The organism is Micromonospora sp. WMMD558, assembly GCF_049315255.1.
Classification (GTDB): domain Bacteria; phylum Actinomycetota; class Actinomycetes; order Mycobacteriales; family Micromonosporaceae; genus Micromonospora.
This window is the reverse complement of record NZ_CP186061.1, coordinates 5,220,219-5,335,561: the sequence shown is the minus strand read 5'-3', so window position 1 is coordinate 5,335,561 and position 115,343 is coordinate 5,220,219. Positions and strand designations below refer to the sequence as shown.

At 71.0% G+C, this 115,343-nt stretch carries 97 protein-coding genes, 1 tRNA gene, 3 rRNA genes and 3 pseudogenes (1 of these 104 only partly in view); 63 read left to right on the top strand and 41 right to left on the bottom strand.

The genetic code is table 11. The annotated features are described in order from the left end of the window. The first annotated feature begins 60 nt into the window (after window positions 1-60). Together ACN26Y_RS25400 and ACN26Y_RS25395 are read left to right on the top strand one after the other, a co-directional pair. The gene (locus tag ACN26Y_RS25400; protein ID WP_422733643.1) at window positions 61-1,200 is read left to right on the top strand and encodes an LLM class flavin-dependent oxidoreductase; all 1,140 of its coding nucleotides are present in this window, start codon (window positions 61-63) and stop codon (window positions 1,198-1,200) included. Then, window positions 1,197-1,826, top strand: coding sequence for an FMN reductase (locus ACN26Y_RS25395; protein WP_422733642.1), 630 nt, complete (start codon window positions 1,197-1,199; stop codon window positions 1,824-1,826). Before ACN26Y_RS25400 ends, ACN26Y_RS25395 begins: the two co-directional genes overlap by 4 nt. 40 nt (window positions 1,827-1,866) lie before the next feature. Here ACN26Y_RS25395 and ACN26Y_RS25390 read toward each other — a convergent pair whose 3' ends face one another. From ACN26Y_RS25390 to ACN26Y_RS25380, 3 genes are all read right to left on the bottom strand, one after another. Continuing rightward, complete coding sequence (locus ACN26Y_RS25390; protein ID WP_422733641.1) at window positions 1,867-2,709, bottom strand: universal stress protein; 843 nt, start codon at window positions 2,707-2,709, stop codon at window positions 1,867-1,869. Between the two features lie 204 nt (window positions 2,710-2,913). Then, window positions 2,914-3,801 (bottom strand): universal stress protein, encoded by an 888-nt coding sequence (locus tag ACN26Y_RS25385; RefSeq protein ID WP_155332674.1) that lies wholly within the window; start codon window positions 3,799-3,801, stop codon window positions 2,914-2,916. Window positions 3,802-3,823: 22 nt separating this feature from the next. Beyond that, window positions 3,824-6,421, bottom strand: a complete 2,598-nt coding sequence (locus tag ACN26Y_RS25380) for a cation-translocating P-type ATPase (RefSeq protein ID WP_155332673.1) — start codon at window positions 6,419-6,421, stop codon at window positions 3,824-3,826. 211 nt (window positions 6,422-6,632) lie between these two features. Between ACN26Y_RS25380 and ACN26Y_RS25375 the strand changes: the two genes are divergently transcribed. After that, window positions 6,633-7,109: a Crp/Fnr family transcriptional regulator gene (locus tag ACN26Y_RS25375; protein WP_155332672.1), complete on the top strand. Its 477-nt coding sequence runs from the start codon at window positions 6,633-6,635 to the stop codon at window positions 7,107-7,109. A gap of 41 nt (window positions 7,110-7,150) precedes the next feature. Here the strand turns inward: ACN26Y_RS25375 and ACN26Y_RS25370 are convergent, their stop codons facing one another. The 4 genes from ACN26Y_RS25370 to ppdK all read right to left on the bottom strand — a co-directional run bounded on the left by ACN26Y_RS25370 (window position 7,151) and on the right by ppdK (window position 11,866). Continuing rightward, window positions 7,151-7,381 (bottom strand): hypothetical protein, encoded by a 231-nt coding sequence (locus ACN26Y_RS25370; RefSeq protein ID WP_155332671.1) that lies wholly within the window; start codon window positions 7,379-7,381, stop codon window positions 7,151-7,153. A gap of 106 nt (window positions 7,382-7,487) precedes the next feature. Beyond that, window positions 7,488-8,498, bottom strand: coding sequence for an alcohol dehydrogenase AdhP (gene adhP / locus ACN26Y_RS25365; protein WP_155332670.1), 1,011 nt, complete (start codon window positions 8,496-8,498; stop codon window positions 7,488-7,490). Between the two features lie 246 nt (window positions 8,499-8,744). Then, complete coding sequence (locus ACN26Y_RS25360; RefSeq protein WP_155332669.1) at window positions 8,745-9,191, bottom strand: hypothetical protein; 447 nt, start codon at window positions 9,189-9,191, stop codon at window positions 8,745-8,747. 14 nt (window positions 9,192-9,205) lie between these two features. Next, the gene (gene ppdK / locus ACN26Y_RS25355) at window positions 9,206-11,866 is read right to left on the bottom strand and encodes a pyruvate, phosphate dikinase (RefSeq protein WP_155332668.1); all 2,661 of its coding nucleotides are present in this window, start codon (window positions 11,864-11,866) and stop codon (window positions 9,206-9,208) included. A gap of 179 nt (window positions 11,867-12,045) precedes the next feature. On the opposite strand from ppdK, the gene ACN26Y_RS25350 reads away from it, so the two are divergent. The 3 genes from ACN26Y_RS25350 (at window position 12,046) to ACN26Y_RS25340 (ending at window position 14,633) form a co-directional block, all read left to right on the top strand. Further along, window positions 12,046-12,543, top strand: coding sequence for a GNAT family N-acetyltransferase (locus ACN26Y_RS25350; RefSeq protein WP_155332667.1), 498 nt, complete (start codon window positions 12,046-12,048; stop codon window positions 12,541-12,543). A 25-nt stretch (window positions 12,544-12,568) separates the two neighbouring features. Then, window positions 12,569-13,192, top strand: coding sequence for a hypothetical protein (locus tag ACN26Y_RS25345; RefSeq protein WP_155332666.1), 624 nt, complete (start codon window positions 12,569-12,571; stop codon window positions 13,190-13,192). Between the two features lie 121 nt (window positions 13,193-13,313). Next, a complete protein-coding gene (locus ACN26Y_RS25340) occupies window positions 13,314-14,633 on the top strand; it encodes a hemolysin family protein (protein WP_155332665.1) in 1,320 nt (439 codons plus the stop codon). A 122-nt stretch (window positions 14,634-14,755) separates the two neighbouring features. On the opposite strand, the gene ACN26Y_RS25335 is transcribed toward ACN26Y_RS25340, so the two are convergent. Further along, window positions 14,756-15,145: a PaaI family thioesterase gene (locus ACN26Y_RS25335; RefSeq protein ID WP_155332664.1), complete on the bottom strand. Its 390-nt coding sequence runs from the start codon at window positions 15,143-15,145 to the stop codon at window positions 14,756-14,758. A 98-nt stretch (window positions 15,146-15,243) separates the two neighbouring features. Between ACN26Y_RS25335 and tyrS the strand changes: the two genes are divergently transcribed. The 4 genes from tyrS to rrf all read left to right on the top strand — a co-directional run bounded on the left by tyrS (window position 15,244) and on the right by rrf (window position 22,380). Further along, complete coding sequence (tyrS, locus tag ACN26Y_RS25330) at window positions 15,244-16,530, top strand: tyrosine--tRNA ligase (RefSeq protein WP_155334287.1); 1,287 nt, start codon at window positions 15,244-15,246, stop codon at window positions 16,528-16,530. 631 nt (window positions 16,531-17,161) lie between these two features. Next, window positions 17,162-18,677: ribosomal RNA gene (locus ACN26Y_RS25325) — 16S ribosomal RNA — on the top strand. 387 nt (window positions 18,678-19,064) lie between these two features. After that, window positions 19,065-22,180: ribosomal RNA gene (locus ACN26Y_RS25320) — 23S ribosomal RNA — on the top strand. Between the two features lie 83 nt (window positions 22,181-22,263). Then, window positions 22,264-22,380: ribosomal RNA gene (gene rrf, locus ACN26Y_RS25315) — 5S ribosomal RNA — on the top strand. Together the 16S, 23S and 5S rRNA genes form the textbook arrangement of a ribosomal RNA operon. A gap of 90 nt (window positions 22,381-22,470) precedes the next feature. On the opposite strand, the gene ACN26Y_RS25310 is transcribed toward rrf, so the two are convergent. Then, window positions 22,471-23,877, bottom strand: a complete 1,407-nt coding sequence (locus tag ACN26Y_RS25310) for a hypothetical protein (RefSeq protein WP_422734968.1) — start codon at window positions 23,875-23,877, stop codon at window positions 22,471-22,473. Here ACN26Y_RS25310 and ACN26Y_RS25305 point away from each other — a divergent pair. Both ACN26Y_RS25305 and ACN26Y_RS25300 read left to right on the top strand, forming a co-directional pair. Continuing rightward, window positions 23,833-24,822, top strand: a complete 990-nt coding sequence (locus tag ACN26Y_RS25305; RefSeq protein ID WP_196255943.1) for a Replicase polyprotein 1ab — start codon at window positions 23,833-23,835, stop codon at window positions 24,820-24,822. The genes ACN26Y_RS25310 and ACN26Y_RS25305 overlap by 45 nt on opposite strands. Continuing rightward, on the top strand, window positions 24,819-25,832 hold the full coding sequence (locus tag ACN26Y_RS25300) for an HAD-IIA family hydrolase (RefSeq protein ID WP_155332663.1): 1,014 nt from the start codon (window positions 24,819-24,821) through the stop codon (window positions 25,830-25,832). Before ACN26Y_RS25305 ends, ACN26Y_RS25300 begins: the two co-directional genes overlap by 4 nt. Window positions 25,833-25,850: 18 nt before the next feature. On the opposite strand, the gene ACN26Y_RS25295 is transcribed toward ACN26Y_RS25300, so the two are convergent. Continuing rightward, window positions 25,851-26,189 carry an SCP2 sterol-binding domain-containing protein gene (locus tag ACN26Y_RS25295; protein ID WP_155332662.1) on the bottom strand — a complete coding sequence of 113 codons (339 nt, stop codon included), beginning with the start codon at window positions 26,187-26,189 and terminating at the stop codon, window positions 25,851-25,853. Between the two features lie 114 nt (window positions 26,190-26,303). Here ACN26Y_RS25295 and ACN26Y_RS25290 point away from each other — a divergent pair, with 114 nt between their 5' ends. The 5 genes from ACN26Y_RS25290 to ACN26Y_RS25270 all read left to right on the top strand — a co-directional run bounded on the left by ACN26Y_RS25290 (window position 26,304) and on the right by ACN26Y_RS25270 (window position 33,189). Next, the gene (locus ACN26Y_RS25290; RefSeq protein WP_155332661.1) at window positions 26,304-27,002 is read left to right on the top strand and encodes a phasin family protein; all 699 of its coding nucleotides are present in this window, start codon (window positions 26,304-26,306) and stop codon (window positions 27,000-27,002) included. 190 nt (window positions 27,003-27,192) lie between these two features. Then, entirely contained in the window at window positions 27,193-27,354 is a 162-nt protein-coding gene (locus ACN26Y_RS25285) for a hypothetical protein (protein ID WP_155332660.1), read from the top strand. A gap of 18 nt (window positions 27,355-27,372) precedes the next feature. After that, the gene (locus ACN26Y_RS25280) at window positions 27,373-28,230 is read left to right on the top strand and encodes a TlyA family RNA methyltransferase (protein ID WP_155332659.1); all 858 of its coding nucleotides are present in this window, start codon (window positions 27,373-27,375) and stop codon (window positions 28,228-28,230) included. Window positions 28,231-28,297: 67 nt separating this feature from the next. After that, window positions 28,298-29,182: an NAD kinase gene (locus ACN26Y_RS25275; RefSeq protein WP_155332658.1), complete on the top strand. Its 885-nt coding sequence runs from the start codon at window positions 28,298-28,300 to the stop codon at window positions 29,180-29,182. A gap of 269 nt (window positions 29,183-29,451) precedes the next feature. Then, complete coding sequence (locus tag ACN26Y_RS25270; RefSeq protein WP_422733640.1) at window positions 29,452-33,189, top strand: S8 family serine peptidase; 3,738 nt, start codon at window positions 29,452-29,454, stop codon at window positions 33,187-33,189. A gap of 174 nt (window positions 33,190-33,363) precedes the next feature. Here the strand turns inward: ACN26Y_RS25270 and ACN26Y_RS25265 are convergent, their stop codons facing one another. Then, window positions 33,364-34,347 (bottom strand): helix-turn-helix domain-containing protein, encoded by a 984-nt coding sequence (locus ACN26Y_RS25265; RefSeq protein ID WP_155332656.1) that lies wholly within the window; start codon window positions 34,345-34,347, stop codon window positions 33,364-33,366. 90 nt (window positions 34,348-34,437) lie between these two features. Between ACN26Y_RS25265 and recN the strand changes: the two genes are divergently transcribed. The 21 genes from recN (at window position 34,438) to ACN26Y_RS25160 (ending at window position 59,953) form a co-directional block, all read left to right on the top strand. Then, window positions 34,438-36,195 carry a DNA repair protein RecN gene (gene recN, locus ACN26Y_RS25260; protein WP_155332655.1) on the top strand — a complete coding sequence of 586 codons (1,758 nt, stop codon included), beginning with the start codon at window positions 34,438-34,440 and terminating at the stop codon, window positions 36,193-36,195. A 121-nt stretch (window positions 36,196-36,316) separates the two neighbouring features. Next, window positions 36,317-37,495 carry a putative cytokinetic ring protein SteA gene (gene steA / locus ACN26Y_RS25255; RefSeq protein ID WP_155332654.1) on the top strand — a complete coding sequence of 393 codons (1,179 nt, stop codon included), beginning with the start codon at window positions 36,317-36,319 and terminating at the stop codon, window positions 37,493-37,495. Window positions 37,496-37,524: 29 nt separating this feature from the next. After that, on the top strand, window positions 37,525-38,466 hold the full coding sequence (locus tag ACN26Y_RS25250) for a copper transporter (protein WP_155332653.1): 942 nt from the start codon (window positions 37,525-37,527) through the stop codon (window positions 38,464-38,466). Between the two features lie 136 nt (window positions 38,467-38,602). After that, window positions 38,603-39,469 carry a hypothetical protein gene (locus ACN26Y_RS25245; RefSeq protein WP_422733639.1) on the top strand — a complete coding sequence of 289 codons (867 nt, stop codon included), beginning with the start codon at window positions 38,603-38,605 and terminating at the stop codon, window positions 39,467-39,469. Between the two features lies 1 nt (window position 39,470). Further along, complete coding sequence (murJ, locus tag ACN26Y_RS25240; protein ID WP_422733638.1) at window positions 39,471-41,168, top strand: murein biosynthesis integral membrane protein MurJ; 1,698 nt, start codon at window positions 39,471-39,473, stop codon at window positions 41,166-41,168. Beyond that, window positions 41,165-42,331 (top strand): glycosyltransferase family 4 protein, encoded by a 1,167-nt coding sequence (locus ACN26Y_RS25235; RefSeq protein WP_155332650.1) that lies wholly within the window; start codon window positions 41,165-41,167, stop codon window positions 42,329-42,331. The genes murJ and ACN26Y_RS25235 overlap by 4 nt, the downstream gene beginning before the upstream one ends. After that, window positions 42,331-44,706 (top strand): hypothetical protein, encoded by a 2,376-nt coding sequence (locus ACN26Y_RS25230; RefSeq protein WP_422733637.1) that lies wholly within the window; start codon window positions 42,331-42,333, stop codon window positions 44,704-44,706. Before ACN26Y_RS25235 ends, ACN26Y_RS25230 begins: the two co-directional genes overlap by 1 nt. 148 nt (window positions 44,707-44,854) lie before the next feature. After that, entirely contained in the window at window positions 44,855-46,600 is a 1,746-nt protein-coding gene (locus ACN26Y_RS25225; RefSeq protein ID WP_155332648.1) for a CTP synthase, read from the top strand. An 88-nt stretch (window positions 46,601-46,688) separates the two neighbouring features. Continuing rightward, the gene (locus tag ACN26Y_RS25220; protein WP_155332647.1) at window positions 46,689-47,294 is read left to right on the top strand and encodes an NUDIX domain-containing protein; all 606 of its coding nucleotides are present in this window, start codon (window positions 46,689-46,691) and stop codon (window positions 47,292-47,294) included. 390 nt (window positions 47,295-47,684) lie between these two features. Then, window positions 47,685-48,800 (top strand): alanine dehydrogenase, encoded by a 1,116-nt coding sequence (gene ald / locus ACN26Y_RS25215; RefSeq protein ID WP_155332646.1) that lies wholly within the window; start codon window positions 47,685-47,687, stop codon window positions 48,798-48,800. A gap of 11 nt (window positions 48,801-48,811) precedes the next feature. Continuing rightward, entirely contained in the window at window positions 48,812-49,801 is a 990-nt protein-coding gene (locus ACN26Y_RS25210; RefSeq protein ID WP_196255942.1) for a site-specific tyrosine recombinase XerD, read from the top strand. Window positions 49,802-49,977: 176 nt separating this feature from the next. After that, a complete protein-coding gene (locus ACN26Y_RS25205; RefSeq protein WP_155332644.1) occupies window positions 49,978-50,901 on the top strand; it encodes a ParA family protein in 924 nt (307 codons plus the stop codon). A gap of 95 nt (window positions 50,902-50,996) precedes the next feature. Further along, window positions 50,997-52,037, top strand: a complete 1,041-nt coding sequence (locus tag ACN26Y_RS25200; RefSeq protein ID WP_422733636.1) for a segregation and condensation protein A — start codon at window positions 50,997-50,999, stop codon at window positions 52,035-52,037. Then, entirely contained in the window at window positions 52,030-53,001 is a 972-nt protein-coding gene (gene scpB / locus ACN26Y_RS25195; RefSeq protein WP_422733635.1) for an SMC-Scp complex subunit ScpB, read from the top strand. Before ACN26Y_RS25200 ends, scpB begins: the two co-directional genes overlap by 8 nt. After that, window positions 52,988-53,758, top strand: coding sequence for a pseudouridine synthase (locus ACN26Y_RS25190; RefSeq protein WP_155332641.1), 771 nt, complete (start codon window positions 52,988-52,990; stop codon window positions 53,756-53,758). Before scpB ends, ACN26Y_RS25190 begins: the two co-directional genes overlap by 14 nt. A 178-nt stretch (window positions 53,759-53,936) precedes the next feature. Next, on the top strand, window positions 53,937-54,617 hold the full coding sequence (gene cmk / locus ACN26Y_RS25185; protein ID WP_155332640.1) for a (d)CMP kinase: 681 nt from the start codon (window positions 53,937-53,939) through the stop codon (window positions 54,615-54,617). After that, window positions 54,614-56,017, top strand: coding sequence for a ribosome biogenesis GTPase Der (der, locus tag ACN26Y_RS25180; RefSeq protein ID WP_422733634.1), 1,404 nt, complete (start codon window positions 54,614-54,616; stop codon window positions 56,015-56,017). Before cmk ends, der begins: the two co-directional genes overlap by 4 nt. Before the next feature lie 160 nt (window positions 56,018-56,177). Continuing rightward, window positions 56,178-56,251, top strand: a tRNA-Pro gene (locus tag ACN26Y_RS25175). A 345-nt stretch (window positions 56,252-56,596) separates the two neighbouring features. Then, on the top strand, window positions 56,597-57,742 hold the full coding sequence (locus ACN26Y_RS25170) for a hypothetical protein (protein WP_155332630.1): 1,146 nt from the start codon (window positions 56,597-56,599) through the stop codon (window positions 57,740-57,742). Window positions 57,743-58,100: 358 nt separating this feature from the next. Next, complete coding sequence (locus ACN26Y_RS25165; protein ID WP_422733633.1) at window positions 58,101-59,330, top strand: hypothetical protein; 1,230 nt, start codon at window positions 58,101-58,103, stop codon at window positions 59,328-59,330. Window positions 59,331-59,482: 152 nt separating this feature from the next. Next, a complete protein-coding gene (locus ACN26Y_RS25160; RefSeq protein ID WP_155334285.1) occupies window positions 59,483-59,953 on the top strand; it encodes a UPF0158 family protein in 471 nt (156 codons plus the stop codon). Window positions 59,954-59,993: 40 nt separating this feature from the next. Here the strand turns inward: ACN26Y_RS25160 and ACN26Y_RS25155 are convergent. The 4 genes and pseudogenes from ACN26Y_RS25155 to ACN26Y_RS25140 form a co-directional block, all read right to left on the bottom strand. After that, window positions 59,994-60,658 (bottom strand): annotated as a pseudogene (locus tag ACN26Y_RS25155) (nucleotidyl transferase AbiEii/AbiGii toxin family protein). Further along, window positions 60,658-60,828: a hypothetical protein gene (locus ACN26Y_RS25150; protein WP_230688768.1), complete on the bottom strand. Its 171-nt coding sequence runs from the start codon at window positions 60,826-60,828 to the stop codon at window positions 60,658-60,660. The pseudogene ACN26Y_RS25155 and the gene ACN26Y_RS25150 overlap by 1 nt, the downstream one beginning before the upstream one ends. 235 nt (window positions 60,829-61,063) lie before the next feature. Continuing rightward, the gene (locus ACN26Y_RS25145; RefSeq protein WP_422733632.1) at window positions 61,064-62,131 is read right to left on the bottom strand and encodes a hypothetical protein; all 1,068 of its coding nucleotides are present in this window, start codon (window positions 62,129-62,131) and stop codon (window positions 61,064-61,066) included. 205 nt (window positions 62,132-62,336) lie between these two features. After that, window positions 62,337-62,894, bottom strand: a complete 558-nt coding sequence (locus tag ACN26Y_RS25140; RefSeq protein WP_155332627.1) for a helix-turn-helix domain-containing protein — start codon at window positions 62,892-62,894, stop codon at window positions 62,337-62,339. A 76-nt stretch (window positions 62,895-62,970) separates the two neighbouring features. Here ACN26Y_RS25140 and ACN26Y_RS25135 point away from each other — a divergent pair, with 76 nt between their 5' ends. After that, window positions 62,971-64,590, top strand: coding sequence for a bifunctional NAD(P)/FAD-dependent oxidoreductase/class I SAM-dependent methyltransferase (locus ACN26Y_RS25135; protein WP_155332626.1), 1,620 nt, complete (start codon window positions 62,971-62,973; stop codon window positions 64,588-64,590). A gap of 338 nt (window positions 64,591-64,928) precedes the next feature. On the opposite strand, the gene ACN26Y_RS25130 is transcribed toward ACN26Y_RS25135, so the two are convergent. The 5 genes and pseudogenes from ACN26Y_RS25130 to ACN26Y_RS25110 form a co-directional block, all read right to left on the bottom strand. Next, window positions 64,929-65,738, bottom strand: coding sequence for an ATP-binding cassette domain-containing protein (locus ACN26Y_RS25130; RefSeq protein WP_155332625.1), 810 nt, complete (start codon window positions 65,736-65,738; stop codon window positions 64,929-64,931). A gap of 204 nt (window positions 65,739-65,942) precedes the next feature. Continuing rightward, a pseudogene (locus ACN26Y_RS25125) lies at window positions 65,943-66,017 on the bottom strand (hypothetical protein); the annotation flags it as partial. Between the two features lie 303 nt (window positions 66,018-66,320). Next, a complete protein-coding gene (locus ACN26Y_RS25120) occupies window positions 66,321-68,621 on the bottom strand; it encodes a TOTE conflict system archaeo-eukaryotic primase domain-containing protein (RefSeq protein ID WP_422733631.1) in 2,301 nt (766 codons plus the stop codon). Window positions 68,622-68,833: 212 nt separating this feature from the next. Then, entirely contained in the window at window positions 68,834-69,487 is a 654-nt protein-coding gene (locus ACN26Y_RS25115; protein ID WP_155332623.1) for a nucleotidyl transferase AbiEii/AbiGii toxin family protein, read from the bottom strand. A gap of 2 nt (window positions 69,488-69,489) precedes the next feature. Further along, window positions 69,490-69,843: a hypothetical protein gene (locus ACN26Y_RS25110; RefSeq protein ID WP_155332622.1), complete on the bottom strand. Its 354-nt coding sequence runs from the start codon at window positions 69,841-69,843 to the stop codon at window positions 69,490-69,492. A gap of 626 nt (window positions 69,844-70,469) precedes the next feature. Here ACN26Y_RS25110 and ACN26Y_RS25105 point away from each other — a divergent pair. Both ACN26Y_RS25105 and ACN26Y_RS25100 read left to right on the top strand, forming a co-directional pair. Continuing rightward, on the top strand, window positions 70,470-71,657 hold the full coding sequence (locus tag ACN26Y_RS25105; protein WP_422733630.1) for a TerB family tellurite resistance protein: 1,188 nt from the start codon (window positions 70,470-70,472) through the stop codon (window positions 71,655-71,657). Beyond that, on the top strand, window positions 71,647-73,050 hold the full coding sequence (locus ACN26Y_RS25100) for a hypothetical protein (protein ID WP_422733629.1): 1,404 nt from the start codon (window positions 71,647-71,649) through the stop codon (window positions 73,048-73,050). Before ACN26Y_RS25105 ends, ACN26Y_RS25100 begins: the two co-directional genes overlap by 11 nt. Window positions 73,051-73,164: 114 nt before the next feature. On the opposite strand, the gene ACN26Y_RS25095 is transcribed toward ACN26Y_RS25100, so the two are convergent. From ACN26Y_RS25095 to ACN26Y_RS25060, 8 genes and pseudogenes are all read right to left on the bottom strand, one after another. Continuing rightward, window positions 73,165-73,605: a hypothetical protein gene (locus ACN26Y_RS25095; protein WP_155332619.1), complete on the bottom strand. Its 441-nt coding sequence runs from the start codon at window positions 73,603-73,605 to the stop codon at window positions 73,165-73,167. Beyond that, window positions 73,596-75,365, bottom strand: a complete 1,770-nt coding sequence (locus ACN26Y_RS25090) for a hypothetical protein (protein WP_422733628.1) — start codon at window positions 75,363-75,365, stop codon at window positions 73,596-73,598. The genes ACN26Y_RS25095 and ACN26Y_RS25090 overlap by 10 nt, the downstream gene beginning before the upstream one ends. A gap of 1,033 nt (window positions 75,366-76,398) precedes the next feature. Beyond that, a complete protein-coding gene (locus tag ACN26Y_RS25085; RefSeq protein WP_155332616.1) occupies window positions 76,399-76,851 on the bottom strand; it encodes a GntR family transcriptional regulator in 453 nt (150 codons plus the stop codon). Next, the gene (locus tag ACN26Y_RS25080) at window positions 76,848-77,096 is read right to left on the bottom strand and encodes a hypothetical protein (protein WP_155332615.1); all 249 of its coding nucleotides are present in this window, start codon (window positions 77,094-77,096) and stop codon (window positions 76,848-76,850) included. The genes ACN26Y_RS25085 and ACN26Y_RS25080 overlap by 4 nt, the downstream gene beginning before the upstream one ends. Before the next feature lie 83 nt (window positions 77,097-77,179). Continuing rightward, window positions 77,180-77,887 carry a 3-oxoacid CoA-transferase subunit B gene (locus ACN26Y_RS25075; protein WP_155332614.1) on the bottom strand — a complete coding sequence of 236 codons (708 nt, stop codon included), beginning with the start codon at window positions 77,885-77,887 and terminating at the stop codon, window positions 77,180-77,182. After that, window positions 77,884-78,570 (bottom strand): 3-oxoacid CoA-transferase subunit A, encoded by a 687-nt coding sequence (locus ACN26Y_RS25070; protein ID WP_155332613.1) that lies wholly within the window; start codon window positions 78,568-78,570, stop codon window positions 77,884-77,886. The genes ACN26Y_RS25075 and ACN26Y_RS25070 overlap by 4 nt, the downstream gene beginning before the upstream one ends. Continuing rightward, window positions 78,563-79,354 (bottom strand): 3-oxoadipate enol-lactonase, encoded by a 792-nt coding sequence (gene pcaD, locus ACN26Y_RS25065; RefSeq protein WP_155332612.1) that lies wholly within the window; start codon window positions 79,352-79,354, stop codon window positions 78,563-78,565. The genes ACN26Y_RS25070 and pcaD overlap by 8 nt, the downstream gene beginning before the upstream one ends. Before the next feature lie 22 nt (window positions 79,355-79,376). After that, window positions 79,377-79,772: pseudogene (locus ACN26Y_RS25060) on the bottom strand (acetyl-CoA C-acyltransferase); the annotation flags it as partial. Window positions 79,773-80,083: 311 nt separating this feature from the next. Between ACN26Y_RS25060 and ACN26Y_RS25055 the strand changes: the two are divergent. From ACN26Y_RS25055 to catC, 10 genes are all read left to right on the top strand, one after another. Then, complete coding sequence (locus ACN26Y_RS25055) at window positions 80,084-80,983, top strand: LysR family transcriptional regulator (RefSeq protein WP_155332610.1); 900 nt, start codon at window positions 80,084-80,086, stop codon at window positions 80,981-80,983. Between the two features lie 355 nt (window positions 80,984-81,338). Beyond that, window positions 81,339-81,740 (top strand): hypothetical protein, encoded by a 402-nt coding sequence (locus tag ACN26Y_RS25050; RefSeq protein WP_230688766.1) that lies wholly within the window; start codon window positions 81,339-81,341, stop codon window positions 81,738-81,740. 26 nt (window positions 81,741-81,766) lie between these two features. Beyond that, window positions 81,767-82,747 carry a phenol 2-monooxygenase gene (locus tag ACN26Y_RS25045; RefSeq protein WP_155332608.1) on the top strand — a complete coding sequence of 327 codons (981 nt, stop codon included), beginning with the start codon at window positions 81,767-81,769 and terminating at the stop codon, window positions 82,745-82,747. Then, window positions 82,744-83,028: an MmoB/DmpM family protein gene (locus tag ACN26Y_RS25040; RefSeq protein WP_155332607.1), complete on the top strand. Its 285-nt coding sequence runs from the start codon at window positions 82,744-82,746 to the stop codon at window positions 83,026-83,028. The genes ACN26Y_RS25045 and ACN26Y_RS25040 overlap by 4 nt, the downstream gene beginning before the upstream one ends. A 7-nt stretch (window positions 83,029-83,035) precedes the next feature. Next, on the top strand, window positions 83,036-84,607 hold the full coding sequence (locus tag ACN26Y_RS25035; protein WP_155332606.1) for a YHS domain-containing protein: 1,572 nt from the start codon (window positions 83,036-83,038) through the stop codon (window positions 84,605-84,607). A gap of 2 nt (window positions 84,608-84,609) precedes the next feature. Continuing rightward, on the top strand, window positions 84,610-84,942 hold the full coding sequence (locus ACN26Y_RS25030; RefSeq protein ID WP_155332605.1) for a phenol hydroxylase subunit P4: 333 nt from the start codon (window positions 84,610-84,612) through the stop codon (window positions 84,940-84,942). Window positions 84,943-84,955: 13 nt separating this feature from the next. Then, window positions 84,956-86,023 (top strand): NADH:ubiquinone reductase (Na(+)-transporting) subunit F, encoded by a 1,068-nt coding sequence (locus tag ACN26Y_RS25025; RefSeq protein WP_422733627.1) that lies wholly within the window; start codon window positions 84,956-84,958, stop codon window positions 86,021-86,023. 30 nt (window positions 86,024-86,053) lie between these two features. After that, window positions 86,054-87,157 (top strand): mandelate racemase/muconate lactonizing enzyme family protein, encoded by a 1,104-nt coding sequence (locus tag ACN26Y_RS25020; RefSeq protein ID WP_155332603.1) that lies wholly within the window; start codon window positions 86,054-86,056, stop codon window positions 87,155-87,157. 82 nt (window positions 87,158-87,239) lie between these two features. Then, window positions 87,240-88,094, top strand: coding sequence for a catechol 1,2-dioxygenase (gene catA, locus ACN26Y_RS25015; protein ID WP_422733626.1), 855 nt, complete (start codon window positions 87,240-87,242; stop codon window positions 88,092-88,094). A gap of 66 nt (window positions 88,095-88,160) precedes the next feature. Then, complete coding sequence (catC, locus tag ACN26Y_RS25010) at window positions 88,161-88,466, top strand: muconolactone Delta-isomerase (protein ID WP_370463273.1); 306 nt, start codon at window positions 88,161-88,163, stop codon at window positions 88,464-88,466. 470 nt (window positions 88,467-88,936) lie between these two features. Here the strand turns inward: catC and ACN26Y_RS25005 are convergent, their stop codons facing one another. From ACN26Y_RS25005 to ACN26Y_RS24945, 13 genes are all read right to left on the bottom strand, one after another. After that, a complete protein-coding gene (locus ACN26Y_RS25005) occupies window positions 88,937-89,626 on the bottom strand; it encodes an integrase core domain-containing protein (RefSeq protein WP_422733625.1) in 690 nt (229 codons plus the stop codon). Continuing rightward, on the bottom strand, window positions 89,544-89,720 hold the full coding sequence (locus ACN26Y_RS25000; protein ID WP_230689156.1) for a hypothetical protein: 177 nt from the start codon (window positions 89,718-89,720) through the stop codon (window positions 89,544-89,546). The genes ACN26Y_RS25005 and ACN26Y_RS25000 overlap by 83 nt, the downstream gene beginning before the upstream one ends. Window positions 89,721-90,311: 591 nt before the next feature. Continuing rightward, window positions 90,312-91,805: a CoA-acylating methylmalonate-semialdehyde dehydrogenase gene (locus ACN26Y_RS24995; protein ID WP_155332600.1), complete on the bottom strand. Its 1,494-nt coding sequence runs from the start codon at window positions 91,803-91,805 to the stop codon at window positions 90,312-90,314. Window positions 91,806-92,027: 222 nt separating this feature from the next. After that, window positions 92,028-92,489 carry a MaoC family dehydratase gene (locus ACN26Y_RS24990; RefSeq protein ID WP_422733624.1) on the bottom strand — a complete coding sequence of 154 codons (462 nt, stop codon included), beginning with the start codon at window positions 92,487-92,489 and terminating at the stop codon, window positions 92,028-92,030. 44 nt (window positions 92,490-92,533) lie between these two features. Next, window positions 92,534-93,292, bottom strand: a complete 759-nt coding sequence (gene fabG / locus ACN26Y_RS24985) for a 3-oxoacyl-ACP reductase FabG (protein WP_155334284.1) — start codon at window positions 93,290-93,292, stop codon at window positions 92,534-92,536. A 23-nt stretch (window positions 93,293-93,315) separates the two neighbouring features. After that, on the bottom strand, window positions 93,316-94,224 hold the full coding sequence (locus tag ACN26Y_RS24980; protein ID WP_230688763.1) for a 2-hydroxy-3-oxopropionate reductase: 909 nt from the start codon (window positions 94,222-94,224) through the stop codon (window positions 93,316-93,318). Continuing rightward, window positions 94,217-94,975 (bottom strand): SDR family oxidoreductase, encoded by a 759-nt coding sequence (locus ACN26Y_RS24975; protein WP_155332598.1) that lies wholly within the window; start codon window positions 94,973-94,975, stop codon window positions 94,217-94,219. Before ACN26Y_RS24975 ends, ACN26Y_RS24980 begins: the two co-directional genes overlap by 8 nt. Next, entirely contained in the window at window positions 94,972-95,778 is an 807-nt protein-coding gene (locus tag ACN26Y_RS24970) for a hypothetical protein (protein ID WP_230688762.1), read from the bottom strand. Before ACN26Y_RS24970 ends, ACN26Y_RS24975 begins: the two co-directional genes overlap by 4 nt. Beyond that, window positions 95,769-97,037, bottom strand: coding sequence for a CaiB/BaiF CoA transferase family protein (locus tag ACN26Y_RS24965; protein ID WP_422733623.1), 1,269 nt, complete (start codon window positions 97,035-97,037; stop codon window positions 95,769-95,771). Before ACN26Y_RS24965 ends, ACN26Y_RS24970 begins: the two co-directional genes overlap by 10 nt. After that, complete coding sequence (locus ACN26Y_RS24960) at window positions 97,037-98,149, bottom strand: acyl-CoA dehydrogenase family protein (protein WP_155332596.1); 1,113 nt, start codon at window positions 98,147-98,149, stop codon at window positions 97,037-97,039. The genes ACN26Y_RS24965 and ACN26Y_RS24960 overlap by 1 nt, the downstream gene beginning before the upstream one ends. 311 nt (window positions 98,150-98,460) lie before the next feature. Then, a complete protein-coding gene (locus ACN26Y_RS24955) occupies window positions 98,461-100,854 on the bottom strand; it encodes a transketolase-like TK C-terminal-containing protein (protein WP_422733621.1) in 2,394 nt (797 codons plus the stop codon). Between the two features lie 43 nt (window positions 100,855-100,897). After that, window positions 100,898-101,968: an aminotransferase class V-fold PLP-dependent enzyme gene (locus ACN26Y_RS24950; protein WP_230688761.1), complete on the bottom strand. Its 1,071-nt coding sequence runs from the start codon at window positions 101,966-101,968 to the stop codon at window positions 100,898-100,900. A 101-nt stretch (window positions 101,969-102,069) separates the two neighbouring features. Continuing rightward, on the bottom strand, window positions 102,070-102,861 hold the full coding sequence (locus tag ACN26Y_RS24945; protein ID WP_422733620.1) for an IclR family transcriptional regulator: 792 nt from the start codon (window positions 102,859-102,861) through the stop codon (window positions 102,070-102,072). A gap of 163 nt (window positions 102,862-103,024) precedes the next feature. Between ACN26Y_RS24945 and ACN26Y_RS24940 the strand changes: the two genes are divergently transcribed. From ACN26Y_RS24940 to ACN26Y_RS24885, 12 genes are all read left to right on the top strand, one after another. Further along, window positions 103,025-105,058 carry a CocE/NonD family hydrolase gene (locus ACN26Y_RS24940; RefSeq protein WP_422733619.1) on the top strand — a complete coding sequence of 678 codons (2,034 nt, stop codon included), beginning with the start codon at window positions 103,025-103,027 and terminating at the stop codon, window positions 105,056-105,058. A 188-nt stretch (window positions 105,059-105,246) separates the two neighbouring features. After that, window positions 105,247-106,866: an ABC transporter substrate-binding protein gene (locus ACN26Y_RS24935; protein ID WP_155332592.1), complete on the top strand. Its 1,620-nt coding sequence runs from the start codon at window positions 105,247-105,249 to the stop codon at window positions 106,864-106,866. Between the two features lie 30 nt (window positions 106,867-106,896). Beyond that, the gene (locus tag ACN26Y_RS24930; RefSeq protein WP_155332591.1) at window positions 106,897-107,856 is read left to right on the top strand and encodes an ABC transporter permease; all 960 of its coding nucleotides are present in this window, start codon (window positions 106,897-106,899) and stop codon (window positions 107,854-107,856) included. A 1-nt stretch (window position 107,857) separates the two neighbouring features. After that, the gene (locus ACN26Y_RS24925) at window positions 107,858-108,760 is read left to right on the top strand and encodes an ABC transporter permease (protein WP_230688760.1); all 903 of its coding nucleotides are present in this window, start codon (window positions 107,858-107,860) and stop codon (window positions 108,758-108,760) included. Continuing rightward, the gene (locus ACN26Y_RS24920) at window positions 108,750-109,805 is read left to right on the top strand and encodes an ABC transporter ATP-binding protein (protein WP_155332590.1); all 1,056 of its coding nucleotides are present in this window, start codon (window positions 108,750-108,752) and stop codon (window positions 109,803-109,805) included. Before ACN26Y_RS24925 ends, ACN26Y_RS24920 begins: the two co-directional genes overlap by 11 nt. 110 nt (window positions 109,806-109,915) lie before the next feature. Further along, window positions 109,916-110,824: an oligopeptide/dipeptide ABC transporter ATP-binding protein gene (locus tag ACN26Y_RS24915; RefSeq protein WP_230688759.1), complete on the top strand. Its 909-nt coding sequence runs from the start codon at window positions 109,916-109,918 to the stop codon at window positions 110,822-110,824. 68 nt (window positions 110,825-110,892) lie between these two features. Then, window positions 110,893-111,990: a mandelate racemase/muconate lactonizing enzyme family protein gene (locus ACN26Y_RS24910; protein ID WP_155332588.1), complete on the top strand. Its 1,098-nt coding sequence runs from the start codon at window positions 110,893-110,895 to the stop codon at window positions 111,988-111,990. Between the two features lie 73 nt (window positions 111,991-112,063). After that, entirely contained in the window at window positions 112,064-112,687 is a 624-nt protein-coding gene (locus ACN26Y_RS24905; protein WP_155332587.1) for a thiamine pyrophosphate-binding protein, read from the top strand. Window positions 112,688-112,708: 21 nt separating this feature from the next. Continuing rightward, window positions 112,709-113,329, top strand: a complete 621-nt coding sequence (locus ACN26Y_RS24900) for a thiamine pyrophosphate-dependent enzyme (RefSeq protein ID WP_230688758.1) — start codon at window positions 112,709-112,711, stop codon at window positions 113,327-113,329. Continuing rightward, window positions 113,326-114,255, top strand: coding sequence for a dihydrodipicolinate synthase family protein (locus ACN26Y_RS24895; RefSeq protein WP_422733618.1), 930 nt, complete (start codon window positions 113,326-113,328; stop codon window positions 114,253-114,255). Before ACN26Y_RS24900 ends, ACN26Y_RS24895 begins: the two co-directional genes overlap by 4 nt. A gap of 79 nt (window positions 114,256-114,334) precedes the next feature. Beyond that, window positions 114,335-115,171 (top strand): NAD-dependent epimerase/dehydratase family protein, encoded by an 837-nt coding sequence (locus ACN26Y_RS24890; RefSeq protein WP_422733617.1) that lies wholly within the window; start codon window positions 114,335-114,337, stop codon window positions 115,169-115,171. Beyond that, window positions 115,168-115,343: the 5' portion of a methylmalonyl-CoA mutase family protein gene (locus ACN26Y_RS24885; RefSeq protein WP_155332583.1), read on the top strand. The gene runs 265 nt beyond the window's last position; the window shows 176 of its 441 coding nt (coding positions 1-176); it begins with the start codon at window positions 115,168-115,170; its stop codon lies off the right edge, out of view. Before ACN26Y_RS24890 ends, ACN26Y_RS24885 begins: the two co-directional genes overlap by 4 nt.

The following is a 115,343-nucleotide window of genomic DNA, read 5'->3' as shown; positions in this document are numbered from 1 at the left end:
ATATGTTGTGGGGGTCGTCCGGGGCCACCGCGGTCCCGGCGGTCACTCAGGGAGCGGGTCATGCACTTCGGAGTCTTCACGGTCGGTGACGTCACGGTCGATCCGACCACCGGTCGGGAGCCGACGGAGCGCGAGCGGATCAAGGCCATGGTCACGATCGCGCTGAAGGCCGAGGAGGTGGGCCTGGACGTCTTCGCCACCGGCGAGCACCACAACCCGCCGTTCGTGCCGTCGTCGCCGACCACCATGCTGGGCTTCATCGCCGCCCGGACGTCTCGGCTGCTGCTGTCCACCGCCACCACGCTGATCACCACCAACGACCCGGTGAAGATCGCCGAGGACTACGCGATGCTCCAGCACCTGGCCGACGGCCGGGTGGACCTGATGCTCGGGCGCGGCAACACCGGCCCGGTGTACCCGTGGTTCGGGCAGGACATCCGCAACGGCATCCCGCTGACCATCGAGAACTACGACCTGCTGCGCCGGCTGTGGCGCGAGGACGTGGTCGACTGGTCCGGGAAGTTCCGCACGCCGCTGCAGTCGTTCACCTCGACACCCCGGCCGCTGGACGGCGTACCGCCGTTCGTCTGGCACGGCTCGATCCGCAGCCCGCAGATCGCCGAGCAGGCCGCGTACTACGGTGACGGCTTCTTCGCCAACCACGTCTTCTGGCCGAAGGAGCACACGCAGCGGATGGTCGGCCTGTACCGGCAGCGCTTCGAGCACTACGGTCACGGCTCCGCCGACCAGGCCATCGTCGGGCTGGGCGGGCAGGTGTTCATGCGGCGCAACTCGCAGGACGCGGTCCGTGAGTTCCGTCCGTACTTCGACAACGCGCCGGTCTACGGGCACGGGCCGTCCCTGGAGGAGTTCACCGAGCAGACCCCGTTGACCGTCGGCAGCCCTCAGCAGGTCATCGACCGGACGCTGACCTTCCGGGAGTACGTCGGTGACTACCAGCGGCAACTGTTCCTCATCGACCACGCCGGGCTGCCGCTGAAGACTGTCCTGGAGCAGCTCGACATCCTCGGCGAGGAGGTCGTCCCGGTGCTCCGCAAGGAGTTCGAGTCGCTGCGGCCGGCGCACGTGCCCGAGGCGCCCGTCCACGCCGCGCTCGTGGCCGCCGCCGGCGGCGGCGCCGACAGCACCGTCCACGCCGTCGACGACGTGACGGGGCGTGCCCCCGAGGGGACGCGATGACACAGCGCACCCTCGCCGTCGTCTCGGCCGGCCTTCGCCAGCCGTCGTCGACCCGGCTGCTCGCCGACCAGCTCGCCGCCGCCACCCGCGACGAGCTGGTCCGGCGGGGCGACACCGTCGACGTACGCCCCGTCGAGCTGCGCGAGCACGCCCACGACATCGTCAACCACCTGCTCACCGGCTTCCCGTCGCCGGCGCTGCGGGAGGTGCTGGACACGGTGGCCGGCGCCGATGGGCTGATCACCGTGACGCCCATCTTCAACGCGTCGTACAACGGGCTGTTCAAGTCGTTCTTCGACCTGGTCGACTCCGACGCCCTCGCCGACCGGCCGGTCCTGGCCGGCGCCACCGGCGGCACGGCGCGGCACTCGCTCGCCCTGGAGCACGCGCTGCGACCGATGTTCGCGTACCTGCACGCGGTCGTCGTGCCCACGGCCGTCTTCGCGGCTCCCGAGGACTGGTCCGGTGGGACCGCCGACGGCGCCCTGCGGCGCCGCATCGAGCGGGCCGCCGCCGAACTGGCCGACCAGATGCACCGGCGGGTGCCGTCCACCGGCCCCGCCGACCCGTTCGCGCTCACCGGGGACTTCGAGGACCTCCTCGGCGGCCTGCGGCGCGGCGCCTGAGCCCCGTCCCGGCCCGGCTGTCCCGTCGGGCCGGGACGGCTCAGCGGGCCTGGCCGTAGGGGTGCGCCACCAGCACCGGGCAGTGTGCGTGCTGCACCAGGGACTGGCTGACCGAACCGAGCAGCATCCCGGCGAAGCCACCCCGTCCGCGGGTCCCCACGACCACCAGCGCGGCGCCGCTGCTCGCCTCGATCAGCGCCGGTTCGGGCTTGTCGGCCAGCAGCAGCCGAACGGCGACGGTCAGGCCCGGGTGGCTGCCACGAGCGGCCGCCGCCGCCGTCTCGACCAGGTCCCCGGTCTGCGCCGGGCCCTCCTCGTCGGGGCGGTCCACGTGCGCGACCACCAGCTCGGCCCCCCGCCGGGCGGCCTCCTCGGCCGCGTACCCGACGGCCAGTTCGGCTGCCTCCGACCCGTCCACGCCGACCAGCACCGGACCGTCGACCGTGATCGGCTCCTCGGCGGGACGGACCACCAGCACCGGGCAGTGGGCGTGGGCGGCGACCTGCGTACCGACCGAGCCGAGCAGCAGTCCGGCGAAACCGCCGTGGCCCCGGCTGCCCACCACGACCAGCTCCGCCCGGCGCGACTCCTCCACTAGCGTCGCGCCCGGCCCACCCGCGACCTGGCGGACCGCCACCTCCAGGCCCGGCCACCGGCCCGCGAGGTCGGCCGCCGTCTGCTCCAGCATCTTCCCGGCCTCCTCGTTGGGAGCGGGAACGCCCAGCTCGTATGGGTTGAGCGGGATGCCGTAGCCGAGCGGATGCAGGTAGCCGTGCACCAGGTGCAGCGGACACGACCGCAGCAGGGCGGCGCGGGCGGCGTGCTCCGCCGCCACGAGGCTCGACGGCGATCCGTCCACTCCCACCACGACGGGTCGGTTCATTGCGGCCCTCCCGGACTCGATCAGGTCATTGTCGGCGCGCGGCCCCCGACCGGTAGGTGTTTCCCGGCGGGTCCTCGTCCCTTTCCCGGCAGGTGATCGTCCCGAACCCGGTCCCGGAACGACCGCCGCGCCGGAACGACCGCCGCGCCGGAACGACCGCCGCGCCGGCCGCGAGGCGGCCGGCGCGGCGGCACCGAGCGGTCGTCAGGAGCTGCGGGGGTGCCGCACGACGACCAGCGGGCAGTGCGCGTGGTGCAGCACGGCGTGGCTGACCGAGCCGAGCAGCAGGCCGCCGAGGGCGCCGTGCCCGTGCGCGCCGACCACCACCAACTGGGCCCCCTTCGACTCGTCCACGAGGACCCGGCCGGGAGAGCCGCGCACCAGGCGGTGCCGCACCGGAACCTGCGGGTACCGCTCGGCGAACCCGGCGAGCGACTCGGCGAGGAGCCGCTCCTCCTCCGCGCCGAACGCGTCGAGGTCGTAGACGAGGGGCAGGATGTCACCGGGGCCGACCGGGGTCGGGTAGAGCCAGGCGTGCACCGCGACCAGCGGGGCGTCCCGGCGGGCCGCCTCCTCGAACGCGAAGCCGATCGCCTCGGTGGACAGCTCGGAGCCGTCGACGCCCACCACGACCGGGCCGTCGGCGCGCGGCTCACCGCGTACCACCAGCACCGGGCACTGGGCGCGGGCGGACACCTGCACGGTGACCGATCCGAGCAGCAGGCCGGCGAAGCCGCCGAGGCCCCGGTGGCCGAGCACCACCAGTGCGGCCTCCCGCGCCTCGTCCAGCAGCACCGGAGTCGGCGCGCCGTCGACGACCACGCCCGCGACGCGCAGCTCCGGGAAGACCTTGCGGGCCTCGTCGACGGCCTCGGCGACGTACCGCTCCGCCTGGTTACGCAGTCCGGCGGTGACCGGAGCGCCGGGAACCGGGGTCAGCGGGGCGCCGGTCAGCGGCCAGATGAAGGCGTGCACGACCCGCAGCGGACGCTGCCGGTACTCCGCCTCCCGGGCCGCGACGCGGACCGCGTCCAGCGCGGCGGCGGAGCCGTCCACACCCACCACGACGGGGGCACCGGTGTTGATCGTCATGACGTTCTCCTTCCCTTCACCCTCAGCCTGCCGCGCCCACGGCGCGGCCGTCAGAGGCGGTCGTCCCGAGGCCCGGGTCCTTGGTCCCGTCCCGGCGGGTCAGGCGTAGGACCAGCCCGGGCAGGACGCTCACGGCGGCGCAGGCCAGCAGCTCCACGGCGTCCAGCGGTGCGGTCCCGAGCAGCTCCCGCAGCGGCGGCAGCAGCACCCCGGCGACCTGGAGCGACGCCGAGACCGCCACGGCGAGCGGCAGCGCCCGGTTGCCGCGCCTCGCACCGGCCGGGCGGGGTGCGCGGACCGCGAGCGCCACACCGAGCTGTGCCAGGCCGAGGACCACGAACACCACCGACTGCCACGGCCGCTCGGCCCACGCGGCGGCCACCCCGGCGCCGAGCACGACGGTCCCGATCAGCGCGCCGGTGAGCAGCACGTCGCGCCCGAGGCCGGCGCCGAGCACCGACTCCGAGGGTGAGCGGGGCGCCCGCCGCAACGTGCCCGGCTCGGCCGGCTCCGCGCCCAGCGCCACCCCGGGTACGCCGTGGGTGAGCAGGTTGACCCAGAGGATCTGCGCCGGCAGCAGCGGTACGGCCAGCCCGAACAGCGGCCCGAGCAGCATCACCGCGATCTCGGCGACGCCGCCGGAGAGGGCGTACCGCAGGAACCGGCGGATGTTGTCGTAGATCCGGCGGCCCTCGCCGATGGCGGCGGCCACCGTGGACAGGTCGTCGTCGACGAGCACCAGATCGGCGGCCTGCCGGGCCACTTCGGTGCCGCCGCCCATCGCCACGCCGATGTCGGCGCGGCGCAGCGCCGGGGCGTCGTTCACGCCGTCCCCGGTCATCGCCACCACGTGCCCGCGGGCCTGCAGCCCGGCGATGATGTCCAGCTTCTGGTCGGGCTGTGTCCGCGCGTACACCCGGGTGTCGGGGTGCGCGTCGGCCAGGCCGCCGTCGTCGCCGCGGGCGAGCGGGTCGCCGTCCCGCCAGAGCCCGAGCTGGCCGCCGATCGCGGCGGCGGTGGCCGGGTGGTCGCCGGTGACGAGGAGGAGGCGCACCCCGGCGGCGCCGAAGTCGCCGGCGATGTCGGCGGCCCCGGCGCGCAGCGGGTCGCCGACCGCGACCAGCCCGGCCGGGAGCAGCCCGGTCGGTCGGGCCGGGTCGGCCGGCGGCGCGTCGACGATGGCGGAGGCGACCGCGAGCACCCGCAGCCCCTCGGCGGCGAGCCGGTGTGCGGCGGCGGTCAGGTCGGCGATGTCCGCGTCGGTGGCGTCGACGAGCGGCCGGGCGAGCACGTTCTCCGGCGCGCCCTTGCAGACCACCAGGTGCCGGCCGTCGCACGAGCGGTGCACCGTGGTCATCCGCCGCAGATCCTGGTCGAACGGAGCCTCGGCGACCCGTGGCCAGGCGGCCCTGGTGCGCTCCGGGTCGAGGCCGCAGCGGGCGGCGAACGCCACCAGCGCGGCTTCGAGCGGGTCACCGACCGCCGCCCACTCCGGCCGCTCGTCGGTGGGCGGGGCCAGGGTGGCGTCGTTGCACAGCAGTCCCGCCCGCGCCAGCCGGCGCAGCTCGTCCGGCACCGGCACCGGCTCGCCCCGGCGGTGCACGGCACCGTGCGGCGCGTACCCCGTCCCGGTGATCCCGTAGCCGGCGCCGTCGGCGGTGACGGCGTGCTGCACGGCCATCCGTCCCTCGGTGAGGGTGCCGGTCTTGTCGGACGCGATGACGGTGACCGAGCCGAGCGTCTCCACCGCGTGCAGCCGGCGGGGGATCGCCCGGGCGCCGGCCATCCGGCGGGCGCCGAGCGCGAGAGCGAGCGTCACCACGGCGGGCAACGACTCCGGCACCGCCGCCACCACCAGGCTCACCGCGGTGACCGCCATGTCGACCACGGGCCGGCCGCCCAGGACGCCGACGATGAAGACCAGCCCGGACAGGACCACGGCGGCCAGGCCCAGGACCCGGCCGAGGGCGGCCAGCCGCCGCTGTAGCGGGGTGGCGGCCGGCCGGGTCGCGGTGACCAGGGCGGTGATCCGGCCCAGGGCGCTGGCGGCGCCGGTGCGCACCACCGTCCCGGTGGCGCGGCCGGTGGTGACCACCGTTCCCGCGCTCGCCTCCGCACCCGTCACCCGGCTGACCGGCACCGACTCGCCGGTGAGCGCCGACTCGTCCACGCCGAGCCGGGCGGCGTCGGTGAGCAGCAGGTCGGCGGGGACCACGTCCCCGGCCTCGACCCGGACCAGGTCGCCGACGACCACCTCGGCGGCGGGCAGGACCAGGTCCCGGCCGTCCCGGACCACCCGGGCGGTCGGCGCCGCGAGCTGGTCCAGGGCGGCGATGGCGCGGTCGGCGCGGACCTCCTGGATCACGCCGATCGCGGTGTTGACCAGCACGACCAGCAGGATCACGGCGGTGTCCGGGTAGTCGCGCAGCACCGTCGTGACCACGGCGGCCGCCAGCAGCAGCGCGACGAGAGGGTCGGTGAGCTGGCGCAGCACCCGGGTGGCGAGGTGCCGGCGGTGCGGCGCGGCCGCCGCGTTCGGGCCGTCCGCCCGCAGCCGCGCGGCGGCCTCCGCCGAGGTCAGGCCGCCCGTCGACGGCGGCGCCGTGGCGAGTTCCGTCATCGTGCGTACGCCCCCGGCCACCGCGGCCCTCCGAGTCTTGCCGTGGCGCGCCCCGCCGGCGCACCGTCCCACGTCCAGCGTGGGACGCGTCCGGACGGCCGGGCAGGGGCGATCTCCCGCACGATCCGGGACCAACGGCCCTGCCGCGCCGGTTCCCGACGGGGTGACATGGACGTGGCGGATCCGTACCCGGGTCGGGAGGGCGGCGACCATGACCACACTCGACGTGCTCCGCGCACACCCGTTCGTCGCCGAGCTGCCCGAGGCGTCGCTGTCGCGGCTCGCCGCGTACGCGCGCCCGGTGGTGTGGCACCCCGGCCAGCGGCTGTTCCAGCCGGGACGTCCGGCGGAGCGTTTCTGGCTGGTACGGGGCGGTGAGGTGGTGCTGGACGTCACGGTGCCCGGCCGCGGTGCCGTCGTGATCGAGTCGATCGGTCCGGGCGGCGTGCTGGGCTGGTCCTGGCTCTTCCCGCCGTACCGCTGGCAGTTCGGCGCGGTGGCCGTCCAGCGCAGTACGGCGGTGGAGTTCACCGCCGCGGCCGTCCGCCGGCTCATCGAGACCGACGACGCCCTGGGCAAGGAGCTGACCACGCGCTTCATGGCCATCGTGGTGGACCGCCTCCAGGCGGCCCGGGGGCGGCTGCTCGACGTGTACGGCTACCCGACCGCGCTCCCGCCGACGGGCTGACCGGCGCGGCGGCGGCGCCCCCAACGGTCTCCGTCGGCCCGCTACCCGTCGCGCGAGCGCACCACCACCTCGTCGACCTCCAGCCGGCCGATGCGCAGCTCCCGGATCACCGCCCGCCGGATCGCGAGCCGCCCGACCGCCAGCGCGCCCACCGCGACCGCGCCCACGGCCAGGGCACCCACCGCGAGGGCCCCGAGAGACGCCGCCCCGGCCGCGCCGGCGCCGCCGGCAGCCGCCCCGAGCGCACGCGTGGGTCGTACGTTCATCGCCATGCCGCCATTGTCGCGGCGCCGCGGCCCGCGGGTGCCGCAACCGCCCGGTGGGCAGCCCGCGGCCCGGCCGCCGGTGTGCAGGGGCGGCCGGGCCGGACAGCGGGGTTCAGGGCTGGATCACCAGGCGGGCGGCGACCCGGCCGGCGAGCACGTCCTCGATCGCCTCGTTGATCTCGTCGAGCTTGCGGGTCTCCAGGACGACCCGGGTACGGCCGGCGGCGTGCAGCCGGAACACCTCGGCGAGGTCGGCGCGGGTGCCGACGATCGAGCCGAGCACCCGGATGCCCTTCAGGACGGTCTCGAACACCGGCAGGGTGATCGAGTTGTCCTTCGGCAGCGACACCAGCACGAGCCGGCCGCCTCGGCGCAGGCAGCGGTGTGCCTGCTCGATCACGGTCGGGCTGGCGGCCAGCACGACGGCCACATCCACGCCGCCGAGGGCGGTGATCGCCTCGACCGGGTCGACCGCGGCCGCGTTCACCGTGTGCGTCGCGCCGAGGTCGGTGGCCAGGGCCAGCTTCTCGGCGGTCACGTCCACGGCGACCGTCTCGCCGCCGTGCAGCTGCGCGTACTGCTGCGCGAGGTGTCCGAGCCCGCCGATGCCGAAGATCGCCACCCGGTCGCCGGGTCGCACGTCGGCGACCTTCACCGCCTTGTACGTGGTGACCCCGGCGCAGGTCAGCGGCGCGGCCTCGACCGGGTTCACGCCGTCGGGCACGCGCACCGCGTACCGGGCGGACGCGACGGCGTACTCGGCGTGCGCGCCGTCGACGGAGTAGCCGGTGTTGCGCTGGGACTCGCACAGCGTCTCCCAGCCGCTGACGCAGTAGTCGCAGGTGCCGCAGGCCCAGCCGAGCCAGGGCAGGGCGACCCGGTCGCCCACGGCGTGTTCGGTGACGCCGGGGCCGACCCGCTCGACGATGCCGACGCCCTCGTGCCCCGGAACGAACGGCGGGTTCGGCTTGACCGGCCAGTCACCCCGGGCGGCGTGGATGTCGGTGTGGCAGAGCCCGCTCGCCTCGATCCGGACCAGCACCTGGCCGGGGCCGGGTTCCGGGACCGGCACGTCGAGGATCTCCAGTGGACGGTCGAACGCGGTGACGACGGTGGCACGCATCGGGACCTCCCTTCATCGCTTCCTCTCGGTTCCTGTCACCAGCCTCGTCCTCCCGGCCCGAACCGGGGAGAGGCGCAGGACCGGCCGGACCGGGACCTCCGGCCCCCGTCGACGAGACGGGGCCGCCCCGGCGGGGCGCGGACGGCAGGGGGACGACGTCCGCGCCCCGACCGGGGACGGCGGGCCGCGCGGGACACGCGGCCGTGGCGGGCGCCGGGCCGGGGGACGGCGGCGCCCGCGGGTCGGTCAGCGCTGGACGACCAGGCGGCGGGCCCGCAGCAGGCGTGCCCACCAGGGACGCGGCGTCCGTGCCGGCGGCAGCGGCAGACCCTTGAGGCTGACCCAGCCGCCCGGTCCCATGGTCACCGTGCCGATCGCCGGCGGCCGGCGCCGGGCGGCCACCGCCGCACCGGCCGCGAGCAGGCCGAGCGCGACGACACCGGCCGTCGCGGCGAGCAGCCGGTCCGGGTCGAGCACCGGCCGGTAGCGCACCCGGCCGTCGGAGAGGACGAACGCCCCGACCGGCCGGCCGTCGCGGTTGACCGGCACCAGCGCCGCCGCCGGCTCGCCCGGCAGGTCCAGCACCGGACCGACGGGTACGCCGGCCGCCGGGCGCTCCGCCGCAGCGGCTGCCGGCCGGGGGACCGGCGGGGTGGACGGCGCGGGTCCGGTGGGGTTGAGGATCGCGGTCATGGCAGCCACCCCTCTCAACGGGAGTCGGACGCGCCGCCGGCCGGGTCGACGGCGGCCCGGCCGGCGGCCAGCCGGGCGATCGGCACCCGGTACGGCGAGCACGAGACGTAGTCCAGGCCGGCGTCGGCGAAGAAGGCGATCGACGCCGGGTCGCCGCCGTGCTCCCCGCACAGCCCGACGGTGAGGTCCGGGCGGGCCGCCCGACCCTCGGCCACGGCCAGCCGGACCAGCCGGCCCACTCCGGCCGCGTCGACCGTCTCGAACGGGGAGACGCCGAGGATGCCGCGCTCCAGGTACGTGCCGACGAACGTGGCCTCCACGTCGTCGCGGGAGAACGCCCAGGTCGTCTGGGTCAGGTCGTTGGTGCCGAAGGAGAAGAAGTGCGCCTCGTGGGCGAGGTCCCCGGCGGTCAGCGCGGCGCGGGGCGTCTCGACCATCGTGCCGACCGGGATCGGTGGGACGCCCGGTACGCCGGCGAGGACCTCCTCGATCTCGGCGCGGACGGCGGTCAGCTCCCGCACGTCGGTGACGAGCGGGACCATGATCTCCGGCCGGGGGTCCCCGCCGGCGCTGACCCGCTGCGCCGCCGCCTCGGCGAGGGCCCGGACCTGCACGGCGAACAGGCCGGGAACGGCCAGGCCGAGCCGAACCCCGCGCAGCCCCAGCATGGGGTTCGCCTCGTGCATCCGCCGGACGGCCGCCAGCAGGACGCCGTCCCGTCCCGGGTCCTCGCCCAGCGCCTCGGCGCGGGCCACCCGGGCGGTCAGCTCGTGCAGGGGTGGCAGGAACTCGTGCAGCGGCGGGTCGAGCAGCCGGACCGTCACCGGAAGCCCGTCCATCGCGGCCAGGATCTCGACGAAGTCCGCCCGCTGCACGGGCAGCAGCGCGGCCAGGGCGGTGGCCCGGGTCGCCGGGTCGTCGGCGAGGATCACGCGCTCCACCAACTCCCGGCGCTCGCCGAGGAACATGTGCTCGGTCCGGCACAGCCCGATCCCGGCCGCCCCGTACGCGCGGGCCCGCCGGGCGTCGACGGCCGTGTCGGCGTTGGCGCGCACCCCCAGCCGGCGGACCGCGTCGGCGTGCCGGAGCAGCCGGTCCACGGCGGCGACCAGGCGGTCGGACTCCGGGACCAGCTCACCGGCGAGGTAGCGGGCGACAGGGGACGGCGCGACCGGCACCTCGCCGGGGTACACCGCGCCGGTGCTGCCGTCGACGGAGACCACGTCACCGGCCCGGAGCACCCGGTCGCCGACCACGACCTCGCCGCGCTCCGCGTCGATCCGCAGCTCCTCGGCGCCGCAGACGCAGGTCCGTCCCATGCCGCGGGCCACCACGGCGGCGTGCGACGTCTTGCCACCGCGCGCGGTGAGCACACCCGAGGCGGCGATCATGCCGGGCAGGTCGTCCGGGTTGGTCTCCTGCCGGACCAGGATCACCGGTCCGGTCGCCGCGACGGCAGCCGCCGAGTCGAAGACGATCGCGCCGACCGCCGCGCCGGGCGACGCGCCGACCCCGGTGGTGAGCGGCGGCGGCGCCACCGCGAGGTCGAACGCCGGGAACATCAGCTGGGCCAGCTGGCCGCCGTCGACCCGGTGCAGCGCCTCGTCGGCAGTGATCAGGCCCTCGTCGACGAGCTGCGCGGCGATCGTGAACGCCGCGCCGGGCGTGCGCTTGCCGACCCGGGTCTGCAACATCCACAACCGGCCGCGCTCGATGGTGAACTCCACGTCGCACAGGTCCCGGTAGTGCCGTTCCAGGACACCCATGATCCGCATCAGCTCGCCGAAGCTCGCCGGGTCGGTCCGTTCCAGCTCGGCCAGCGGCACCGTGTTCCGGACGCCGGCCACCACGTCCTCGCCCTGCGCGTCGGGCAGGTAGTCGCCGTACACGCCCGGCTCCCCGGTGGCCGGGTCGCGGGTGAACGCCACCCCGGTGCCGGAGTCCGCGCCCAGGTTGCCGAAGACCATCGCCATCACGGTGACCGCGGTGCCGAGGTCGTCCGGGATGTGCTCGCGTCGGCGGTAGAGCACCGCGCGCTCGGCGTTCCACGACTCGAAGACCGCGCGGACGGCCAGGTAGAGCTGCTCGTGCGGGGCCTGGGGGAAGTCGTGCCCGACCTGCCCGGCGTACACCTTCTTGTACGTGTCGACCAGCGCGCGCAGCGTCGCCGCGTCCGGCCCGGCCGGCCCGGCGGCGGCGCGGACCGCGGCCAGCTCCCGTTCGAACTCCTCGGCCGGTACGCCGTGCACGGTCCGCCCGAACATCTGGATCAAGCGGCGGTAGGAGTCCCATGCGAAGCGCTCGTCACCGGTCCGCGCGGCCAGGCCGGCCACCGTGGCGTCGTTGAGGCCGATGTCGAGGATCGTCTCCATCATCCCCGGCATCGAGTACCGCCCACCGGAGCGGACCGCGAGCAGCAACGGGTCGTGCGGGTCGCCGAGCCGCCGGTCCAGCCGGGCCTCGATCTCCCGCAGGTGCGCGTTGACCTCGTCGAACAGGCCGACCGGCGGCCGGCCCTCGGCCAGGTACGCCCGGCACGCCTCCGTGGTCACGGTGAAGCCGGGCGGCACCGGCAGCCCGAGCCGCGTCATCTCGGCCAGGTTCGCGCCCTTGCCGCCGAGCAGGTCCGCCCTGCTCCGGTCGCCCTCGATGAAGTCGTAGACGTATCTCGTCATCGCTGCCGGCCTCCTCCGTCGCCCGCGGGACGTCGTCCCCCTTCGTTGGTAGCCCCGAGCGCCGTGGCCCCGGCAGGGCCGGACGGGACCCCGTGCGGGCCAGAGGTCCCGATCCGCGGCGGGCCCGGCCCGCCGCCGCTCGTCCGTAATGTCGGCCCCACGCCCTATCCTCGGCGTCTGTGACCGCCCAACTGCGACTGCGCCCGGTGCTCGACGACGATCTGCCGCTCTTCTTCACCCACCAGTTGGACGCCGAGGCCAACTGGATGGCGGCGTTCGGCCCGGCGGACCCGGCAGACCGCGCCGCGTTCGACGCCCACTGGCGCCGGGTCCGCGCGGACCCGGCCGTGATGTCGCGCACGGTGGTCGTCGACGGCGAGGTGGTCGGCCACGTGAACGTTTTCCCGGCCGACGGGCGCACCGAGGTCAGCTACTGGATCGACCCCCGCCGGTGGGGCCGGGGGTACGCCACCGGGGCGCTCGCCGCCCTGTTGGGTGAGGTGTCCCGCCGGCCGGTGCACGCCCGCGCCGCCAAGGACAACCGGGCGTCGCTCGCGGTGCTCCGCAAGTGCGGGTTCGTCGTCACCGGCGAGGACCGCGGCTACGCCCACGGACGCGGCGCCGAGGTCGAGGAGTGGATCCTGGAGCTGTCGGGCCAGGCCCCCGACCCGGCCTGACCAGGGCAGGCACTACCCTCGCGGGGTGAACTGGCTGGAACTGATCGGCTGGACCGGCTCCGCGGTGCTGGTCTGGTCGCTGCTGCAGACGCGCATCCTCCGGCTGCGCGCCCTGAACCTGATCGGCTGCCTCATCCTCATCGGCTACAACGCCGCGGTGCAGGTGTGGCCGATGGTCGGGTTGAACGTGGTGCTGGCGGCGATCAACGTCTGGTACCTGCGCACCATGCTCGCCACCCGGCACGACGAGGCGACCTACGAGGTGGTCGAGGTGGGCGTCGACGACCAGTTCCTGGCCCACACCCTCCGCGTGCACGCGGCCGACATCGCCCGGTTCAACCCCGGCTTCACCTGGCCGCCGGAGGGGGAGCGGTCGGCGTTCGTGGTGATGAAGGCCGACGAGGTCGTCGGGGTGGTGCTGTCGCACGCCGAGCCCGGCGGGGTGGCGCAGATCGACCTCGACTACGTCACCCGCCGGTTCCGCGACTTCACCCCGGGCGAGTTCGTGTACCGGCGCAGCCGGCTGTTCACCGACCGCGGGTTCCGCCGGGTGGTCAGCCCGCCCGGCATGGTCGCGCCCTATTACCACCGGCTCGGGTTCCGCCCCCAGGGCGACGCGTACGTGCTGGATCTGCCCGCCTCGGCGTGACACCTCCCCGCCGAGGGTTCGGTGGCCCCTCCGCGGGGCACAGATGCGCGTACGCCGGCGCCGCCCCGCCCGGCGGTGCCGGCGACGGACGCCGGCGCGGTCCGCAGGAGGAGTACCCGGCGTGCAGAGCTACGGGAGCCAACTGGCCCTGGTGGGTGTCCTGGTCGTCCTGAACGCGCTCTTCGCGGGCAGCGAGATGGCGCTGGTGTCGCTGCGGGACAGCCAGATCCAGCGCCTCGAACGCACCAGCCGGGCCGGGCGTACGCTGGCCCGCCTCGCCCGCGACCCGAACCGTTTCCTCGCCACCATCCAGATCGGCATCACCCTGGCCGGGTTCCTGGCCTCGGCGGCCGCCGCGGTGTCCCTGGCCCGGCCCCTGGTGCCGCTGCTGGCGCCGCTGGGCGGCGCCGCCGAGACGGTCGCGATCGTGCTGGTCACCCTGGCGCTGACGTTCGTCACGCTGGTCTTCGGCGAGTTGGCGCCGAAGCGGATCGCCATGCAGGCCGCCGAGCGGTGGGCGCTGCTGGTGGCCCGCCCGCTGGACGTGCTCGCCGGTCTCACCCGGCCGGCGGTCTGGGCGCTCGGCGCGACCAGCGACCTGGTGGTCCGCCTGGTGGGGCTCGACCCGAAGCACGAGCCGGACGAGATCGGCCCGGACGAGCTACGTGACATCGTCGCCAGCAACCACGGCTTCACCAAGGAACAGCGCATGATCATCGCCGGGGCGGTGGAGATCGCCGACCGGCAGCTCAAGGCGGTGCTCGTACCCCGGTTGCAGGTCTTCACGCTCGACAGCGGCACCACCGCGGAGGCCGCCCGGCTGGTGCTCGCCGCCACCGGCCACTCCCGGGCGCCGGTGGTCCGGCACGGCGGGCTCGACGACGCGGTCGGCGTGATCCACCTGCGTGACCTGGTCGGCATGCCGGACGCCCGGCCGGTCGACGAGATCGCCCGCCCGCCGATGCTGCTGCCCGACTCGCTGCCGGTGGTCGAGGCGCTGCGCCAGTTCAAGGCGGAGCGGCAGCACATCGCCCTGGTGGTGGACGAGCGCGGCGCGGTCGACGGGATCGTCACCCTCGAGGACATCCTCGAGGAGATCGTCGGCGAGATCTACGACGAGACCGACCGGGACGTCCGCTCGGTACGCACCGACCCGGACGGGTCGATGCTGCTGCCCGGCACGTTCCCCGTGCACGACCTACCCGATGTCGGCGTCGACCTGCCCGGCCGGCCCAGCGGCGACTACACCACGGTCGCCGGGCTGGTCCTCGCCGGCCTCGGCCACATCCCGACCGTGGCCGGGGAGAGCGTCACGGTCGACGGGTGGGAGCTGGAGGTGACCCGCGTCGACCACCGCGCCATCGACCAGGTGCGGGTACGCCGGGCCGCGCCCGCCCGCGACGACGAGGCCACCCCGGCCCTCGACCCGTCCCGCTCCTGACCGGTCACCGCCCGACCTCCACCGTCCCGGCGGTCGCGTGGCCTCCGGCGGGCGGGCTGTGCGCGTACCGGGTCGGGCCGGCGCGGTGCGGGGCGGCCGGGACGGGCCGGCGGTGGCGGCGGTCAGGCGGGCGTGAGGTTCTGGAGGCGGACCTGGCCGCGCGCGATCAGCCGGTCGTCGCCGTCGGTGACCTCCACCTGCCACAGCTGCTGGCTGCGACCCCGGTGCACGGGCGTCCCGACGGCGGTCAGCTCCCCGTCGCGGACCGCGCGGAGGAAGTCGGTCTGGTTCGACACGCCGACCACCTGGCCCCGGTCACCCAGCCACAGCGCGCCGCCGACGCTGGCCGCGGTCTCCACGACCGAGCAGTACACGCCGCCGTGCTGGATGCCGAACGGCTGGTGCAGCTCGGGGCGGACCTGCCACCGGATGACCACCCGGTCGGCACTCGCCTCATCGAACTTCAGACCGAGCAGCGCCACGAAACCACCCGTCAGGTCCGGCTCGTCCACGAAGACCCCTCCTCAATGAGCAGGCGGCCAGCGTAGCGGGCACCGGACCGGCAAACCCGGTACGGGCGGAGGCCGGTCATGGGGGAGAATCGGTGACCGTGACCGACACCAGCCTCCCGCCGTCCGGGCGGGACTCTCTCTTCGACGACCTGCGGTGGCGCGGCCTGATCCAGGACTCCACCGGCCTGGACGAGCTGCGCGCGCTGCTCGACGGCCCGGGAGCGGCCTTCTATGTGGGCTTCGACCCCACCGCGCCGAGCCTGCACGTCGGCCACCTCATGCAGGTCACCACCGCCCGGCGGCTCCAGCTCGCCGGCCACCGGCCGCTGCTGCTGGTGGGCGGTGCGACCGGCCAGATCGGCGACCCGAAGGAGAGCGCGGAGCGCACGCTCAACCCGCCGGAGGTCGTGGCCGGCTGGGTCGCCCGGATCCGCGAGCAGCTCGCGCCGTTCGTGTCGTACCAGGGCGCCAACGCGGCGCAGCTGGTCAACAACCTGGACTGGACCGCCGAGATGTCGGTGGTCGAGTTCCTGCGCGACGTCGGCAAGCACTTCCCGGTCAACAAGATGCTGGCCCGCGAGGTGGTCAGGGCCCGGCTGGAGAGCGGGATCAGCTTCACCGAGTTCAGCTACCAGCTGCTGCAGGCCAACGACTTCTTCGAGCTGCACCGCCGGCACGGCTGCCAGCTCCAGTACGGCGGCTCCGACCAGTGGGGCAACATCACCGCCGGCGTCGACTACATCCGCCGCCGGGGTGCCGGCCCGGTCGAGGCCTTCACCACGCCTCTGGTGACCAGGTCGGACGGGACGAAGTTCGGCAAGACCGAGGGTGGCGCCATCTGGCTGGACCCGGAGATGACCAGCCCGTATGCCTTCTACCAGTTCTGGGTCAACGTCGACGACCGGGACGTGAGCCGGTACCTGCGATTCTTCAGCTTCCGTCCACGGGCGGACCTGGAGGCGCTGGAGAAGGAGACGGCGGAACGGCCGGCGGCCCGGGCCGCCCAGCGGGCCCTGGCCGAGGAGCTCACCACCCTCGTGCACGGCGAGCGGGAGATGGCCCAGGTCGTCGCGGCCAGCCAGGCTCTCTTCGGGCGGGGCTCGTTGGAGGAGCTGTCCCCGGTCACCCTGCGGGCGGCGCTCACCGAGGCCGGGCTGGTCCACCTCGACGAGCTGCCCGATGTGGCCAGCCTGCTCAGGGAGTCGGGCCTGGTGCCGAGCAACAAGGAGGCGCGGCGGGTCATCGCCGAGGGGGGCGCCTACATCAACAACAACCGGGTGACGTCGGCCGACGCGGTGGTCACCCCGGAGGACCTGTTGCACGGCCGGTACCTGGTGCTGCGCCGCGGCAAGCGCTCGTTCGCGGGCGTCGAGCTGCGGAAATAGGCGTACGTCGAGAGTGTGACCGGGGACGCGTCCGGCGGATTTGACGATCACTCCGCCGGACGCGTACCTTTCTCTCTGCCAGCGCGGAACGGGCGAAAAAGGGCGAAAGTCCTGAACGGCCGGAGCGCGGGAATGACCTCAGGGGCGTGCGGTTGCTATCCGTGCGAACCTGGACCGGGCGGTGCCCCGGATCTGCCGGGAGGCGGATTTGGTGAGGCGGAACCGACCGGGTAAGGTTAACGGCCGGCAGGGAGCCGGGCGCGCTCGCGGGAAACCGCAGCGGCCGGTCTGCTGGAACCATGAAGCGAACGACGAGAGTCGGTCGCGATGTGGTGCCCCGGAAATGGTGTGAAGCACGACAAAGCGCCACAGAGCGGTTTGACACGGCGGAAACCACCGGGTAACGTAGTAAAAGTGCCCGGCGCGAGAGCGGTGGGTGGGAGTGAAGCCCCGGATGGGGCCCACGGTGTGGGTTTCTGATGGTGTGTGGTTGTTCTTTGAGAACTCAACAGGGTGCTTGATAAGCCAGTGCCAAATTGTTTTATACCCCGGACTGGTCGAGGCTGTGGTTTCGGCTGGTTGGGATTCCTTTGGCAACACTTTGTTGTCGGGACAGTTTTTCAACAGGTTTTTGTTGGAGAGTTTGATCCTGGCTCAGGACGAACGCTGGCGGCGTGCTTAACACATGCAAGTCGAGCGGAAAGGCCCTTCGGGGTACTCGAGCGGCGAACGGGTGAGTAACACGTGAGCAACCTGCCCTAGGCTTTGGGATAACCCCGGGAAACCGGGGCTAATACCGGATAGGACTTCCTGCCGCATGGTGGGGGGTGGAAAGTTTTTCGGCCTGGGATGGGCTCGCGGCCTATCAGCTTGTTGGTGGGGTGATGGCCTACCAAGGCGACGACGGGTAGCCGGCCTGAGAGGGCGACCGGCCACACTGGGACTGAGACACGGCCCAGACTCCTACGGGAGGCAGCAGTGGGGAATATTGCACAATGGGCGGAAGCCTGATGCAGCGACGCCGCGTGAGGGATGACGGCCTTCGGGTTGTAAACCTCTTTCAGCAGGGACGAAGCGGAAGTGACGGTACCTGCAGAAGAAGCGCCGGCCAACTACGTGCCAGCAGCCGCGGTAAGACGTAGGGCGCGAGCGTTGTCCGGATTTATTGGGCGTAAAGAGCTCGTAGGCGGCTTGTCGCGTCGACTGTGAAAACCCGCGGCTCAACTGCGGGCCTGCAGTCGATACGGGCAGGCTAGAGTTCGGTAGGGGAGACTGGAATTCCTGGTGTAGCGGTGAAATGCGCAGATATCAGGAGGAACACCGGTGGCGAAGGCGGGTCTCTGGGCCGATACTGACGCTGAGGAGCGAAAGCGTGGGGAGCGAACAGGATTAGATACCCTGGTAGTCCACGCTGTAAACGTTGGGCGCTAGGTGTGGGGGGCCTCTCCGGTTCCCTGTGCCGCAGCTAACGCATTAAGCGCCCCGCCTGGGGAGTACGGCCGCAAGGCTAAAACTCAAAGGAATTGACGGGGGCCCGCACAAGCGGCGGAGCATGCGGATTAATTCGATGCAACGCGAAGAACCTTACCTGGGTTTGACATGGCCGCAAAACCGGCAGAGATGTCGGGTCCTTCGGGGGCGGTCACAGGTGGTGCATGGCTGTCGTCAGCTCGTGTCGTGAGATGTTGGGTTAAGTCCCGCAACGAGCGCAACCCTCGTTCGATGTTGCCAGCGCGTTATGGCGGGGACTCATCGAAGACTGCCGGGGTCAACTCGGAGGAAGGTGGGGATGACGTCAAGTCATCATGCCCCTTATGTCCAGGGCTTCACGCATGCTACAATGGCCGGTACAATGGGCTGCGATACCGTGAGGTGGAGCGAATCCCAAAAAGCCGGTCTCAGTTCGGATCGGGGTCTGCAACTCGACCCCGTGAAGTCGGAGTCGCTAGTAATCGCAGATCAGCAACGCTGCGGTGAATACGTTCCCGGGCCTTGTACACACCGCCCGTCACGTCACGAAAGTCGGCAACACCCGAAGCCGGTGGCCCAACCCGTCAGGGAGGGAGCCGTCGAAGGTGGGGCTGGCGATTGGGACGAAGTCGTAACAAGGTAGCCGTACCGGAAGGTGCGGCTGGATCACCTCCTTTCTAAGGAGCACCATCCACCGAAGGGTGGTATGGAGCCCGCGGCCCGCGGATGTCGGGTCGGGGTGCTCGATTGGCGGAGACACTGGCGAGTTTTTCCCTGGCAACGGCCGGGTTCTTCCTAGTACGGCCACTTCGGTGGTGTGGAACGGGGTCCTGGTGCGGCTGGGGGAGGATGATGGGCACCCTGTTGGGTCCTGAAGGAACAACCGGTGGTTGTCCTTTCGGAAACCATGACCTGGAGTTGAGTTCCAGGGTTGGTTGCCAGGCACGGCCTGGCCTCGCATACCGGATGCTGCCCCCGTGGGGGTGGGGTTGCTGGTGTGGGGTGTTTCGGGTTGTGGGTTGGTCGTTTGTTGAGAATTGCACAGTGGACGCGAGCATCTTTGTGGTCAAGTTGTCAAGGGCGAACGGTGGATGCCTTGGCACCAGGAGCCGATGAAGGACGTGGGAGGCCGCGATAGGCCTGGGGGAGCTGTCAACCGAGCTGTGATCCCAGGGTGTCCGAATGGGGGAACCCGGCATCAGTCATGTGGTGTCACCCGCACCTGAACTCATAGGGTGTGTGGAGGGAACGCGGGGAAGTGAAACATCTCAGTACCCGTAGGAAGAGAAAACAACAGTGATTCCGTGAGTAGTGGCGAGCGAAAGCGGATTGAGGCTAAACCGGCTGCGTGTGATACCTGTCAGGGGTTGCGTGGTCGGGGTTGTGGGACCCTGCTACACGAGCTGACACTCGTGTGAGGAGTTACAAAGCCAGTTGTTAGTCGAATGGTCTGGAAAGGCCGACCGTAGACGGTGATAGTCCGGTAGGTGAAAGCAGCTGGTCTTCTGTGGGTGTTCCCGAGTAGCGGCGGACTCCTGAAATCTGCCGTGAATCTGCCAGGACCACCTGGTAAGCCTAAATACTTCCTGGTGACCGATAGCGGACGAGTACCGTGAGGGAATGGTGAAAAGTACCCCGGGAGGGGAGTGAAATAGTACCTGAAACCGTTCGCCTACAATCCGTCGGAGCCTTGCGGGGTGACGGCGTGCCTTTTGAAGAATGAGCCTGCGAGTTAGTGGCATGTGGCGAGGTTAACCCGTGTGGGGGAGCCGTAGCGAAAGCGAGTCTGAATAGGGCGATTCAGTCGCGTGTCCTAGACCCGAAGCGGAGTGATCTAGCCATGGGCAGGCTGAAGCGCGGGTAAGACCGCGTGGAGGGCCGAACCCACCAACGTTGAAAAGTTGGGGGATGACCTGTGGTTAGGGGTGAAAGGCCAATCAAACTCCGTGATAGCTGGTTCTCCCCGAAATGCATTTAGGTGCAGCGTCGCGTGTTTCTTGCCGGAGGTAGAGCACTGGATGGTCTAGGGGGCCCACAAGCTTACCGAAATCAGCCAAACTCCGAATGCCGGTAAGTGAGAGCGCGGCAGTGAGACTGCGGGGGATAAGCTTCGTAGTCGAGAGGGAAACAGCCCAGATCACCAGCTAAGGCCCCTAAGCGTGTGCTAAGTGGAAAAGGATGTGGGGTCGCATAGACAACCAGGAGGTTGGCTTAGAAGCAGCCACCCTTTAAAGAGTGCGTAATAGCTCACTGGTCAAGTGGTTCCGCGCCGACAATGTAGCGGGGCTCAAGCACACCGCCGAAGCTGTGGCACTCACACAAGTACTTCGCCGGCGCTCTTCGGGGTGTTGGTGCAGGTGTGTGGGTGGGTAGGGGAGCGTCGTGCCGGGGGTGAAGCAGCGGGGTGACCCAGTTGTGGACGCGGCACGAGTGAGAATGCAGGCATGAGTAGCGAAAGAAGGGTGAGAAACCCTTCCGCCGGATGACCAAGGGTTCCAGGGCCAGGCTAATCCGCCCTGGGTGAGTCGGGACCTAAGGCGAGGCCGAGAGGCGTAGTCGATGGACAACGGGTTGATATTCCCGTACCCGCGAAGGAGCGACCCTGACGAACCTCGTTGTGCTAACCACCCGATCTGTGGGCGGTCTTCGGACCAAACACGGGGAGCGTGGGAACCTGGCGGGTAGTAGTCAAGCGATGGGGTGACGCAGGAAGGTAGCTGAGCCCGGCCGGTGGTTGTGCCGGGGTAAGCGTGTAGGCCGTGCTGTAGGCAAATCCGCAGCACACATAGGCTGAGACGTGATGCCGAGCCGATTCAGGTGAAGTCAGTGATCCTATGCTGCCGAGAAAAGCCTCTAGCGAGTTCCGAGCGGCCCGTACCCCAAACCGACACAGGTGGTCAGGTAGAGAATACCGAGGCGATCGGGCGAACTGTGGTTAAGGAACTCGGCAAATTGCCCCCGTAACTTAGGGAGAAGGGGGGCCGGAGACGTGAAGCCCCGCGCGGGTGGAGCGTTGTATGGCCGCAGAGAGCAGGGGGAAGCGACTGTTTACTAAAAACACAGGTCCATGCGAAGAAGTAATTCGATGTATATGGACTGACGCCTGCCCGGTGCTGGAACGTTAAGGGGACCTGTTAGCTCTTTCGGGGGCGAAGCGGAGAACTTAAGCGCCAGTAAACGGCGGTGGTAACTATAACCATCCTAAGGTAGCGAAATTCCTTGTCGGGTAAGTTCCGACCTGCACGAATGGCGTAACGACTTCCCCACTGTCTCAACCACAGGCCCGGCGAAATTGCACTACGAGTAAAGATGCTCGTTACGCGCGGCAGGACGGAAAGACCCCGGGACCTTTACTATAGCTTGACATTGGTATCTGAATTAGCTTGTGTAGGATAGGTGGGAGCCGGTGAAGCTCGCACGCCAGTGCGGGTGGAGGCAATCTTGAAATACCACTCTGGTTGGTTTGGGTATCTAACTTCGGACCGTTATCCGGTTCAGGGACAGTGTCTGGTGGGTAGTTTAACTGGGGCGGTTGCCTCCTAAAGGGTAACGGAGGCGCCCAAAGGTTCCCTCAGCCTGGTTGGCAATCAGGTGTTGAGTGCAAGTGCACAAGGGAGCTTGACTGTGAGACTGACAGGTCGAGCAGGGACGAAAGTCGGGACTAGTGATCCGGCACTGGCATGTGGAAGCGGTGTCGCTCAACGGATAAAAGGTACCCCGGGGATAACAGGCTGATCTTCCCCAAGAGTCCATATCGACGGGATGGTTTGGCACCTCGATGTCGGCTCGTCGCATCCTGGGGCTGTAGCAGGTCCCAAGGGTTGGGCTGTTCGCCCATTAAAGCGGTACGCGAGCTGGGTTTAGAACGTCGTGAGACAGTTCGGTCCCTATCCGCCGTGCGCGTAGGATACTTGAGAAGGGCTGTCCCTAGTACGAGAGGACCGGGACGGACGAACCTCTGGTGTGCCAGTTGTCCCGCCAGGGGCACGGCTGGTTAGCTACGTTCGGAAGGGATAACCGCTGAAAGCATCTAAGCGGGAAGCTCGCTTCAAGATGAGGTATCCCACCACCTTTCGGGGTGGGTAAGGCCCCCAGCTAGACGACTGGGTTGATAGGCCGGAAATGTAAGCCCGGTAACGGGTTCAGTTGACCGGTACTAATAGGCCGAGGACTTGACCAACAAAGCTGCTACGCGTCCACTGTGCAACTCCCGACAAACGAACAACAAACCCGTGTGGGTGTTGTTTGACATGTCGATAGAGTTACGGCGGTCATGGCGGAGGGGAAACGCCCGGTAACATTCCGAACCCGGAAGCTAAGCCCTCCAGCGCCGATGGTACTGCACTCGGGAGGGTGTGGGAGAGTAGGACACCGCCGGACAATCTTCCAGTCGAGGGCCGCCCCATCCGGGTCGGCCCTCGACTGCGTGGCGCCCCAGGTGGCGCAATCAGGAAGGATGAACCTGTGAGCTCAGGACCGCACGGCGGCGATCGCCCGCGTCGATACGAAGACCGTCCGGCCGGCCGCGACGGCACCCCGCGCCGGGGCGACCGCCCGTCGTACCGCGACGACCGCGCCGGCGAGCGCGGCGGCGACCGCCGGGGCGAGTTCCGGTCCCGCGACGACGAGCGGCAGGGCGGCTTCCGGGACCGCGAGGGCTTCCGCGGCGACCGCCGCGAGGGCGGCGCCCGTGGTGGCGACCGCCAGGGATTCCGCGGCCCCGACCAGGGCTTCCGCCGCGAGGAGGGCTACCGGTCCGGCTCCCGTGAGGGTGGCTTCCGCAGTGACCGTGAGGGCGCTCGGGGCGGTGAGCGCCGTGAAGGTGGCTTCCGTGGCGGTGAGCGCCGCGAGGGCGGCTTCCGCGGTGGCGAGCGCCGTGAGGGTGGCTTCCGGGGCGGTGACCGTGAGGGTGGCTTCCGGGGCGGTGACCGTGAGGGTGGCTTCCGCGGTGGCGAGCGCCGTGAAGGTGGCTTCCGTGGCGGTGAGCGCCGTGAGGGTGGCTTCCGCGGTGGTGAGCGCCGTGAGGGTGGCTTCCGCGGTGACCGTGAGGGCGCTCGGGGCGGCGAGCGCCGTGAGGGTGGCTTCCGCGGTGACCGTGAGGGCGCTCGGGGCGGCGAGCGCCGTGAGGGTGGCTTCCGCGGTGACCGTGAGGGCGCTCGGGGCGGCGAGCGCCGTGAGGGTGGCTTCCGCGGTGACCGTGAGGGCGCTCGGGGCGGCGAGCGCCGTGAAGGTGGCTTCCGTGGCGGTGAGCGTCGCGAGGGTGGCTTCCGGGGCGACCGTGAGGGTGGCTTCCGCGGTGGTGAGCGTCGTGAGGGTGGCTACCGGGGCGGTGAGCGCCGTGAGGGTGGCTTCCGTGGCGGTGACCGTGAGGGTGGCTTCCGGGGCGGTGAGCGCCGTGAGGGTGGCTTCCGGGGCGGTGACCGTGAGGGTGGCTACCGGGGCGGTGAGCGCCGCGAGGGTGGCTACCGGGGTGGTGAGCGCCGTGAGGGTGGCTTCCGGGGCGACCGTGAGGGTGGCTTCCGCGGCGGTGAGCGTCGTGAAGGTGGCTTCCGGGGCGGTGAGCGCCGTGAGGGTGGCTTCCGGGGCGACCGTGAGGGTGGCTTCCGCGGTGGCGAGCGTCGTGAAGGTGGCTTCCGGGGCGGTGAGCGCCGTGAGGGTGGCTTCCGGGGCGACCGTGAGGGTGGCTTCCGCGGTGGCGAGCGCCGTGAGGGTGGCTTCCGGGGTGACCGCCGGGAGCGGCCCGAGGCCGAGACCGGGCCCGAGGCGCCGGCCGCGCCGATACTGTCCGACGAGATCGTCGCGACCGACCTGGACAAGGACGTCCGGGCGGAACTGCTCTCCCTGGCCAAGGGCGTGGCGGAGAAGGTCGCCCGGCACCTGGTCGCCACCGGTCAGCTGATCGACGAGGACCCGGCCGAGGCGCTGGCGCACGCCCTGGCGGCCCGCCGGCTCGCTTCGCGTATCGCCGCTGTCCGTGAGGCGGTCGGGCTGGCCGCGTACCACGCGGGGGAGTGGCAGACGGCGGTGGCCGAGCTGCGGACGTACCACCGGATGACCGGCCTCCAGAGCCACCTCGCCGTCCTCGCGGACTGCGAGCGGGCCCTGGGCCGCCCGGAGCGGGCCGTCGACCTGTTCCGGGGCGCGGACCGGACCAAGCTGGACCAGGCCGTGGCGATCGAGTTGCTGATCGTGGCCGCCGGAGCTCGCGGTGACCTGGGCCAGAAGGACGCGGCGGTGGCGATGCTCCAGGTTCCGGAGCTGACGAGTGACGCGGCCGAGCCGTGGACGTCCCGGCTGCGGTACGCGTACGCCGACGCGTTGCTCGCGGTGGGCCGCCGCGAGGAGGCCCGCGAGTGGTTCTCCCGCGCGGCGGAGGTCGACACCGACGGCGAGACCGACGCGGCCGAGCGCCTGCTGGAACTCGACGGTGTGGTGATCGAGGGCGACGACGAGGACGAGGTCGACGACTTCGCCGCCGGGCCCGGCGCGCCGGGGGCGGTTCCGGCGGAGCCGGACGCCGACCTCACCGGTGGAGGCGACGTCGAGCCGGCGACCGGCGCCGACGCCGCCGCAGGCGACCGTCGGGCCGCCGACGCCGAGGACCACACCGCCGACGACGCCGGCCGCGACACCGACGCCGACGTCGAGGTGGCGGCGGCCGGCGCGGGGACGGCGGTGCCGGACGCAGGTGCGGTCGCTGACGACCTGGCCGAGGACGAGCTCACCGACACCGAGGCGCGCCGCCTCGGGGGTGCGTCGTACCTCGGCGCGGCCGACGTCGACGAGGCCCGGCGCGACGAGCCGGGCGCCGACCGGCGATGACCGACGGGCGGCTGGTCGACGGGTACAGCCTGGTCGTCTTCGACCTGGACGGTGTGATCTACCTGATCGACCAGCCGATCCCCGGCGCGGTCGAGGCGGTCGGCCGGCTGCACGCCGAGGGGCGGGCGGTCGCGTACGCGACGAACAACGCCTCCCGCCGGTCGAGCGAGGTCGCCGACCTGCTCACCGGCATGGGCGTCGCCGCCCGGGCGGAGGAGGTCCTGACGTCCGCGGCCGCCGCCGCGGAGCTGCTCCGCGACCGGTACCCGGCGGCGGCGCCGGTCCTGGTGGTCGGCGCCGAGGCGCTGCGCGCCGAGGTCCGCGCCGCCGGGCTCACCCCGGTCAGCCGGGTCGAGGAGTCGCCGGTCGCGGTCGTCCAGGGGTACGGGCCGCAGGTCGGTTGGAGCGACCTCGCTGAAGCCGCGGTCGCGATCCGGGGCGGCGCGACCTGGATCGCCACCAACACCGACCGGACCCTGCCCAGCGGCCGTGGCCCGCTGCCCGGCAACGGCGCCCTGGTGGCCGCGCTGCGCACGGCGCTCAACCGCGACCCGGACGTGGTCGTGGGCAAGCCGGAGCCGCAACTGTTCGCCACCGCCGCCCGCCGCGCCCGCACCGGCCGGACGCTGGTCGTGGGCGACCGGCTGGACACCGACATCGAGGGCGCCGTCCGGGCCGGCCTGGACAGTCTGCTCGTACTCACCGGTGTCAGCGGCGTGGCCGAGCTGCTGGCCGCCGTTCCCGAGCGGCGGCCGACGTACGTGTCGGAGGACCTGGCGGGGCTCTTCGACCCGGCGGCCGCGGTGCGGGTGCCCGGCCCGGCGGAGGCCGCGGGCTGGTCGGCGACGGTGCGCGACGGGCGGGTGGAGCTCTCCGGTGCGGGACGCCCGCTGGACGCGCTGCCGGCGCTGTGCGCGGCGGCGTGGTCGGCGGCGGAACCGGTGTCGGTGCGGGCCACGTCGCCCGAGGCCGACCTGGCGCTCGCGGCGCTGGGTCTGCTCGCCGACTGACCCGGCGACCGCCCGCGGTCAGAGCAGCTTACGCAGCTTCATCAGGTCGAACGGGTTCGCTTTGATCGAGACCCGGCGGGACGCCACCGCGCGGGTCACGTCCAGCTCGCCGCGGACGAGGGCGAGCAGGTCGTCGCTGGTGGTGCTCATCGCGATCTTGGCCTTCGGGTCGTCGCCGTCGGCGAGGTCCACCAGGCGGCCGCCGGTGATCCGGCCGTGGAACGCGGTGTCCAGGTCGGTGATCCGGCAGGCGAGCGAGCGGTCCAGGTCGACCCGTTCCCGCACCGCCTCGGCGTTGCGGTCGAGCCGGGCGGCGAGATCCTGCAACGCCTGCCGGCACTCGTCCACGCTGGCCACCATCGCCCCCTCACGCCTGCGCCACGCACTCCCCGGCACCGTACCGCACGGCGGGTTCGGCCGGGCCCGGTAGCGTGAGGACCGCACACCCCCGCCCCGCGGAAGGACTCAGGCATGCAGGACGCGTGGCGCGCCTACCTCGAGCTGGCCATGGGCCTGACGGAGGCGCCCCGGAAGAAGGCACAGGAGGCGGTCCGCCGGCTCGTCGGCACGGGCGGCGCGACGGCCACCCAGCTGCAGGCGCTCGCCGAGGAGCTGATGTCGACCAGCGCGGCCAACCGGGAGGCGTTGACCAAGCTGGTCCGGTTCGAGGTGGACCGGGCGCTCGGGGCCGTCGGGCTCGCCACCGCCGACGAGGTGGCCGAGCTGACCCGCCGCGTGCACGAGCTGGAACGGCAGCTCCGCGAGGCCCGTACCGGCCCGGTCGCCACGGCCGCCGGCACGGGCGCCGCCGTCGGCGGTCCAGGCCCGGTCGCGCCGGCCGCCGGTGGACCGGCCGAGGGGGCGGCACCCGGTGCCGCCGAGCCCGCCACGCCGCCCTCGGCCGCCGCGCCCACCACGACGCCCGCCACCCCCGGCAGGGACGCGGCGCACGGGCCGGCCCCGGCGAGGGAGATCATGGCCAAGAAGGCTGTCGCGAAGAAGGCCGTGGCCAAGAAGGCGGTGGCGAAGAAGGCGGTGGCGAAGAAGGCGGTGGCGAAGAAGGCGGTGGCCACCCGGCCGTCCGCCGACCTGACGCCCACCGGCGAGCCGCCCGCCCCGCAACCGGCGAAGAAGGCACCGCGCAGGCAGCAGCCGGGCGGTGCGGCATGAACGGCGCCCCCGTCACCCGCCGCCCCGGGAGCCGGTCGTGACCGGCCCGGCCCGCCCCGGCCCGCCGCCCGGTGCGTCGGCGTCCGGCGTACCCCTGGGGGGTCGACCGGGCGGCGGCGGACCGCAGCCGGGCCCGCGGCCCGGACCGCCCGCCGGCCACCGGCCCGGGCCCCGTCCCGGGCCGCCCGCCGTGCCCGTCGGGGACGACGAGGAGGTACGGCACCCGGCCGTCGACGCCGCCGTGCAGGCGATGGTCAACGCCGCCGGGCTTCCGCCGGCCGACCAGATCGCGCAGTACGAGGCGGCCTACGAGACGCTGCGGGAGACCCTCGCCAGCATCGACCAGTCCTGAGGAGCCGGAGAACCACCGATGGCACGTCGTACACGGCTGGACGCCGAACTCGTCCGCCGCGGCCTGGCCCGCTCGCGCGAGCAGGCCGCCGCGCTGGTGGAGGCCGGCCGGGTCCAGCTGCGCGGGGTGCCGGCCCGCAAGCCCGCCGCGATGGTCGACCCCGCCGACCCGCTGCTGGTCACCGGTGCGGATCCGGGCTCGGAGTACGTCTCCCGCGGCGGGCACAAGCTCGCCGGCGCCCTGACGGCCTTCGGTACCGGCGGGCTGACCGTGGCCGGCCGGCGCTGCCTCGACGCGGGCGCCTCCACGGGCGGCTTCACCGACGTGCTGCTGCGCGCCCGGGCGGCCGAGGTGGCGGCCGTCGACGTCGGGTACGGGCAGCTCGCCTGGTCGCTCCGTACCGACCAACGGGTTCACGTGTTCGAGCGCACCAACGTCCGTACGCTCACCCCGGAGGCGATCGGCGGGCCGGTCGACCTGACCGTCGCCGACCTGTCCTTCATCTCCCTGCGGCTGGTGCTGCCGGCGCTCGCCGCCTGCACCCGGCCCGACGGCGACCTCGCGCTCATGGTCAAGCCGCAGTTCGAGGTCGGCAAGGATCGGGTCGGCGCCGGTGGCGTCGTCCGCGAGCCGGAACTGCGGGTCGAGGCGGTGCTGGACGTGGCCGCCGCGGCGGCGGGCCTCGGTCTCGGCCTCGCCGACGTGTGCGCCAGTCCACTGCCGGGGCCGAGCGGCAACGTCGAGTTCTTCGTATGGTTACGCCGGGGCGCGCCCACCGCCGATCCGGAGCGGGTGCGTGCCGTGGTGACGGCCGGGCCGGGGGGCCCGGCGTCCGGCGACCTGCCGGACACGGCGACGGAGGAGGTGGCCGGGTGAGCGAGCAGGCGAGCCCCGTGGCGCGCGGAAACGCCGACCGCGTGGTGCCGACGGGACGGCCGGCGCGGTGAGCCGGACCGCACTGCTGGTGACGCACACCGGGCGCCGGCGCAGCACCGAGCACGCCCGGGCGGTCGCCGCCGACCTCATCGCGGCCGGCTTCGTCGTCCGGGTGGTCGCCGAGGAGGCCGACGACTTGGACCTGCCCGGCGTCGTGCCGGTGACCGGCCCGGAGGCCGCCGAGGGCGCCGAGATCGTCTTCGCGCTCGGCGGGGACGGCACCTTCCTGCGGGCGGCCGAACTGGCCCGGCCGGCGAAGGTTCCGCTGCTCGGCATCAACCTGGGCAAGGTCGGTTTCCTCGCCGAGGCCGAGATCGACGACCTCGACTCCGCGGTCCGCGACGTCGTCGGCCGCAACTACACGGTGGACGAACGGCTGACGCTGGACGTGACCGCCGAGTTCGACGGCGGCCCGACGATCGAGTCCTGGGCGCTCAACGAGATCAGCGTCGAGAAGGGGGAGCGGGCCCAGATGCTCGAACTCCTCGTCGACGTCGACGGGCGGCCGCTGTCCCGGTACGGCTGCGACGGCGTCGTCTGCGCCACGCCCACCGGCTCGACGGCGTACGCGTTCTCCGGCGGCGGCCCGGTGGTCTGGCCGGAGGTCGAGGCCCTGCTGCTGGTGCCGATCAGCGCGCACGCGCTGTTCAGCCGGCCGCTGGTGACCGCGCCCACCTCCACGTTCGTCATCACCGTCGACCCGTTCACCACCCTGGCCGTGCTGTGCTGCGACGGGCGGCGGGTCTACGACCTGCCGCCGGGCGCGCGGGTGACGGTGCGCCGGGGCGGCCTGCCGGTGCGGATCGTGCGGCTGAAGGCCCGGCCGTTCACCGACCGGCTGGTGGCCAAGTTCGACCTGCCGGTGCACGGCTGGCGGGGCAACCGCCGCTGACGCTTCCTGCCGGCACTCCGGCCCGCCGCTGACGCGTCCTCCCGGGGCTTCGCCCGGCCGCCGTCGGTGTTCGCGCCCGGTAGCGGGCGCGGCGCAACCGGTGGTAACCCGCCGGACACCTGTGGTCCGGTGGGCAGCCGCGGGATGTCCACCTGGCGACATGTCGCCGGTGCGGCGTGCCGCACCTAGTGACCACCCCACGCGCTCCGTCGCAGACTCCGAGCGGTCGATCTCCCGGAGACCGGCCCTGGAGTAGAGGAGCGCATCGCATGCACTGGCCCCCACGCTGGCTCACCGCCGGCGCGGCCGGGGCGCTGGTGGTCGGCCTCGCCGCACCGGCGTCCGCCGACCCGCCCGCCCGGCCCACCGGCCCGAGCCCGGGCACGACCACCCCGGGCACCACCCCCGCCCGGATCACCCTTATCACCGGCGACCAGGTGGACCTCGTCCCGGCCGCACCCGGCCGGGTCGCCGCGACCGTCCGCCCCGGCCCCGGCCGGGAGCGGATCACCTTCCACACGATCGAGGCCGACGGTGGGCTGCGGGTGCTGCCGAGCGACGTCGTGCCGTACGTCTCCGCCGGCACCCTCGATCCCGATCTGTTCGACGTGCAGGAACTGCTCGCCGACGGGTACGGCGACGCGGCGCAGGGCGCCCTGCCGTTGATCGTGCGCTACCAGGAGAACGCCGCCGGCCGGGTTCGGCCGCTCACGGGTGCCACCGACGCCCGGCCGCTGGAGAGCATCAACGGCGCCGCGCTGCGCGTCGGCAAGGGCGACCTCGGCGGCCTGTGGACCACCCTGCGCGGCACGCCGGAGGCTCGGACCGCTGCCGGCACGCCCCGGCTCGGCGGCGGGATCGCCCGCGTCTGGCTGGACGAGCGGGTCCGCCCGGCGCTGGAGCACAGCGTGGCGCAGATCGGCACCCCGGCGGCCTGGGCGGCCGGTCGGGACGGCAGCGGCGTCACGGTGGCGGTGCTCGACACCGGCGTCGACGCTGCCCACCCCGATCTGGCCGGCCGGATCGCCGACGCGCAGGACTTCTCCGGCAGCGGCAGCCCTCGGGACGGGCACGGCCACGGCACCCACGTCGCCGCCACCATCGCCGGCAGCGGCGCCGCCTCGGAGGGACTGCGCAAGGGCGTCGCCCCCGGTGCCCGCCTGCTGGTCGGCAAGGTGCTCGACGACGGGGGCAGCGGCTACGCCTCGGGGATCATCGCGGGCATGGAGTGGGCCGCCCGCTCCGGCGCGAAGGTCGTCAACATGAGCCTCGGTGGCTCCGCGACCGACGGCACCGACCCGATGAGCCAGGCGCTCAACGATCTGACCGCCGAGACCGGCGCGCTGTTCGTGGTGGCCGCCGGCAACGAGGGCGCGCCGCGCAGCGTCGGCGCGCCGGGCGCGGCCGCCGCCGCGCTGACCGTCGGTGCGGTTGACCGCGACGACAACCTGGCGGACTTCTCCAGCCGTGGGCCGCGGCTCGGCGACAACGGCCTGAAGCCGGAGATCACCGCGCCGGGCGTCGGCATCGTTGCCGCCCGGGCCACTGGTACCGCCATGGGGACGCCGGTGGACGACGCCTACACCCGGGCGTCCGGTACCTCGATGGCGACCCCGCACATCGCCGGCGCGGCCGCGATCCTCGCCCAGGAGCACCCCGACTGGACAGCCGGCAAGCTCAAGGACGCGCTGGTCAGCACGACGAAGGCGAACCCGGAGCTGACCGTCTTCGAGCAGGGCGGCGGCCGGGTCGACGTGGCCCGGGCGCTCGGCCAGCGGGTGTACGGCTCGGCCACCGCCGACTTCGCCCGGGTGGTCTCCGGAGGCGCGGCGGTGGAGCGGACGGTGACCTACACCAACGGCACCACGGCACCGCAGACCCTGCGGCTGGCCCTCGACCTGCGCAACCAGGACAGCGGCGCGGCCGAGCCGGACGGGGTCACCGTCGGTTCGGCCGAGGTGACCGTGCCGGCCGGCGGCAGCGTGGCCGTGCCGCTACGCGCCGACCCGGCGAAGCTGGACCGCGGCCCGCACGGCGGCTGGCTGGTGGCCACCGGCGCGGACGGCGTCACGGTGCGTACCGCCGTCGGGCTCACCCTCAGCGGCCCGCAGCACGTCGTCACCGTGAAGGCGCTGGACATGCAGGGGCAGCCCGGCGCGGCACCCGTGGTGACCCTGTTCGGCGAGCACCCCGAGTCCGACCGGCTCTTCTTCCTCTTCCCCGGGATGGAGTGGCAGGTGCAGATCGAGGAGGGCCCGTACCTGCTCGAGGGGCTGATCGAGCACGGCGCTCCACTGGACGAGCAGGTCACGTTGGTCACCGACCCGGAGCTGATGGTCGACCGGGACATGACCGTGGTGCTCGACCCGCGCAAGGGCACCCCGGTGCGGATCGAGACGCCGAAGCCGACCGAGCAGCGGGCGGTGATCAGCTTCTACGAGCACCGGGTCTTCGGCAACGGCCGGCAGGTCGACCACGGCGTGATGACGTTCAGCACGGTACAGCAGGTGAACGTCACGCCGACCCGGGCGGTGCGGCAGGGCCAGTTCGAGTTCTCCTCGCGGTGGCAGTTGGTCGCCCCCCTGGTGGACGCCGAGGTCAGCAACGTCTCCGGTCCGCTGGACATCAACCTGCTGCACCAGTCGCCGGCTCCGGACGGCCGGCGGAAGCTGCCGCTGGTGTGGGCGGGCGACGGCAGCGCCGCCGAGCTGTCCCGAGCCGGGGTCCGAGGTGCGGCCGCGCTGGTCGCCGGTGACCCCGCACACGTTGCGGAGGATCAGCTGGTCGCCGATGCCGCCGCGGCGGGCGCCGCGATGGTGCTCATCGTCCGCCCGGCGGATTGGAGCGCGTGGACGGTCTGGGCTCCCGACGGGGACCGCCTTCCGATTCCGTCGATGGTGGTCGCCTACGACGACGGGCAGCGGATGATCGCGGCGGCGAAGGCCGGACGCGTGACGCTGGACCTGACGCTGACCCCGAACAGCCCCTACCTGTACGACGTGTGGCAGGTGTCGAAGGGGCGGGTCCCGGATCGCGTCGTGCACCGGGTGACCGCGGACAACACCGCCGAGGTGACCGCCCGCTACGCCGACACCGGCGGGTTCGACTGGGCCGGCGAGCAGCGGTTCGGCTGGCGGCCCTGGCAGCAGTACTCCTGGATGGACGAAAAGCGGCTGGTGCGTACCGGCACCACGCGGCAGGAGTTCGTCAGCGCCGGGGACAACTGGTGGCAGCAGCGGGTGCTGCACCGGCTCCCCTGGTCCTGGGGCCGGCTGACCGGGGGCGCCAGCCAGCAGCCCCGGCGGTACGCCGCCGATGACCGGATCACCGAGACCTGGCACGCTCCGGTGGTGCGCCCGGCGGTGCCGGCCGGCGGCGGGTTGCCGGTGCCGGCGCGTACCGGAGACACGCTGGACCTGCGGGTGGCCGAGTTCGTCGACGCCGACGGCCACTACAGCCCGGCCGGGTTCGGCGAGGAGCAGGACACCGTCGAGCGCCGGCTCAGCCGGGACGGGCGGCCGATCGCCGACCTCTCCGGCGGCTGGACGCCGGTGGCGACCACCGCGGGACCGGCTCGCTACCGGCTCGACCTGACCACGCGGCGCTCCTCGGAGGAGTGGCGCTGGGCCACCCGGACCGAGACGGCCTGGGAGTTCACCTCGGCCCGCCCTACCGGTGACGCCGCGCGGCCGCTGCCGCTGCTCCAGGTCGACTACCAGGTCCCGGCCGATCTGCGTGGCGAGGTGTCCGGCCGGCACGGGCACAAGCTCGGCGTGACGCTGCGCCAGCCGGCCGGCGTACCCGCCCCGAAGGGCACCAGCCTGCGGGTGGAGGTGTCGTTCGACTCCGGCGCGACGTGGCGGTCGGTGCCGGTGCGCGGGTCCGGCACCCGGTACACCGCGCAGCTGCCCGCCGGCAAGGGAGCGGTGTCGCTGCGGGTGCACGCCGCCGACCGCGCCGGCAACGTCGTCGACCAGACCGTGATCGACGCGTACGGGCTGCGCTGAGCCGGCGTCCGCGCGGGTCGATCCCCCCTGACCGCGCGGACGTCCCCGGCGGCCCGCCCGGCTGCCCGCCAGCAGTGGTGGGCGACCGGGCCGGGCCGCGGCCGGGGCCGCCGTCGGCACGCCTTCGGGTGGCGGGCCGGCGGCGGCGCGGCCGGTGACGGGATGCCGGAAGGATCAGATCCAGCCCAGCCGGGCGGCCTGGAAGGCCAGTCCGGGACGGGTGTCCACCCCGGCGACCGCCATCAGGTCGGCGAGCCGCCGCTGCACGGTACGGCGGCTCACGCCGAGCTGGGACGCGATGGACTTGTCGGGCACGCCGGCCACGAAGAGCGACAGCAGCCGTGCCTCGTCGGCCCCCGGCCGGTAGCCGTCCGCTCCGGACGGCGGCGCCGGGGTGGACGAGTTGAGTGGCGTCGCCATGAGCCAGTGGCTCTCGAAGAGGGCGAGCAGGGCGTCGAGGAGTTGACTGCGGCCGATGACCGCGGCGGTCGGCTCGCCGTCGCCGCGCTCCGGCACCAGGGGACAGATCGCCGTCCGTCCGTCCACGATGGCCAGCCGGACCGGGAGCCGGTCGAGGACGCGGGCGTGCTCGCCGGCGCGTACGCCCCGCTCGATGTCCTCCAGCCCGCCCGGTTCGAGGAGCATCGCCCGTTCGTAGATGGCCCGGTAGCGGACGCCGCGGGCCAGGGCGTCGAACTCCTCGGTGTTCTCCTGGCCCGGCATCGCGATGGGGTTCGCCCGGCAGAACCAGAGCACCTCGACCCGGGCGTTGTTCTGCAGGTCGCGCAGCCGCTCGCGAAGCACCCGGGCGCCGGTGACCACCTCCACCAGGTGGTCGGCGTCGTGCCGCCGCATCCCGGCCCGGTACTCCTCGGTCAGTTGGGTGACCGCGGCGCGGGCCGACTCCAGGGCCTCCTGCCGGCGCAGCAGCGCCTCGCCGAGCGGTACGTCCGGCGCCAGCGGCCGCAGCGGCGCGTCCGGCTGCGGCCCGGTCGGCAGCACCAGGCCCTTGTCGCGCAGCGCGTCGAGCTGCGCGAGGACCTCGGCGCGTGGCCGGCGCAGCCGTTCGACCAGCTCGCCCACCCGGGCGGTGGTGAGCTGGACGAGACAGCGGTAGAGCTGCTCCTCGTCCGGGGTCAGACCGATCACGTCCAGCACGGGGCAGAACTGTACGACCCCGCCCGCCGGGCTCTCACCCGGTGTCGCCGGCTGGTCAACTGTCGGGGCCCGCGTCTACTGTCGGGTGCTGTGCTGGAAGAGCTGCGCATCACCGGGCTGGGCGTCATCGAGGACACGACGCTGCCGCTGACCGGCGGCATGAACGTCATCACCGGCGAGACCGGCGCGGGCAAGACGATGGTGGTGACCGGTCTCGGTCTGCTCTTCGGCGGGCGGGCCGACGCCGGCCGGGTCCGGGCCGACCCCGGCCGCGCGGCGGTCGAGGGCCGGCTGCGGCTGGCCGGCAAGGTCGCCGACACCGTGCACGCCCGGATCACCGACGCCGGCGGCGAGCCGGACGAGGACGGCTCGGTGCTGCTCAGCCGCACGGTGACGGTGGAGGGGCGCTCCCGCGCCCATCTGGGTGGCCGCAGCATGCCGGTGTCGATGCTCGCCGAGGTGGGCGAGCAGGTGCTCGCCGTGCACGGCCAGTCCGACCAGCTGAGGCTGCTGCGCCCGGGCGAGCAGCGCGCCGCGCTGGACCGGTTCGCCGGCGCCGAGCACGAGAAGCTGCTCGACGCGTTGCGTGAGGCGTACACCCGGTGGCGGTCGGTGGTCGACGACCTGGCCGACCGGCGGCGCAACGCGCGTGAGCGCAACCAGGAGGCCGACCTGCTGCGCCTCGGCCTGGACGAGATCACCCGGGTCGACCCGCAGCCGGGGGAGGACGACGAGCTGAAGGCGGAGGCGCAGCGCCTGGAGCACGCCGAGGGCCTGCGTACGGCGGCGCAGCTCGCCCAGCACTGCGTGGCCGGCGGCGTGGAGGCCGCCGACGACACCCCGGATGCGACCACCCTGCTCGGCACCGCCCGCCGCACCCTGGAGGCGCAGGCCGGAACCGACCCCGCGCTCGGGGAGTTGGCGACGCGGCTGGAGGAGGCGGCGACCCTGGTCGCGGACGTCTCCGCCGAGCTGTCGGCGTACCTGGCGGGGCTGGACGCCGACCCGGCGCGGTTGCAGGTGGTCTACGAGCGGCGGGCGGCGCTGCGCGCGCTCACCCGCAAGTACGCCGACGACGTCGACGGGGTGATCGCCTGGGCGGAGCGGGCCCGGACGCGGCTGTCCGACCTGGACACCTCCGACGACCTGCTCGACGAGCTGGACCGGGAGGCGTCCCGGCTGGCCGGTGAGGTCGCCGACCTGGCGGGCCGGGTGTCGGCGTCCCGACAGGAGGCGGCGGGGCGGTTCGCCGCGCAGGTCACCGAGGAGCTGGCCGGCCTGGCCATGCCGCATGCGCGCGTCGAGGTGGTCGTGCTGCCCCGCCCGGCTGGGCGGTCCGAGCCGAGCCTGCCGGTCAACGGCGTCGAGGTCGGCGTCGGGCCGGACGGCGGCGACGAGGTGGAGTTGCGGCTGCTCGCCCACCCGGGCGCGCCGTCGCTGCCGTTGCAGCGGGGCGCCTCCGGCGGCGAGCTGTCCCGGGTGATGCTCGCCATCGAGGTGGTCTTCGCCGGCTCGGGCGGGCCGCCCACGCTGGTCTTCGACGAGGTGGACGCCGGGGTCGGCGGCCGGGCGGCGGTCGAGATCGGCCGGCGGCTGGCCCGGCTGGCCCGCAGTCACCAGGTGCTGGTGGTCACCCACCTGCCGCAGGTCGCCGCGTTCGCCGACCGGCACCTGGTGGTGGCGAAGGACACCGGCGGCGCGGTCACCACGAGCGGGGTCCGCGTCGTGGAGGACACGGAGCGTGCCCGCGAGCTGGCCCGGATGCTCGCGGGTTTGCCCGATTCCGATCTGGGTATCGCGCACGCGGAGGAGCTGCTGGCCGTGGCGGCGCGGGAGCGGCGGGGGTAGCGCCGGGCGGATTGTGACCACAGGCACACCGACCTGCGCCGTAGTGTGCTTCCCTGGACAGGCGGCCCTGCTCAGGCATGTCGCGCCGGAGATGCCTGCCTCACATGCCAGGATGGTCACGATGCGTCTACCCACGTTGCGCCGGACGCGGCCCGCGGAGCCGGGCCGGATCGTCGGCACCGCGCGCCTCGACCGCCGGACCAAACGCCTGGTCGGGCGGCTCCGCCCCGGTGACATCGCGGTCATCGACCACGTCGACCTGGACCGGGTCGCCGCCGACTCACTCGTCGCGGTCGGTGTCGCCGCCGTGCTCAACGCCAAGCCGTCGGTGTCCGGTCGCTACCCCAACCTGGGGCCGGAGGTGCTGATCAGCGCCGGCATCCCGCTCCTGGACGACCTGGGGGAGGGCGTCTTCGAGCAGATCCGCGAGGGCGACACCGTCCGGATCGAGGGCAACACCGTCTACGTCGGCGAGGAGCCGGTGGCGCACGGCGCCCTCCAGGACGCGGAGTCCGTGGCGAAGGCCATGGCCGACGCCCGGGAGGGGCTCTCGGTCCAGTTGGAGGCGTTCGCCGCCAACACCATGGACTACCTGAAGCAGGAGCGGGACCTGCTCCTCGACGGCGTCGGCGTGCCGGACATCCGCACCGAGATCCAGGGGCGGCACTGCCTCATCGTGGTCCGTGGCTACGACTACAAGGCCGACCTGGACGTGCTGCGCCCGTACATCCGGGAGTTCAAGCCGGTGCTCATCGGCGTGGACGGCGGGGCGGACGCGCTGGTCGAGGCCGGCTACACGCCGGACATGATCATCGGCGACATGGACTCGGTCACCGACGACGTGCTGCGCTGCGGCGCCGAGGTGATCGTGCACGCGTACCCGGACGGGCGGGCGCCGGGGCTGGCCCGGGTCAACGGCCTCGGTGTGCCGGCGGTCACCTTTCCCGCCGCCGCCACCAGCGAGGATCTGGCGATGCTGCTCGCCGACGAGAAGGGCGCCTCGCTGCTGGTGGCCGTCGGCACGCACGCCACGCTCGTCGAGTTCCTCGACAAGGGCCGGGGCGGCATGGCGTCGACGTTCCTCACCCGTCTGAAGGTCGGCGGCAAGCTGGTCGACGCCAAGGGCGTGAGCCGGCTCTACCGGCAGAGCATCTCCGGGTCCTCCCTGCTGCTGCTGGTGCTCTCCGCGATCGCCGCGATGGCCTCGGCCGTGGCGGTCTCCACCGTCGGCAAGGCGTACCTGGGCGTGGTCTCCGAGTGGTGGAACAATTTTGTGTTCCAGCTGGAACGGCTCTTCTGACGCCGCTCCACCGACAAGAGGCTGCAGGTGTGATCAACTTCCGGTACCACGTGGTGTCCCTGACCGCGGTCTTCCTGGCGCTCGCGATCGGCCTGGTGGTCGGCACCGCCGCGCTGAACGGCCCGGTGGCCGACTCCCTGAAGGAGACCGTCAACGGGCTGCGCAAGGACAACCAGCTCATGCGCCAGGCGGTCAACAACATGGAGGAGGAGCTGGCCCGGGAGGAGGACTTCGCGGCCGAGATCGCCGGGGTGGTCCTGCCGGGCAAGCTCAGCGGCAAGCGGGTGCTGGTGCTCAGCCTGCCCACCGGGCGCGACCACACCGAGGGTGTGATCAAGATGCTCCAGCTCGGCGGGGCCGACGTGACCGGCCGCATCGACCTGCAGGACAAGTTCATCAACCCGGACAACAACAACGACCTGCTGGAGCTGGCCGTCACCGCCGCCCGGCCCACCAGCGCCCCCACCGCCAACCTGCCCGGCAACGGGCACGGCGTGGAGACCTCCAGCGCCCTGCTGGCCACCGTGCTGCTCGACCGGGCGCCCGGCGCGACACCGGTCAGCGAGGCCGACCGGCGGGCGGTGCTGGCCGCGTACACGAACGCGAACTACCTCACCACCTCCGAGCGGGTCACCGCCTCCGCCGAGGCGGTCGTCGTGGTCAGCGGCCAGCCGTACGTCGACAAGGACTCGGCGAAGAAGGACGAGTCGGTGGTCAAGGTCGCCGAGCAGTTCGACCGGACCGGCGCGATCGTCGTGGCCGGCAACGGCTCGGCCGGGGGAAACCTGGTGGCGTTCGTCCGGGGTGACGCCGTGCTGGCCGAGTCGATCTCCTCGGTCGACAACGCGAACACCGTCCAGGGCCAACTGGTCACCGCGCTCGCGCTGGTGCAGCAGCTCACCGAGAAGAAGGCCGGGCAGTACGGCGTCGGCGACAACGCCACCTCCCTGCTGCCTAGACTGCCCCAGTGAGCGACGCATCCACCCCGGTGTCCGGTCCGTCCACCCCCGTCCGAGAGGGGGGCGGCGTGAGCGAGCGTGCCGAGCGAACCGTCAGGCACGGCAGGCGGGCGTCCCGCGCGATCGCCGAGCGGAGCGAGGTGACGGCGTGAGGCTGCTCGGTCGGATCCTCGTCGCCGGCGCCGGCGCGGCAGTCGCCCGGTACGCGCTGCGCGAGGTGCGTACCTCCCCGGCCGGCCCGGCGCTGGAGCGGACGAACTTCCGCGGCCGCACGGTCACCCTGGCCGCCGGCCCGGCGCTCGCCGCCGGCGCCGCGGCGGCCGGCGCGTTCGGCGCCGCCGGCGGCGCGGCGGGCGGGGCGGCCCTGGTCGCCGGGCTGGGCGCCGGGGCGGTGGGCCTCTACGACGACGTGGTCGGGGCCCGGCCCGAGCAGAAGGCCGCCAAGGGCTTCGCCGGGCACCTCGCCGCGCTGCGCGAGGGGCGGGTCACCGCCGGCCTGGTCAAGATCGTCGGCGTGGGGGCGGCCGGGCTCGGCGCCGCCGCGCTGCTCGCCGCCGACCCGACGGTCGCCCGGCACCGGCGCCGCCAGCGGCAGGGCGCGGTGGGGCGCGGCGTCGACGTGCTGCTCGGCGCGGGCGTCATCGCCGGCACCGCCAACCTGCTCAACCTGCTCGACCTGCGGCCGGGCCGGGCACTGAAGTCGGGGCTGCTGGTCGGCGCCCCGCTGCTGCCGGGGCCGCAGGGCGGAATCGCCGCCGGCGCGGTCGGCGCCGCCGCCGGCCTGCTCCCCGCCGACCTGGGCGAGGACGTGATGCTCGGCGACAGCGGCGCCAACGCGCTGGGTGCCCTGCTCGGCGTCACGCTCGCCGCCCGCACCGGGCCGGTCGGCCGGGCCGGGTTGCTCGCCGTCCTCGCCGGGCTCACCGCCGCCAGCGAGAAGGTCAGCTTCACCCAGGTCATCCAGCGGACCCCCGGGCTGCGCGAGCTGGACGCGCTGGGCCGTCGCGCCGACTGACGTGACGACTCCGGCACCCCTCGCCGGCGCCGGCCGCGTCGCCGGAGCGGCCGCGCTGATCGCCGCCCTCACGGTGGTGAGCCGGCTCGCCGGCTTCGGCCGCACCGCGGTCTTCACCTGGGTCGTGCAGGAGAGCGACCTGGGCGGCATGTACGTGATCGCCAACACCGTCCCGAACATCGTCTTCGAGATCGTGGCCGGTGGCGCCCTCGCCAGCCTGGTGGTGCCCCTGCTCGCCGGAGCGGTCGCCGCCGGCGACCGGCGGGCCGTGACCGCCACGACCGGTGCCCTGCTCACCTGGACCGTCACCCTCCTCGTGCCGCTGGCGGTGGTGGTGGCGCTCCTCGCCGACCCGATCGTCGCGCTCATCAGCGAGGGGCGGTCCGACGCGGAACTGGCGGCCGGCGCGCGGATGCTGCGGGTCTTCGCGCCGCAGTTGCCGCTCTACGGCATCGGCATCGTGCTGACCGGGGTGCTCCAGGCGCACCGCCGGTTCGCCTGGCCGGTCATCGCGCCGCTGCTGTCCAGCGTCACCGTGATCGGCGTCTACCTGACGTTCGGTGCCGCCGAGGGGCGCGCCGTGAGCGTGGCGCGGGTCAGCCCGGGCGGTGAGCTGATCCTGTCCGCCGGGACCACGCTCGGTGTGGTGGCGCTGTCGCTCTCCCTGCTCATCCCCCTGCGCCGCCTACGGCTGCGCCTGCGCCCCGGCTTCGCGTTTCCCGCCGACGCCCGGGCCCGCATCGGCGGGTTGGCCGTGGCCGGTGCCGTGACCGTCACGGCCCAGCAGGTCGCCCTGGTCGTGATGCTCAACCGGGTCTCCGGCGGCCCGACCGGCTCGCCGCAGGTGTTCAACCTGGCCCAGACCATGTACCTGCTGCCGTGGGCCGTCCTCGCGGTGCCGCTGGCCACCGCCGCGTACCCGGCCCTCGCGGCGGCCGCGGCTGGCGGCGAGGAACGGCGGTACCGGCGCACGGTCGCGGACACCACCCGGGGTGTCCTGCTGCTCAGCTGCCTCGGGGCGGCGACCCTGGTCGGCACCGCGGTGCCGGTCGGCCACTTCTTCCCGCTCGACCCGGAGGTCACCGCGGCGGCCATCGTCGGCTTCGCCCCCGGGCTCGTGGGTTACGGCCTCTTCGCGGTGCTCTCCCGCGCGCTCTACGCCCACGGCGCCACCCGACCGGCCACCGCCGCCATCAGCGTCGGCTGGCTCGTGGTGCCGCCGGCGGCCGTGCTGCTCGCCGCGGTGTTCCCGGTCGCCGACCGGGTGCCGGCGGTCACTCTCGCCAACTCTGCGGGCATGCTGGTGCTGGGTGCCCTCCTGGTCGTCGCGGTCCGGCGGACGGCCGGCGCCGCGGCGCTCGCCGGCTTCGCCCGGGCGGCGGTGGCCGGGTCGGCCGGCGCGGTGCTGGCCGCCCTCGCGGGATGGGCGGTGTCCCGGTGGCTCGCCGCCGTCGGGGACGGCACCCCGGGCGCACCGGCGGCACTCGTACAGGGCATGCTGTCCGGTGTCCTGGTCGGCGCCGTGTTCCTCGCGGTGGCCTGGACGCTGGACCGGCCGGACGTACGACCGCTGCTCGCCGGGGTGCTGCGGCGCCTCGGGCGGGCCCGCCGGGGGGCGAACGAGGCCCCGGACGGCGGGACGCAGCAGGACGGGGTCCCCCCGGAGCGGGGCGACGGGAAGGAGACGGTGTCCCGGTGACGGAACCGACCTCACGCGCCGGCTGGCGCGGCACGGTCGCCCTGCTGCTCGCCTCCAGCACCGGTGGTGTCGGGCAGCACGTCCGTTCGCTGGCCGCCGGCCTCACCGCGACGGGCACCTCGGTGCTCGTCTGCGGCCCCGCGGCGACCGAGGAACAGTTCGGCTTCACCGGCGTCGGCGCCCGCTTCCAGGCGGTGGAGATCTCGGCCAGCCCCACGCCCGCCGACGCGCGCGCGGTGGCGGCGCTGCGCCGGGCCCTCGCCACCGACCCGGTCGACGTGCTGCACGCCCACGGGCTGCGCGCCGGGCTGGTGGCCGTCCTCGCCCGGCCCGCGGTTCCGCTGGTGGTCACCTGGCACAACGCCGTGCTCGTCGGCGGGCTGCGGGGGAGCGTGTCGCGGCTGGCCGAGCGGGTCGTCGCCCGGGGAGCCCGGGTCAGCCTCGGCGCCTCCGCCGACCTGGTCGAGCGCGCCACCGGGCTGGGCGCGCCGGACGCCCGGCTCGCGCAGGTGGCCGCGCCGACGCTGCCCGCGCCGCGACGCCGCCGCGAGGCGGTCCGCGCCGAGTTCGGCGTCGGCCGTGACCAGCCGCTGATCCTCTCGGTCGGTCGACTGCACCCGCAGAAGCGGTACGACGTGCTGGTGGACGCCGCCGCGCGGTGGCGTACGCGGACGCCGGCGCCGGCGGTGGTGATCGCCGGCAGCGGCCCCGCCTACCTGCAACTGGCCGCCCGGATCTCCGCCGCCCGGGCACCGGTCACCCTGCTCGGGCACCGCACCGACGTGGCCGACCTGCTCGCCGGGGCCGACCTCGCCCTGGTGACCAGCGACTGGGAGGCCCGGCAGCTGTTCGCGCAGGAGGCGATGCGGGCCGGCGTACCACTGGTGGCCACGGCGGTCGGCGGCCTGCCGGAGCTGGTCGGCGACGCCGCCGTGCTGGTGCCGCCGGGCGACGTCGACGCGATCGACGACGCCGTGCGCGGCCTGCTGGACGACGCCCCGCGCCGGGCCGAGCTGGGCCGGCTCGGTGCCGCCCGCGCGGCGACCTGGCCCACCGAGACGGAGACCCTCGGCCAGCTCACCGCGCTCTACGCCGAGCTGACCTCGGACGCGGCCGGCCCGACGGCCCCCGACGCCGACGCCCCGTCGACGGGACGCCGGTGATGCTGCGCCGACTCGCCCCGGTCCTGCTGACCCTCCTCGTCGTGGCGCTCGGTGTCGCCGCCCTGGCCGCCCGCCCGGCCAACCGCACACCGGAGCGCACCGCCGACTACGTGGTCCTGGTCGGGGTGGCCGGGCTGCGCTGGGACGACGTCGACCCGGAGACCACGCCGACCCTGTGGCGGATGGCCCGCGACGGCTCGATCGGCTCGCTGTCGGCGCGTTCGGCGCACCGGCCGACCTGCCCGGTGGACGGCTGGCTGACCCTCGGGGCGGGCAGCTTCGCGGCGTGGCCCGGCAACCGGCCCGCCGGCGCCTGCCCCGCCACGGACGTCGTCGTGGAGCGGCCGGACGGCATCGGCGCGAACCTGCCCGACCAGGAGAGCGTGGTCCTGCACAACCAGGAGCGGCTGCCGTGGGGGGCGGTCCCCGGCTCCCTGTCCGAGTCCGTGCGCTGCTCGGTGGCGGTCGGTCCGGGCGCGGCGGTGGCCGCGGCGCGGCCGTTCGGGCGGGTGGACCGGTACGCGCCGGAGCTGCCGGCCGACCCGTCCGGCCTGCTGCGCTCGTGCGTGCTCAGCATCGTCGACGCCGGCACGGTCGCCGGCGACGACCCGGCGACCCGGGCCGCGGCGGCCCGCGCCGCCGACACGCGGCTCGCCCGGGTGCTGGCGGCCCGCCCACCCCGCTCCCTGGTGATCGTCGCCGGGGTGTCGGACACCGAGGCGCCGTCCCGGCTGCACGTCGCCGTCGCGCACGGCCCGGGCTGGGAACGGGGCTGGCTGACCTCCCCGACCACTGCCCGGGAGGGGTACCTGCAACTGGTCGACCTCGCCCCGACCGCGCTGACCGCGCTGGGCCGGCCGCTGCCCGAGCGGCCGTTCCTCGGCCGGCCCGCCGAGCCGCTGGGCGGCCGGCCCGCCGACCTCGCCGCCGCGATCGCCGGTCCGGCCGACGCCGACCGGGAGGCCGCCGCCCAGCGTGAGGTGGCCGGCTGGTTCTTCGGCCTCCTCGCCGCCGCCCAGGTGGCGCTCGGGGTGGCGGTGCTGCCGCTGCTGCGCCGGGCCCGCCGGCACGCCGGCCCGTACGGCCCGGAGCCGGTGTCCCGGCGGGTCGTGGCGGCGGTGGAACTGCTGCTCGTCGGCGCCGCTCTCGCCGTACCCGCGGCGCTGCTGGCCGACCTGGTTCCCTGGTGGCGTGGCGACCACGCCGGGGTGTGGTTCGCCGCCGCCACCGTCTCGCTGGTGGTCGCGGCGACGGTGCTGGTGCGGTCGCTGCCCGGGTACGCGAGCACTCTCGGCCCGCTGGGCGCGGTCGCCGGTCTCGCCACCCTCACCGTCGGCGCGGACGTGCTGACCGGTGCCCGCCTCCAACTCAACGCGGTGGTGGGCTACTCGGCCCTCGAGGGCGGCCGGTACGCGGGCCTGGGCACGGTGGGGCTCGGCGTGCTGCTGGCCGGCGCGCTGCTCACCGGCGGCTGCCTCGCCCAGCGGGTCCGCCGGTCCTGGCGGCCGATGGTGGTGGTGGCGGTCGGCGCTCCCGCCGTGGTGCTGGTCGGCAGCCCGTACCTCGGGGCGGACTCGATCGGCGCGGTCGCGCTGACCGCCGGGGTGAGCGTCGCCGCGGCGATCAGCGCCGGCGGTTGGTTGACGCTGAGCCGGCTCGCGTGGGCGGCGATGGCGGGGCTGGCCCTGACCATCGGCGTCGCCGTCGTGGACGTACGTCGTCCGGTCGCCGAGCGCGGCAGCCTCGGCCGGTTCCTCGCCGCGATCGGCGACGGCACCGGCGGGCTCACCGTCCACCGGTCCGGCGCCGCCAACGTCGAGACGCTGGTCGACAGCCCGCTGACGGTGCTCGCGGTGGCCGGCGCCCTGCTGGTCTGGTTCGCCCTGTTGCAGCCGTGGGGTGGCCTGATGCGGCTCTTCGGCATCTACCCGGCGGTGCGGGCGGCGATGGCCGGCACCGCGGTGGCGGCGGTGATCGGCGGGGTGCTGGGCGGGTCGGCGCTCGACGTGGCCGGTGCGGCCGCCGCGCTGGTGGTGCCGATGGCGGCGCTGGCCTCGCTGCGGGTGCTCGACCACTCCACCGACCGGACGAGGCCGGAGACCGCCCGCGACGGCGGTCCGGCCGGGGGCGGCGCCGGCCCGGCCGATCCCGGTGACGGCCCGGGAAGCGGCGGCCCGCGGCGGGACGGCGCGCCCACCGGTGGCGGCCCGGCGGCCGGTCACCGGACCGAGGCCCGGGACGCCGACGCCCGGGGCGGGGCCGGGACGGGCCCGGCGACCGGGGGCGCGGACGCCGGCGGGTCGGCCGGTGCCGCCCCGGCAACCGGCGGGCGGATCCCGACCGCGCGGGCATCGAGCGAGGTCACGACCGGCTGACCGGCGGGCGACACCCGGCGCTCGACGCGGGTGCGCCCGGGCCCGGCGGCCGGCGAGGTGTTACCGTGGAATCCCGTGGATCGCGTGATCACTTGGTTGATCGGCACGGCGGTCTGCACGACCGCGACGGACGACACGGGAGCAGGCCTTGGCCCCTTCAGCACGGACGACCAGGCACATCTTCGTCACCGGGGGCGTGGCCTCCTCGCTGGGTAAGGGCCTCACCGCCTCCAGCCTCGGCAACCTGCTCACCGCGCGCGGCCTGCGCGTGGTCATGCAGAAGCTCGACCCCTACCTCAACGTCGACCCCGGCACGATGAACCCGTTCCAGCACGGCGAGGTCTTCGTCACCGAGGACGGCGCCGAAACCGACCTCGACGTCGGCCACTACGAGCGGTTCCTCGACCGGGACCTGTCCGGCAAGGCGAACGTCACCACCGGTCAGATCTACTCGGACGTGATCGCGAAGGAACGGCGTGGCGAGTACCTGGGCGACACCGTCCAGGTCATCCCGCACATCACCAACGAGATCAAGTCGCGCATCCTCGGCATGGCCGACCCGGACGCCGGCGGGCAGGTGCCCGACGTCGTCATCACCGAGGTCGGCGGCACCGTCGGCGACATCGAGTCGCTGCCGTTCCTGGAGGCGATCCGGCAGGTCCGCCACGACCTGGGCCGGGACAACTGCTTCTACCTGCACGTGTCGCTGGTGCCGTACCTGGCGCCGTCGGGCGAGCTGAAGACGAAGCCGACCCAGCACTCGGTCGCGCAGCTGCGCAGCATCGGCATCCAGCCGGACGCGCTGGTGCTCCGCTGCGACCGCGACATCCCGGACAAGGTGAAGCAGAAGCTGTCGCTCTACTGCGACGTGGACCTGGAGGCGGTCACCGCCGCCCCGGACGCCCCGAGCATCTACGACATCCCCAAGGTGCTGCACCGCGAGGGTCTCGACGCGTACGTGGTGCGCCGGCTGGGCCTGTCGTTCCGGGACGTGGACTGGTCGAGCTGGGACGACCTGCTGGAGCGGGTGCACCAGCCGCGGCACACGGTGACCGTGGCGCTGGTCGGCAAGTACGTGGACCTGCCCGACGCGTACCTGTCGGTCAGCGAGGCGATCCGGGCCGCCGGCTTCGGCCACCGGGCCCGGGTGCACCTGCGCTGGGTGCCGAGCGACGAGTGCGTCAGCGCGGCGGGCGCCGCGAACGCCCTGGCCGGCGTGGACGGGATCGTGATCCCGGGCGGGTTCGGCGTGCGTGGCATCGAGGGCAAGATCGGCACCGCCCGGTACGCCCGCGAGAACGGCATCCCGCTGCTCGGCCTCTGCCTCGGCCTGCAGTGCATGACCATCGACGTGGCCCGCCACCTCGCCGGCCTGGACGGCGCCAACTCGCTGGAGTTCGACGAGGACGCCGCCCACCCGGTCATCGCCACGATGGCCGACCAGGAGGACATCGTCGCCGGCAAGGGCGACCTGGGCGGCACCATGCGGCTCGGGGCGTACCCGGCGGCGCTCGCCGACGGCTCCCTGGTCGCCGAGGCGTACGGCAGCACGCAGGTCAGCGAGCGGCACCGGCACCGGTACGAGGTGAACAACGCCTACCGCGACGCGCTGACCAAGGCGGGCCTGCACATCTCCGGCACCTCGCCGGACGGCCGGCTGGTCGAGTTCATCGAGCTGGACCGCGACCTGCACCCGTTCTTCGTGGCCACCCAGGCGCACCCGGAGCTGAAGAGCCGGCCGACCCGGCCGCACCCGCTGTTCGCGTCGTTCGTGAAGGCGGCCATCGCGTACTCGGAGGCCGACCAGCTCCCGGTCGACCTGGACGGCGCGGCGGCGGCGGCGAAGGCCGCCCGCAACGGCGGCACGGCGACGAAGGCGGCGGCGAAGTCGTGAGCGGGCGGCGCGGGCGAGTGTTAAGAGGGGACCCTTCCTCTACCGGAGGCGTTAACAGGGGGCCCTTCCTTACCCGCAGGGCGGCGGTGTGAGTGCCGTCGAGCACCGGTACGAGCTGCGGTCGCGTACCGAGCGTTACCGGGGCCGGATCTTCGAGGTGGTCAGCGACGAGGTGACCATGCCCGGCGGCGGCACCGCCGTCCGCGACCACGTCCGGCACGTCGGGGCGGTGGCCGTGGTGGCGTTGGACGGCGCCGGGCAGGTGGTGCTGATCCGGCAGTACCGGCACGCGGTCGGCCGGCACCTGTGGGAGCTGCCGGCCGGGCTGATGGACGTCTCGGGCGAGGATCCGGCCGTCACCGCCGGGCGGGAGCTGGCCGAGGAGGCCGACCTCAGCGCGGGGCGGCTGGACGTCCTGGTCGACCTGCACAGCTCGCCGGGGTTCACCAACGAGCTGGTCCGGGTCTTCCTGGCCCGCGACCTCGCCGACGTGCCGGCCGAGCAGCGGCACGACCGCCGCGAGGAGGAGGCCGACCTCCAGGTGGTGCGGATCGGCCTGGACGAGGCGGTCGGCATGGTGCTGAACGGCGAGATCACCAACGCCTCGGCGGTCGCCGGGCTGCTCGCCGCCGCGCGGGCCCGCGACGTGGGCTGGTCGGCGCTGCGCCGGGCGGACGCACCGCTGCCACGCTGAGGGGCGTACGCGAGAAGGGGCCGCGCGGCGAACCGCGCGGCCCCTCGTCGTCCGGGTCGGGTCGGTCGCGCGGGGCCGGCCCTGCGCGCCGGTGCCACCCGTTGACCGACACGACGGTGATCCACATGCCTGCTGTCCCCGGCGGGACACGCCGGGTGGGACGATAATGGAGAACACCGTCCTGACGGCCGAGGCGGTCGCCGACCGCCGGCCGGGCCGGCGCCTGACACTTCGTCAGGGGGAGCGGTCACCGCATGTCACTGTGCTGGCTCCCCACGGACGACGGCGCGCCTAGACTGCCGCCGGCGGGACCGGTGGACCGCGGCGGCAATGGGGCCGTCGTGGCGCCGAGCAGTCGGGGCGGCAGCCCCGGAGGAAGGTGTCTGCATCGTGAAGGTCGGAATCCCACGCGAGGTCAAGAACCACGAGTACCGCGTGGCGATCACGCCGGCGGGCGTCAACGAGTTCGTGCGCGCCGGTCACCAGGTCTTCGTCGAGTCGGGTGCCGGCGTCGGGTCCAGCATCAGCGACGACGACTTCGCCACCGCCGGCGCCAAGATCCTTCCCACCGCGGACGAGGTGTGGGACACCGCCGAGCTGGTGCTCAAGGTCAAGGAGCCGGTCGCCGAGGAGTACCACCGGATGCGCGAGGGGCAGGTGCTCTTCACCTACCTGCACCTGGCCGCCTCCAAGGAGTGCACCGACGCGCTCATCGACCGCAAGGTCACCGGCATCGCGTACGAGACGGTCGAGCTGCCCGACCGGTCGCTGCCCCTGCTCGCCCCGATGTCCGAGGTGGCCGGCCGGCTCGCCCCGCAGGTCGGCGCGTACCACATGCAGCGGCAGGGCGGTGGGCGCGGCATCCTCATGGGCGGCGTCTCCGGCGTGTACGCGGCGAAGACCGTCGTGATCGGCGCCGGCGTGTCCGGCATGAACGCCGCCGCCATCGCGCTCGGCCTCCAGGCCGAGGTGCTGCTGCTCGACAAGAACGTCGCCCGGCTGCGTCAGGCCGACGCCATCTACCGGGGCCACCTGCAGACGGTCGCCTCCAACGCGTACGAGGTCGAGCGGGCCGTGCTCGACGCGGACCTGGTCATCGGCGCGGTGCTGGTGCCCGGCGCGAAGGCCCCGACCCTGATCTCCAACGAGATGGTCTCCCGGATGAAGCCGGGCAGCGTGCTGGTCGACATCTCCATCGACCAGGGCGGCTGCTTCGAGGACTCGCGCCCCACCACGCACGCGGACCCGACCTACCAGGTCCACGAGTCGATCTTCTACTGCGTGGCGAACATGCCGGGCGCGGTCCCGCACACCAGCACGTACGCGCTGACCAACGTCACCCTGCCGTACGCCCTGGAGCTGGCCAACCACGGCTGGCGGGAGGCGCTGCGCCGCGACGCGGCGCTCGCCCTGGGTCTCAACACCCACGCCGGCCAGGTCGTCTACGGTCCGGTCGCGGAGGCGCACGGCATGGCCACCCTGCCGCTGGCCGAGGTGCTGGCCTGAGGGGCGACAGCCTGACCACGCAGGACGGGGCCGGCACGGGCGTGGAGCCCGGGCCGGCCCTGCGCCGTGCCGTCCGCGGCTACCTCGACCACCTCACCGTCGAGCGTGGACTGTCGGCGAACACCCTCGCCTCGTACCGCCGGGACCTCGACCGCTATCTCGGCACCCTGGCGTCGGCGGGGGTGACCGACCTGGCGGCGGTCGGCCCCGGTCAGGTGGAGGCCCACCTCGCCCGGTTGCGCGCCGGCGACGACGGGCACCCGCCGCTCGCCGCCTCGTCCGCCGCGCGGGCGGCCAGCGCCGTCCGCGGCCTGCACCGCTTCGCGCTGCGGGAGGGCCTGGCCGGCGTGGACCCGAGCCGCGACGTCCGCCCGCCCACGCCGCCGCGCCGGCTGCCGCGCGCGCTGCCGGTCGACGACGTGGTCCGGCTGCTGGAGACGGCCGGCCCGGTCACCGCCACCGGCGCGGGCGCGCCCCTCGCGCTGCGCGACCGGGCGCTGCTGGAGTTCCTGTACGGCACCGGCGCGCGCATCTCCGAGGCGGTGGGCGCCGCCGTGGACGACGTCGACGCCGCCGAGGGGGCGGTGCTGCTGCGCGGCAAGGGCGGCCGGAGCCGGCTCGTCCCGATCGGCGGGTACGCCGTGGAGGCGCTGCGCGCGTACCTGGTCCGGGCGCGGCCCGCGCTGGCCGCCGCGGGCCGGGGCACCCCGACGGTCTTCCTCAACGCCCGGGGCGGGTCACTGTCCCGGCAGGGGGCGTGGACGATCCTGCGGCGGGCCGCCCAGCGGGCCGGGCTGCCCGTCGACGGGCCGGGGGCGGTCTCCCCGCACACGCTGCGCCACTCGTACGCCACCCACCTGCTCGACGGCGGGGCGGACGTCCGGGTGGTGCAGGAACTGCTCGGCCACGCCTCGGTGACCACCACGCAGGTCTACACCCTGGTCACCGTCGAGCGGCTGCGTGAGGTGTACGCGACGGCCCACCCGAGGGCCCGGGGGTAGCAGCCCGCCCGCCGACACGCCGTACCGGTGCCGAACGCCCTGCTCGCCGGTGGCGTAGAGTCGGGTTCGGCGCGGACCTGGCGGGGCGACGCGGACGCAGGGTGCGCGGCGGCGCCGCGAAAGGGACGTCGGTCGACTCCGACGCCGGGTGGTCGTCGGGAGGGGGCAACGAGGACATGGCAGGCAACGGTGACCGTGCCGAGACCTGGACGTCGGAGCTCCGTGAGCAGCAGGCCACGCTCGGCGCGGATCTCGGCCCGGCCGATCCGGCCGCGTACACGATGCGCAAGCCGATCCCCGAGCCGATGCCGACCGACCGGCACGGCCCGGCGCGGATCATCGCGATGGCCAACCAGAAGGGCGGCGTCGGCAAGACGACGACGACCATCAACCTGGGCGCGGCGCTGGCCGAGTACGGCCGCAAGGTGCTGCTGGTCGACTTCGACCCGCAGGGCGCCCTCTCGGTGGGCCTCGGCGTCAACCCGCACAACCTGGACCTGTCGGTCTACAACCTGCTGATGCAGGACGACGTCACCGCCGAGGACGTGCTCATCAAGACCGACGTGGCCGGGCTGCACCTGCTCCCGGCCAACATCGACCTCTCCGCGGCCGAGATCCAGCTGGTCAACGAGGTCGCCCGGGAGATGGCCCTGGCCCGGGTGCTCAAGACCGTCCGCAAGGAGTACGACTTCATCCTGATCGACTGCCAGCCCTCCCTGGGCCTGCTGGCGATCAACGCGCTGACCGTCGCCCACGGGGTGCTCATCCCGCTGGAGTGCGAGTTCTTCAGCCTCCGCGGTGTGGCGTTGCTCCTGGACACCATCGACAAGGTGCGCGAGCGCCTCAACTTCGACCTGGAGCTCGAGGGCATCCTCGCCACCATGTACGACAGCCGCACCACCCACTGCCGGCAGGTGCTCCAGCGGGTGGTGGAGGCGTTCGGCGACAAGGTCTACCAGACGGTCATCACCAAGACGGTGAAGTTCCCCGAGTCCACCGTGGCCGGTGCGCCGATCACCACCCTCGACCCCGCCTCCTCGGGCGCGCGCAACTACCGCCAGCTCGCCCGCGAGGTGATCGCCGCCCAGGCGGAGCGCTAGGGCGTGTCGCGAGGCCCCGCCGCGGCCGGGCCGGGACGTCGACCCACGCCCTGGGCCGGACGCCGGGTGTCCGGGCCGTGGACTACGGTTTCCCGGTGACCGCACCACCCCTCGACCCGCCGCACGGCGCCGACGATCCCGTGGCCGCCGCGGAACTGGCCGCCGAGGTCGACAACGTGGTGCCCGCCGACCCGGCGACCGTCGAGGAGACCACCGGTTTCACCGTCCGGCTGGCCAACTTCACCGGCCCGTTCGACCTGCTGCTGCAACTGATCAGCAAGCACAAGCTGGACGTCACCGAAGTGGCGCTGCACAAGGTCACCGACGAGTTCATCGCCTACCTCCGGGCGATGGGCGACCAGTGGGACCTGGACGAGACCAGCGAGTTCCTGCTCGTCGCCGCCACCCTGCTGGACCTGAAGGCGGCCCGGCTGCTGCCCGCCGCGGAGGTCGAGGACGAGGAGGACCTGGCGCTGCTGGAGGCGCGGGACCTGCTCTTCGCCCGGCTGCTGCAGTACAAGGCGTACAAGGAGGCGGCCGCCCACATCGGGGCCCTGGAGGAGGCCGGCGGGCGGCGCTGGCCGCGCGCGGTCACGCTGGAGCCCCACTACGCGCAGGCCCTGCCCGACCTGGTGCTCGGCATCGGGCCGGAGCGGCTGCGGGCGCTCGCCGTGAAAGCGTTCACCCCGAAGCCGGCGCCCGAGGTGTCGATCGCCCACGTGCACATGGTCCGGGTGAGCGTCCGGGAGCACGCCGGGATCATCGCCGAGCGGCTGCGCCGGGCCGGCACCGCGACCTTCGCCGGCCTCTGCGCGGACTGCGAGGTCACCCTGGAGGTGGTGGCCCGGTTCCTCGCGCTGCTGGAGCTGTACCGGGAGGGCCTCGTCGCGTTCGTCCAGGACCAGGCCCTGGAGGAGCTGACCGTACGCTGGACCGGCCCCGCCGACGGCGACACCGACCTGGACATCGACGAGTACGCCGGCACCCCGTCCCCGTCGGCGGAGACGGCGACGGACGGGGCGGCGCCAGAGCCGGCCGGAACGGAATCCGGGCCCGGCGGCACGGATCCGGGGCCGGCGGGGCGGGCCGGCGCGGCGGACGGGACGGAACCGACGGAGGACGAGCGGGATGAGTGACGAGGAACGCCGGGACTCCCTGGCCGACCAGGCCGCCGCCTGGATCCCCCCGTGGGAACGCCGCCCCGAACCACCAGCCGAGCCCGCCACCGACTCCGTTGCGGCGTCGGCCGAGCCCGCCACCGAGCACGCCACCGAAGACCGTGGAGAGAAGCGGCCCTCGGAGGGGCCGGATCCTTCCAATATCTCGGGGGAAGGCGCGAGCGACGACCACGGCGCGGCCGCCGAGGAGGCCGCTGCGGGCGTGGGGGAGCCCGCTGGTGAGCAGCGGCGGCCGAGCGGGGACGCCGGGGAGCCGGTGGCGCCGACGGGAGAGGCCGGGAAGTCGGCGCCGGGCGGGGAGGCTGTCCGCGTACCCGACAGGGCGCCGCGACCCCGGCGGCGGGTGCCGGCGCCGCCGGAGCCGGCACCGGTCCTCGACGACGCGGAGCTGCGCGGCGCGTTGGAGGCGATCCTGTTGGTGGTGGACGAGCCGGTCGCCGAGGCGACCCTCGCCGACGTGCTGGAACAGCCGGCGGAGCGGATCGCGGCGATGCTGGCCGAGATCGCCGCGGGTTACACGGCGGCCGGCCACGGGTTCGAGCTGCGCCGGGCCGCGGGCGGCTGGCGGCTCTACACCCGGCAGGAATACGCGGGGTACGTGGAGCGGTTCGTGCTGGACGGGCAGTCCGTGCGGCTGACCCAGGCGGCGCTGGAGACCCTGGCCGTGGTCGCCTACAAGCAGCCGGTGACCCGCTCGCGGATCTCCGCCATCCGCGGTGTCAACTGTGACGGCGTGATCCGTACCCTGGTCTCCCGGGGGCTGGTCGAGGAGTGCGGCACCGAGACGGAGAGCGGCGCCCACCTCTACCGGACCACCACCCTTTTCCTGGAGAAGCTCGGGCTGGACAGCGTCGCCGACCTGCCGCCGCTGGCCCCGTTCCTCCCCGACGATGTAGAAGAGCTTGCCGATGCGACGCGATGACCGTGCCCCGAAGCCCGACGCCCCCGTGTACGAGGGCGCCGAGCGCCTCCAGAAGGTGCTCGCCGCCGCGGGGGTGGGTTCTCGGCGGGCCTGCGAGGACCTGATCTTCCGGCGCCGGGTCACCGTCAACGGCCGCGTCGCCCAGCTCGGCGACAAGGCGGACCCGGCGCGCGACGTGATCCACGTCGACGGCGAACGGCTCCAGGCCGACGTCCGCCTGGTCTACGTGGCGATGAACAAACCCCGCGGGGTGGTCACCACCATGGCCGACGAGAAGGGCCGCACCGAGCTCGCCGACTTCATCGGCGCGCGGCTGGAGCAGCGGGTCTACCACGTCGGGCGGCTCGACGCCGACAGCGAGGGCCTGCTCCTGCTCACCAACGACGGCACCCTCGCCCACAAGCTCATGCACCCGTCGTACGAGGTGCTCAAGACCTACCTCGCCGAGGTCGCCGGGCCGATCCCGCGCAACCTGGGCAAGCGGCTGACGGCCGGCGTCGAGCTGGAGGACGGGCCGGTGAAGGTCGACTCCTTCAAGGTGGTGGGCAGCCTGGGCAAAACCGCCCAGGTGGAGCTGACCCTGCACGAGGGGCGCAAGCACATCGTCCGGCGCCTGATGGCCGAGATGGGCCACCCGGTGTCCCGGCTGATCCGTACCTCGATCGGTCCGATCAAGCTCGGCGACCTGCGCACCGGGCGGCTGCGCCGGCTGACCAACGCGGAGGTCGCCGCGCTGTTCAAGGCCGTCGGCGACTGAGGCGGGCGGCGGCGGGTACCGCTGCCGGTAGGCTTCCGGCGGCCTCGCTCCGGGTGTCGCGCGTCGCCTCGCGGTGGCGTGGTGCCAGCGCACGGCGCGGCGCCGGGCATGATTGAAGGCAGTGTGTGGTTTCCGCTCGTGGGCAGGATCTGCGAGGTACGGACTGAGGAGGACGACGGTGGAGGAAAAGGCACGGACCGGGCGCTGCGTGGTCGCCGTGGACGGGCCGTCCGGTTCGGGTAAGTCCACCGTCTCGCGGCGGCTCGCGGTCAGCCTCGGCGCCCGCTACCTGGACACCGGCGCCATGTACCGGGCGATCACCTGGGCGGTGCTGCGCTCCGGCGTCGACCTGGCCGACGTCTCGGCGGTGGCCAAGGTCGCGGGCGAGACCGACCTGCGGATCGGCACCGACCCCCGGGGGTACGGCGTGACCGTCGACGGCGTGGGCGTCGAGGTGGAGATCCGGGGGCCCGAGGTGACCGGAGCGGTCTCCGCCGTGGCCGCCGTGCCCGCGGTCCGCGCGCTGCTGGTCGCCCGGCAGCGGGAGCTGATCGCCGCCGCCGGCCGGATCGTGGTGGAGGGGCGTGACATCGGCTCGGTGGTCGCCCCGGACGCCGACCTGAAGGTCTACCTGACGGCCTCCGAGGCGGCCCGCGCGGCCCGGCGCAGCGCCGAGGACGCCGCCGACGTGGCCGCCACCGCGGCCGACCTGGCCCGCCGGGACCGGCTCGACTCGACCCGCACGGCCGACCCGTTGGCGCAGGCGCCGGACGCCGTGGTGCTGGACACCACCGAGCTGGGCATCGACGAGGTCGTGGCGCGCCTGCGCGACCTGCTGACCGAGCGGGGAGTGGCGTGAGCGAGTACGAAGGCTGGGTGGAGCTGCGGGAGCCGGACCTCGACGTTGAGGAGCAGACCGGACCGCAGCCCGTGGTGGCCGTGGTCGGCCGGCCCAACGTGGGCAAGTCGACCCTGGTCAACCGCATCATCGGTCGCCGGCAGGCGGTCGTCGAGGACGTCCCCGGGGTGACCCGGGACCGCGTGCCGTACGACGCGCAGTGGAACGGCCGGCAGTTCACCGTCGTGGACACCGGCGGTTGGGAGCCGGACGCGAAGGACCGGGCCGCCGCCATCGCCGCGCAGGCCGAGTCGGCGGTCGCCACCGCCGACGTGGTGCTGTTCGTGGTCGACGCCATGGTCGGCTCCACTGACGTCGACGAGGCGGCGGTGCGGATGCTGCGCCGCAGCGCCAAGCCGGTGATCCTGGTGGCGAACAAGGCCGACAACAGCTCGATCGAGATGGAGGCGACCTCGCTCTGGTCGCTCGGCCTCGGCGAGCCGCACCCGGTGTCCGCCCTGCACGGTCGCGGTTCCGGTGAGCTGCTCGACGCCATCATGGAGGCGATGCCGGAGGCGCCGAAGATCGTCGAGCACCGGCCGCGCGGCCCGCGCCGCGTCGCCCTGGTCGGCCGGCCCAACGTCGGCAAGTCCAGCCTGCTCAACCGCTTCTCCGGTGAGGAGCGGGCGGTCGTCGACGCGGTCGCCGGCACCACCGTCGACCCGGTCGACAGCCTGGTCGAGATCGGCGGCGAGACCTGGCAGCTCGTCGACACCGCCGGCCTGCGCAAGCGGGTCGGCAAGGCCAGCGGCACCGAGTACTACGCGAGCCTGCGTACCTCGTCGGCCATCGAGGCCGCCGAGGTGGCCGTCGTGCTGCTCGACGCCGGCGAGGTCATCAGCGAGCAGGACCAGCGGATCCTGTCGATGGTCACCGAGGCCGGCCGCGCCCTGGTGATCGCCTTCAACAAGTGGGACCTGGTCGACGCCGACCGCCGGTACTACCTCGACAAGGAGATCGAGCGGGAGTTGCGCCGCATTCCCTGGGCGATCCGGCTCAACCTGTCGGCGAAGACCGGCCGCGCGGTCGACAAGCTCGCTCCGGCGCTGCGCAAGGCCCTGGCGAGCTGGGAGACCCGGGTGCCGACCGCGCAGCTCAACGCGTGGCTGACCGCGCTGGTCCAGGCCACCCCGCACCCGGTGCGCGGGGGACGGGCGCCGAAGATCCTCTTCGCCACCCAGGCCGGGGTGGCACCGCCCCGCTTCGTGCTGTTCACCAGCGGTCCGCTGGACGCCGGGTACCAGCGCTTCGTCGAGCGCAAGCTCCGCGAGGAGTTCGGCTTCGAGGGCAGCCCGATCGAGATTTCGGTACGCCCCCGCAAGAAGCTCGGCCCGGGCGGACGCGGCAAGGCACACGGCTGACCCTCGCTCCCACCCACCCTCCTAGGACGCTTTAGGGGTGGTGGGGTGGGTCGCCGGCGGCGCCGGCGACCCGACATGGCACGGGAGGGGCGAGTGCGACGGAAGGAAGATCGTGCGGTAAGCTGTACCGGCTGTCGCGGGGGAGACCGCGCGGGGGCATCGGGACGTGGCGCAGTTTGGTAGCGCACTTGACTGGGGGTCAAGGGGTCGTCGGTTCAAATCCGGCCGTCCCGACCGGTTGACCTGGGGAGATGAAGATCTTCTCCGGTAACGGCGGTAATGTCCGGTAACGGATGATCTTTGTTTGCGGTAACGACGGGGACGGTTGATCGTCGCCCTGCTCGGCTTGGAACGCTCTGACCTGCCGCTTCATCTGCGCTTTCGGATGAGGCGGCATTTTGGTCGCTTGATTCGGCGTCAAGGGCGGCAGCTGCTACCGTCTGTCGCTACGTCGGGTAGCTCGACGAGCCGTCTGCGTTCGGCAGGGTCGTCGGCTGGACCCATATCGTGGTCTCGGTGCGGTGACTGCCGGGCCAGGGGCCGGATCCCGCCTGGATCGCGTCGTTGTATGAACAGCCCGTGCCGGTCACCGTTGATGATGATCTGTTTAATCGTGCGGGTGAGCTGAAGCAGCAGCTGGTGGCGTTCTCGCAGCAGCGACGTTATGAGCGAGCGTTCGACGATGTGCTGGCGGATCAGCATGACGAGCGGTTTCTGCTCGACGAGCACACCTTGATGATTCTGTGGGACTACTTCGTCCTGGAGCATCGGCTGCGTAACGGCCGGACGGTGGTGGAGCAGTTCGTCGCCGCGCACCCGGAGTTGTCCGAGCCTGAGCAGCGGATGCTGCTCGGGTGGCGGGACGTGGTGCAGGGGCCGTTTGAGGTGCAGGGGCGCGACGGACCGGCGTTGATCGTGGTGAACCTTGTGGATGAGCTGACCTACCGAGTGCGTTCCAACATGGGGCCGTCGGTGTTCCGGCGTACGCCGCATCGGTCGTTCCTGCTCGCTCGGCTGGTGGCAGTGGGCGAGGAGTGGATGATCAGCGGCCCGATGAACGTGTGGCGGGCGCAGGAGCGGGACGTCGCCTACAAGATGGCGTTGGAGATTTCGCTGCGTGCCCCGGAGGCGGTGTACCGGAACCCGGAGAAGCTGACTCAAGCGTGGGAGCTGCAACGTCAGGATCGGGAGCGGTTCGTGCGGTTCTTCGGTAGCGACCTGGTGGTGGTGCCGGGCGACCAGGTCGTCGACCGGATGGCCGACTACCACGCGTTCTGCCGTGCGAAAGCGTCAGGCGCGTCGGCCTCCACAGCGGCCGGTGACGGGACGACGATGTTCGAGTTGCCGCCGAATGTCGTGGACGCGGAGACGGTGGCGATGATCTACGACGAGGTCGACGGGTTGGGCTTCTACGCCGAGTTCGGTCTGGTGGAGGCGGCGTTCGCGGATCCGGACCTGCTGCGCCGCCGCTGCTACCGAGAGCACACGCTGGCGTACCTGCAGGATGACAGCGTCGGCCCGCTGGTGCTGCGTCGGCTGGCCGCACGTGATCCTGAGCGCGCCAGTGTGGTGTTCCGGCGGCTGCTGAAGAAGCCGCGTTTCGACTGGACTCGCGACGGTGAGGAACTTCTCCGCGCATATAAGCCGGAGCACTTCCGACAGGTGCCGCGACCGCGGATCAGTCCGGTCAGCGAGCGGCTGGCCGCGTACGCCCGCCGCCGCTGAGGCGCCGGCAGGTGCTGGCTCAGGTCCACTCGGACCTGGACAGGCGGGGAGCGGTGTGAGGCCGAGGTGACACCGGTAGGTGGTGCGGAGCCAGGCGGTGACCGTGTCCGGCGTGAACCTCAGACCGGCGTGGGTGACCTCGCCTGCGCCATCCGGGCCTTGTCAGGTGGCGACGAAGCCGCTGCCTCGTTCGTGTAGTCGATCGAGGTGTCGGTGACCGGGTCTCCAGCAGGGTGGCCGCGGTGGACAGGTGTGTCTCGTCCTCGATCTCGGCGAGGACCGTCCGGTCATCCCACGCCCCACAACCATGGGGGTGGCACGTTCCCGACACCGGGTCGCGGTCTGCTGAGATGGGCAGGTGACCGGTGATGAGCTGACGGGGCTGGTGGACCGGCTGCGCTGGGACCGCCGGCGGGATCCCTACCGGGGTCGACGGGAGTACTCGCAGACCGCCCGCCAGGTGGCCGGGGAGTGCGATCGGTTGATCGCTGAGGGGCGGGCGGATCTCGCAGTGCCGCTGTTGCGCAAGGCCGTCGACCGCATCACGCGTGCCCTGATGTATCTGGATGACTCCTCCGGAATAGTCGGAGACGACCTGCAGGAGCTCATGGACCTGTACGCGAAGGCATGCGTGGCGGCAACGCCGAACCCGATCAGTCTGGCCGGCTGGCTGGTGAAGTTGGAGTGCGACGGTCCCGGCTGGCCCCGCGTCCGACTGGCAGACTTCGCTCCGGCGCTGGGGAGGCGGGGGATCGCGGAGGTGGAGCGGCTGGTCGCCGAGCGGGCAGATGTTGCCGACCCGGAGTCGTGGACCGGCGCGTTCGCGGTGCGTGACCTGCGCGAGCAGCTCGCTGAGGTGTCGGGAAATGTCGACCAGTACGTCGCGGTGCTGGCCGAGCACCTGACCAACGCCGTGCAGTACCAACGGATCGCCGAGGCACTACATGCGGCCGGACGCTGGGACGAGGCGATGGACTGGGCCCGGCGGGGCGTGGCCGCCAACGCGGGCTCGCCCTACACCGACCGGCTCCGTGACCTCTTGGTCGACATGCTCGTCGCCGCAGGCGACACGCCGGGTGCCGTGCGGGTCCGGCGGGAGGAGTTCGTACGCCATCCCACCGCCGCTGGGTACCGATCCCTGATCGACACCGTGGAAGGGGCCGGCGGCGACGATCCGACGACGTGGGCTCTAGGGGTGCTGCGCGACCGGATCACCAAACAGCCGGCGTACGCCTCCGAGCTGGTCGACGTGCTGCTGGCGGTGGGCCGTGACGACCAGGCCTGGCAGGAGGCCCGGCACCACCGGCGGTGGCTCGGCGGGCCGCAGTGGCAGACCCTGCTGCAGGGACGGGCCGTGACGCATCCGGACGAGGTGATCCAGCCGTACCGCGACCTCGTCGAGCAGGCGATCCTCAACTCGGCCGACAAGCGGCGCTACCGGCGGGCCGTCGCATTGCTCCCCGCTCTACGAGCGGCGTACCAGGCCACCGGAGACCATACGGCGTTTGGGCAGTACCTCGCTGAGTTGCGGGTGGCACACAAGCGCCGGCCGACGTTCCTCAAGACCCTCGACGCCGCTGGGCTGTAGCTGACCGGTCTCCCGAACCCAGGTTGCTGGAGCAGTAGCCAACTCATGGCCTCGGTCTCCGTGCTGATGATCGGCCGGGCCGGCAGCCTCGCGGCCGGGAGAGCAGCGGACGTACCGTGGTTGCCGACGACCACGGCAACGGAGTGGACACCATGCTCGACGTACGCCGGCTCGATCTCGAAGAGATCGCCATGGCGCTGCAGGACCAGAGCGCATACGAGTACCGCTGGCTGATTGACCGGGACAGCGGGGAGATTATGATGTGGACGGCTGACGGCGGTATCGACGGGAAGACGCCGGTGGACCTCGAGGAACTCGACCTGGTCCCGATCGAGGCGTTACCGTCCTCCGTCTGGCACCGCGACATGGTCGACTTTGCCGAGCGGGTCAGCGACGAGCAGGCGGGCCGCAGGCTCTTGCGGGCCGTCCAAGGCAGGGGCGCCTTCCGGCGGTTCAAGGACGAACTGCATGAGGAGTATCCGCACCTGCTGCCAGCCTGGCACGCCTTCCAGCATGCACGGGCGACTCGTCGGGTCATCGACTGGCTTCTCGACAACTCGCTCATCAATCACGCCGCCGCGAGCAGCTATCGAAGCGAGCATCCCGACCCGGACGTGCCGTAAGACGAATAGGCCCTGGGCCGGAGAGCAGGGCAGGAAAGTCCTACTCGACTCCTCGGAGTAGGAGGGTCCGCCATGCAGAGACGCGAGCCGCACTTCAGCGACCTCATCCGGCGCTAGACCGTAGTCGATGAAGTCTTCGTCGTCGAAGCGGTCGACGTGGGCAAGCATCGCGGCGAACATGCTCCGGTCGAATCCGTCGTCGGCGGCGTGCGCGAGGTCGCAGAGCTGGTCGAGGGTGTACCGGCCGCTGCTGATGGCAGCATCGATGTCGAGGTAGTCGCGGGCGGCTGCCCGGTTGTAGAGGGCGTCCATCTTTCCGGCCATGACGTCGTCGGGGTGCAGGACGGGGCCGATGTCCATCTGGACGGGCGGCTGGGCGCGCCAGTTCGCCACCAGTTCCACCCGGTGCTGCTGATCTGGGTGGGCTGGGCCGGTGACGTGCAGTCGAGCGAATGTATCGAGTCGAAGGTCGATGTCGACGCCGAGGCCTTCGGCGCGATAGGCGGCGATCACCTCGTCCACGGCGGTGGGGAAGTCGGCGCGGCGTTGCCAGTCGGCGAACAGATCGACGTCTTCGCTGGGGCGGTCGAGGATGCCCTGGGCGGCGATCGCATGCCCGCCGGCCAACGCGAACCCGTACCGGCCGCCGACCTGCAGGGCGATCTGCGCCAGCCGGCGGTGGATTGGCGGGGTCTGGCCGACCACTACGCGGCGTGTCGGCGCGTGTTGGCCAGCTCGGGGAATTGTGCTTCCCACAGTCGGCGGACCTGCGGTGGCATCACGAGGGCCGGCCACAGGCGTTGCAGGGTCGCGCCGTCCAGCCATCGGGTGAGATCGGCGGGGGCGGTGGCCTCGCGCAGCACGCCTTCGTACATGCTTGCCAGGCGACGTGGGTTGTCCAGGTCGTAGCGCGCCCGCCCGGCGGTGCTGCTGTGCGGGGCGGCCACACCGCCGTGTGCAGGCGGAACGGGCGACCTGGAGCGTGACAACGCCACTCCGACCCGTAGAAGACCCGGAAATCCTTGCACATGAATGTGATTTCCATCAGGGGTTCGCGTGGCGGTCTTCTCGACGGGCGCGACGGCCGCTGCCGGGCTGCGCAGCGGCACCTCAAACGGTTCGCAGGTCGATCGAATGACGTACGAAGGATTCCGGAGTGCCGGTGGTCCACCAAAGCACACCGGCCCGATATGCCACGTTGCCGGCCTCGGGACTGATCCGGACGGTCTGGCCGGTGGCCAGGTCGTACACCATCAGCCGGCCCCTGCCGGTGAAGCGAGTGGTGGGAGCGAGCTCGACGAACAGCTCGAAACGATTGAGCACCGCGACGTCGGTGACGACGGTGGTCGCCGTTCGGCGGGCGACCACCCGGCGATCCGAGCCATCCGACCTCACGACCTCGATAATGGGCCAACCGTCGTCGTCGGCCGAGACCGCCCGACACCAGGTGGGCGTGCACTCGGTCAGGCTCGACCGGGTCCACGGCATCGCACGTTCCTGACCGGTCAGCAGGTTTCGCAGCCGGCCCGTGCCGGCGAGGTCGGTGAGGCTGTCGACCAGCCACGGCCAGGCGGTCATGGCCCAACGGCCCGGTTCTGTCCGCACCTCGACAGCGCCGCCGGTCAACGAGACCGACCGCACTTCGGTGTCGTCCCGCGATCCGGCGGCCACCCAGTGCACTCGCCCCTCGGCGATGACCAGGTCGTACTGCGTCTGGTGGAACAGCGGATAGCCCAGGCTGGCCGTGAGCCGCCGGGGCCGAACCCCACCGTGCAGATCGGCTGCCCACAGCTCCCGGTAGCCCCCGCCGAAGCTCTCGACCCAGACCAGAACCTCGCCGTCGGTGGCCGGCCTCTCGAAGGCCGGGTTGCGATCGAGCGTTAGCCGGCGCAGCTCGCGACCCCGGCCGTCTGCTGATTGCAGCACCAGACGCAGGTGCCGACCGTCAGGGCTGGGCGCGCTGCCCACCGATCGCGCGGCGTCGAAGAACAGGATGGGCGTGTACGGCATCCCGTCGGTGAGGTCGGCCGGTACTCTGCCGCGCTGGGCGCCGGGCCAGGCCTGCGCCGCCGTGGGAGGTGGCGGCGGCTGCCCCGGAGGCGGGGCGAATGGCGAGAGAAGCAGCACGCCGCCTGCGGTCAGGGCTGCTCCGAGTGAAAGGAACCGGTGTTCATCCAACCCTGGTGTCTCCGTTTCCGGCAGCCGCCGGCATCCAGTGGCCGGGCGATGGCCGCATCTGAGATCCTTGAAACCGGCTCTGCCCGTGTTCCCAAGTCAACGACACGCTGTCGAGCGTCGTCGCGGCAGACACGCCATCCGCTCGCCGATACCCGACCTCGGCACGTTCGCCCGACCGGGCGACATCGCTTCCTGTCACGCGCTGTCACTGGTGCAGGTGGGCGCGCTGCCCCTCGCGGTCGAAGATCATGATCAGTTCGGCCGGCTCGTCGAGTGCTGTCATCGAGTGTGGTGTCATCGTCGAGAACTCGGCTGCTTCGCCCTTTGCGACCTCGATCTGTCGCTCACCGAGCCACAGCAGCACCCTGCCCTCGAGGACCAGGAACCAGTCGTACCCCGGATGGACCCGCTGGGCGGGCGTCGTCGCCTCGGGCTCCAGCCGGATCTTCATCGCCATGGTGCGCCCATCGACGCGGCTCAGCGGCCACGTGGTGCGTGATCCCGAGCGGTGCTGCGCGGGTCGGATCACCACGTCCTCGTCGCTGGTTGTCTCGAAGAGGACGTCGAGGCTGACCTGTAGGGCGCCGGCCAGGGGCACGAGCACGTCGAGGCTGAGCGTTCGTTTGCCGGTCTCGACCCGGCTGATCGTCGACGGGCTGAGGTTGCTGCGCTGGGCGAGTTCGTCCAGGGAATAGCCGAGCGTGGTGCGGATGCTCCGCAACCGGGTGCGTGCCAGACGCTCCACCTCACTGCGGTCCGTCATGTCCCCAGCATGGAGACACCTTGCGAATTCCGCAAGCTACCTTTCACATCCCGGCTGGTATTCCTACGCTGGACCCATGACGGACCATGCCCACGGAACACACGAACACACACCGCACCAGAGCATCGTCCGCAGGTGTGACGTCGCCGTCATCGGCGGATCGGCCGCCGGTCTGGCCGCCGCGCTGCAGCTCGCTCGTCAGCGACGCTCGGTCATCGTCGTCGACGACGGCACGCCGCGGAACGCGCCGGCGGCGCACATGCACGGCTACCTCGGACGCGACGGCACCCCGCCCGAGGCGATGCGGGCCATCGGGCGGGAGGAGGTCCGTAGCTACGGTGGCAGCGTCCTGACCGGCCGTGTCCTGGCGGTGCGGGAAGAGGACGACGGGTTCCACCTCGCCCTGTCGGGCGGTCACGGCCTCGTCGCACGCCGGATCCTGGCCGCGACCGGCATCGTCGATGAGCTTCCCGACATCGAGGGCCTGGCCGAGCGTTGGGGTCGTCAGGTGTTCAACTGTCCGTTCTGCCACGGCTGGGAGGTCCGCGACCTGCGGGTCGTGCAGATCGTCACGACGCCGATGGGACTGCATCCGACCTCGCTGGTGCGGCACCTGACCGATCGGTTGACCGTGGTGCTGCACGACGCGGCGGGGATCGACCCGGCCGCGGTGCGGAACCTCGTCGCCTCCGGGGTCCCGGTCATCGAGAGTGCGGTGCGCCGGGTGGCAGACGCCGGCCCGGACGGGTCACTCGTCGTCGAGCTCGCCGACGGCCGCAGCCTGCCCGCCGACGCGATCCTCACCGGGGGCCGGTTCCGCCCCCGGGTCGAGATGCTCGCCGGCCTCGGCATCGACACCACGGCCCACCCCAGTGGACTCGGTGACCTCGTCGCGGTGGACCACAGCGGACGTACCAGCGTGGCGGGCGTCTTCGCCGCCGGGAACCTGACCGACCCGAGCGCCCAGGTTTTGCAGTCCGCGGCGAACGGTAGCTGGATCGGCGCCCAGATCGCCTTCGGCCTCGCCGCCGAGGACACCGCGGCCGGCATCCGCCCCTCCGGCGTCGCGATCGAGTGGGACAGCCGCTACGGCGACCAGGAACGCGTGTGGAGCGCCAACCCGAACGGAACCCTCGTGGCGGAGGCGACGGACCTGCCGCCCGGGCGGGCGCTCGACGTCGGCGCGGGGGAAGGGGCCGACGCGCTCTGGCTGGCCGAACGCGGCTGGCAGGTGACCGCCTCCGACGTCTCCACCAAGGCACTCGACCGCATCCGGGCCGAAGCGGAACGTCGCGGGCTCGACGTGCGTACGCTGCACCGCGACGCCAACGACCCCGCCGCCTTCGCCGACGAGACCTACGACCTCGTCTCCCTGCAGTACGGCTCGTTCCAGCGCACCCCCGAGCAGCGCGGACTGCGCAACCTGCTCGACGCCGTGGCCGTCAGCGGGACCCTGCTCGTCGTCGGTCACGACCTGACCTGGCTCCGGCAGCCGTCGGACCCCGGCGAGCAGACCCGCATGTACGACCCGCAGGCGTACGTCGGCATCGACGAGATCACCGCCGCGATCACCGCTTCGGACCACTGGCGCATCGACGTGAACGAGACCCGCCCACGCCCCCCAGGGGCGATCAGCACACACCACGTCAACGACGTCGTGCTGCGCGCCGTGCGACTGAGCCACCGCAAGGAGTAGGGCTTGAGGCTTCCCGCGGGTGCCGCGCTGTGGCCGCGTGCCGCCGCCGACCGCTCCGTTACCAGTTCGGCGCGACCGCGGTCCTGGCCGTCTGCGCGGTGGTGTGCTCCGTAGCGCCGGCGGCCGCAGCGGTGGTGCCCTCGTCCCGTGGCTTACCCTGCCCCGACGAGGGCCACGCCCATGGCTGCGGGGGCTGATGACGGAGGTGCTGCACGCTGCGGCGCACCGGGTGACCGGCCATGACTGAGCATTCCAATCCGGTCCGCCGCACAGGCTGTTCGTCCGGCAAGCATGTTTCCGGCGTCGGCGCCAGGTCGGGCCGGGTCGCGCCACCGGAGTCAGCCGAGCCGCCCCTCGGAGAGGGTGAGGATCCGGTCGGTGCGGGCCGCGACGCGGTCGGAGTGGGTGACGAGCACGACGGGGGTGCCGTCACGGCGGCGGAGGCCGTCGAGAGTGTCCAGGACGTGGGCTTCGGTGTCGCGGTCGAGGGAGGCGGTGGACTCGTCGCAGACGAGTACCGTGGGCGCGGCGGCAACGGCCCGGGCCAGCGCGACGCGGTGGCGTTGGCCGCCGCTGAGCCGGTCGGGTGTGCGGTCGAGGATCTCGGCCGGGAGCGCGAACCGCTCGATGACCTCCTCCAGCGTCCAGCCCGAGGTTCGACCGTGCCGGGCGGTCACGGCGAGTGCCCGGGTGAGCGCGCGACGGACGGTCTCGTGCGGGTTCAGGGCCGCCCGGGCGTCCTGGCCGACGTAGGCGAGGTACGGCTGGCCGGTACGCGCACGGATGGCCGCGTCCCAGCTCACCGGCACGCCGTGCACCAGCAGCCGTCCGGCGGCTGGCGGGGCGAGCCCGCAGAGAGCCCGCGCCAGCGAGGTCTTTCCGCTGCCGGACGTCCCGCGGACGCCAAGGAGCTCGCCGACGTCGATTCGTCCGCACGCGCCGTCGAGGACACGCATCGTGCCGTGCCGGACCGTCACCCCGTCGAAGGCGAGTGCGGCGCCGCCTGTGCCGTTCGCGGGACCGAGGAAGGTCATGCCGCGGGCGATCACCCACACCCCGACCAGGGCGCACACCGCGGCCAGCAGTACGCCGCCGATCAGTGAGCGGACGACGAAGGACACGGTGAACGGTTCGAGCAGTGACGCCATCACCCTGTGAGGTTCCAAAACCTTGTCACGTGCGCTGAGCTGGGTCTTTATGCGGCTCGTTCGTACTCGTAGATCAGCCCGCCGAGAAGCGGCCGGCGTTTGACCCGCTCGTGGGCCAAGGTCGACAGCAGGACGGTCGGAGCGTGGTGGCTGCAACTGCAGCGCCCGATGCGGACGCCGCCCGTTGTAGTGGCGGGCGTATTGATCGAGTGTTCGTCGGAGGTGCCGTTCACCGACGATGAGCACGCGGTCGGTGACCTCGTTGCGGACGGTGAGGATGAACCGTGCGGCGTAGGCGTTGCTCGCGGGCTAGGCGGCGGGATCTTGCACACCGTGATGCCCGCATCGGCCAGTACGGCGTCGTAGGCGGCGGTGAACTGTCCGGTGCGGTCCCGGATCAGCACCTTGAACCGTTCGGCCCGGTCGCCCAGGTCCATGAGCAAGTTCCGGGCCTGCTGGACGGTACATGGCCCGTCGGGGTTGGCCGTGACGCCGAGGATGTGCACGTACCGGTTGCCGACTTCCATCACGAAGAACACGTACAGACGTTGAAGGGTGATGGTTCATCGACTAGACAGACGATCAGCACGGAGACCTCGTGGCCACTGTAGTGGTGACGAGGCGGCATGACCTGACTGACGCGCAGTGGGCGGCGGCTGCGTTCACCGGCCGCTGTCGGCGGTGGGCGTGAAGCCGAGTTGGATGTATGAGCGGGACCGTTTGCGCCACATGGCGGCCAGTACGCCGACCTGCTCGTCGGCGTAGTCGTGGACCTCGACGCTGGTCTTGCCGGGGTGGGCGCGCAGAATCCGGCCGACGTACTGGACCATGCTGCCTGAACGACACGGGGTGGGCGAGGAACAGGGTGTCCAGCTTCGGGCAGTCGTAGCCTTCGCCGACGTATTTGTCGGTGGCGATGACGAGCAGTGGTGGCCCGTCGGCGGGCGGGTCGGCCAGGAAGGTGAGGACCTGCTTGAGGTCCTTGGTCTTGCGGGTCGCGTAGAGCAGGTGCGGGTCGTGGTCGAGGTCGCGCAGTCGCTTCGCGAGGGCCTCGACGTGGGCGGTCTGCCGGGTCAGGACCAGGCAGTTGCGGCCCCGGTCGAGGGCGGTGTGGACGTCGTGGCAGACCTGGTCGTTGCGGGTGTCGTCGGCGATAAGACCGCCTAACACCACCGAGGTGATCGCCCCCGGCTTAGCGGTGTCGACGTCCTCAGGCAGGGCGAACGCGGTCTGGTGGACGTGCAGGCGGCGGTGCGGGGCTTCGGGGTCGGTCTTGTCGATCATCGGGATGGTGTGCCGCTTAGGTCCGCAGTGCATGAAGATGATCGGGCCGAGACCGTCGCGGCGGTAGGCGGTGGCGGTGAGGCCAATCCAGCGGCGGGCCGGGATGCGCCGCAGCGCCTTCTCCACGGTCGGGGCGCCGGCGTGGTGGGCTTCGTCGACGATCACGAGGCCGTACCCGGACAGCCGTTCGGCAGTGTCGTCCATGCGGGCGACGGTCTGCATCATGGCCAGGTCGATGACGCCGGTCGGTTTGGTCTTTCCGCCGCCGATCTGCCCGACCCGCGCGGGATCGATGTCGAGCACGGTGGTGAGGCGTTCGCGCCACTGGTCCATCAGCGGTGCCCGGTCAACCAGTACCAGGGTGGGTGTGCGGTGGTGGGCGATCAGGGCGCAGCCCATGACGGTCTTGCCGGATGCGGGCGGTGCCTCCAGCACGCCGTGGTCGTAGCGCGTGAGCTCGGCGACGGCGTCGGGTTGCCGGTCGCGCAGCGTCGCGGTGAACGCCACATCGATGCGTGGCGGGTCAGCGCGCCGGTCGTCGATCTCCAGCCGGCTGCCCGCCGGTGCCACCAACTCCGCGGCCTTCCCGGCCATGGCCCGTGGCAGGTACAGGCATTCCAGGTCCTCTGTGTAGAAGCGGATGTACCGGGGCGTGTTCCAGCTCGACAGGCGAAGGTTCTCGTTCTTGTAGAACTCCGGGTTGGCCAGCGACGCGGCGTGTTTGAGGGAGGCCAGCAGCGACGGCGGCAGACCGGCCCGGCGTACCGCGAGCATTCCCGCCCACTCGGCGCGCACCACGACCGGTGGCGCCGCGTCGGGTCGCAGCGCCGAGCGGAACAGCGACGCCTCGGGGCCGACCGCGACCGGCCGGAGATCGGCGACGAACCGCTGCACCTCGGCCAGTCCCAGCTTGGCGACACCAGCCAGGGAAGCCCACTGGTCCGGGTACGGCGTGAACGTAGCCGGGTCGACGAAGACGGTGGTGCCGGCGTCGCGGCACTGCTTCTGCAGCGGCAGCGCGATCAGGTTGCCCAGCCCCTCACCCTTGGCAGGCAGGTGGTCCTGGGAGGGGAAGAACCGGTCGTAGCTGTCCAGCCCAAGCTCACCGCGGACCGTCATCGCCTCGCGCAGCAGCCCGAACCCCAACGCTCGCGCCTCCACCGCCGGCACCGGCTCGCTGAAGAAGGTCCAGACGTGGGCGCCCTGACCGGAGCGGGAGATCTCCACCTCCGTCGACACCCCGACCGCCTCCGCTGCCTGGACGTACGCCTGGGCGTCGAGTTGCCACTGCGCGCCGTCGAAGTCGCAGGCCAGCAGTCGGCAGGTGTCATCGGCCAGCATCGGATACAACCCGGCGCTGATCTTCCCGGCCAGGTGATCGTGGAGCACCGCGTCGGTCAGCGGTCGGTACCGGCGGGCGTCCTTGGCTTCCTGCCACGTCTGGCTCGGGAGTCGTTCCAGTTGCGGGTACCAGCCCTTGCGGCCGTCCTTCTCCCACCGCTGGGCGTACACGTCGTCGCGACCGACGAACAACGACCGGAACAACGCCACCCGCTCGGCCGCGATCCGCTCCCGCGCGCCAACGGATCCGGCCTGCAACGGTTGCTCCCGCGCCGGCGCCCCACGCGGACCCGGGGCCAGCCGTGCCACCTCGGCTCGCAAGGTCGCCAGTTCCGCGCGGATCAGCGCCAACTCGCCGGCGCAATCACACGGGCAACCAGCGGTCGATGTCGCCGTCACGCATCCATTGATACAGGGCTGCGGTGGTCGTACCGCCACCAGGGCACGCGCGTCGCACCATTCAAACAACGCTAGGGCAGGTTGGCGGTGAGTTCTTCGCGCCATTGCGCGAAGCGTTTGCGCATCTCGCAGATGTGGGCGGGGTCGGCACCGTAGGCGGCGAAACGGCGGTCCGGGTAGCGCTCCAACATTCCGAACAGGTCTGCCAGGATGCGCCGGTCGAACCCCGCGTCGGATTGTTCGGCCAGCTCGCACAGCCGCGTCCGGGTGTAGCGACCGGTCATGAGGGCAGCGTCGATGTCCAGGAAGTCTCGAGGCTCGGCGCGCGTGTACAGGGCGGACATCTTGCCCGCGACGACGTCGTCGGCGTGCAGCACCGGCCCGACGTCCATCATCACCGGCGGCAACGCGCGCCAGTTGGCCGCCAGTTCGACCTTGTACGGATGTGTAGGTTGAGCGGGATCGGTGACCGCGAGCCGGGCGAAGGTGTCGAACTGCTGCGTCACCTCGACGGAATACCCGCCGGCGCGGTAGCCGTCGACGACAGCGTCCACTGCGGCGGCGAACTCGCCACGTCGCTCCCACGCCGTGAACAGGTCGACGTCCTCGCTCGGGCGGTCCAGGATGCCGTGGGCAGCAACGGCGTAGCCGCCGGCCAACGCGAACCCGTAGCGGGCAGCGACCCGCAACCCGATCTCCGCCAGGCGGAGGTGAACCTGATCCACTCCTACCCGGCCAGCGTCTGCGGCGGCGTGGTCAGCTCTGGAAAGCGTGCCTGCCACAAGGCCCGCAGGCGGGCCGGCAGCCACAAGCTTGGCCACAAGCGGCGCAGCGTCGGACCGTGCAACCATCGGCACAAGTCCGCGACCGAATTGGCCTGGTTCAGTACCGTCTGGTACATCAGCTGCAGATCGCCGGCGTCGTCCAGGTCGTACGTGCTGTCGCCGGACCAGTCCAGCCACCGGTCGAGCGTCACCACACCGCGAACCGGACCGCGCAGGTCGGACAGGGCGGCGGCGACCACGAAGTGCCGCTGGTCCACGTATCGTGAACCAGGCGGTGCGCCATTGCCGCTGGACATGACTACCTCCTGACCCAGATCGTACGTCTGAGCGGCGTGGCCGGCTGGCACGACATCGACCTGCCGGCCACTGATTTCAAGATAGCGGCAGTTCAGCTGCCAACATGATCATGTATTTAGGGCTCGCCCTCCGACATGAACTCCACGACAGCCGGCGGGAAGCCACGGGCCGCTCGTCTGGCTGACGGCAGCGAAGTCGATGGTCGCCGGGGGAGTGGTGCGACGACTCCTTTACTCGGCCGGCTTATGCTTCAGGCGACCTGGGCAAACGTGCATGAGCACGCCGCTGGGCCACCGGACTACTGGGGGTCAAGGGGTCGTCGGCTCAAATCCGGCCGTCCCGACAGACGCAAAGCCCCGACCAGCGGAAACACTGGTCGGGGCTTTGACTTTCTTCTATGGAGTTTGAACCTTCCCCCGAAAGCCCCCCCTTTACCGGGGGCGACACAGCCCGGCGGCGGCCCGACTCCGGGTGGCTCGCCAGGCATAGAAGCGCTCGGCGAGGCTGGCGGCGCCATAGCCGTAGGGCATCGAAATTTGGCCGATGAGGACATGGGCTAGGGCCGCCGGGAGGACCTCGTCTCGTCGGTGGTCACCGATAGCCTTTCGCCAAAGACGTGAAAGGGATGGCGATGGACCTTCGTGAAGTTGGGCTTGGACGGCTGAAGGGCGTTGCCGACGCCGCTGGACGGATGGTCGCCGACAGCACGAACGTCGCGAGGCAGCTCGTCGCTGATGCTGCTGGCGATGCACAGGAGAGAGTGAAGCAGTCCGCCGAGCAGGTGATGGCGAAGGTCGAAGAAGTCAAGGACGGCCTCTCGGCCTGGTCGTCCCGCAACCCCGCCGATTTCGGCGACTTGTCCGCGCTCAGCGCCGACGGGAAGTTGCTCTACTGCCGGGTGTTGGTGAGCTTGGCGCTGGTCGACGGCCTCCTCGATCCTCGCGAGATCGCGAATCTGTACTTGTTCGCATCGACGATTGGTCTCGACGGCGAAGCGCGATCGGAGTTGCGCAGGGAAATCACTGGGGCGCAACGCGATGCAGTGAGCGGCGCAGGGGTTCTCGACGCCACGGTGGAGCTGTCCAGGGAATTGCGTGACCTCCTCGAGGAGGACCAGCGCGAGCCAGTGTTCACGGTGCTGGTGCGCGACCTGGTGCGAATTTCGCGTGCTGACAGGCATGCCGCCGACGCCGAGCGTGAGCGAATCGTGCTGGTCGCAGGACTCGTGTTCGCCGAGTCAGCCGACAAGGTCGTGGAGGCGACCGAACGGTTCGTGATCACCGAAGAGGACTTCGCTTCCGGCAAGATCACGACCAGCCAGCTGGAGACCACCACCAAGGACATCGCCGCCAAAGCGGCTGCGTTCGGCGCCCCGATCGCCGCGATCAGTCTCGCTGGCAGCGTCACCGGCCTCAGCGGAGCGGGAATCACCTCGGGTCTGGCGGCCCTGGGGTTCGGCGGCCTGCTGGGCCTGAGCGCGATGGCCACCGGGATCGGCACGGTCGTAATTCTCGGCGTCGCGGTCCATCAGGGGACGCGTTGGGTGCTGGCCACCAACGAGCGTGAACGAGAGAATCGGCGCGAGCATCTGATTCAGCAAGTCATCAAGAATCACCAGCAGGCGATGGCCGAGCTCACCGATGACATCGCGGGGCTCGCTCGACGGATGGAGGCCTACCTCACCCAGACCACGAGGAACGAAGAGCGACTGGCCGCGCTCAGGGCTGAGCTGGCCGCCTTCGAGCTGGCCCTGGTGAATCTGCAGACCAGTCAGGAGGCCTTCGAACGGCGGGAGCCGCTCAGTGTCGGGTGACCAGCTCTCGGCTGCCGCCGCTGTCGTGGCTTACCAGGCCGTCACGCTGACCGAACTGCGTAACCTGTTCGACCAGGTTGAGTTCGACCTCAAGGATGTCCTCGAACGCGAACGTCGCGTCAGCGACACCCTGGACTCGGTCGATTCCGAGTTCGACGCGGTGCGCGCCCGCCTCCACGCAATGGGCCTCCTCGTACCAGCCCCCGAGTCCCCGTCGAGCGCAGCGACCACCGTGAGTGTCCAAGCACCGAGCAACCCCCGTTACGCCGTGCCCATCGCCCCGACTGATGACGACTTCGATCAGCTCGTCAGGCTTGCCGAAGCCCGGTTGGATCTGCTGGGTATCGATCTGACCCGGGACCCGCTCCAACAGGTTCTTCCCTCCAGCCAGATAGCTCGCAGCCTGCGCAGCTACGCCGAGGAACATGGCGACGTCAGCTGGGACAAGACCGACTGGACAGTCGTCCTGGTTGCCGGAGCCCTCGCGACCCTCCTTGACGTCATCCTCGTCCGCATCCCCCAGGACTCCACCTTCCTCGGCAAGGAGCAGGCGGGCTCGCCCCTCACCACGTGGCTCAAGGACCGTGACCGCGCACAAGACATCCACGCCCGATTCCTCAAGAGGTTCGAGAAGCTCGCCAAAGTGCCCTACGACGCCCCCACCACGAAGGCCACCGGGGGCCTCGTCAGCGGCATGCGGCCGGCTACCCATCGGCTCCAGAGCCTCGGCCACGATCCGGCCCTGGGTTTCCTCTACGGCGTGGCAGATCTCATGCACGGCACCGGCACCTACATCGACAAGGCGGGGCAACTGATCCAGGTCGCCACCAACTACGACCCGGTCGACCTGATCACCGCGCTCATCACTCAGGTGCGCCATCTACTCTCGGACGTCTACACTCCTGCCGGCGTGCAGCCCCCGTTCTTCAGCCTGCTTCAACTCGGACAGATCAATTCCCCATTCGCATTAGGCCCCTCCGGCGTCAAGGTGCCCTGGACCGACGTCGCCCGCTACATGTATACGAACGGCTACGACCTGCGCCACTTCTTCACAATGGGCATCACGCCTGGCGTCGTGTCCGCGATCATCCGAGGGTACTGGCTTCTCAAAAGCTACGCCACCGGCGGTACCGCACCGCAACGGAAACTGGAGCACGCCAAACTCACCTCCATGCTGCTGCTCGGGCACACCATCGCCACCTCAGGCACGCTTCTCAAGACCGGGCTACTGTTTGGCATGAACCCGGCGGCCCTCAACTACAACCAGATTCTCGCCATGGCCCCCGCCACCATCACCTGGTTCAACGAAGCCATCGCCCGCGACCATCGAATCAATCAAGCCCTGGAGAAGGAGTGGGAATTGCTCCTCACCGAATCCGAGGGGCAATCGTGATCAGCTTGGCCTGCTCAGCCAGATCCATCCGGCGTAGAAGGTGTGACGGGCATGAGTATCCAGCAGCACGACGCCCAGGCCACGGCGGAGCGGCGGTAGAGACAGGTGGTTGCATCAGCCGTGTCGCAGGGTGAGTCTTCTGGTGGCCTGAGCGAGCCGGTCGAGCCGGCCCATCAGACCATCGGGGGTCTCGCCCTTGGCCTCGGCGATCGGCTGACCGACCTCCGCCGGTCTGTCCGGCTGATGCTCGTTCGGCGGCGCGACTGCCCGGTCGGCCTCCTCGATCAGTGCGCGCGCCTTCTCTTCGATCTGCCGCTTTTGCTCCTTCGACTCCCGGGCCTCGGCCTTCAGCGTCGACATGGTGAGCCGCCAGGCGTTGCCGAGTCGGTTCGGGTCGTCGAAGAGGCTTGTCTCCAACGGTGGTGAGGGATCGACGTAGTTGCTCGACGGCACGACCCAGAGCGCATCGTCCACCACGTACCGCTCCTCGGGCTGCGCCGGCTGCGGCTCGTCCGATGTTGCCAATGCTCCTCCAGTTCTCTTCATCATCTCCATGCGAACTCCCCCGCGCCAAGGTCTTCTCGCTTGAGCAGGTCGTTGTAGTGCACGAGCTTCAGCGTGAACCGGTAGGAGATGTAGATCAGGTTCAGGGCGGAGATGGCACAGAGCACAATCCACCGCCAGTCGGTGATTCCAACGAATGTGAGGTGCTCCAGGGTGCTCTCCTGTGCCGCTGGCAGAGCGGGTGGCGGAGAGCCGAGGTAGAGAATGACCGCGACCACCGAAACGGCGCCGCTGATGATGAGGGACAGGCGGGCGAGCATTGAGCCGCCGACGAGGGCGTTGTTGTCCGACGCCATCCCGAACCAACCTGCGGCGACCGCGGGCAGCGCGAGCATCAGGGCCGGCAGACCGCCCACCTGAGCTCCCTGCGGGTTGGTGATCAGGTTCCCGACGACCGCGATAAGCAGCGTCGTCGCCAGCGCGGTGACTGCCGCCCGACCCCTGGCACCAGGCGGAGTCTCCTTGAACCGGGCGATCAGCTGAAGGTCCCGCATCTTCGGCGACGCCTGGGCGTAACCCCGCATGTATACGTGGACGAAGTTCTGCCCGCGCCTCCGGCGTACCCGGAAATGGTGGTCCACCTCGGCGGTCGGACCGGCCTCGTGCGCGCAGAGACCGTTCTTGTCGTACTCATCCTGCTTGCCGCGCGGATGCTTACCGCGCCACCGTCGTGTCGCTGAGGTGCGACAGTGGCGGCACTGGAGGAACTGTTTGAGCACGTATTTGTTGGACGGCGCATTGACCCGCAGGTGGTAACTGTCGGCGGTGAGCGCCAATTCCACCGGGACCGCCACCTGATCGGGCTTGAGGCCCAGGCCGAGGCGCAGCAATCCCCACCAACCCCTGACGAGCGAGGAGGGGATGAAGGTGCGCTCGTACTTGAGAAGAAGGCGGCCGCTGGAAACATCGGCTGCAGGGATAACGGCGATGATGGGATACGACGAACTGAGCGCGGCGACGTACTTCCGGACCCGCTGCCTGCTCTCGTCGTCGCGAAACTTAATTTTCTCAAGGATGACGTCCATCCGCCGGTCGACGATCTGGCTGTTCATCGGTCCGCGGGTGGCCACGATTTGCAGAAGGGCGAGCTCCGCGGCGCGCTCCACCTCCTCGAGCATGCGGTGCTCAGGAGTGGGTTGCTGACCGGCGGACATTTCGACCAGGAGCCGCAGACCGGCCGATGCCAGCCGGACGGACTCCTCGTACGACATCGTGGTCAGCGATTCCCCTCGCGCGGACCGGAGGTGGAAGTTGTCCACTAAGTCGCCCTTCAGCGGTTGTAGGACCGGCACGTACAGCGCCCGGCCGCCGTCGTCGGCGTTGGGCAGCGAGAACGATATCGAGACCTGCTGCACGACGGCTCGTTCGTCGAGGTCGATGGTCTCGGTGAGACGGGAGCGGCGTCGAGCCGGGTCAACGATCAGCTCCACGAACATCGCGATCGCCTTGCGGTCGTCCTCGGTAATCCGGTTGGCCGCCGAACTCTGCAGACTCTGCAGCCACGCGACATCCGGCTGGACGGGCGGATCGAGGTCAGCGGTCTCACGGTTTAACCGATCACGCAGCCGCGAGAAGATCATTATGCCGGCGCCAGCCGCGAGGAGGAAGAAGAAGATCCGCGCGACCGCTTCGAGCAGGTTTCCGTGCTGGCCGATCCAGCCGCCGTGCGCCTCGAACTGGTACCGGAGCCAGCCCGTGCCGCCTGCCAGAATGACCAGCGGTAGAGCCAGGATGCAGATGCCGAGATTCATCAACGTCTTTCGGGTGCCACGTCGCTCCGGCACGGACCACGCCCCCCACCCGCAAACAGCGAAGCGTACTCAGAGGAATACACCTTGCTACAGGGTCGGTGTACCTGTCGAGGCCCGCGTGATAACGGACCATTGGGGAATTTGTTGCGCTCTACAAATAACACTGCACGTCAGCCGGCGATAGTTGAGTATGGCCAACCGCGGTTACGAATCACCGATCGCCGACCTTCGTTACGCTATCGTTATCTCCGCCTGTTTGCGCCTCCTTCATTCGGGCTCGCGAAGCAGCCCATTCGCTGGGTGGTCCGAGCCTGATCGAGGCGGAGTCGATGCCGGTAGGCGAATCGATCAAACCAAAACGTGGCGCCGCCGTCACCACTTGTCGCACCCGCGACACAGCCCACTCATCAACAAGCCGCAACATCTGCCGCCACGGAGGTGAGTCGTTGCCGACAGCCAGTGGCCTCGCCGTGGCCCGGTCGTACGGGAAGTAGATGCCTGGCCCGGTGCTCTGGTAGCGCCTCGGTTCCGCCCAATGTTCCCTACCCGGGTGTCACGAACCACTCCGAACATGCATGCGGTTCAAGCCTGTCCGTCTCGGCGTCGAGGATGGGCGTGGACCGTGCGTTGCTTCTAGTAACAGCCGCGGGGAGAGCAGGTAAGGTGCCATAGATCGTCCGGAAGTCGAGGGAGCCAGTGCGTGCGTGAGGATTCGCCGCGCTGGGAGCAGATCAATGCCAGCTCGTACGCCCATGAGCAGGACGGGCTGCGCGAGATGGCCAGCGATCTGCCGGACGCCGACCCGTACCACGGCTAGGCGAGCGTCGAGTTCGTCGGCGCCGACGGCTCGATCAACGAGGTCGACGCCCTGGTGCTGACCCCAGCGGCCTTTATGCGCTGGAGCTCAAGCACTGGCAGGGGGAGATTCGCGGCGACGGAACGCAGTGGGTGCGGCGTGCGCCGAACTCTCGGCTGATCACGGGGAGCTGCATCGGGAAGCGCCGAATCTCTGTCGCTTCGCGAGGACCGTCAGTCAGGGAAGGCGGGGGATCACGGGCGGCTGGTACTCCTCCGCGCCGGCGGTGTCACCTGTCGACTGCTGGATAAGCATGCGTAGTGTGCCGAGCAGGTGCTCCTGCACGGCCTTCGCTGCTCCCGCTGGGTTGCCCGCGAGTACCTCGCATGCCGCGCGCATCCCGGCGAACGCCGATTGGAACGCCTCCCGGTGCTCCTGCGGCATCTGCTGGGCGGCGTGGTACGCGGCCGGTGCCTCGAGGAAGATCCGCAACATATAGATCTCCTCGATATCCTGCGTGGAGAGCTTGAGAATCCGCACGCCCTTGCTGCGCTCGAACCGAACCATCCCGTTGCTGGCCAACTGAAGAAGGGCCTCGCGAACCGGGGTACGTGAGACCCCGAGCTGATTGGACAGCTCCACGACCGAGTACAGCGTCCCTGGTGCCAGCTCGCTGGCGAAGTGGGTCATGCCCGCGTTGCCATCATGGCTGATTCTCGTCCCTGCCCCACGCAGCTCTGACCGTGCCGGAAACCGCTGTTGGGCTGCCCGAAGCGCTCGCTGGTCTGCCTGATCCACGGGCCCGGAGAGGCGTCCGACGCCGGCTGGCGGTCGTGGTCACCGCAGCGGTGCGCGCCGAGCTCATACGCGATGGTCTTGTAGCCGTCGACGCCGTACGGATTGGAGCCGGCCGGTGTGTCGGCGAACCCCGGCATGGCCATCCACCCGCGGTCGACGACCCTCGGCAGCCCGCAATGACCAAGTGCGCCAAGGACCGGGGGAACCGTGCCTGCCCACTTCAGGCACTCGTCTTCAGTGGTCGGATGCGCGTGCCCATAGGCAGCAGCGGGAGGTTGAGCCGTTCGGCGAGGGCGGCGACGGACGTCCCGTAGGTCGCGCCCACCCGGACGGCGCCGTCACCGAGGTGGATGATCGCGACGTCGGTGTAGAGCCGGGTGACGCACCGCAGCCCGGTCAGCGGGTAGGTGCACTTCGGCACGAGTTTCGGGGCGCCCTCGCGGTCGAACAGCGACATCATCACGAACACCTGCTTGGCGCCGGTGGCGAGGTCCATGGCTCCGCCGACCGCCGGGATGGCGTCGGGCTCGCCGGTGTGCCAGTTGGCCAGGTCGCCGGCGACCGAGACCTGGAAGGCGCCGAGGACGCAGACGTCGAGGTGACCGCCGCGCATCATCGCAAAGCTGTCGGCGTGGTGGAAGTACGCGCAGCCGGGTGTCTCGACGACGGGGACCTTGCCCGCGTTGACGAGATCCGGATCGACCTCGTCGCCCGTGGCGGCGCGCCCCATGCCGAGCATCCCGTTCTCGGTATGCAGCACGATGGTCTGCTCCGGCCGCAGGTGCTCGGCAACGGTCGTCGGCTGGCCGATGCCGAGGTTCACGTACGAGCCGTCCGGGATGTCGGCCGCGACGATGGCGGCCAACTCGTTGCGTGTCAGCGGGCCACGGTTGAGGTGCTCGACAGGTGCTGGAACAGCAAGGGTCACGGCGTCACCTGCACCACGCGGTCGACGTAGATGCCCGGGGTCACGACGGTCTCGGGGTCCAGGCTGCCTGTGGGCACCACCTGTGTCACCTGGGCGATCGTCAGGGCCGCCGCGCTCGCCATCACGGGTCCGAAGTTGCGCGCCGTCTTCCGGTAGACGAGATTGCCCATGGTGTCCGCGATGTGTGCCTTGACCAGGGCGACGTCGCCGTGTAGAGGAAGCTCGAGCAGGTAGTTGCGACCGTCGATGCACCGGAGCTCCTTGCCCTCGGCCAGCCGCGTGCCGACTCCTGTGGGGCAGTAGAAGGCGCCAATTCCGGCGCCCGCGGCGCGCAGCCGTTCGGCGAGTGTGCCCTGCGGTACCACCTCGAGTTCGACTTGTCCGGCGCGGTACAGCCGGTCGAAGACCCATGAGTCCGCCTGCCGGGGAAAGGAGCAGACGACCTTGCGTACCCGGCCGGCCGCGAGCAGGGCGGCCAAGCCCGTGTCGCCGTTGCCGGCGTTGTTGCTGACGATTGTCAGGTCGCGGGCACCCTGGCGCAGCAGGGCCTCGATCAGCTCGACCGGCTGGCCCGCGCTGCCGAACCCCCCGACGAGGACGGTGGCTCCGTCGGGAACATCGGCCAGCGCCGCGTTGACGTCCACCGTGACGAGGTTGCGTCGACCAACCGTTGCGTCAACCATGGCTGACCCCGATTGTCGCGCGGGCCAGATGCTCGAGCAGGACAGCGTTGACCGCATTGGGCTGCTCGTCGTTGGCCAGATGCGCCGAGCGCGGGACGACGACCAGCCGGCCGGCTCGGACTCCCTGCGCGATGCGCTCGAGGTGTTCGGGCGGCGTGGCCGGGTCGTCCTCGCCGGCGACGGCGAGGACCGGGGCCTCGATCGCGGCGAGGTCCCTACGCAGGTCCATCCCGGCGATCGCCTCGCAGCAGGCGGCGTACCCTTCGGCCGGAGTCGCCGTGACCATCGCTCGCGCTTCGCTCACGCGGCCCGGCTCGGTCTGGTGGAAGGCGGCGGTGTACCAGCGGCTGACGACGGCCTCGGCGACCGCCCGGCTGCCCTCTGCGCGCACCACCGCGGCGCGTTCCAGCCAGGCCCGCGTCGGCTCGAGCCGGGCCGAGGTGCACAGTACGGCGAGGCTGACGACCCGCCCGGGGTCGCGTGCGGCGAGCCGCATGCCGGCCATCCCGCCGAGGGACAGTCCGACGAGGTGGGCGCGCTCGACGTGGTGGCTGTCAAGCAGCGCCAGCAGGTCGTCGGCGAGGTCGTCGATCGAGTAGGGCCCGTCGGGGACGGGAGAGCGTCCGTGGCCGCGCGTGTCGTAGCGGACGACCCGGTACCGGGTCGAGAGAACGCCGACCTGGCGCTCCCACATCTGCAGCGTCGAGCCGAGGGAGTTCGACAGAACGACGACTGGCGCGTCCGTGGCGCCGGAGACCTCGTGGTACAGGGACACAGCGCTCACGAGACCCCCCGAACACCGCGGCGAGGCATTGGCCGCCACCGATGCATCTGGCCCCCAGGCCGTAACGGCTGCCGCGGCGGCGCATCTCGTACACAGTTGTGGCGAGGATGCGCGCCCCGGTGGCACCCGGGTGGCCCAGGGCGGTCCCGGAGCCGTTGGGGTTGAGCCGCTCGTCAACGGGATCGACCTTCCACTCGCGAGGGCACGCGAGCACCTGCACGGCGGAAGCCTCGTTGAGTTCGACGACGTCGATGTCGTCGAGTGTCAGACCGGCACGTCCGAGGGCGGCGGTCGAGGCCGGAGCGGACCCGATGCCCATGCACTCCGGGCTGACACCAGCCTCGGCCCACGCCACCGGACGGAGCAGCGGTCTGAGCCCGACACGCGCGGCCTCGCGCCAGGTAGTGACGACGCACATCGCCACCCCGTCGTTCTGCCCGCTGGCGTTGCCCGCGGTGACGGTGGCCCCGGGGTCGATCGTGGCGGCCACCGGGCACGGCGCCGCGAGCCCGTCCAGCGTGGCGCCCGGGCGTGGGTGCTCGTCCGCGACGACGGCGAACACTCCGCTGAAGGCGCCCACGGCGGAGCGGACCGGCTCGCAGATCACCACGTCGTCCTTCACAAGGGCAGGGTAAGAATTTACGGCTATACGAGAGAAGGACGTTCTCGGGGAGGATTGATACGCCAGGGCTCTGGATCCTCCCGCAGGTGCCCACCTACCCTCCGCGCATGGAGCTCCGTCACCTGCGCTACTTCGTCGCCGTCGCCGAGCAGTGCCATTTTGGGCGAGCCGCCGAACAGCTGCACATTGCCCAGCCACCGCTGTCGCAGCAGATCAAGCAGCTCGAGCGCGAGATCGGCGTCGTCCTCCTGGTCCGCTCGACCCGCAAGGTCGAACTCACTCCGGCCGGCGAACGCTACCTCGACCGAGCCCGGGCGATCCTCGCGGCGGTGGACGCCGCTGGCGACGAGGCCACGCGGATCGCGGCCGGCGAACTGGGGCGGGTGGCGATCGGATTCACCGGCTCGGCGACCTACGAACTCCTGCCCTCGCTGGCCAGGGTCCTGCGCGAGGGCGCCCCTGGTGTGGAACTGGACCTCCGCGGGGAGATGCTCACGCCCGAGCAGGTCGCGGGCCTGCTCGACGGCAGCCTGGACCTCGGGTTTCTCCGCCCGCCGGTGCGGGAGCCCGACCTGCACGTGCGGGTGCTCCGGCGCGAGCCGCTGATCGCGGCGCTCCCGACCGCGCACCCGCTCTCCGACAGGAGTTCCGTACGCCTGTCCGACCTGCGCGGCGAGCCGTTCATCACCTACCCCTCGCACCACCGCTCGGTGGTGTTCGACGCCGTACTCGACGTCTGCCAGCGCGCAGGCTTCCGACCGCAGGTTGCGCACGAGGTGGCCGAGACCTCGACTCTGGTGTCGTTCGTGGCCGCGGGCCTGGGCGTCGCACTCGTCCCGGCGTCGGTACGGCATCTTCGGATCACCGGCGCGCATTACCTGCCGCTTGCCGGCACGACGCAGGAGGTCGAGTTGGCGGTGGCGACCCGGGCCGCAGAGAGCGGCCCCCTCGTCGAGCGCATACTCGCCCGGACCCGCTCGTTCCTCGGGGGGACCTGGACCCGCTGACCGCCAACGCGGACCAAGACGTTCAGCCTCTGGATCTTGCGGGATCAAGTCCTTCACGAAACGAGTTTGGAGATGTGAGCCTCCTCTCATCGCACCCTCACCCGTCGAGGTCGCGAGGATCAGGAGGACAGGTGGACACCATCGCACCCGTTCGCCCCGCGCTCGTTCCGGCCGCTCCATCCCGGACGCCCGTTGCGCCGGCCGCGACGACCACGCCCGCCAGCTCGAAGCTGCTCTTCACCGGCCGCGCCGCCCGCGCACCGGAAGCCCGCTCTTTGCCCGCCACCCGAGGCTCGTGCCGATTTTCGGCGCCGATCCCGGCTCGGCCTGAGAAGGCCCTGCCGTGACCCCGTTCATGACTGCCGTCCAAGCCCTCCTCGACGGCCAGGATGCCCCGACCCCCGAGACCCAGCCGAGCGCTGCCGAGCCGGTGGCTCGCGCAACCGACACCCAGGTGCTCGTCCGCTCCCTCGCCGAGCAGCTCGTCAGCGAGGCCAACTCCGTGCTCGCCGCCCACGACCGCAGCATCGATCTCGTCGACGAGGCCGGTCCCGGCGCCCTCGCCTTCACCCTCGCCTGCGCCGGACGCTGGGCGCGCGTACGGACCGTCGTCGACGGCCGCACCGCGCTCGCCGAGCTCGTCGGCCCCGACGGGCGTACCGAGGCCGAGCCGCGGCGGCTCGCCTCCGAAGACGAGTTGCGGGCCCTCCTGCTCTCCCTCATAGCTCCGGCCCGCGTCAACCGACCCCACCACTGACCCGCCACCGACTATCGGAGACCACCGTGCAGTACGAACTGCGATATCAGGTCATCGAGCCCGTTCGGCAGACCTACCAGAACGTCATCGACCGCCTCGGCGACCAGCCAGCCAACCGTTACCTGGAGGCCACCCTCGACATCGAGCCGCGGGAGAACTTCCACTACCGGCCCACGTGGGCGCAGGACCGCGAGCTCTACGACGAGCGGTTCTCCGACCTGCGCCTGACCGACCCTTATGCGTTCACCGACCCCCGCCAGTACTACTACACGCCGTACGTCACCAAGCGTGCGGCGGCGCACGAGGAGTTCGGCAAGACTCTGACCTACCTCGAGGGACGCGACCTGCTCGCCCGGATGCCCGCGCCGTGGCGCGCCGTGCTCGCCACCGTCGTCGTGCCGCTGCGCCACTACGAGAGCGGCGCCCAGCTCGTGACCGTCGCCGGTTCCCGCTTCGCCTACGGCACGTCGCTGGAACAGTGCTGCACCTTTGCCGCGTTCGACCGCATCGGCAACGCGCAGATGCTCTCCCGCGTCGGCATCGCGCTCGCCAGCGGGAGCGCCGAGGTGCTGCGGAACGCCAAGCTCGAGTGGCTCGACGGCGAGCACTTGCAGCCGCTGCGCCGCTTGGTCGAGGAGATCATGGTCCTCGACGACTGGGCCGTCGCCTTGCTCGCCGTCGACGCCGTCGACAAGCTCGTGTACCCGCGGCTGTTCGCTGGGCTCGACGAGGCTGCGCTCACCGGCGGGGCGGGCGCGTACTCGCTGTTCGCTCAACACCTGACGGCCTGGTTCACCGACCAGCGCAAGTGGCTCGATGCGCTGACGAAGGCCTGGCGTCAGGACCCGCAGCATGGGGAGCGCAACGCCGCCGTGCTCGACGCAGCCGATGCGACCTGGGGCGCTCGGGCCCTTGAGGCCGTCGACGCGATCACCGCCGTCGTTGACGACAGGCTCGGCACCGGCCACTCCTCCACCTCCGCCGCGATCCCCGGAGAGGCCCGATGAGCCACACCCTGCGCCAGGTCGGCATCGACCTGCAAGATTCCGAGGAGAACCGCGCCCTCATCGAGGCGATCCGCGTGGACAACGCCGAACTCACCGTCCGCCACCTGCCGGGGCTGGTCAAGCTCCAGGCGGCGGGCCAGATCGTAATCAACCGGGAGACGGTCGAGAACAGGCTCGGCCGCGAGTGGGAAACCGGCGAGCTGCAGCTGGCTCTCGTCTCCTACGCCGGCAACTTCTCAGAGTGGGACGACGACCGCGTCGTCGTCCGGTGGGAGCACTGACGACACCATGACGATGCAGCAGAACGCCCCCTCGTATGGCGCCAGGCCAGCCCGCAAGCTTCCGATGAAGGAACGCTACTCGCTGCTCACCCGCGACCTTGATTGGGAGCCGAGCTACGTCCCACGGGAGAAGCTCTACCCGTTCACGTCCTACGAGGGCATCAAGGTCCACGACTGGGACGGCTGGGAGGACCCCTTCAGGCTCACCGTCGACGCCTATTACAAGTACCAGGCGGAAAAGGACAAGCGGCTCTACGCCGTCCTCGACGGCTTCGCGCAGAGCCAGGGCCACCTCACGCTGTCCGACGCCAGCTACCTCAACGCCATCAAGCTCTTCATCCAGGGCGTGACCCCGCTGGAGTACGCCGCTCACCGGCACTTCGCCTACCTCGCCCGCTACCTTGAGGGCCCCGCGCCGCGCTTCGCGGCGCTGTGCCAGAGCGTCGACGAGCTGCGCCACTGCCAGACGCAGATCCACACGATCAGCAACTACAACAAGTACTACTCGGGCTTCCACTCCTGGTCGAAGATGCACGACCGGGTCTGGTACCTGTCGGTGCCGAAGTCGCTGTTCGACGACGCCATGAGCGCCGGGCCGTTCGAGTTCCTCATCTCGATCTCGTTCAGCTTCGAGTACCTGCTCACCAACCTTCTCTTCGTGCCGTTCATGAGTGGCGCAAGCTTCAACGGCGACATGCCGACGATGTCGTTCGGGTTCTCCGCCCAGTCCGACGAGAGCCGGCACATGACGCTCGGCCTGGAGGCGATCAAGTTCCTGCTCGAGCAGGACGAGGACAACGTGCCGATCATCCAGGACTGGATCGACAAGTGGTTCTGGCGGGCGTACCGGATGTCCGCGCTGGTCGCCGCGATGATGGACTACATGCTCCCCAGGCCGGTGATGAGCTGGAAGGAGGCTTTCGAGCTCTACTTCGAGGACCAGATGCTCGGCGGGCTCTTCCCGGACCTGGAGTTCTACGGCATCAAGCCGCCGCGCCACGTGCAGCAGGCGATCGCCGAGAAGGACCGGCTCAGCCACGAGGTCTACAAGATTCTCCACAACTTCTCGTTCGCCGCGGCCTTCACCACCTCGACACCGACGCAGGACCACATGCGCTGGCTGTCGGAGCAGTACCCCGAGACGTTCGACCGCTACTACCGACCGGTGTGGGAAAAGCACGAGCGCATCGAGGCCGCCGGCGGCCGCGCATTCGTCATGGGCCTGCCGCAGCTGTGCCAGGTCTGCCAGATCCCGATGGCCTTCACCGAGGCCGACGACCCCAGCCGGATCTCGTACCGCCGCTCGCAGTTCCGCGCCGAGACGTTCCACACCTGCAGCGACGGATGTCAGTGGATCTTCGAGCGGGAGCCCGAGAAGTACGTCCAGGCGTGGCTGCCGGTGCACCAGATCTACCAGGGCAACTGCGGCGGGCCGACCGTCCCCGACGTGCTGGCGTGGTACGGCATCCAGGAGGGCGACAACGGCGAGTTCAAGGGCTCCCGCGACGCACTCGCGTGGACCGCGTGGCACGCGGAAGGAACAACCGGCAGCAGCAACGGCGTGGCGAAGGAGGTATGACGGTGGCGGTCAAGGCACTGTACGACTACGACTTTCCCTCGGCCGACCGCGCGGAGCTGTTCGGCGACGACCAGCTCGTCTACGTGCACTGGGACGGCAATCCGTTCTTCTGCTCCGCGGCGGCGTTCCGGGTCCCGCGGACGATGCCGTTCGGGACGTTCGTCAGCGACGTCGTCGGACCGTGGGCGGCGTCCGACCCGGACTTCGACCCCGCGACGGTCGGCGGCTGGCGCCTGTTCGACGACGAGATCCACGCCTCCCCGCACGCGTCCCTGGCCGACCTGGGAGTCGGACACAAGGGCCTGCTCCACTTCAGCACCGTCCCGGCAGCCTGAGGACGGAGCATCCATGACCACCACGTACACCGTCCGCGTCGAGCCGCTGGGGGCGGAGGTGAGCTGCCGGGAGGACCAGACCGTCCTCGATGCTTGTCTTCGCGAGGGCGTCTGGCTCCCGCACGCCTGCACCCACGGCACGTGCGGCACGTGCAAGGCCATCGTGCTCGACGGCGACATTGACCTCGGCAGCGCCTCGCCGTTCGCGCTGCTGGACAGCGAGCGGGAGGAGGGCTGCGCGCTGCTGTGCGTGGCCCGTCCCCGCGGCGACCTCGTCGTCGAAGGCGAGGTCGACATCGAGGACGGGGTCGAAGTCCACCCCGTCCGGGACCACCGAGGACGGGTGGTAACGCTCGAGGAGGTCGCCCCTGACGTCCGCCGCGTGGTGCTCGATCTCACCCGGCCCATGCCGTTCAACGCCGGACAGTACGTGCAGCTCGTGCTGCCCGGCGGCGACACCCGCCCGTACTCGATCGCCAACAGCCCCTCGGACCCGCGGCGCATCGAGCTGCACGTGCGCCGCCATCCGGGCGGCGCGGCCACCGACCGCTGGGTATTCAAGGATCTCGCCGTCGGCGACGAGGTCGCCCTGTCCGGGCCGTACGGGACGTTCTCGTGGCGGCCGGCGCGGGACAAGCCGGTGCTGCTCGTCGGCACCGGCACGGGGCTGGCCCCGCTGGCCTCGATCCTCGCGCAGCTGGGCGAGACCGCCGCGACGGCAGGCTGGGAGCACGAGGTGGTGCTGTACCACGGCGTCGCCACGAAGGATGGGCTCTACGACCGCGAGAGGTATGAGCGGCTCCAGCAGGAGCTGCCCTGGTTCTCCTACCGGCCAGCGGTCTCACGCGAGCCGGTGAACGGCCGGCAGGGCCGGGTGACCGACCTGCTCGCCAAGGACTTCCCGCGCGCCTCCGGACGCGTGGCATACCTCTGCGGCAGCCCTCGGGCGGTCGAGGACACGATGAAGGTGCTGATGCGGGCCCGGCTGTTCCCACGCGACATCCTCCGCGAAGGCTTCTTCGACTCCGCGGACCGTGCCTCGGGCACGCACGTCGTCCGCAGCCCGCTGATCCGACGCTGAGCCGGCCCGCTCCCGAGAGGAAGGACACTCGTGAAGATCACCTCGGTCGAGGCGATTCCCTACGCGATCCCCTACCAGAAGCCGCTGCGCTTCGCCAGCGGCGAAGTGCACGTCGCCCAACACGTGCTGGTCCGGGTGCGGACCAGTGACGGCGTCGTGGGGAACGCCGACGCCCCACCTCGACCGTTCACCTACGGTGAGACGCAGACCTCGGTCCGCTCCGTCATCACCGACGTCTTCGGCCCGGCGATTGAGGGCCTGTCGGTGCTCGAGCGCGAGGTCGCCCTGGCCCGGATGAACCGCACGGTCGGAAACCCGGTCGCCAAGGCCGCCGTGGACATGGCGATCTGGGACGCCCTCGGCCAAAGCCTCGGGGTGTCGGTGAGTGAGCTGCTCGGCGGTTGGACCGACCGGGTGCGGGTCGCGCACATGGTCGGCTTCGCTCCGCCCGCCGAGATGGTCGCAGAAGCCGAGCGCATCCGCGACCGCTACGGGGTCACGACCTTCAAGGTGAAGGTGGGTCGGGCCCCGTTCACCGACGACGTGACGGCGTGCCAGGCACTGCGTGAGGCCCTCGGCCCCGACGTCGAACTCTACATCGACGGCAACCGCGGGTGGACACCGCGCGAGGCCGCCCGCGCGCTTCGGGCCATGGAGGACCTCGACCTCACCTTCGCCGAGGAGCTGTGCCCGGCCGACGACGTGCTCGGCCGGCGCTGGCTGGTGCGGCAGAGCCGCATCCCGTTCTTCGCCGACGAGAGCGTTGCGCGTCCGAGTGAGGTCACTCGCGAGCTGCTCGGCGGTTCGGCCAACGGCATCAGCATCAAGACATCCCGAACGGGCTTCACCGTCAGCCAGCGGCTCGTCGGCCTGTGCGAGGGCCTCGGCGCGGACGTCGTCGTCGGCAACCAGATCGACAGCCAACTCGGATCGCTGTGCGCGGCGGCTTTCGCCGCCGCCTTCCCACTCACCGCACGCCGGGCCGCGGAACTGTCGAACTTCCTTGACATGACCGACGACCTGCTTGCCGAGCCGCTGCAGATCACCGACGGCCACCTCCGGGTCCGCCAAGGACCCGGCCTTGGCCAGGAGATCGACGAGGGCAAGCTCGCCCGCTACCGCCAGGACCGCTGACGCCCGTGCCTCCCACTTCGACAACCCACACCCCGACCGCCGACCCGCCCGCCAGGGACCGTGCACGCAGAAAGGCACCGACATGACCGACCAGCTCACCGAGTTCGACGCGACCGCCGCCGGAACCGGCGCGAACGCCACGAAGATGTTCCAGGTCAAGACCCGCGAGGCGACCACGGTCGACCACGCCCGGGTCGCAGCCGTGGCCGGCGACGCCTTCGCGGCTCTGCACAAGGTCATCCATCAGCACCGAGTCACTTATGCCGAGTACGACGCGCTGAAGAGCTGGCTCATCCGGGTCGGTGAGGACGGCGAATGGCCGCTGTTCCTCGACGTGTTCGTCGAGCACGTCGTCGAGGAGGTGGTCAACGCCGACCGCGCGGGCAGCAAGGGCAGCATCGAGGGCCCGTTCTACATCCCCGGTGCCCCGAGCGAGGTCGGCTCGACCACCCTGCCGATGCGAGACGACGAACCTGGCACGCCGCTGCTGTTCCAGGGCCAGGTTCGCGGCGTCGACGGCGCCCCGCTGCCGGGCGCGACCGTCGAGCTCTGGCACGCCGACGCCAACGGCTTCTACTCCCGGTTCGCCCCCGGCCTGCCAGAATGGAATCTGCGTGGCGTCGTCCTCGCCGACCCGGAGGGCCGCTTCGCCTTCCGCACCGTCAAGCCCGCGCCATATCAGATCCCGCACGACGGGGCGACCGGCCAGCTCATCGAAGCCGCTGGCTGGCACGCGTGGCGCCCGGCGCACTTGCACCTGAAGGTGTTCGCCTCCGGCCACCATTCCGTCACCACCCAGCTCTACTTCGATGGCGGCGACTACAACGACTCCGACATCGCGTCCGCGGTCAAGCCGGACCTGATCATCGCACCCACCCCACGCGCCGACGGCGCCAGCGAGGAGGTCACCTACGACTTCGTGCTCGACCGCTTCTGAGCGCACGGGCCGACCAGGAACGCACGAAGCGACCCGGAGGGAGGCGGGAGCGACATGCTCTTCGCCGTGACAATGGACGTCGAGCTACCGCGCGACATGCCGGTCGACGAGCGGGCCGAGCTGCTCGCGCGAGAAAAGGCGTACAGCCAGGAGCTGCAGCGGGCCGGCAAGTGGCCGCACATCTGGCGGGTCGCCGGCCACTACGCAAACGTCAGCGTCTTCGACGTTGCCGACAACGACGAGCTGCACGCCCTGCTGTCGGGTCTGCCGCTGTTCCCGTACCTGCGAATCCAGGTGACCGCGCTGGCCGCCCACCCCTCCGACGTTCGTCTCACCGGCGTGGTGGGCGGCGAAGACGACGACCCACGGTAGGAGAGGATCTGCTGCTCGCTTGGCCCCGCGCCGGAAGCCCGGGTCATCGCTGTGACGATCCGGGCTTCCGTCCGACCCCGGTTCGGGGCCCGGCGGTCGTAGGAGGGCCGCTCGACTGCCTGGGTCCTGCTGGGGAACCCGTTGCATGCGCCGGACGACGCCCGTCGGCGGGGCGCCGTGGTTTGCGCGGGCAGCGCGTCGCCGCCGCGCCATATACGTACTGGCAAGTTGTCACCGGGCTCCGCGACGCACCGACGGACACGTACTTCGCAGCACGTCGTGACGATCGAAGGTAGTCGGCCCGCGGCGCCGGACGTTCGTGGGCGACCCCTGCCATGACGGTACCGCTCGCTGCAACCGGTGCCTTGGCGGCATGAAACGTCGCGTCAGCCGAGCCGGCCACCGCGCACATCGCCGAGCGGGATGGCACCGGCAAGGCGCAGTCCGCGTTGTGTATCGATTCATGTCGATCATCCGACACGAACCCCGGTGGTTCGACTGCCGCTGAGGGCCGGCCCGTCCTTCGATGCGTGAGAACTGCGCAGTGATGGCGGTGCGGTGAGGCGCGAACGGGTCCCGACGGTTCCCCGTTTGCCCCCCGAGAACCCTGTCCCAACGCTCACGATCAGTGACAAAAGGAGATTGGCGCCTGGCTGCATCTGTGCAGGTAAACAACCACTTGCGCCAAGCAATGACAGACTTGGAGTGGCTACGGTCGGTAACAAGGGGTTTGGTATCCAATGACAAACCCTGAAGAGGGCTCGACAAGAGGCTGTCCTGGGTTCAAGTCTCCTCGTTCCCAGGAGGGCTGCCTCGGTGATTGCTCCACAGTCACGGTAGCCGGTGCATGCAGGAGAGCGGAGATGGGGTTTCGCGTGGCGGTAGTCGTGGATGAGCCCACCGAGCACATCGACCCGTTCGATATGCCCGAGCGTCTGCGTGCGCGGGTCGGCGTTACCCGCTGATGGAACGGGCACGTCGAGGTCGTTGCCGCGGCGCGGCCGAGCCGTGTTGTCGTGCCGGATGTAGTTGGTCAGGACGCGTTCGAGGTGGCGGCGGTTGCAGATCAAAACCCAGTCAAGACACTCGGTCCGCGCGGTGCGTGTCCAGCGTCGCGCGTAGGCGTTGGCCTTCGGCGCTCGCGGTGGTGTCTGGAGCACCTGGATGCCCGGCCGCGGTGAACACGCGATCGAACGTGCCGTCGCGATCCCGGATCAGGAAGCGGAACCGGTGGGCGTGCTCGTCGAGGTCCATGAGCGGGTTGCGGGCGGCTTCGGTGACTCAGGCGCCGGTGGGGTGAACGGAGTTCCCGGCCAGGTGCACCCGGCGGTGTTCGAGTCCGGTGATGAAGAACACGTACAGCCTGGTGAGGCCGATGTCCCGACGGTGAGGAAGTCGCTGGCGAGCGTTCCGGCGGCCTGGGTTCGCAGGAACTGCGTCCCCGGCGGGCCGCCGCGCCGGGGTTTCGGTCTCAGGTGGTGGCGGCGCAGAATGGTGCGTACCGCGGTCGCCGATACACGTATGCCGAGTTTGCGGCACTCGTCGACGATACGGATGTATCCCCAGCCTGGGGTTTCTCGGGCCAGCCGCAGCACGAGGTCGACCACCTCTGGGTCCAACCCTTGGCAACGTCGACCACGGGAGGTTGGGCCGGCGATCGCGGGGGGAGTAGCTTCGCCAGGCTCGCGAGGATCATCCGGTCGGCGGCCGTGTAGCAGGGCCCGCGCTACCTGCCGACGTAGCACCATCAGTTGGTGGCGGAGCACCGCGATCTCAACGTCCTTTGCGTTCGGCAAGGAGCCCAGACCGACCAGACTGAAGGCACAGGGGACAGCACACTTGAATTCATACGTTCTGCGGGAATCCCAGGTTGATGCCGCCGTGGCTAGGGTCGAGCCAGCGCGTGGTGATCGCCTTTTCGCGGGTGAAGAACCGGAAGCCGTCCACCCCGTACGCCTTGGCATCGCCGAACATCGACTCCTTCCAGCCGCCGAAGGAGTGATAGGCCACCGGCACCGGGATCGGTACGTTGATGCCGACCATGCCCACCTCGACTTCGGCCTGGAACCGTCGGGCGGCGCCACCATCGTGCGTGAAGATCGCGGCGCCGTTGCCGAAGGCTCCGGAGTTGACCAGCGCGAGGCCCTCATCGTACGAATTCACCCGTACGACGGACAGCACCGGGCCGAAGATCTCATCGGTGTAGGCGCGCGAGGTGGTCGGTACCCGGTCGAGCAGGGTCGGCCCTAACCAGAAGCCCTCCGGCGCGCCGTCGGCGATCACATCACGGCCGTCGACCACCACGGTCGCTCCGTCCTGCGCCGCGACATCGATGTAGGACGCGACCTTGTCACGGTGCTCGCGGCTGATCAGCGGCCCCATGTCGCAGCCACGCCGGCCGTCCCCGGTGCGCAGTTTGCTCATGCGCTCGGTGACCTTGGCGATCAGAGCGTCGGCTACTGGCTCCACCGCCACCACGACACTGATCGCCATGCACCGCTCGCCCGCCGAGCCGAAGCCGGCGTTTACCGCGGCGTCGGCGACCAGATCGAGGTCGGCGTCAGGCAGCACCAGCATGTGGTTCTTGGCGCCGCCGAGGGCCTGCACCCGCTTCCCATTGGCCGCCGCGGCCTGGTAGATGTATCGAGCGATCGGCGTCGAACCGACGAACGAGACGGAGGTGACACCGGGGTGCTCCAGTAAACCGTCTACGGCCGCCCGGTCGCCGTGCAGCACGTTGAACACCCCGTCTGGCAACCCAGCCTCGGCCAGCAGCCGCGCCAGCCAGATCGCTGCTGACGGGTCCTTTTCGCTGGGCTTGAGTACCACGGAATTCCCCGCAGCCAGCGCGATCGGGAGGAACCACATCGGCACCATGGCCGGGAAGTTGAACGGGCTGATGATCGCGGCCACGCCGATCGGCTGGCGAAGCGAGTGCACGTCCACTCCGGTAGAGACGTTGTACGTGTAGTCGCCCTTGAGTACCTCGGGGAAGCTGAGCGCGAACTCGAGGACTTCCTGGCCGCGTACGATCTCGCCGAGCGCGTCGGAGAGCACCTTGCCGTGCTCGTTGGTGATGATTTCCGCGAGCTCGTTCTTGCGGGCGTTGAGCAGCTCGCGGAACGCGAACAGCACCGACTGACGCTTGGCGATGGACGTGTCGCGCCATCCGGGGTACGCGGACGCTGCGGCGGCCACCGCGACGTCGACCTCGGCGGCGTCAGCGAGCAGCACGGAGGCGCGCTGGGTGCCGAGCGCTGGGTCGTAGACCGGTCCAAGCCGGGATTCCCCGGAGTCGTACTCCTTCCCGCCGATCCAGTGGACAATGCGTTCCGACATGTGAGTCTCAGCCCTTCTTTCGATGGTCAATCGGCTGGGGCCATCACGACGACGGCCCGACCGGTGATCTCGCCGGGCGCCAGCGCCTGGTAGACCCTCGGCCAACAGTGCATCCGATCTACGCGCCGGTGTTGGCCGCGGGGCGATCGCGATCGGCCCTGTGCCTGACCGCGTCGACAGCTCTGCTAGGAGCCGGGTTCGGCACCAGCACCGCGTCGACGATCACACGTATCGGCGCAGCAGGACGGTGGCGACGCACGCGGGTTTCGGATTGCCTTCGATTTCGATCGTGGCGGTGATTCGCATCTGGATGCCGCCGGTGACGTCGGTGACCTCGTCGATCACGGCTGTTGCCCGGACGCGGCTGCCTACCAGAACGGGAGCCGGGAAGCGGACCTTCTCGCAGCCGTAGTTCACACCCATCGTGAAGCCGCGGATCTCGACGATTTGCGGAAGGAGCAGGGGGATCAGGGACAGTGTCAGGTAGCCGTGCGCGATCGGCCCGCCAAACGCGCTGTCCCGCGTGGCCCGTGCCACGTCGACGTGGATCCACTGGTTGTCCCCGGTCGCGTCGGCGAACTTGTTCACCCGGTCCTGGGTGATGAGTTCCCACCCACTGGGCCCGAGCGCTGTTTCGACGAGTGCCCGGACGCCGTCTGCGCCGGTGATCACGGTGGCCGGCATGGCTCCTCCTGACTGTCGATGACATGCCCGTGATGCGGCGTGGCTCAGGCCTTCGGCCCGCCGGCCACGTAGATGACCTGTCCGGAGACGAACCCGGCACCTTCGCTGACCAGGAAGGAGACGGCGTGCGCGATGTCCTGGGGTTGCCCGGCGCGACCTACGGGGGTCTGCTTCGCGCGGGTGGCGAGGTAGGTGTCCCAGTCCGCACCGAGACGGTCGGCGGTCGCTTTCGTCATGTCACTGACGATGAAGCCGGGGGCGATGCAGTTCGCGGTCACGCCGAACTTGCCGAGCTCGATGGCGAGCGTCTTGGTGAAGCCCTGCAGGCCCGCCTTTACCGTCGAGTAGTTGGACTGGCCGCGATTGCCGAGCGCGGAGGTGCTCGAGATGTTGACGATGCGGCCGAACCTCGCGTCCACCATGTGTTTCTGCACGGCTCTGGTCATGAGGAAGGATCCGCGCAGGTGCACGTTGACGACGGTGTCCCAGTCATCCACGGTCATCTTGAACAGCAGGTTGTCCCGGGTCACGCCGGCGTTGTTGACCAGGACGGTCGGGGCACCGAGTTCGGTGGTGATCTGGTTGACCGCGGCGGTGACCTGCTCGGGATCGGAAACGTCGGCGCCGACCGCAAGCGCGCGGCCGCCGTGAGACCCGATCACGTCTACAGTGGACGCCACGGCTGACTCGTCGAGGTCCAGCACCGCGACCGCGAATCCGTCCGCCGCCAGTCGTTGCGCTGTCGCGGCGCCGATTCCGCGGGCCGAGCCGGTGACCACCGCGACGCGGGGGGAATCACTCATGTTAGCTCTCTCCTCCCCGGGCTTCACTGCCGGCCGTTCAGTCGCTCGAGCAGCTTGAGCAGCGCGGAGTGGTCGTCGTCCGCGTTGCCCTGGGCCTTGAGCGATGCCATCAGCTGCGCGACCACGGCCCCGACCGGGATCACCACCCCCGCCTCCCGGGCGGCGGACGTGACGATGCCCAGATCCTTGTGATGCAACTCCACCCGGAATCCGGGCTGGAACGATCGCGCCAGCATCCCCTCGCTCTTCTGGTTCAGCACGGCGCTGCCGGCGAGGCCACCACCCAGGACGGTCATCGCCTTCCTGGTGTCAACGCCGTAGGCGTCGAGGAAGACGATGGCCTCGGCCAGCAGCTCGAGGTGTCCGGCCACGATGAGTTGGTTGGCCGCCTTCACGGTCTGACCGGAGCCGGGTGGGCCGACGTGGACGATGGTCCTGCCCACTGCCTGGAACACCGGCTGAGCCGCCTCGACGTCTATAGCTTCCCCGCCGACCATGATCGACAGTGTGGCGCTCGCCGCGCCGGCCTGCCCTCCGGAGACCGGCGCATCGAGCAGCCGAAGCCCCTTGGCCTTCGCCTGGTGCCACAGGTCCTTGCTAACGTCGGGGCGGATGCTGCTGAAGTCGATGACAAGCGCTCCCAGCCGGGCAGTGTCGAAGACGCCGTCCGTGCCGGCCAGCACCTCCCGTACGTCCGGCGAGTCGGGCACCATGACACAAACGATGTCGGCGTCCGCGACGGCTTCGGCGATGCTGGTCGCGGCCCGGCCGCCGGCTTCCACCAAGCGACGGGTCTTCGCGGGACTCCGGTTGTAACCGATGACATCGAATCCGGCCCGGACGAGATGCTCGGCCATCGGCGCGCCCATGATGCCGAGTCCGATGAACGCCAACCTGGTTGCCATTCCGGTTTCTCCTGTTCGGCTAGTCATGCTTTGCGCGGTGCATCGAAACACCCAGTGACCTGCCGCCGTCGACCGTGAGCACCGCGCCGGTCACGTACGCGGCCCGCTCGCTGAGCAGGAACGCGGCGGATTCGGCGATGTCGTCGACGTCGGCGAACCTGCCGAGCGGGATCAGGTCCAGCATCGCGGCCTGCGCGGACTCGTCGGACAGGATGTTGGCGGTGGCCTCCGACGTCGGGACGAAGCCGGGCGCCAGTGCGTTCACGCGGATCCCGTGTGGGCCCCATTCGCGGGCCACGGACTTGGTGAACGCAAGCATCGCCGCCTTCGCGGCTGCGGAGTGTGCCACGGCAGGGGCGCCCGTCCACGCATAGGTGGCGATGATGTTCAGGATCGCGCCGGGTCGCCCTTCGGCGATCAGCCGTCGGGCCAGCGCCTGGGACAGGAAGAACGTCCCGTACAGGGAGATCTCCACGACCGCCCGGAAGCCGTTCGCCGACAGATCGACCGTGGGGCAGGCGAAGTTGCCGGCCGCGTTGTTGACCACACCGTCGACCGCCGGCAGCCCGTCGATCAGCGCCGCTACGGCCTCTGCGTCGCGCACGTCGAGGGCCGCGCTTCGGCAGTTCACGCCCTCCTCACGCAGGCGGCGCTCCGCCTCGGCCAGCCGCTCCTCGCCGCGCGCGACCAGGACCAGGTCGTGTCCGTCGCGGCCGAGGCGGCGGGCGATGCCGAACCCGATGCCGGCGCTGCCACCGGTGATGACGAAGGTGCTCATGAGCGTGCCTCGATCCATGCGTCGGCCCACAGGTGGATCGCCCGTGCCCGCCGTGAGTACCGCTGGAGCGGAAACTCCAGGGTGTAGCCGATCGCCCCGACCACCTGGTGGCATTCCGCCACCGCAGCGCACGCGGCCGGCCCTGCGTACGCCAGGGCGTCCAGGTCGGGTGATCCCTCGGCCAGCAGCAGCAGGCCGTCGGCGCAGAGGGCGGCGTCGGCGAGCCGTTGCTGGACGCTGTCCAGCCCGGCCAGCGTCCCGCCGAACGCCTGCCGGGTCGTCGTGTGTTCCAGCGCCAGCCGCAGGGCTTCGGCGGTAAGCCCGGCGAGGTACCCGACGGTCGCGGTCACCCAGGCGGCTTCTCGCCGGCCCGCGTCGGTCGGGTCCAGCAACTCGCCGCCGTCGATTCGGGCGCGGCCGGCGGCGATGCTGTCGCCGTAGGGGACCGGTTGGACCGCAGCGATGTGCGCTACCCGCAGGCCGTCCCGGGCGGGCACGATCGCGCGATCGCCGGGCTCGGCATAGCGGGTCATTCCTGACACGTACGGGCTTCCGCCGAGCAGGGCATCGAGTTCGTGCAGTGCGGCCAGGCCGCGGCCCAGCTCCACTGCGGCCGGACCCAGGAACGGCAGGGCCTGCGGATCCTCGCCCAGGTCGAACCAACCGGCGCTGCCCAGGTGCTTTCGCAGCTCCGGCAGCCGGTCGTCGTCAGTGCTGCCGGGCCGCCACGGGCCGGGAGAGCAATGGTCGGTGACGATGGATCGGATGGACGACGTGAATGCCGCGACCTCGGTCATCGACACGACGCTCGACCTCCTTCGGTGGTGTGGATCGTGGGTAGCGAATCGAGCACCTCGTGGGTGTGTTCACCCAGTCCCGGCGCGTGCCGTCGGGCAGGCGCGGCCACGCCGTCGATCATGAACAGGTTGCCCAGCAGCCGCACCTGTCCTGTTCCGGGCTGGTGCACGCACTGCACGAGCCCGTTGGTCTGCACCTGCTCGTCGTCGAACAACTGACTGAGCTGGCGCACCTCGCCGACCGGGATGTTCCGGGATCCGAGCAATGTGATCCACTCTGCGGTCGTCCGGTGCCGGAAGGCGGCCACGAACCGCTGATGCGTGGCGACCCGGTGCAAGCGCTCGGCCGGGTTGGCCGGGTCCGCCTGCGGGTTCTCGACCCACGGGTCGTCGAGGCCCAGCACGTCCAGCACCTGGCGTCGCTGGCTCACGTTCAGGCAGGCCAGGGCGATGTATCCGTCCGCCGTTTTGTAGCAGCGGTAGTAGGGCTCCAGCTCCTCGGCGGCAGCGGTGGCTCGGGCGATGGCGTCGATCTCGGCGCGGGTCACCGGCCGCGACGGCGCCCGGTCCGCCTCCACTCGCTCCCGTCGCACGAACCGCTGCACCTGGGTGGTGAGCGCCGCTCCCAGGAGCGAGACCTCGATGCCTGGGGCCTCGTCCGAGGCGCGCTGGTGCAGCCCCGCCAGGACGCTGATGGCGGCCAGCAGTCCGGTGGTGAGGTCGGCCATCGGGATCCCGCCGGAGCGGCGCGGTACCTCGTCGCCGACCCGGACGTCGGCCATGAGCAGGCCGGAGAGCGCCTGGGCGATCAGGTCGTAGCCGAGGCGTCCAGAGTCGGGGCCCTGGCTGCCGAAGGCGGAGATCGACACGCAGACGGCGCGGGGGTTCAGTTGGTGGACATTGTCCCGGTCGAGCCCGAACGACTCCGCCCGGGCCGGTGGCAGGTTGTGCACGACCGCGTCCGCGGTGGCGATCAGGCGATCGCTCGCCGCGCGTCCCTCCGCCGTCTTCAGGTCCAGCATGACCGAGCGCTTGTTGCGGTTGAGCGAGTAGAAGTAGTTGCTCTGGCCGGGCGCGTGCGGCTCGTAGTGGCGCCACGCGTCACCGCGAGGTCCTTCGACCTTGACGACGTCTGCGCCGAGGTCCGCCAGCAGCATTGTCGCCAGCGGGCCGGCCACGTACTGGGCGTAGTCGAGCACGCGGACGCCGGCAAGCGGCAGTCGCCGGGTTGGTGCGGTCGCATGATCGGTGGTCGTGGATTCCATCAGGCGCAGCCCAGCCCCTGGCGGGCGATGACCCGACGCTGGATATCCGAGGCGCCGCCGGCGATGGTGGTCGCCACCGCGGCCCGGTGGAAGGCAGCGATACGACCGTCCACCGGCCCGTCGCCCCCGGACTCGATGAGCGCCTGCGGCCCGAGGATCTCGACTGCCACGCCTGCCAATTTCTGCATCAGCTTGGCGACCGACAGTTTCGCCATGGACGACGCCTTACTCGCCGGCTGCTGGCGGGCGAGCAGCTCGGTGGCCCGCCGCCCGTGCAGCCGGGCGGCCTGTGCTTCGCCGCGGAGCCGGCGCAGGGCCTGCCGGTGCGCCGCCGTCGTGCAGTGGGGCTCCAACTGGTCGAGCAGCCAGTGGACGACACCGACCTTCTCGCTGGTGACCCGCTCGAAGTCGAGTGTGCCCATGAGCACCTTCCACCCGCCGTGCAGCTCACCGACGATCTGGTCGGCCGGGATCTCCACATCCTCGAGGAGTACCTCGCCGAGGGTGCCACCACCGAGTGTCTCGTGTACGCGCACCTCGATGCCCGGGGTGTTGATGTCGGCCACGAGCACGGACAGCCCTCGGTGCCGGGGCCGCTCGGGGTCGGTTCGGACGGCGAGGTAGATCCAGTCCGAGTATTCGGCGCTCGACGTCCAGATCTTGCGGCCGTTGACGATGAACCGGTCGCCGTCCAGCACCGCGCGCGTGCGCAGCGAGGCGAGGTCCGAGCCCGCCTCGGGTTCGGAGAAGCCCTGGCAGAACACCAGGTCGCCGGCCGCCACTGGCGGCAGCAACCGTTCGAGCAACTCCGGCGTGGCGAACTTGAGCATGACGTTGCCGATGGTCTTGACGGAGAGCAGGTAGCTGGACAGCGGGAGCCAGTGGTAGCCGAAACGCTCCTCGACGGACAGCGTGTCCAGGGGGTCCAGGCCTTGGCCGCCGAGGCGCTCCGGCCAGTGCAGGCCGATCATCCCGGCGCTACCCATTTCTTTGTACGCGTAGCGCGAGTCGGCGTCGGAGGGCATGCCCTGGTACCTGTTCTCGCCGCGCTCGGCGAGCACTGCGGACAACGCGGCGGCGAACTGTTCCACCCGGTCTGTCAGGTCACCCATCACCACAACGTTCCTCGCCAATCAGTCGCTTTGATGCCGTGCCGGGCATGTGCCTGTCCGGAAGCCCTCCGGCTGCAGGCTTCACCGCCAGAGTCGGAACGGTGGTGAGTTGCCCGCGACGCCGAGCCCCGTGGGCGGGAACTGCACCGGCGATCGAGCCGCGGAGGGACCGGCTTGGATGTTCCAATCAACGGAAACACCTTTCGCACACCGGAAGCATAGGATCGCTGCTGCGACCGGTCAAGGCCAGCCGGGTCGCGATGCCCCGGCGGCGGCGGGAATGCGACGCCGTCGACGGTGGAGTTGTCGGCTCAGTGCAACGCGAGCGCGGCCAGTGCCGCGTTGACGATGCTGCCGGGCAGCAGGTCGTGCAGCTGGTACAGGTCGTGCACCGTGCCGGACTGGCCGAATTCGTCTACCCCCAGCGGTACGCACGCGACGCCGAGCGCGGACCCGAACCAGGCCATCGCGTGCGAGGCCGCATCGTGGACGGTGACCACCGGCGCGCGATGCGGGAAGGCGGTGGCCAGCACTCCGGGAACCGGGGGCACCCGCGCGGAGCGGATGCCTTGCCGCAGGCAGCTCTGCCACGCGCCGTAGAGCCGATCCAGGGACGTCACGTCCACGACGTGCGCGGCGATGCCCTCGTCGGCGAGTTCAGCGGCGGCAGCGAGGACCTCGGGCAGGACGGCCCCGGAACCGACCAGGTGCACCTGAGGTGCGCCACGTGCGGCGAGGTCGCTGGCGTCGATCAGCCGGTAGGCGCCGGACAGGACCTGGCGTCGCAGCACCGCATCTCCCATTCGGGCCCGCGCCGTCTCGAACGGTGCTTGGTCCAGCGGCCGGGTGGTGAGCCGGAAGTAATAGGCACCGGATTCCTCCGGCGGTGTTTCGGCTCCGGCACCATCGCCGGCGGCGATGCGGCGCAGCGAATCGCAGAGCAGCCAGTCGACGGCGGTCGCGTAGGCGGGCTCGAAGAACGTCGTGTTCGGCAGTTCGAGCCCGACGCTGGGCGTGATCGTTGACTGGTGGGCGCCACCCTCGGGAGCCAGGGTGACCCCGGACGGTGTTCCCGCCACGACGAACCGGGCGCCGGAGTAGACCGAGTAGATGAATGCGTCCAAGCCGCGCAGGACGAACGGGTCATAGACGGTGCCGACGGGGAGCATTGGCTGGTCCGACAGTTCCCGAGCCAGTCCGAGCTGGCCGAGGAGCAGGAAGAGGTTCATCTCGCTGATGCCGAGCTCGATGTGCTGGCCGGTCGGGCCCTCCGCCCAGCGCAGCACCGGGTCGGTGTTCCACGGCCGCTGCTGGATCGGCGAGAAGACGCCGGCGCGGTTGATGAAGCCAGCAAGATTGGTCGACGTGGCCACGTCGGGGGCCGTGGTCACCAGGTACGGGGCGACATCGCGGTTTCGAGACAGCTCGCTCAGGACCCGGCCGAAGGCTTCCTGGGTCGACGTCTGCCTTCCAGCGCGCAGCCCGCTGCTGGCCGGAACCTGGACCGGTCGCGACGTGCTGACGGAGGGCCGCGCCAGGTGGGCGCGCCGGGCGGCGATCCACCGACCGGCGGGGGTCGACGGGTCGAACCGGTCCCACTCGTTGTCGCGGTCGAGTCCGAGCGACGCGCGCAGCGCATCCACCTGGTCGCCGGAGAGCAGGGCCGAGTGATTGCGCGGGTTACCGGCGATCGGCAGCCCCCACCCCTTGACCGTGTAGGCGAAGACGACGCTCGGCCGGTCGGTCTCGGCGTCGCAGGCCGCGAAGGCCTCGAGGAGCGACGGGAGATCGTGGCCGCCAAGATCGGTGATCAGCTCGGCCAGTTCCGTGTCGTCCACGTCCGCGATGACGGACTCCACCTCGCTGGGGGCGCCGTCGAGGAACTGCTTGCGCAAATCGGGGCCGACCAGCCCGAACAGGGACTGGTATTGCTCGTTCGGCATGGCGTCGATCCAGGCCATCAGCCGCTCACCGCCGGGACGTTGGAACGCCGCGCGCGCTCGGCGACCGTACTTCACCTCGACGACGTGCCAGCCGGCGGCAGCGAACTGCTGCTTCCACTGCCCGACCCGCACACCGGGGACCACACGGTCCAGCGACTGGCGGTTGAAGTCCACCACCCACATGACGTCGCCGAGCCCTTGGGTGGAGGGATCGGCGATCGCCTCCCACACGTTTCCCTCGTCGAGCTCGGCGTCGCCCATCAGGGCGACGAAACGCGACCGCGGCCGGGCGCCGAAATGCGCGTCGACGTAACGACGGGTCACCGCGGCGAACAGCGGTGCGGCTGCGCCCAGGCCGACGGATCCGGTGGAGAAGTCGACGTCGTCGGGGTCCTTGGTCCGCGACGGGTACGACTGCAGCCCGCCGCGGGCCCGTAGCGTGGTGAGGTAGGACCGGTCGAGGTTGCCGAGCAGGTACTGGATGGCGTGGAAGACCGGCGACGCGTGCGGTTTCACGCTCACCCGGTCCGCGGCGTCCAGATGCGCGAACCACAACGCCGTCATCACCGACACGAGCGAGGCGCTCGACGCCTGGTGCCCGCCGACCTTGACCCCGTCACCGGTGTCCCGGTCGTGGTTGGCCGCATCCACGGTGCGGGTGGCCAGCCACAGCGCGCGCCGTTGGATCTCGTCGAGGACATCGATGTCGAGGGCGGCCTGGTGGGTCAGGGTTAGGGCAGAAAGTTCCTGGATGTCGGTCATCGGGCCCAATCCTCTCGGGGGCTCGGACGGGTGGGTACGCGCGTTACCGTCGGGCGGCGCGAGGGGTGGCAAAGAGTGCGTCGAGCGCGTCGACCAGACGGTCAAGGTCGTCGAGGGTGTTGTAGGCGTGCACCGAGACGCGGATCAGTGATCCGCCGGCCCAGTCACGCACCGGCGCGTCGACCCGATGTTCGGTCAACAGCCGGCGCCGCATCGCCTCGCTGTCGCACGGCGGCAGCGGCACCGAGACCATCTGGACGAACCAGTCATCGGAGTCCGGCGTGAACGGCTCGAGGCGAAACAGTCCGCTGACCGCCGCGCGAACGGCCCGCGCCAGCTCGTGACTACGGCGCCGGGCGGCCTCCCACGCCTGGGTCTGCTGGCAGTCGATGGCGGTCGGCAGCGCCAGGAACGCGCTCGGATCGCGCGTGCCCTGCCACCGGTGGCGTTCCAGGAAGGTCGACCCCGGCTGGGAGCCGTGGCTGATCAGCGGCGCCAGGATGCCGGACTGGTACTCCGGGCGGACGTAGAGGAAGCCGGTGCCCCGCGGCCCGCATAGCCACTTGTGACAACTAGCCGCGTACACGTCCGCGCCGAGCGCGTCGAGCCGCAGGTGGAGCTGTCCGGGTGCGTGCGCCCCATCGACCACGGTCATGATCCCGGCGGCCCGGGCACGCCGGCAGATCTCTGCCACCGGCAGGGTGATGGCGGTCTTGGAAGTGATGTGGCTGAGAAAGATTACGCGCGTGGCCGGGCCGACCGCCGACCACACGGCCTCGACCAGGTCGTCCTGGTCCTCGACGGGCAGCGGCAGACGGTGACGGATGTAGCGGGCACCGGCCTCGGCGCAGACGTGCTGCCACAGCAGGTCCATCGCCTCGTACTCGTGGTCGGTCGCCAGCACCTCGTCGCCGGGTCGGAGCCGCAGCGAGCGAGCGACGGCGTTCAGACCGGCCGTCGTGTTCTGGACGAGGACCACGTCGCGCGCGGCGCAGCCGAGAAATTCGGCGAGGCGCTCGCGCACGCCCTCCATCAGTGCGCCATAGCCGTGGGAGAGCAGCGCGGACGGGTGGCGTTCGAGGTCACGCTGCCAACGCTGATGGGCGTCGAACACGGGCCTCGGGCAGGCACCGAACCCCCCGTGGTTCAGGTGGACGAGGCTGGGGTCCAGGAGGAACTGGTCGTGCAGGTCGTCGAGGGCGACAGCACTGGTGCTCATGGGTTGTCCGGCTCGAGTCCTTGGGCGCGCGCGATGGCCTCGGCGGTCGCCTTCAGCCGGGGGACGAACGTGGTCACCAGGTCCTGGGCAGGGACCCGGATCGCGGACGCGGCGATGTTGATCGCCGCGATCACCCCGTTGTGGGTCGGTACGGGCACCGCGCAGGAGTTAAGACCCGCCTCGTACTCCTCCAGCGAGAGCGCGAAGCCATCGCTGCGGATGGTGTCGAGCTGGGCGGCGAGCTGCTCCCAGGACTGGACGCTGCGATCCGTGCGCGCCACGTACGGCGCCCCGCCGAGCTGCTGCTGAGCGTCGGCCGGATCGAGTTGGGCGAGCATGCACTTGCCGAGCGCGGTGCAGTGCGCCGGGGTGCGCAGCCCCGGTGTCGTGTCGACCCGCAGCAGGAAGCTGCCCGGCGCTGAGGCAAGGTAGAGAACCTCCGCGCCATCGAGAACGGCGAGGTTGACCGTCTCGCCGGTGTCCTGCGCCAGGGTGCGCAGGAACGGCTGGGCGAGGTCGGGCAGCGCCAGGCCGGACATGAGCGGCCCGACCAGCCGCATGACGCTCATGCCGATGCGCAGGCGCTTGGTGCGCGGGTCTCGTGCCAGGAATCCGCGCGCCAGCAACGTCGAAACGACCCGATGCGCGGTTGGCGTCGGCCACTTGAGCCGTTCGGCGATGTCGGTGAGCGACAACTCCGGCCCGCCCGCCGTGAACAGTTCCAGCACGTCGAGCACTCGACCGAGTGACTCAACGTGTTGACTTTCGCTGGCTTGAACTGATTTCATCTCGCCGGAAATGCTCTACTAGTGCCCGCCCGTTGTCAACCAACGTGGAACGTCAAAGTAGCCGACCCCCGGTCGCCAGCAGAAGCCCTCCGTCGGGCCCGCTTCGACGACCTCGTGGTGCCGTGAGCGGCGGATACGGGCGGGCGAAGGACAGAGGGGCGGCATGGCACGAGCCCGTAGGATCAAGACCCACTTCGATCGTCCGGTCGACGTGATCGATCACGTCTGGATTTCGATGCGTGACGGCGTCCGGCTATCCGCCCGGGTGTGGCTCCCCGTGGACGCGTCCTCCGATCCGGTCCCCGCGATCCTGGAGTACATCCCGTACCGCAAGGGCGATGGCACGGTCGTACGGGACTCGCAGATGCATCCGTACTTCGCCGGGCACGGCTACGCCGCGGTCCGGGTGGACATGCGTGGCAGCGGCGAGTCCGAGGGCGTGCTCCTGGACGAGTACCTCGCCCAGGAGCAGGACGACGCGCTGGAGGTGCTCGGCTGGTTGGCCGAGCAGCCCTGGTGCACCGGAAGGGTCGGGATCATCGGCAAGTCGTGGGGCGGGTTCAACGGGCTTCAGATCGCGGCTCACCGCCCCGCGGAGCTCGGCGCGATCATCACCGTCTGTTCCACCGACGACCGGTACGCCGACGACGTCCACTACCTGGGCGGCACCGTTCTCGCCTCGAAGATGCTGCCCTGGGCGTCGACCATGCTCGGCTTCAACGCGCTGCCGCCGGACCCGGCCGTGGCCGGCGAGCGCTGGCGAGAGATGTGGCTGGAGCGGCTGGAGGGCAGCCCGCCGTTCGTCGAGGCCTGGCTCACCCACCAGCGACGGGACGACTACTGGAAGCACGGTTCCGTCTGTGAGGACTACTCGGCGATCGAGTGCCCGGTATACGCCGTCGGTGGCTGGGCGGACGCATACTCGGACGCGATCCCGCGCCTGCTCGCCGGCCTCCCCGGTCCGCGCAAGGCACTGATCGGCCCGTGGGGCCACCAGTATCCGGAGTCCGGCGTACCCGGCCCTGCGATCGGGTTCCTCCAGGAGTGCCTGCGCTGGTGGGACCACTGGCTCAAGGGCGTCGACACCGGGATCATGGACGAGCCCATGCTGCGCGCCTGGATGCAGGAGCCCGTGCCGCCCCGTCCCGCCTACGACGTGCGTCCCGGGCGGTGGGTGGCCGAACCGTCCTGGCCCCGGACAGACGACCAGCGCCTGGCGTACATGCTGGATGCGGGGGCGCTGGTCGACCACCCGGTCGCGGAGCGGCGCCTGGAGATCGACGGGACTCAGCTCGTCGGCCTGGATGCCGGCGACTGGTGTCCGGCCGGCGGTGCGGCCGACCTCCCGTTGGACCAGCGGGCCGAGGACGCCCGGTCGCTGTGCTTCGACACAAAGCCGCTGGCGGACCGGATCGAGATCTTCGGCTTCCCCGAGGTCACGCTCTCGCTGGCCTCGTCGCGGCCGCTCGCCACGGTGGTCGTCCGGCTGTGTGACGTCGCGCCGGACGGCTCGTCGCTGCTCGTCACGCGCGGTGTGCTCAACCTCAGCCACGCCGATGGCCACGAGCATCCTCGGGCCCTCAAACCTGGCCGGCGGTACGAGGTCACCGTGTCGATGAACGCCATCGCCCAGGCGGTGCCGGCGGGGCACCGGCTGCGACTGGCCGTCTCGTCCTCCTACTGGCCATGGGTGTGGCCGCCCCCGGAGCAGTTCGCGTTGTCGCTGTTCACCGGCGGATCGACGCGGCTGGACCTGCCGGTACGCACCCCTCGGCCGGAGGACGGGCAGCTGGCGGCCTTCGGCGAGCCCGAGACGGCGGCGCCGGCGCCCGTGGTGTCCAACCCCCAAGACCCCGCCGGCGGGCGGGTGATCGTCCGCGACCTGGCGACCGGGACGGTGGAAATCCTGCGCAGGTCGGAGGACGACACGACCGTGACCACCACCGGGCTCGCGAAACGGCGGTCCAGGCTCGAGACGTACGCGATCACTGAGGGCGACCCACTCTCGGCCAGGGTGAGCAGTGAAACGACCTACCATCTGGCCCGCGACGGCTGGCGTATCCGTATCGAGGCCCACAGCGTCATGACGGCAGACCTCGAGAACTTCCGGGTGACGAACACCGTGAATGCCTTCGAGAGCGACCGACGGGTCTTCGAGAGCACCCGCGACTTCGAGGTGCCCCGTGACCACTGCTAACTGCCCCAGATGACACTGACAAGACCGTTGACTTTCGCTGGGTAGAACTGCTTTCATCTCAGCGGAACAAGCGGGTCGTCTGCGTCACACTGTTGAGTCCGTCACGGGGGCGACCCCACTGCGTGACACCGCAACGGTTCCTGGGCCCGGCCTTCCCTGCCAGCTGCACAGTTTCGAAGGTGGAGATCATGGACGCGAGCAACATCGGTAACCGGACTCCCGGCGGTCTGAGCCGCCGCAATCTGCTCAAGTTCTCGGCGCTCGGCGTCTCTCTCGCCGGGGTGAGTTCGCTGCTGGCCGCCTGCGGCGGCGAGGACGGGGCCGGGGCTGACATCTCGACCAAGCTGCTGCGGATCCACCTCGACGACGACATCTCAAACCTGGACCCGGCGTTCAACGCCGGGCACACCAACACGACCGTCCGGGCCAACATCTTTCAGCACCTGGTGACCTACCGGCCGGACACGTTCGAGCTGGCCAACGAGTTGGCGGAGACGTTCGAACCATCCAGTGACGGGCTGCGCTACAACTTCACCCTGAAGAAGGGAATCCAGTTCCACGGCGGCTACGGCGAGCTGACGGCCGAGGACGTCAAGTTCTCGTACGAGCGGATCGCCGGGCTGACCGAGCCGAAGATCAAGTCGTCATACAAGTCGGACTGGGCCACCCTCAAGGGCGTCGAGGTCCACGACAAGTACAGCGGGACGATTGTGCTGAAGGAGCCGTTCGCTCCGCTGCTCGCCACGACCCTGCCGGTCGGCTCGGGTGAGATCGTCTCGAAGCGTGCGGTCGAGGAGCGGGGCGAGGCATTCGGCACCAGCCCGATCGGCACGGGCCCGTACGAGTTCGTCGAGTGGAAGCGCAACCAGCACGTCGTGCTCAAGAAGTTCGCGAACTACGGTGGCGCCGCCGACTACGCGGGCAAGCCGCTGTGGGAAGAGCTCCGGTTCGTCGTCATCGCCGAGGACAACCCTACGACCATCGCGCTGGAGACCGACGAGCTCGACTTCGCCGTGCTGGGACCGGCGGCGGTCGCGCGGATCAAGAAGAACCGCAGCTTCGAGGTCATCGACAAGACATCGCTGCGCTACAACTGGATCGGCATCAACACCGCCCACCCGAACTTCAAGAACAAGGACGTGCGGCTGGCGGTTATCCACGGCATCGACGTTCCCGCCATCATCGCCGGTGCCTTCAACGGCCAATGGACCCGGGCGACCGGGATCGTCGCGCCCGGCATGCCGATCGGCTACTGGAAGGGCGCGCCCGTCTATCAGCGCGATCTGGCCAAGGCCAAGGAGTTCCTGGCCAAGGCCGGCGCGCAGGGCATGAAGATCGAGATGTCGGTGTCGAGCGGAACGCCTGGCGGGCCCAAGGTCGCCGAGATCGTGCAGGCCAACCTCAACGAGGTGGGCTTCGACGTGAAGGTGCTCGTCCAGGAGGGCGGTGTCTTCAACCAGGCCACCCCGGAGGCGAACGCCCAGAAGCAGCTCTTCTACATGAGCTACTCCACCAAGCCCGACCCGTCCTGGTCGACGAAGTGGTTCACCAGCGACCAGGTCGGCGAGTGGAACTGGATGAGCTGGGACAACAAGGAGTTCACCCGCCTGCACAACGAGGCGCTCGTCGAACGCGATCCCGCAAAGCGCAACGACATGTACATCCGGATGCAGCAGCTCATGGATGAGGACGCGGTGGCGCTGTGGGTGGCGTGGCCGACGGCGTTCCTCGGCAAGCGCAAGGGCCTGAAGACGCCGATCCGCCCCGACGGAGACTTCATCCCCTGGACCTTCGGCCGAGACGCCTAGGACCGCACCGACAGCAACCGGAGACAACCAGTGGCCACGTACCTGCTCAAACGGCTGGGCATGACGGTCGTCGTCGTGCTCACCGTGATGACCTTCCTCTCCCTCCTCGTGCACCTGGTGCCCGGGGATCCGGTCGAGATCGTCCTCGGGCCACAGGCCACGCCGGCCCAGGTCGAGGTCGTCCGCGCGGAGATGGGGCTCGACGATCCCATCCCAGTCCAGGTGTGGGACTTCGTCGTGGGCGCCCTGCGCGGCGATCTCGGCCTGGACTTCTTGTCCCGCACGCCGGTCACGCAGCTGATCGCGGAGGCCATCCCGCATACCGTGGTGCTTGCGATCACTGCGCTGGGCCTCGCGGCGCTCGTCGGTATCCCACTCGGCGTCTACGCCGCCCGGCGGCAGAACTCGCTGGCCGACCGGGCCATGGCCCTGCTGTCCATCGGGTTCATCACGATGCCGTCCTACATCGCCGCACTGCTGCTGCTGATCGTCTTCGCCGTCCAACTGGACGTGCTACCGGCGCTCGGCACGGGCAGCTTCGCGAACCCTCTGGACTACGCCACGCACCTGGTACTGCCGGCGTGCGCGCTGGCGATCGCCTGGATCGGATACGTGGCACGGCTCGTGCGCACCAGCATGCTGTCGGTGCTCGGCTCGAACTACGTGCGCACCTCTCGGGCGTTCGGTGTGCGCGACCGGATCATCTTCTACAAGTGGGCGTTGAAGAACGCCATCATCCCCACGGTCGCCGTGCTCAGCTCGGGCCTCGCCGACCTGCTCGGCGGCGCCGTCCTCGTCGAGATCATCTTCTCCCGACCGGGACTCGGGCGGCTCACCGTGGAAGCGATCTCCGAGCGGAACTTCCCCATCGTTCAAGGAGCCGTCCTGGTGATCGCGCTGTTCTATGTCCTCACGAACCTTCTCGCGGACCTGTCCTACCGGCTGGTGGACCCACGGATCCGTGTCGAGGACTCTGCGGTAGGAGCCTGACGTGACCATCGCTTCCGCACCCGACCTGGAGACGCGCCCCTCGACAGGCGTACGTCCGCTGCTCGGGCGCCTTGTCCGGCGCCCCGCCGGCGCCTTCGGCATGGCGGTCGTCGCCGCACTCGTGCTCGTCGCCGTGTTCGCCCCGTACATCGTTCCCTACGACGGAGCGGTACAGGACATCCCCAACCGGCTCCAGGGCCCGTCCGGCAGCCACCTGCTCGGCACCGACGGGCTCGGCCGGGACCTGCTGTCGAGAATCCTGCTCGGCGTCCGCGTCGAACTCGCCGTGGCACTCCCCGCCGTCTGCGCCGCACTCGTGCTCGGACTCCTACTGGGGCTCGTCGCCGGGTACCTGGGCGGGTGGGTGGACAACGCGGTGGTCGTGTTCATGGACACGATCCAGGCGTTCCCGTCGGTCGTGCTCGCGCTGGTGCTCGTCGCTGTGCTCGGCCCCTCGCTGACCAACCTCGTCATCGTCGTCGCCATCACCTTCGCACCGCAGTCGGCACGCGTGACCCGGGCATCCGTCCTCGCCCTGCGGCAGAGCCCGTTCATCGAGGCCGAACGGTCCCTGGGCGCCAGCACCCTGCGGATCATCGGCGTACACGTGCTGCCCAACGTCATCGCGCCGCTGTTCATCCTGCTGGCGATGAACATCCCGAGCGCCATCACGGTCGAGGCGGGCCTGTCGTTCCTCGGCATGGGCGTACAGCCGCCGACGCCGTCGTGGGGCGTCATCCTGAGCGACGGCTTCGCAGACGTGTACGAGGCGCCGTGGGCCGTGCTCTGGACGGCACTGGCGCTCGTGCTGACCACCATCGGGTTCACCACGCTCGGCGAAACCCTGCGCGATGTCTCCGATCCACGCCTCTCCGGAGCCAAGGGGTTGCGCTATGACCGATGACGCTCGCATCAACGACCCGTACCTGCTCGAGGTCGACGGTCTGGACGTCACGTACCACTCGCAGGGGCGCGCCCTCGCCGCCCTGCAGGACGTGACCATCACGGCCCGCCCAGGCGAGATCATCGGCATCGTCGGGGAATCGGGCTGCGGCAAGTCGACCCTGTCGGCCGCGCTCCTCGGGCTGCTGCCCCCGAACGGCGAGGTGACCGGCGGGCGGGCGCTCTACCGGGGACGCGACCTGTTCACGCTGGGGCCGGAAGAGCGCAGGCGGCTGCGGGGCAGCGAGATCTCCATGGTCTTCCAGGATCCGCTGACGAGCCTCAACCCCACCCTGACGATCGGCAGCCAGATGCGCGATGTGCTGCGCGCCCACTCCCCGGCGCGGGCGGACCGCGCGGCGGCTCGGCGCCGCATCGTCGAGATGCTGGAGCGGGTCGGTATTCCCGACTCGGCGGCCCGCCTCCGGTCGTACCCGCACGAGTTCTCCGGTGGTCAACGCCAGCGCATCATGATCGCGATGGCGCTCCTGCTGGAACCGGCGCTGCTGATCGCCGACGAAGTCACCTCGGCGCTGGACGTGACCCTCGAAGCACAGATCCTTCAGTTGCTGTGCGACCTGCGCGACGAACGCGGGACCGCCATCCTGTTCATCACCCATGACCTCGGGGTCGTGGCCCAGATGTGCGACCGGGTCGTGGTGATGTACGCCGGGCGGGCCGTCGAGGCGGCCACGGTGACGGACCTGTTCGACCATCCGCGGCACCCTTACACCGAAGCGCTGCTGGCGTCCGTCCCGTCGCGGCGGTGGCGAGGGTCCGAGCTCCCGACGATCCCGGGACGGGTGCCGTCCCTCGCCGAGCTGCCCGAAGGCTGCGCGTTCGCGAACCGGTGCGCGCACGCCGAACCCCGCTGCGAAGAGCAGCGGCCCCGATACGTCGAGGTGACGGGGCAGCGGGTGCGCTGCCGCCTCTACGACGCCGAATCCGGGCACGCCAACCTGCGCCAGCCGAACGTGGCGAGCGCCGGGCGGAAGGAACAGCCGTGACCAACGACCACGACCGGCCGGACCCCATCGTCAGCGTCCGGGGGCTGCGGACCCACTACGTCGACCGGCAGTGGTGGTTCCAGCGCCTACGCGGCCGGCAGCCTGGTGCGGTGCGCGCTGTCGACGGCGTCGACCTGGACATCCGCCGCGGCGAGGTGGTCTGCCTCGTGGGGGAGTCCGGATCGGGCAAGACGACGCTGGGCCGCGCCATCCTGCGACTGGCCCCCGCGACACACGGGCAGATCTTCTTCCAGGGGCGGGACATCACCGGGCTTCGGGGAGCCGAGTTCCGCCGACTACGGCCGAAGATGCAAATGATCTTCCAGGACCCGCACGGCAGCCTGTCCCCGCGGCTTCGCGTATCGGAGCTGCTCAGCGAGCCGTACCGGATTCACGACGTGCCGGCAGAGCAGCGCTACTCGGTCGCTGAGCTGCTGGAGATGGTCGAACTGTCGGCAGCGCTCGCACAGAAGTACCCGCATGAGCTCTCCGGCGGGCAGGCCCGCCGGATCGGCATCGCGCGGGCCTTGTCGCTGCACCCCGACTTCCTGGTTGCGGACGAGCCGACGGCCGGCCTCGACGTGTCCGCCGCGGCAAAGATCCTGAGCCTGTTGCGTTCGCTGCGGGCCAGCCACGGCCTGACCTACCTGGTCATCACGCACAACCTGCGGATCGTCGACTACCTGGCCGACCGGCTGGCCGTGATGTACCTCGGCCGGGTCGCGGAGATCGGCCCCGCCGAGCAGGTGCTGGATGCCCCGGCCCACCCGTACACACGGGCCCTGCTCGACTCGGTGTCCGAGCCCGACCCGCATCGCCGGCAGGGACGGCGGCGGTTGCTGCTGCCCGGGGAGATCCCGAGCCCGAAGAACCCGCCATCGGGGTGCAGCTTCCACCCCCGCTGCCGCTTTGCCGAAGCCGTCTGCCGTGAAGTGCCGCCACTCGCCGAGGTCGATGCAGGACACCTCGCGAGCTGTCACCTCTCGCCGAAGATCAGAGCCGCCGGGACGCCAGTGTGACAGGTACGCCGGGGGGCAGATCCTGCCCCGTGCCAGCCGACCAGTCCCCGACGCGGAAGGACGACCTCATGCGTGTGCACCGCCTGACCGCCAGCACGTACCGGCTGCCCATGTCGCAACCGTGGGACATCGACGTGACCTGCCAGTACCTGATTGTCACTGAGTTGGAGAGCAGCGACGGCCTGGTCGGACAGGGCTTCACCTGGACCCCCCAGATCGGCGCCCTCGCCATCCAGACGATGATCGAGGAGGACTGCCGCCCGTTCGTCGAGGGCGGACCGGTGGTGCCCGCCGCCGTGTGGGACCGGTTGTGGTGGCGGCTACGCGAGGCGGGCGCCGGTGGTGTCACCACCCTGGCGATCGCCGCCGTGGACATCGCGCTGTGGGACCTGGCGGCGAAGCGGGCGGGGTCGAGCCTCGTCGACCTCATCGGACGGCAACGTGACCAGGTGCCCGTCTACGCCAGCGGCGTCAACCGGCACCTGCCGATGGCGGAGCTCGAGGAACAGGCGCGCCGTTGGGTCGCGGCCGGACACACCCGATTCAAGATCAAGGTCGGCCGGCCCGATCTGGACGAGGACATCGAGCGGGTCGCCACGGTACGCCGCATCATCGGGCCCGACCGGATGCTCATGATCGACGCGAACCAGCTGTGGGACGTCCCCGCCGCCCGTCGCGCGGCGAAGGCCCTGTCCGCATTCGACATCCACTGGCTGGAGGAGCCGCTGCCCGCCGACGACACCCAGGGGTACGCACACCTGCGTCAGGCGATCGACATTCCCATCGCCACCGGTGAGAGCCTCTACACCGAACGCCAGTTCCGGGATCTGCTGGTCGCCGGCGGATGCGACTTCGTTCAACCCAACGTCTGCCGCGTCGGCGGGATCACCCCTTTCCTTCGCATCACCCGGCTCGCCCGGACTTTCGACATCCCCGTCATGCCGCACCTGCTGCCGGACATCTCGGGACAGCTCGCCCTCTGCCTGCCCCTGCCGGCGCTGGTCGAGGACATCGACTCCGCGTCCTTCGACGCGCTCAGCGCGCTGTCCCGGCCCAGCGGGGTCACGCTGACCAGCGACGGCGTGCGCGCTGACACGCCAGCCGGGCATGGGCTGGCCTTCGCCACCGACCGCCTGACGCGCGTAACGGGGACGTCGCGCCCGTGACTCGCACCCCGCTCCACTCGGCATCGCCGACGGCTCCGACGACCGAACCGCGTTCACTGAGGAAGGTGTGGCGATGAATGTAGACCAGCCGGACCTGCGTCCGCCGACGCATCAGCTCGACCCGGACGCAGCGGTCCGCGAATTTCTCGACTGCGGCATCACCCACGTGGTCACCGTCCCCGACTACGTGATGCTGTCGGTCTACCGAGCGTTGGAGGCGAACCCGGCGCACCCGCAGCTGATCTACACGTGCACCGAGGACGAAGCCGTGACGATGGCGGCCGGGCTGCACATCGGCGGAGCACGCCCGATGGTCATGATGCAGAACCAAGGTCTCTACGCCTCGCTCAACGCGATCCGTGCCGTGGGTATCGACGCGCGCCTGCCGCTGTTCATGATGATCGGGCAGTTCGGGCGGGAGTACGCCAACCTCGGCAGGCCGCCGCAGGAGTCCGCGCGACCGCTGGTCCGCAACTGCGAGCGCATCCTCGACGCCCTCGACATCCCGTACTTCCCGTGCGAGCGACCGGAGGACGTCGGCAACCTGAGCAAGGCGTACCGACTGTCGCACGAGCGGCAGTGGCCCTCCGCGGCATTGGTCGGCACCTACACCGCCTGGCCCGGCAGTGCGACGAGCGATCACAACGGCGCGGGCGGTACGCCTGACACGGCACAAGTCCACGACGCGAAGCGCTGACAGGGGGTCCAGGAAATGGCAATGAGCACGGCCGAGGCGGCGTCAGTGATCGCGGCCAACCGGCCGCCGGACGCCGTCGTCATCTCGACGATGTCCTCGCTGCGGCAGTTCCCGCGGCTGTCTCCGAGCCCCCTCAACCTGAGCTGCGTCCCATTGATGGGCGGCGCCTCGGCGTTGGGTCTGGGCATCGCCATCGCCCAACCAGACCGGAGTGTGCTCCTGCTCGACGGGGACGGAAGTCTGCTCATGCAGCTTGGGTCGTTGGTGACGGTGGCCGGGGTCCGGCCGAGCAACCTGTACCACTTCGTCTTCGACAACGGTGTCTGGTTCGAGGGAGGCGCCAACTTCGCGCTGCCCGCCGCCGATCGGATCAGCTGGACGGGACTGGCCAGCGCCGCCGGCTACGCGGCAGCGCACAGCTACCCCGACGCCGCTGCGCTCGCCGCCGACCTCGACACCGTCCTCGCCGCCCCCGGACCGTGCCTGATCCGGTTGGACATCGACAAGGACGCCGCGGACAGGACGCAGTGGTCCGGCGACAACCTCCAGGAGGAGACCCCCGACTCGCAGTTCACCCGGATGGGCGACGAGGCCCGCAACGTGATGCGCGCCCTTCAGCAGAGCAAGGTAGGACAGGCATGACCAGCAGCACGACAGCGCCACCGCACGCCGAGGGCGTTCTCTCCGCCCTCCTGACGCCATACGGCGCCGATGGCAAGCCGGATGAGACCGCACTGGCCGTTCTGATCGACTTCCAGATCAGCCGCGGCGTCGACGGCCTGTTCATCCTCGGCACCTCGGGGGAGGGGCTTCTGCTCTCGGCGGATGAACGCAAGGCATTCACCGAGACGGCGCTCAAGATCGTCTCGTCCCGGGTGCCCGTCGTCGTGCACTGCGGTGCCGTGGACACCGCAACGGCGGCGGAGCTAGCCCGCCACGCGGCCGGATGCGGAGCCACCGCGATCGCGTCGCTACCGCCGCTGTTCTTCCCGTACACGCCGGAGTCCCAGCTCGAGCATTTCACCCGCGTCGCGCAGGCCGCGCCGGACTGCGCCCACTACGTGTACGACAACCCGGACCGGACCGGCTACGCACTGGGCCCGGACCTCGTGATCAAAATGATTCGCGAGATCCCCAACCTGTGCGGGCTCAAGGACACCGGGGACTCGCTCGCCCGGATCACCACCTACCTGTCCCAGCCCGATCCGCCGGTCGTGTACACCGGAAACAACGTCCTGCTGCTGGGAGCCCTGACGATGGGCGCCGCGGGCGCGGTGTCCACATTGGCCAACGTGGTCCCCGAACTGTTCGCGGCCATCGTCGCGGCGCACCGCCAGGAACGCCTCGCCGAAGCCCGGGACCTGCAGCTCACCGTCGCGCGGTTGCAGGCCGCGACGGCCGGGCTGCCCTACATCGCGTCCGCGAAGCACCTGCTTGACCGGCGTGGGCTACCCGGCGGAGCACCCCGGTCCCCGCTGCCGGCCCTGTCACCCGAGCACCGCGCGACGCTCGATGCCAGGCTGGCCGCTGACCCTGCGCTGCTGACCTGGCTGCGACCGGTCGACTGACACCGATGGCCGAGCCGTATCCGCGCCGACCCGCTCCGGCGACCGCCGTGCCGGCGACGCCCCACCCATGGGAGGCAAGATGACAAGGCTGGACGGCGAGTGGCTGCTCACCGGGGCCGCTGGGCAGATCGGTGGAATTCTGCGTACCGGACTACGCCCCGTCGTGCCGGGCCTGCGGCTGCTTGACATCAAGCCGCTGACCGCCGAGTCGCCAAACGAGCGCGTTTACAGCCTGGACCTGCAGGACCTGCCCGGCCTCACCGAGGCAATGGCCGGCGTCCAAGGCGTCATCCACCTCGCTGGAATAGCCGACGAGGCCGACTTCCGGGACCTCACCGAGGTCAACATCGTCGGTACCTACCACGTGTTCGAGGCGGCCCGGCGGGCAAGCGTTGCGCGCGTCATCTTCGCCAGCAGCAACCATGTCACCGGCTATTACCCTACGACCGTACCGGTGGGTCCGGACATGCCAGTACGCCCCGATGGGCTTTATGGCGTCAGCAAGGTTGCGGGCGAAGCCGTGGCCAGACTCTACGCCGACAAGTTTGGCCTTGAAGTGGCGTGCCTGCGCATCGGAAGTTGCCGGCCTCGTCCCACCGAGCCTCGACACCGCCACACCTGGCTCAGCCCTAGAGACGCAACGGCCGCCTTCGTCGCGGCAATGTCAACCCCCGACCTCACGTACGCGACCTTCTATGGGGTCTCGGCGAACCAGCTGGGATGGTGGGACCGTGAGGCCGGCCGCGCCATCGGCTACCACCCGAGCGACAGGGCCGAGGACCACCTCGGTGGGGCGACCTGGGAGCCAGCCACCGACGAGGTCCAGGGCGGGGTCCTCGCGACCGCTGCCTACACCCTCGACAGACAACGTCCCATCCGCACTAGCGCCATCGGACCCAACGAACGCAATCGATGATCCACGTGACGACGACCACCGTGGATAGTGCCGCTGTGGCGAAGACGGACCCAGCCCCACCGCCGGCGGCTTTCCTCCTACAAACAACCCAGACACGGGAACTGTCCGGTGCCGCCTACGCGTACGCCCGCGAGGTCGAGACTCGTGAGCCGATAGTGGTGGGCGTCCACCG

Bases quoted from the DNA above. Each gene is read 5' to 3' on its own strand.
- ACN26Y_RS24900 (WP_230688758.1), top strand. From the start codon at position 112,709: ATGAGCACGGCCGAGGCGGCGTCAGTGATCGCGGCCAACCGGCCGCCG.
- ppdK (WP_155332668.1), bottom strand. From the start codon at position 11,866: ATGACGAGATACGTCTACGACTTCATCGAGGGCGACCGGAGCAGGGCG.
- ACN26Y_RS25230 (WP_422733637.1), top strand. From the start codon at position 42,331: ATGCTGCGCCGACTCGCCCCGGTCCTGCTGACCCTCCTCGTCGTGGCG.
- ACN26Y_RS25135 (WP_155332626.1), top strand. From the start codon at position 62,971: ATGACGGACCATGCCCACGGAACACACGAACACACACCGCACCAGAGC.
- steA (WP_155332654.1), top strand. From the start codon at position 36,317: ATGCGTCTACCCACGTTGCGCCGGACGCGGCCCGCGGAGCCGGGCCGG.
- ACN26Y_RS25040 (WP_155332607.1), top strand. From the start codon at position 82,744: ATGAGCCACACCCTGCGCCAGGTCGGCATCGACCTGCAAGATTCCGAG.
- ACN26Y_RS24945 (WP_422733620.1), bottom strand. From the start codon at position 102,861: ATGAAATCAGTTCAAGCCAGCGAAAGTCAACACGTTGAGTCACTCGGT.
- ACN26Y_RS25280 (WP_155332659.1), top strand. From the start codon at position 27,373: ATGGCACGTCGTACACGGCTGGACGCCGAACTCGTCCGCCGCGGCCTG.
- ACN26Y_RS25110 (WP_155332622.1), bottom strand. From the start codon at position 69,843: ATGTCCAGCGGCAATGGCGCACCGCCTGGTTCACGATACGTGGACCAG.
- ACN26Y_RS24960 (WP_155332596.1), bottom strand. From the start codon at position 98,149: ATGGGTGACCTGACAGACCGGGTGGAACAGTTCGCCGCCGCGTTGTCC.
- ACN26Y_RS25080 (WP_155332615.1), bottom strand. From the start codon at position 77,096: ATGCCGGGGTTCGCCGACACACCGGCCGGCTCCAATCCGTACGGCGTC.
- ACN26Y_RS25000 (WP_230689156.1), bottom strand. From the start codon at position 89,720: ATGGACCTCGACGAGCACGCCCACCGGTTCCGCTTCCTGATCCGGGAT.
- ACN26Y_RS25105 (WP_422733630.1), top strand. From the start codon at position 70,470: ATGGCGATGGACCTTCGTGAAGTTGGGCTTGGACGGCTGAAGGGCGTT.
- ACN26Y_RS24980 (WP_230688763.1), bottom strand. From the start codon at position 94,224: ATGACTAGCCGAACAGGAGAAACCGGAATGGCAACCAGGTTGGCGTTC.
- ACN26Y_RS24965 (WP_422733623.1), bottom strand. From the start codon at position 97,037: ATGGAATCCACGACCACCGATCATGCGACCGCACCAACCCGGCGACTG.
- ACN26Y_RS25055 (WP_155332610.1), top strand. From the start codon at position 80,084: ATGGAGCTCCGTCACCTGCGCTACTTCGTCGCCGTCGCCGAGCAGTGC.
- ACN26Y_RS24890 (WP_422733617.1), top strand. From the start codon at position 114,335: ATGACAAGGCTGGACGGCGAGTGGCTGCTCACCGGGGCCGCTGGGCAG.
- ACN26Y_RS25360 (WP_155332669.1), bottom strand. From the start codon at position 9,191: ATGACCGCGATCCTCAACCCCACCGGACCCGCGCCGTCCACCCCGCCG.
- ACN26Y_RS25130 (WP_155332625.1), bottom strand. From the start codon at position 65,738: ATGGCGTCACTGCTCGAACCGTTCACCGTGTCCTTCGTCGTCCGCTCA.
- ACN26Y_RS24990 (WP_422733624.1), bottom strand. From the start codon at position 92,489: ATGCCGGCCACCGTGATCACCGGCGCAGACGGCGTCCGGGCACTCGTC.
- ACN26Y_RS24905 (WP_155332587.1), top strand. From the start codon at position 112,064: ATGAATGTAGACCAGCCGGACCTGCGTCCGCCGACGCATCAGCTCGAC.
- ACN26Y_RS25025 (WP_422733627.1), top strand. From the start codon at position 84,956: ATGACCACCACGTACACCGTCCGCGTCGAGCCGCTGGGGGCGGAGGTG.
- ACN26Y_RS25270 (WP_422733640.1), top strand. From the start codon at position 29,452: ATGCACTGGCCCCCACGCTGGCTCACCGCCGGCGCGGCCGGGGCGCTG.
- ACN26Y_RS25290 (WP_155332661.1), top strand. From the start codon at position 26,304: ATGCAGGACGCGTGGCGCGCCTACCTCGAGCTGGCCATGGGCCTGACG.
- ACN26Y_RS24920 (WP_155332590.1), top strand. From the start codon at position 108,750: ATGACCGATGACGCTCGCATCAACGACCCGTACCTGCTCGAGGTCGAC.
- adhP (WP_155332670.1), bottom strand. From the start codon at position 8,498: ATGCGTGCCACCGTCGTCACCGCGTTCGACCGTCCACTGGAGATCCTC.
- ACN26Y_RS24910 (WP_155332588.1), top strand. From the start codon at position 110,893: ATGCGTGTGCACCGCCTGACCGCCAGCACGTACCGGCTGCCCATGTCG.
- ACN26Y_RS25050 (WP_230688766.1), top strand. From the start codon at position 81,339: ATGACTGCCGTCCAAGCCCTCCTCGACGGCCAGGATGCCCCGACCCCC.
- ACN26Y_RS24995 (WP_155332600.1), bottom strand. From the start codon at position 91,805: ATGTCGGAACGCATTGTCCACTGGATCGGCGGGAAGGAGTACGACTCC.
- ACN26Y_RS25035 (WP_155332606.1), top strand. From the start codon at position 83,036: ATGACGATGCAGCAGAACGCCCCCTCGTATGGCGCCAGGCCAGCCCGC.
- ACN26Y_RS25070 (WP_155332613.1), bottom strand. From the start codon at position 78,570: ATGGTTGACGCAACGGTTGGTCGACGCAACCTCGTCACGGTGGACGTC.
- ACN26Y_RS24935 (WP_155332592.1), top strand. From the start codon at position 105,247: ATGGACGCGAGCAACATCGGTAACCGGACTCCCGGCGGTCTGAGCCGC.
- ACN26Y_RS25085 (WP_155332616.1), bottom strand. From the start codon at position 76,851: ATGACCCACTTCGCCAGCGAGCTGGCACCAGGGACGCTGTACTCGGTC.
- ACN26Y_RS25140 (WP_155332627.1), bottom strand. From the start codon at position 62,894: ATGACGGACCGCAGTGAGGTGGAGCGTCTGGCACGCACCCGGTTGCGG.
- ACN26Y_RS25380 (WP_155332673.1), bottom strand. From the start codon at position 6,421: ATGACGGAACTCGCCACGGCGCCGCCGTCGACGGGCGGCCTGACCTCG.
- scpB (WP_422733635.1), top strand. From the start codon at position 52,030: ATGAGTGACGAGGAACGCCGGGACTCCCTGGCCGACCAGGCCGCCGCC.
- ACN26Y_RS25150 (WP_230688768.1), bottom strand. From the start codon at position 60,828: ATGTACGAAGGCGTGCTGCGCGAGGCCACCGCCCCCGCCGATCTCACC.
- ACN26Y_RS25095 (WP_155332619.1), bottom strand. From the start codon at position 73,605: ATGGAGATGATGAAGAGAACTGGAGGAGCATTGGCAACATCGGACGAG.
- ACN26Y_RS25395 (WP_422733642.1), top strand. From the start codon at position 1,197: ATGACACAGCGCACCCTCGCCGTCGTCTCGGCCGGCCTTCGCCAGCCG.
- ACN26Y_RS24955 (WP_422733621.1), bottom strand. From the start codon at position 100,854: ATGACCGACATCCAGGAACTTTCTGCCCTAACCCTGACCCACCAGGCC.
- fabG (WP_155334284.1), bottom strand. From the start codon at position 93,292: ATGAGTGATTCCCCCCGCGTCGCGGTGGTCACCGGCTCGGCCCGCGGA.
- ACN26Y_RS25205 (WP_155332644.1), top strand. From the start codon at position 49,978: ATGGCAGGCAACGGTGACCGTGCCGAGACCTGGACGTCGGAGCTCCGT.
- ACN26Y_RS25375 (WP_155332672.1), top strand. From the start codon at position 6,633: ATGACCACACTCGACGTGCTCCGCGCACACCCGTTCGTCGCCGAGCTG.
- ACN26Y_RS24895 (WP_422733618.1), top strand. From the start codon at position 113,326: ATGACCAGCAGCACGACAGCGCCACCGCACGCCGAGGGCGTTCTCTCC.
- ACN26Y_RS25300 (WP_155332663.1), top strand. From the start codon at position 24,819: ATGACCGACGGGCGGCTGGTCGACGGGTACAGCCTGGTCGTCTTCGAC.
- ACN26Y_RS25400 (WP_422733643.1), top strand. From the start codon at position 61: ATGCACTTCGGAGTCTTCACGGTCGGTGACGTCACGGTCGATCCGACC.
- ACN26Y_RS25190 (WP_155332641.1), top strand. From the start codon at position 52,988: ATGCGACGCGATGACCGTGCCCCGAAGCCCGACGCCCCCGTGTACGAG.
- catA (WP_422733626.1), top strand. From the start codon at position 87,240: ATGACCGACCAGCTCACCGAGTTCGACGCGACCGCCGCCGGAACCGGC.
- ACN26Y_RS25370 (WP_155332671.1), bottom strand. From the start codon at position 7,381: ATGGCGATGAACGTACGACCCACGCGTGCGCTCGGGGCGGCTGCCGGC.
- ACN26Y_RS25385 (WP_155332674.1), bottom strand. From the start codon at position 3,801: ATGACGATCAACACCGGTGCCCCCGTCGTGGTGGGTGTGGACGGCTCC.
- ACN26Y_RS25160 (WP_155334285.1), top strand. From the start codon at position 59,483: ATGCTCGACGTACGCCGGCTCGATCTCGAAGAGATCGCCATGGCGCTG.
- ACN26Y_RS24975 (WP_155332598.1), bottom strand. From the start codon at position 94,975: ATGAGCACCTTCGTCATCACCGGTGGCAGCGCCGGCATCGGGTTCGGC.
- ACN26Y_RS25090 (WP_422733628.1), bottom strand. From the start codon at position 75,365: ATGAATCTCGGCATCTGCATCCTGGCTCTACCGCTGGTCATTCTGGCA.
- ACN26Y_RS25390 (WP_422733641.1), bottom strand. From the start codon at position 2,709: ATGAACCGACCCGTCGTGGTGGGAGTGGACGGATCGCCGTCGAGCCTC.
- ACN26Y_RS24940 (WP_422733619.1), top strand. From the start codon at position 103,025: ATGGCACGAGCCCGTAGGATCAAGACCCACTTCGATCGTCCGGTCGAC.